Source organism: Ramlibacter ginsenosidimutans, assembly GCF_016654015.1.
GTDB lineage: Bacteria > Pseudomonadota > Gammaproteobacteria > Burkholderiales > Burkholderiaceae_C > Ramlibacter > Ramlibacter ginsenosidimutans.
Genome location: NZ_JAEPWM010000013.1, coordinates 1 through 112,183, shown reverse-complemented (window position 1 = coordinate 112,183; position 112,183 = coordinate 1). Strand labels below are relative to the sequence as shown.

At 69.0% G+C, this 112,183-nt stretch carries 106 protein-coding genes (1 of these 106 cut by a window edge); 53 read left to right on the top strand and 53 right to left on the bottom strand.

Annotated elements, in window-relative coordinates:
• Positions 1-1,448 carry the 3' portion of a polysaccharide biosynthesis tyrosine autokinase gene (locus JJB11_RS23280; RefSeq protein ID WP_201177237.1) on the top strand. Its footprint begins 802 nt before the window's first position, so 1,448 of the gene's 2,250 nt are visible here — the last part of the coding sequence; its start codon lies beyond the left edge, outside the window; it ends in the stop codon at positions 1,446-1,448.
• Positions 1,449-1,664: 216 nt separating this feature from the next.
• Entirely contained in the window at positions 1,665-2,768 is a 1,104-nt protein-coding gene (locus JJB11_RS23275) for an MraY family glycosyltransferase (RefSeq protein WP_201177229.1), read from the top strand.
• Positions 2,769-2,802: 34 nt separating this feature from the next.
• Here JJB11_RS23275 and JJB11_RS23270 read toward each other — a convergent pair whose 3' ends face one another.
• Together JJB11_RS23270 and JJB11_RS23265 are read right to left on the bottom strand one after the other, a co-directional pair.
• Positions 2,803-3,099, bottom strand: a complete 297-nt coding sequence (locus JJB11_RS23270; RefSeq protein ID WP_242529083.1) for an H-NS histone family protein — start codon at positions 3,097-3,099, stop codon at positions 2,803-2,805.
• Complete coding sequence (locus JJB11_RS23265) at positions 3,096-3,269, bottom strand: hypothetical protein (RefSeq protein ID WP_201177225.1); 174 nt, start codon at positions 3,267-3,269, stop codon at positions 3,096-3,098. Before JJB11_RS23265 ends, JJB11_RS23270 begins: the two co-directional genes overlap by 4 nt.
• Between JJB11_RS23265 and JJB11_RS23260 the strand changes: the two genes are divergently transcribed.
• Both JJB11_RS23260 and JJB11_RS23255 read left to right on the top strand, forming a co-directional pair.
• On the top strand, positions 3,268-4,284 hold the full coding sequence (locus tag JJB11_RS23260) for a S1C family serine protease (protein WP_201177223.1): 1,017 nt from the start codon (positions 3,268-3,270) through the stop codon (positions 4,282-4,284). The genes JJB11_RS23265 and JJB11_RS23260 overlap by 2 nt on opposite strands.
• A gap of 218 nt (positions 4,285-4,502) precedes the next feature.
• Positions 4,503-6,698, top strand: coding sequence for a hypothetical protein (locus JJB11_RS23255; protein WP_201177221.1), 2,196 nt, complete (start codon positions 4,503-4,505; stop codon positions 6,696-6,698).
• A 3-nt stretch (positions 6,699-6,701) separates the two neighbouring features.
• Here JJB11_RS23255 and JJB11_RS23250 read toward each other — a convergent pair whose 3' ends face one another.
• Positions 6,702-7,628 (bottom strand): SDR family oxidoreductase, encoded by a 927-nt coding sequence (locus JJB11_RS23250; protein WP_201177336.1) that lies wholly within the window; start codon positions 7,626-7,628, stop codon positions 6,702-6,704.
• A gap of 42 nt (positions 7,629-7,670) precedes the next feature.
• Between JJB11_RS23250 and JJB11_RS23245 the strand changes: the two genes are divergently transcribed.
• From JJB11_RS23245 to JJB11_RS23235, 3 genes are all read left to right on the top strand, one after another.
• Entirely contained in the window at positions 7,671-8,717 is a 1,047-nt protein-coding gene (locus JJB11_RS23245; RefSeq protein WP_201177219.1) for a CDP-6-deoxy-delta-3,4-glucoseen reductase, read from the top strand.
• Positions 8,718-8,790: 73 nt separating this feature from the next.
• Positions 8,791-9,759: a Bug family tripartite tricarboxylate transporter substrate binding protein gene (locus tag JJB11_RS23240; RefSeq protein WP_201177217.1), complete on the top strand. Its 969-nt coding sequence runs from the start codon at positions 8,791-8,793 to the stop codon at positions 9,757-9,759.
• Positions 9,760-9,861: 102 nt separating this feature from the next.
• Positions 9,862-10,401: a hypothetical protein gene (locus JJB11_RS23235; protein ID WP_201177215.1), complete on the top strand. Its 540-nt coding sequence runs from the start codon at positions 9,862-9,864 to the stop codon at positions 10,399-10,401.
• Between the two features lie 10 nt (positions 10,402-10,411).
• On the opposite strand, the gene JJB11_RS23230 is transcribed toward JJB11_RS23235, so the two are convergent.
• From JJB11_RS23230 to JJB11_RS23210, 5 genes are all read right to left on the bottom strand, one after another.
• On the bottom strand, positions 10,412-11,128 hold the full coding sequence (locus tag JJB11_RS23230) for an ABC transporter ATP-binding protein (protein ID WP_201177212.1): 717 nt from the start codon (positions 11,126-11,128) through the stop codon (positions 10,412-10,414).
• Positions 11,125-11,928 (bottom strand): ABC transporter ATP-binding protein, encoded by an 804-nt coding sequence (locus JJB11_RS23225; protein ID WP_201177210.1) that lies wholly within the window; start codon positions 11,926-11,928, stop codon positions 11,125-11,127. Before JJB11_RS23225 ends, JJB11_RS23230 begins: the two co-directional genes overlap by 4 nt.
• 10 nt (positions 11,929-11,938) lie before the next feature.
• A complete protein-coding gene (locus JJB11_RS23220) occupies positions 11,939-13,033 on the bottom strand; it encodes an ABC transporter permease subunit (protein ID WP_201177208.1) in 1,095 nt (364 codons plus the stop codon).
• 13 nt (positions 13,034-13,046) lie between these two features.
• Positions 13,047-13,976: a branched-chain amino acid ABC transporter permease gene (locus JJB11_RS23215; RefSeq protein WP_201177206.1), complete on the bottom strand. Its 930-nt coding sequence runs from the start codon at positions 13,974-13,976 to the stop codon at positions 13,047-13,049.
• A gap of 151 nt (positions 13,977-14,127) precedes the next feature.
• Positions 14,128-15,426 carry a replication-associated recombination protein A gene (locus JJB11_RS23210; RefSeq protein WP_201177204.1) on the bottom strand — a complete coding sequence of 433 codons (1,299 nt, stop codon included), beginning with the start codon at positions 15,424-15,426 and terminating at the stop codon, positions 14,128-14,130.
• Positions 15,427-15,452: 26 nt separating this feature from the next.
• On the opposite strand from JJB11_RS23210, the gene JJB11_RS23205 reads away from it, so the two are divergent.
• Positions 15,453-15,824, top strand: coding sequence for a hypothetical protein (locus tag JJB11_RS23205; RefSeq protein ID WP_201177202.1), 372 nt, complete (start codon positions 15,453-15,455; stop codon positions 15,822-15,824).
• 27 nt (positions 15,825-15,851) lie between these two features.
• Here the strand turns inward: JJB11_RS23205 and lolA are convergent, their stop codons facing one another.
• The 3 genes from lolA to JJB11_RS23190 form a co-directional block, all read right to left on the bottom strand.
• Positions 15,852-16,487, bottom strand: a complete 636-nt coding sequence (gene lolA / locus JJB11_RS23200; RefSeq protein WP_201177200.1) for an outer membrane lipoprotein periplasmic chaperone LolA — start codon at positions 16,485-16,487, stop codon at positions 15,852-15,854.
• Positions 16,488-16,552: 65 nt separating this feature from the next.
• Positions 16,553-18,889, bottom strand: a complete 2,337-nt coding sequence (locus JJB11_RS26465) for a DNA translocase FtsK (protein ID WP_201177196.1) — start codon at positions 18,887-18,889, stop codon at positions 16,553-16,555.
• Between the two features lie 222 nt (positions 18,890-19,111).
• Positions 19,112-19,786 carry a Crp/Fnr family transcriptional regulator gene (locus JJB11_RS23190; protein WP_201177193.1) on the bottom strand — a complete coding sequence of 225 codons (675 nt, stop codon included), beginning with the start codon at positions 19,784-19,786 and terminating at the stop codon, positions 19,112-19,114.
• Between the two features lie 156 nt (positions 19,787-19,942).
• Here JJB11_RS23190 and trxB point away from each other — a divergent pair, with 156 nt between their 5' ends.
• From trxB to rpmG, 3 genes are all read left to right on the top strand, one after another.
• On the top strand, positions 19,943-20,893 hold the full coding sequence (trxB, locus tag JJB11_RS23185) for a thioredoxin-disulfide reductase (protein ID WP_201177192.1): 951 nt from the start codon (positions 19,943-19,945) through the stop codon (positions 20,891-20,893).
• Between the two features lie 274 nt (positions 20,894-21,167).
• Complete coding sequence (gene rpmB / locus JJB11_RS23180) at positions 21,168-21,401, top strand: 50S ribosomal protein L28 (RefSeq protein WP_201177189.1); 234 nt, start codon at positions 21,168-21,170, stop codon at positions 21,399-21,401.
• A gap of 17 nt (positions 21,402-21,418) precedes the next feature.
• Positions 21,419-21,589 (top strand): 50S ribosomal protein L33, encoded by a 171-nt coding sequence (gene rpmG / locus JJB11_RS23175; RefSeq protein WP_055899695.1) that lies wholly within the window; start codon positions 21,419-21,421, stop codon positions 21,587-21,589.
• Positions 21,590-21,666: 77 nt separating this feature from the next.
• On the opposite strand, the gene JJB11_RS23170 is transcribed toward rpmG, so the two are convergent.
• Entirely contained in the window at positions 21,667-22,164 is a 498-nt protein-coding gene (locus tag JJB11_RS23170) for a DUF421 domain-containing protein (RefSeq protein WP_201177187.1), read from the bottom strand.
• Between the two features lie 161 nt (positions 22,165-22,325).
• Here JJB11_RS23170 and JJB11_RS23165 point away from each other — a divergent pair, with 161 nt between their 5' ends.
• On the top strand, positions 22,326-22,835 hold the full coding sequence (locus JJB11_RS23165; protein ID WP_201177185.1) for a DUF3597 domain-containing protein: 510 nt from the start codon (positions 22,326-22,328) through the stop codon (positions 22,833-22,835).
• A gap of 214 nt (positions 22,836-23,049) precedes the next feature.
• Here the strand turns inward: JJB11_RS23165 and JJB11_RS23160 are convergent, their stop codons facing one another.
• The 3 genes from JJB11_RS23160 to purN all read right to left on the bottom strand — a co-directional run bounded on the left by JJB11_RS23160 (position 23,050) and on the right by purN (position 26,237).
• Complete coding sequence (locus JJB11_RS23160; protein WP_201177179.1) at positions 23,050-24,264, bottom strand: DesA family fatty acid desaturase; 1,215 nt, start codon at positions 24,262-24,264, stop codon at positions 23,050-23,052.
• Positions 24,265-24,384: 120 nt separating this feature from the next.
• Positions 24,385-25,653: an RsmB/NOP family class I SAM-dependent RNA methyltransferase gene (locus JJB11_RS23155; protein ID WP_201177177.1), complete on the bottom strand. Its 1,269-nt coding sequence runs from the start codon at positions 25,651-25,653 to the stop codon at positions 24,385-24,387.
• A gap of 2 nt (positions 25,654-25,655) precedes the next feature.
• Positions 25,656-26,237: a phosphoribosylglycinamide formyltransferase gene (gene purN / locus JJB11_RS23150; RefSeq protein WP_201177175.1), complete on the bottom strand. Its 582-nt coding sequence runs from the start codon at positions 26,235-26,237 to the stop codon at positions 25,656-25,658.
• Positions 26,238-26,378: 141 nt separating this feature from the next.
• Between purN and JJB11_RS23145 the strand changes: the two genes are divergently transcribed.
• The 4 genes from JJB11_RS23145 to JJB11_RS23130 all read left to right on the top strand — a co-directional run bounded on the left by JJB11_RS23145 (position 26,379) and on the right by JJB11_RS23130 (position 30,841).
• The gene (locus JJB11_RS23145) at positions 26,379-27,062 is read left to right on the top strand and encodes a YceH family protein (protein ID WP_201177173.1); all 684 of its coding nucleotides are present in this window, start codon (positions 26,379-26,381) and stop codon (positions 27,060-27,062) included.
• Positions 27,063-27,088: 26 nt separating this feature from the next.
• Positions 27,089-28,267, top strand: coding sequence for an acyl-CoA dehydrogenase family protein (locus JJB11_RS23140; protein WP_201177171.1), 1,179 nt, complete (start codon positions 27,089-27,091; stop codon positions 28,265-28,267).
• An 11-nt stretch (positions 28,268-28,278) separates the two neighbouring features.
• The gene (locus JJB11_RS23135; protein ID WP_201177162.1) at positions 28,279-29,394 is read left to right on the top strand and encodes an acyl-CoA dehydrogenase family protein; all 1,116 of its coding nucleotides are present in this window, start codon (positions 28,279-28,281) and stop codon (positions 29,392-29,394) included.
• A gap of 64 nt (positions 29,395-29,458) precedes the next feature.
• Complete coding sequence (locus tag JJB11_RS23130) at positions 29,459-30,841, top strand: alpha/beta fold hydrolase (RefSeq protein WP_201177153.1); 1,383 nt, start codon at positions 29,459-29,461, stop codon at positions 30,839-30,841.
• Between the two features lie 57 nt (positions 30,842-30,898).
• Here JJB11_RS23130 and JJB11_RS23125 read toward each other — a convergent pair whose 3' ends face one another.
• Positions 30,899-31,471, bottom strand: coding sequence for an HNH endonuclease (locus tag JJB11_RS23125; protein WP_201177151.1), 573 nt, complete (start codon positions 31,469-31,471; stop codon positions 30,899-30,901).
• A 188-nt stretch (positions 31,472-31,659) separates the two neighbouring features.
• Between JJB11_RS23125 and JJB11_RS23120 the strand changes: the two genes are divergently transcribed.
• From JJB11_RS23120 to JJB11_RS23105, 4 genes are all read left to right on the top strand, one after another.
• Complete coding sequence (locus JJB11_RS23120; RefSeq protein WP_201177149.1) at positions 31,660-32,670, top strand: bifunctional riboflavin kinase/FAD synthetase; 1,011 nt, start codon at positions 31,660-31,662, stop codon at positions 32,668-32,670.
• A gap of 105 nt (positions 32,671-32,775) precedes the next feature.
• On the top strand, positions 32,776-35,634 hold the full coding sequence (ileS, locus tag JJB11_RS23115) for an isoleucine--tRNA ligase (RefSeq protein WP_201177147.1): 2,859 nt from the start codon (positions 32,776-32,778) through the stop codon (positions 35,632-35,634).
• Complete coding sequence (gene lspA / locus JJB11_RS23110; RefSeq protein ID WP_201177136.1) at positions 35,634-36,149, top strand: signal peptidase II; 516 nt, start codon at positions 35,634-35,636, stop codon at positions 36,147-36,149. Before ileS ends, lspA begins: the two co-directional genes overlap by 1 nt.
• Positions 36,150-36,217: 68 nt before the next feature.
• Positions 36,218-37,885, top strand: coding sequence for a Na/Pi cotransporter family protein (locus tag JJB11_RS23105; protein WP_201177134.1), 1,668 nt, complete (start codon positions 36,218-36,220; stop codon positions 37,883-37,885).
• On the opposite strand, the gene JJB11_RS23100 is transcribed toward JJB11_RS23105, so the two are convergent.
• From JJB11_RS23100 to JJB11_RS23090, 3 genes are all read right to left on the bottom strand, one after another.
• Positions 37,854-38,276, bottom strand: a complete 423-nt coding sequence (locus JJB11_RS23100) for a response regulator (protein ID WP_201177133.1) — start codon at positions 38,274-38,276, stop codon at positions 37,854-37,856. The genes JJB11_RS23105 and JJB11_RS23100 overlap by 32 nt on opposite strands.
• Positions 38,277-38,387: 111 nt before the next feature.
• A complete protein-coding gene (locus JJB11_RS23095) occupies positions 38,388-39,185 on the bottom strand; it encodes an NUDIX domain-containing protein (RefSeq protein ID WP_201177131.1) in 798 nt (265 codons plus the stop codon).
• Entirely contained in the window at positions 39,182-40,165 is a 984-nt protein-coding gene (locus JJB11_RS23090; RefSeq protein WP_201177130.1) for an NADPH:quinone reductase, read from the bottom strand. The genes JJB11_RS23095 and JJB11_RS23090 overlap by 4 nt, the downstream gene beginning before the upstream one ends.
• 116 nt (positions 40,166-40,281) lie before the next feature.
• On the opposite strand from JJB11_RS23090, the gene JJB11_RS23085 reads away from it, so the two are divergent.
• Complete coding sequence (locus tag JJB11_RS23085) at positions 40,282-41,181, top strand: DMT family transporter (protein ID WP_201177129.1); 900 nt, start codon at positions 40,282-40,284, stop codon at positions 41,179-41,181.
• A gap of 34 nt (positions 41,182-41,215) precedes the next feature.
• Here the strand turns inward: JJB11_RS23085 and JJB11_RS23080 are convergent, their stop codons facing one another.
• The 5 genes from JJB11_RS23080 to JJB11_RS23060 all read right to left on the bottom strand — a co-directional run bounded on the left by JJB11_RS23080 (position 41,216) and on the right by JJB11_RS23060 (position 45,744).
• Positions 41,216-42,142, bottom strand: coding sequence for a sugar kinase (locus JJB11_RS23080; protein WP_201177127.1), 927 nt, complete (start codon positions 42,140-42,142; stop codon positions 41,216-41,218).
• 15 nt (positions 42,143-42,157) lie between these two features.
• Entirely contained in the window at positions 42,158-42,955 is a 798-nt protein-coding gene (locus JJB11_RS23075; protein WP_201177126.1) for an SDR family oxidoreductase, read from the bottom strand.
• A 79-nt stretch (positions 42,956-43,034) separates the two neighbouring features.
• A complete protein-coding gene (locus JJB11_RS23070) occupies positions 43,035-43,949 on the bottom strand; it encodes a DMT family transporter (protein WP_201177125.1) in 915 nt (304 codons plus the stop codon).
• The gene (locus JJB11_RS23065; protein WP_201177123.1) at positions 43,924-45,210 is read right to left on the bottom strand and encodes a DUF3422 family protein; all 1,287 of its coding nucleotides are present in this window, start codon (positions 45,208-45,210) and stop codon (positions 43,924-43,926) included. The genes JJB11_RS23070 and JJB11_RS23065 overlap by 26 nt, the downstream gene beginning before the upstream one ends.
• An 87-nt stretch (positions 45,211-45,297) precedes the next feature.
• Complete coding sequence (locus JJB11_RS23060) at positions 45,298-45,744, bottom strand: cupin domain-containing protein (RefSeq protein ID WP_201177121.1); 447 nt, start codon at positions 45,742-45,744, stop codon at positions 45,298-45,300.
• A 77-nt stretch (positions 45,745-45,821) separates the two neighbouring features.
• Here JJB11_RS23060 and JJB11_RS23055 point away from each other — a divergent pair, with 77 nt between their 5' ends.
• A complete protein-coding gene (locus JJB11_RS23055) occupies positions 45,822-46,400 on the top strand; it encodes a TetR family transcriptional regulator (RefSeq protein ID WP_201177119.1) in 579 nt (192 codons plus the stop codon).
• Positions 46,401-46,408: 8 nt separating this feature from the next.
• Here the strand turns inward: JJB11_RS23055 and JJB11_RS23050 are convergent, their stop codons facing one another.
• The 4 genes from JJB11_RS23050 to JJB11_RS23035 all read right to left on the bottom strand — a co-directional run bounded on the left by JJB11_RS23050 (position 46,409) and on the right by JJB11_RS23035 (position 51,056).
• Positions 46,409-47,920, bottom strand: coding sequence for a tripartite tricarboxylate transporter permease (locus JJB11_RS23050; protein WP_201177117.1), 1,512 nt, complete (start codon positions 47,918-47,920; stop codon positions 46,409-46,411).
• Positions 47,921-47,930: 10 nt separating this feature from the next.
• Entirely contained in the window at positions 47,931-48,419 is a 489-nt protein-coding gene (locus JJB11_RS23045; RefSeq protein WP_201177115.1) for a tripartite tricarboxylate transporter TctB family protein, read from the bottom strand.
• 65 nt (positions 48,420-48,484) lie between these two features.
• Positions 48,485-50,287, bottom strand: coding sequence for a type IV pilus assembly ATPase TfpB (gene tfpB, locus JJB11_RS23040; protein WP_201177113.1), 1,803 nt, complete (start codon positions 50,285-50,287; stop codon positions 48,485-48,487).
• Between the two features lie 13 nt (positions 50,288-50,300).
• Positions 50,301-51,056 carry a class I SAM-dependent methyltransferase gene (locus JJB11_RS23035; protein WP_201177104.1) on the bottom strand — a complete coding sequence of 252 codons (756 nt, stop codon included), beginning with the start codon at positions 51,054-51,056 and terminating at the stop codon, positions 50,301-50,303.
• 286 nt (positions 51,057-51,342) lie between these two features.
• Between JJB11_RS23035 and JJB11_RS23030 the strand changes: the two genes are divergently transcribed.
• A complete protein-coding gene (locus JJB11_RS23030; protein WP_201177102.1) occupies positions 51,343-52,218 on the top strand; it encodes a hypothetical protein in 876 nt (291 codons plus the stop codon).
• Here the strand turns inward: JJB11_RS23030 and JJB11_RS23025 are convergent.
• Positions 52,205-53,035, bottom strand: a complete 831-nt coding sequence (locus JJB11_RS23025; protein WP_201965057.1) for a TatD family hydrolase — start codon at positions 53,033-53,035, stop codon at positions 52,205-52,207. The genes JJB11_RS23030 and JJB11_RS23025 overlap by 14 nt on opposite strands.
• A 115-nt stretch (positions 53,036-53,150) precedes the next feature.
• On the opposite strand from JJB11_RS23025, the gene JJB11_RS23020 reads away from it, so the two are divergent.
• From JJB11_RS23020 to JJB11_RS23005, 4 genes are read left to right on the top strand one after another with little or no spacing between them, the layout of a single operon-like run.
• A complete protein-coding gene (locus JJB11_RS23020; protein ID WP_201177098.1) occupies positions 53,151-54,146 on the top strand; it encodes a S1C family serine protease in 996 nt (331 codons plus the stop codon).
• A gap of 32 nt (positions 54,147-54,178) precedes the next feature.
• Positions 54,179-55,186: an AAA family ATPase gene (locus JJB11_RS23015; RefSeq protein WP_201177096.1), complete on the top strand. Its 1,008-nt coding sequence runs from the start codon at positions 54,179-54,181 to the stop codon at positions 55,184-55,186.
• Positions 55,167-56,171, top strand: a complete 1,005-nt coding sequence (locus JJB11_RS23010; protein ID WP_201177094.1) for a DUF58 domain-containing protein — start codon at positions 55,167-55,169, stop codon at positions 56,169-56,171. The genes JJB11_RS23015 and JJB11_RS23010 overlap by 20 nt, the downstream gene beginning before the upstream one ends.
• A 15-nt stretch (positions 56,172-56,186) precedes the next feature.
• On the top strand, positions 56,187-57,227 hold the full coding sequence (locus tag JJB11_RS23005; RefSeq protein ID WP_201177092.1) for a VWA domain-containing protein: 1,041 nt from the start codon (positions 56,187-56,189) through the stop codon (positions 57,225-57,227).
• Positions 57,228-57,259: 32 nt separating this feature from the next.
• On the opposite strand, the gene lolD is transcribed toward JJB11_RS23005, so the two are convergent.
• Together lolD and JJB11_RS22995 are read right to left on the bottom strand one after the other, a co-directional pair.
• Complete coding sequence (gene lolD, locus JJB11_RS23000) at positions 57,260-57,988, bottom strand: lipoprotein-releasing ABC transporter ATP-binding protein LolD (RefSeq protein ID WP_201177083.1); 729 nt, start codon at positions 57,986-57,988, stop codon at positions 57,260-57,262.
• A complete protein-coding gene (locus JJB11_RS22995; protein ID WP_201177073.1) occupies positions 57,981-59,234 on the bottom strand; it encodes a lipoprotein-releasing ABC transporter permease subunit in 1,254 nt (417 codons plus the stop codon). The genes lolD and JJB11_RS22995 overlap by 8 nt, the downstream gene beginning before the upstream one ends.
• A gap of 60 nt (positions 59,235-59,294) precedes the next feature.
• Between JJB11_RS22995 and JJB11_RS22990 the strand changes: the two genes are divergently transcribed.
• The 3 genes from JJB11_RS22990 (at position 59,295) to JJB11_RS22980 (ending at position 62,752) form a co-directional block, all read left to right on the top strand.
• A complete protein-coding gene (locus tag JJB11_RS22990; RefSeq protein WP_201177065.1) occupies positions 59,295-60,251 on the top strand; it encodes a phosphoglycerate mutase in 957 nt (318 codons plus the stop codon).
• Positions 60,248-61,957 (top strand): single-stranded-DNA-specific exonuclease RecJ, encoded by a 1,710-nt coding sequence (recJ, locus tag JJB11_RS22985; protein WP_201177064.1) that lies wholly within the window; start codon positions 60,248-60,250, stop codon positions 61,955-61,957. Before JJB11_RS22990 ends, recJ begins: the two co-directional genes overlap by 4 nt.
• A 168-nt stretch (positions 61,958-62,125) precedes the next feature.
• Positions 62,126-62,752, top strand: a complete 627-nt coding sequence (locus tag JJB11_RS22980) for a hypothetical protein (protein ID WP_201177055.1) — start codon at positions 62,126-62,128, stop codon at positions 62,750-62,752.
• A 303-nt stretch (positions 62,753-63,055) separates the two neighbouring features.
• Here JJB11_RS22980 and JJB11_RS22975 read toward each other — a convergent pair whose 3' ends face one another.
• The 3 genes from JJB11_RS22975 to dcd form a co-directional block, all read right to left on the bottom strand.
• Entirely contained in the window at positions 63,056-63,379 is a 324-nt protein-coding gene (locus JJB11_RS22975; RefSeq protein WP_201177054.1) for a hypothetical protein, read from the bottom strand.
• 8 nt (positions 63,380-63,387) lie between these two features.
• Positions 63,388-63,717 carry a hypothetical protein gene (locus JJB11_RS22970; RefSeq protein WP_201177052.1) on the bottom strand — a complete coding sequence of 110 codons (330 nt, stop codon included), beginning with the start codon at positions 63,715-63,717 and terminating at the stop codon, positions 63,388-63,390.
• Positions 63,718-64,006: 289 nt separating this feature from the next.
• Positions 64,007-64,573: a dCTP deaminase gene (gene dcd / locus JJB11_RS22965; protein ID WP_201177050.1), complete on the bottom strand. Its 567-nt coding sequence runs from the start codon at positions 64,571-64,573 to the stop codon at positions 64,007-64,009.
• Between the two features lie 91 nt (positions 64,574-64,664).
• On the opposite strand from dcd, the gene JJB11_RS22960 reads away from it, so the two are divergent.
• Positions 64,665-65,468 (top strand): alpha/beta fold hydrolase, encoded by an 804-nt coding sequence (locus tag JJB11_RS22960; protein ID WP_201177049.1) that lies wholly within the window; start codon positions 64,665-64,667, stop codon positions 65,466-65,468.
• Between the two features lie 21 nt (positions 65,469-65,489).
• On the opposite strand, the gene guaD is transcribed toward JJB11_RS22960, so the two are convergent.
• Positions 65,490-66,776, bottom strand: a complete 1,287-nt coding sequence (gene guaD, locus JJB11_RS22955; protein ID WP_201177048.1) for a guanine deaminase — start codon at positions 66,774-66,776, stop codon at positions 65,490-65,492.
• 5 nt (positions 66,777-66,781) lie between these two features.
• Entirely contained in the window at positions 66,782-67,855 is a 1,074-nt protein-coding gene (locus JJB11_RS22950; RefSeq protein ID WP_201177047.1) for a BMP family ABC transporter substrate-binding protein, read from the bottom strand.
• Positions 67,856-68,116: 261 nt separating this feature from the next.
• Between JJB11_RS22950 and JJB11_RS22945 the strand changes: the two genes are divergently transcribed.
• The gene (locus JJB11_RS22945) at positions 68,117-69,166 is read left to right on the top strand and encodes a UDP-glucuronic acid decarboxylase family protein (RefSeq protein WP_201177046.1); all 1,050 of its coding nucleotides are present in this window, start codon (positions 68,117-68,119) and stop codon (positions 69,164-69,166) included.
• Positions 69,163-70,152, top strand: coding sequence for a glycosyltransferase family protein (locus tag JJB11_RS22940; RefSeq protein WP_201177045.1), 990 nt, complete (start codon positions 69,163-69,165; stop codon positions 70,150-70,152). Before JJB11_RS22945 ends, JJB11_RS22940 begins: the two co-directional genes overlap by 4 nt.
• Here JJB11_RS22940 and JJB11_RS22935 read toward each other — a convergent pair.
• The 3 genes from JJB11_RS22935 to JJB11_RS22925 are packed head-to-tail and all read right to left on the bottom strand — an operon-like array spanning position 70,127 to position 72,829.
• Positions 70,127-70,729 carry a histidine phosphatase family protein gene (locus JJB11_RS22935; RefSeq protein WP_201177044.1) on the bottom strand — a complete coding sequence of 201 codons (603 nt, stop codon included), beginning with the start codon at positions 70,727-70,729 and terminating at the stop codon, positions 70,127-70,129. The genes JJB11_RS22940 and JJB11_RS22935 overlap by 26 nt on opposite strands.
• Positions 70,726-71,661: a glycoside hydrolase 5 family protein gene (locus tag JJB11_RS22930; protein WP_201177043.1), complete on the bottom strand. Its 936-nt coding sequence runs from the start codon at positions 71,659-71,661 to the stop codon at positions 70,726-70,728. The genes JJB11_RS22935 and JJB11_RS22930 overlap by 4 nt, the downstream gene beginning before the upstream one ends.
• A 16-nt stretch (positions 71,662-71,677) precedes the next feature.
• On the bottom strand, positions 71,678-72,829 hold the full coding sequence (locus JJB11_RS22925) for an inositol-3-phosphate synthase (protein ID WP_201177041.1): 1,152 nt from the start codon (positions 72,827-72,829) through the stop codon (positions 71,678-71,680).
• A 181-nt stretch (positions 72,830-73,010) separates the two neighbouring features.
• On the opposite strand from JJB11_RS22925, the gene JJB11_RS22920 reads away from it, so the two are divergent.
• Genes JJB11_RS22920 through JJB11_RS22880 form a run of 9 tightly spaced genes read left to right on the top strand, consistent with a single transcriptional unit; the run spans position 73,011 to position 82,556 of the window.
• Positions 73,011-74,231, top strand: a complete 1,221-nt coding sequence (locus JJB11_RS22920) for an NAD-dependent epimerase/dehydratase family protein (RefSeq protein WP_201965056.1) — start codon at positions 73,011-73,013, stop codon at positions 74,229-74,231.
• Positions 74,228-75,310, top strand: a complete 1,083-nt coding sequence (locus JJB11_RS22915) for an SDR family NAD(P)-dependent oxidoreductase (RefSeq protein ID WP_201177039.1) — start codon at positions 74,228-74,230, stop codon at positions 75,308-75,310. Before JJB11_RS22920 ends, JJB11_RS22915 begins: the two co-directional genes overlap by 4 nt.
• A complete protein-coding gene (locus tag JJB11_RS22910; protein WP_201965055.1) occupies positions 75,310-76,281 on the top strand; it encodes an MDR/zinc-dependent alcohol dehydrogenase-like family protein in 972 nt (323 codons plus the stop codon). The genes JJB11_RS22915 and JJB11_RS22910 overlap by 1 nt, the downstream gene beginning before the upstream one ends.
• Complete coding sequence (locus tag JJB11_RS22905; RefSeq protein ID WP_201177031.1) at positions 76,278-77,291, top strand: Gfo/Idh/MocA family protein; 1,014 nt, start codon at positions 76,278-76,280, stop codon at positions 77,289-77,291. The genes JJB11_RS22910 and JJB11_RS22905 overlap by 4 nt, the downstream gene beginning before the upstream one ends.
• Positions 77,281-78,396 carry a glycosyltransferase family 4 protein gene (locus JJB11_RS22900; RefSeq protein ID WP_201177029.1) on the top strand — a complete coding sequence of 372 codons (1,116 nt, stop codon included), beginning with the start codon at positions 77,281-77,283 and terminating at the stop codon, positions 78,394-78,396. Before JJB11_RS22905 ends, JJB11_RS22900 begins: the two co-directional genes overlap by 11 nt.
• Entirely contained in the window at positions 78,387-79,514 is a 1,128-nt protein-coding gene (locus JJB11_RS22895; RefSeq protein WP_201177027.1) for a CgeB family protein, read from the top strand. Before JJB11_RS22900 ends, JJB11_RS22895 begins: the two co-directional genes overlap by 10 nt.
• A gap of 23 nt (positions 79,515-79,537) precedes the next feature.
• Positions 79,538-80,647, top strand: a complete 1,110-nt coding sequence (locus JJB11_RS22890; RefSeq protein ID WP_201965054.1) for a glycosyltransferase family protein — start codon at positions 79,538-79,540, stop codon at positions 80,645-80,647.
• On the top strand, positions 80,644-81,717 hold the full coding sequence (locus JJB11_RS22885) for a CgeB family protein (RefSeq protein WP_201177025.1): 1,074 nt from the start codon (positions 80,644-80,646) through the stop codon (positions 81,715-81,717). Before JJB11_RS22890 ends, JJB11_RS22885 begins: the two co-directional genes overlap by 4 nt.
• Before the next feature lie 17 nt (positions 81,718-81,734).
• Positions 81,735-82,556: a TIGR04290 family methyltransferase gene (locus tag JJB11_RS22880; RefSeq protein ID WP_201177023.1), complete on the top strand. Its 822-nt coding sequence runs from the start codon at positions 81,735-81,737 to the stop codon at positions 82,554-82,556.
• 10 nt (positions 82,557-82,566) lie between these two features.
• Here JJB11_RS22880 and JJB11_RS22875 read toward each other — a convergent pair whose 3' ends face one another.
• The 7 genes from JJB11_RS22875 to JJB11_RS22845 all read right to left on the bottom strand — a co-directional run bounded on the left by JJB11_RS22875 (position 82,567) and on the right by JJB11_RS22845 (position 90,596).
• The gene (locus tag JJB11_RS22875; RefSeq protein ID WP_201177021.1) at positions 82,567-83,637 is read right to left on the bottom strand and encodes a D-alanyl-D-alanine carboxypeptidase family protein; all 1,071 of its coding nucleotides are present in this window, start codon (positions 83,635-83,637) and stop codon (positions 82,567-82,569) included.
• 61 nt (positions 83,638-83,698) lie between these two features.
• Positions 83,699-84,712, bottom strand: coding sequence for an adenosine deaminase (locus tag JJB11_RS22870; protein WP_201177019.1), 1,014 nt, complete (start codon positions 84,710-84,712; stop codon positions 83,699-83,701).
• 81 nt (positions 84,713-84,793) lie between these two features.
• On the bottom strand, positions 84,794-85,963 hold the full coding sequence (locus JJB11_RS22865; RefSeq protein ID WP_201177017.1) for a BMP family ABC transporter substrate-binding protein: 1,170 nt from the start codon (positions 85,961-85,963) through the stop codon (positions 84,794-84,796).
• A gap of 38 nt (positions 85,964-86,001) precedes the next feature.
• Positions 86,002-86,922, bottom strand: a complete 921-nt coding sequence (locus tag JJB11_RS22860) for an ABC transporter permease (protein ID WP_201177015.1) — start codon at positions 86,920-86,922, stop codon at positions 86,002-86,004.
• 87 nt (positions 86,923-87,009) lie between these two features.
• Positions 87,010-88,083 (bottom strand): ABC transporter permease, encoded by a 1,074-nt coding sequence (locus JJB11_RS22855; RefSeq protein ID WP_201177013.1) that lies wholly within the window; start codon positions 88,081-88,083, stop codon positions 87,010-87,012.
• Positions 88,076-89,647 carry an ABC transporter ATP-binding protein gene (locus tag JJB11_RS22850; RefSeq protein ID WP_201177011.1) on the bottom strand — a complete coding sequence of 524 codons (1,572 nt, stop codon included), beginning with the start codon at positions 89,645-89,647 and terminating at the stop codon, positions 88,076-88,078. The genes JJB11_RS22855 and JJB11_RS22850 overlap by 8 nt, the downstream gene beginning before the upstream one ends.
• Positions 89,648-89,660: 13 nt before the next feature.
• Positions 89,661-90,596: a LysR family transcriptional regulator gene (locus JJB11_RS22845; RefSeq protein ID WP_201177009.1), complete on the bottom strand. Its 936-nt coding sequence runs from the start codon at positions 90,594-90,596 to the stop codon at positions 89,661-89,663.
• A gap of 94 nt (positions 90,597-90,690) precedes the next feature.
• Here JJB11_RS22845 and xdhA point away from each other — a divergent pair, with 94 nt between their 5' ends.
• Both xdhA and xdhB read left to right on the top strand, forming a co-directional pair.
• A complete protein-coding gene (gene xdhA / locus JJB11_RS22840) occupies positions 90,691-92,247 on the top strand; it encodes a xanthine dehydrogenase small subunit (RefSeq protein ID WP_201177007.1) in 1,557 nt (518 codons plus the stop codon).
• Positions 92,244-94,550, top strand: a complete 2,307-nt coding sequence (gene xdhB, locus JJB11_RS22835; protein WP_201177005.1) for a xanthine dehydrogenase molybdopterin binding subunit — start codon at positions 92,244-92,246, stop codon at positions 94,548-94,550. Before xdhA ends, xdhB begins: the two co-directional genes overlap by 4 nt.
• A gap of 183 nt (positions 94,551-94,733) precedes the next feature.
• Here xdhB and JJB11_RS26630 read toward each other — a convergent pair whose 3' ends face one another.
• The 3 genes from JJB11_RS26630 to JJB11_RS22820 form a co-directional block, all read right to left on the bottom strand.
• Positions 94,734-96,794 carry an FUSC family protein gene (locus JJB11_RS26630; RefSeq protein ID WP_201177003.1) on the bottom strand — a complete coding sequence of 687 codons (2,061 nt, stop codon included), beginning with the start codon at positions 96,792-96,794 and terminating at the stop codon, positions 94,734-94,736.
• An 8-nt stretch (positions 96,795-96,802) separates the two neighbouring features.
• Positions 96,803-97,168 (bottom strand): hypothetical protein, encoded by a 366-nt coding sequence (locus JJB11_RS22825; RefSeq protein ID WP_201177001.1) that lies wholly within the window; start codon positions 97,166-97,168, stop codon positions 96,803-96,805.
• A gap of 204 nt (positions 97,169-97,372) precedes the next feature.
• Complete coding sequence (locus JJB11_RS22820) at positions 97,373-98,512, bottom strand: alpha/beta hydrolase (RefSeq protein WP_201176999.1); 1,140 nt, start codon at positions 98,510-98,512, stop codon at positions 97,373-97,375.
• 121 nt (positions 98,513-98,633) lie between these two features.
• Between JJB11_RS22820 and JJB11_RS22815 the strand changes: the two genes are divergently transcribed.
• Together JJB11_RS22815 and JJB11_RS22810 are read left to right on the top strand one after the other, a co-directional pair.
• Complete coding sequence (locus JJB11_RS22815) at positions 98,634-99,074, top strand: helix-turn-helix domain-containing protein (RefSeq protein WP_201176997.1); 441 nt, start codon at positions 98,634-98,636, stop codon at positions 99,072-99,074.
• 110 nt (positions 99,075-99,184) lie between these two features.
• Complete coding sequence (locus tag JJB11_RS22810) at positions 99,185-99,460, top strand: hypothetical protein (RefSeq protein ID WP_201176996.1); 276 nt, start codon at positions 99,185-99,187, stop codon at positions 99,458-99,460.
• Here JJB11_RS22810 and JJB11_RS22805 read toward each other — a convergent pair.
• The 4 genes from JJB11_RS22805 to JJB11_RS22790 all read right to left on the bottom strand — a co-directional run bounded on the left by JJB11_RS22805 (position 99,450) and on the right by JJB11_RS22790 (position 103,598).
• Positions 99,450-100,343: a LysR family transcriptional regulator gene (locus tag JJB11_RS22805; protein WP_201176994.1), complete on the bottom strand. Its 894-nt coding sequence runs from the start codon at positions 100,341-100,343 to the stop codon at positions 99,450-99,452. The genes JJB11_RS22810 and JJB11_RS22805 overlap by 11 nt on opposite strands.
• Before the next feature lie 10 nt (positions 100,344-100,353).
• On the bottom strand, positions 100,354-100,935 hold the full coding sequence (locus tag JJB11_RS22800; protein WP_201176992.1) for a c-type cytochrome: 582 nt from the start codon (positions 100,933-100,935) through the stop codon (positions 100,354-100,356).
• A gap of 223 nt (positions 100,936-101,158) precedes the next feature.
• Positions 101,159-102,403, bottom strand: a complete 1,245-nt coding sequence (locus tag JJB11_RS22795) for a PQQ-dependent sugar dehydrogenase (RefSeq protein ID WP_201965052.1) — start codon at positions 102,401-102,403, stop codon at positions 101,159-101,161.
• 118 nt (positions 102,404-102,521) lie between these two features.
• The gene (locus JJB11_RS22790; protein ID WP_377371514.1) at positions 102,522-103,598 is read right to left on the bottom strand and encodes a glycosyltransferase family 9 protein; all 1,077 of its coding nucleotides are present in this window, start codon (positions 103,596-103,598) and stop codon (positions 102,522-102,524) included.
• Between the two features lie 347 nt (positions 103,599-103,945).
• Between JJB11_RS22790 and JJB11_RS22785 the strand changes: the two genes are divergently transcribed.
• The 7 genes from JJB11_RS22785 (at position 103,946) to JJB11_RS22755 (ending at position 112,024) form a co-directional block, all read left to right on the top strand.
• A complete protein-coding gene (locus tag JJB11_RS22785; protein ID WP_201176989.1) occupies positions 103,946-106,096 on the top strand; it encodes a thiamine pyrophosphate-dependent enzyme in 2,151 nt (716 codons plus the stop codon).
• The gene (locus JJB11_RS22780; protein ID WP_201176988.1) at positions 106,093-107,697 is read left to right on the top strand and encodes an indolepyruvate oxidoreductase subunit beta family protein; all 1,605 of its coding nucleotides are present in this window, start codon (positions 106,093-106,095) and stop codon (positions 107,695-107,697) included. Before JJB11_RS22785 ends, JJB11_RS22780 begins: the two co-directional genes overlap by 4 nt.
• An 11-nt stretch (positions 107,698-107,708) precedes the next feature.
• A complete protein-coding gene (locus tag JJB11_RS22775) occupies positions 107,709-108,551 on the top strand; it encodes a hypothetical protein (protein ID WP_201176986.1) in 843 nt (280 codons plus the stop codon).
• 110 nt (positions 108,552-108,661) lie between these two features.
• A complete protein-coding gene (locus JJB11_RS22770) occupies positions 108,662-109,690 on the top strand; it encodes a TRAP transporter substrate-binding protein (protein ID WP_201965051.1) in 1,029 nt (342 codons plus the stop codon).
• 69 nt (positions 109,691-109,759) lie between these two features.
• Complete coding sequence (locus JJB11_RS22765) at positions 109,760-110,278, top strand: TRAP transporter small permease (protein ID WP_201176985.1); 519 nt, start codon at positions 109,760-109,762, stop codon at positions 110,276-110,278.
• A 5-nt stretch (positions 110,279-110,283) separates the two neighbouring features.
• Entirely contained in the window at positions 110,284-111,588 is a 1,305-nt protein-coding gene (locus tag JJB11_RS22760; protein WP_201176980.1) for a TRAP transporter large permease, read from the top strand.
• Between the two features lie 16 nt (positions 111,589-111,604).
• Entirely contained in the window at positions 111,605-112,024 is a 420-nt protein-coding gene (locus tag JJB11_RS22755) for an acyl-CoA thioesterase (RefSeq protein WP_201176979.1), read from the top strand.
• Positions 112,025-112,183: the final 159 nt, after the last annotated feature.

Here is a 112,183-nt window from a genome sequence, read left to right as displayed (position 1 = left end):
TCACGCAGGTGCTCAACGAGATCGGCAAGGAGTACGTTCACCAGAACGTGGAACGCAAGGCCGCGGAAGCGCAGAAGACGCTGGCCTTCCTCGACGTGCAGATGCCGCAGTTGAAGAAGCAGTTGAACCAGGCGGAAGAGAACTTCACGCGCTATCGCAACGAGAAGGGCACGGTGTCGCTCGACGACGAGGCCAAGCTGATCCTGACCGAGAGCGTCGACCTCCAGGGCAAGCTGGTGGATGCGCAACAGAAGCGGCGCGAGCTGATCGCCCGCTTCACGCCGGAACACCCCTCGGTGAAGACGCTGGACGCGCAGATCGCCGCCTGGAACGCGGAGCTGGAGCGCCTGAACTCGCGCATCCGCCGGCTCCCCAACGTGCAGCAGGACGCGCTGCGCCTGCAGCGCGACGTGCAGGTGAACAACGACCTGTACCTGCAACTGCGCAACTCGGCGCTGCAGCTCCAGCTGGTGCGCGAGGGCAAGATCGGCAACGTGCGCGTCATCGACGCGGCGGCGCGGCCCGAGGAACCGGTCGGCCCCAATCGCCTGGGCATCGTCGGTGTCGCGACGGTGCTGGGCCTCGTCGGCGGGATCATGCTGGCACTGGCCCGCAATGCCTTCTTCCGCGGCGTGCGCAACTCGCAGGAAATCGAGGCGGTCACGGGGATGAACGTCTACAGCACGATCCCCTTGTCCACGATCCAGGCGGAACTGGCGCGCAACATCGCGGAGCGGCGCCCGGGCGTGCACCTGCTGGCGCTCGTCGCTCCCGACGATCCCGCCGTCGAGAGCTTGCGCAGCCTGCGCACCGCGCTGCAGTTCGCGATGCTGGATTCCAAGTCCAATCGCATCATCATCACGGGCGCGACGCCCGGGGTCGGCAAGAGCTTCGCGTCGGCCAATTTCGCGGCGCTGCTGGCGAGCACGGGCAAGCGCGTGCTGCTGATCGACGCGGACCTGCGCAAGGGCTACCTCAACCAGTACTTCGGCGTTCCACGCGCGAAGGGATTTTCGGAGTTGATCATCGGCAGCCTGCAGCCCGAGCAGGTCATCCGCCGGGACCTGACTCCCTCCCTGGACCTGATCACCACCGGCACTTTGCCGCCCAACCCGGCAGAACTGATGATGAGCTCGTCGGTTGCCTCGGTGCTGGAGCGCCTTTCCGTCGATTACGACCTGGTCATCATCGACACGGCGCCGGTGCTGGTTGCCGCGGATACGGCAGCGCTCGCGGTGCATGCCGGGACCGTGCTGCTGGTGGCGCGCGCCGAGACGACGCAACTGGGCGAACTGCAGGAATGCGCAAAGCGGCTCACGCACGCGGGACGCAGCGTCACGGGCGTGCTGCTGAACGCCCTGGACTTCACCCGCCGCCACTACGGCAGCTATGCCTACCGGCACGGCGGCTACAGGTACACGCACTACAAGTACACGCCACAGCGCTAGGAACGCAGCAGGTCTGCGAGGGGACGCGTCGATCGACCCTTGCGGGCAATGCGCGGTCGCGTTGACCTCTGTGCACGGTCCATTGGTAGCAAAGTATCCGTTTTGAGGGGATCGCATTCGCCCGCCATCGGGCGGCTTGCCTCAGCGGCCAGCTTGCAATAAAGTGCGTCTTCCTGTCACATTTTGTGCCACAGGCAAGCAGTAAAGAGGACCCCCTTGCTTCCTGCCCACCCGTTCATCCCCGCCGTGGCGGCGCTTGCCGGCTCCTTCGTGCTGGCCCAGGGGCTGGTGCTGAGCGCTCACAAGCACGGCCACCTGACGATGGACCTGCCGCAGGGAGTGCAGAAATTTCACTGCAATCCGACGCCACGCATCGGCGGCATCGCGATCTATGTGGCGATGGTCGTCGCCTGGATGCTCATCCAGTCGCCGGATGAAAACAAGCTGATGTCCGTCCTGCTGCTGGCCGGCATGCCGGCACTGCTGGGCGGCTTGACCGAAGACGTCACCAAGCGCGTGAGCGTCCGCTCGCGCCTGCTGCTCACCATGGGCAGCGGTGCGCTCGCGGCCCTGTGGACCGGCACCGGCCTCACCCGTGTGGACATGGGGGTCGCGGACTACCTGCTGTCCTTCTGGCCCGTTGCCGTGCTCTTCACCGCCTTCGCGGTCGGCGGCGTGGCGAATGCGATCAACATCATCGACGGCTTCCACGGGCTCGCGAGCGGCACCTTGATCATCTCCTCGCTGGCGCTGTCCGCGATCGCACTGTCCCTCGGGGACGTGCCGCTCGCAACGGTGTCGCTGGTGCTGGCAGGCGCGATGGCCGGCTTCTGGCTCGTCAATTTCCCGTGGGGCAAGCTGTTCCTGGGCGACGGCGGGGCCTACTTCTCCGGATTCGCGCTGGCGTGGCTCTCCGTCGAACTGCTGTCACGGCACCCGAACGTGACGCCGTGGGCGAGCGTGCTCCTGTGCGGCTATCCGACGGTGGAAGTCCTGTACAGCGTGGTGCGGCGCAGCCGCGGCCGGCTCTCCCCTGGACAGCCGGATCGCCGCCATCTGCACAGCCTGGTCGCGACACACCTCGTGCAGCCCCGGCTGGGCGCCTTGCCGCCCAACCTCGCCAACGCGGCGGTCTCGGTGGTGATGTGGATCTGTGCGATCGTTCCCGTGCTGCCTGCGATCTTCTTCAGCAACCGGGGCGACATCCTGTTCCCGGCGCTGCTCCTGTGCGTCCTCGCGTACCACCTGTTCTACCGCTGGGTGGCCATCCCCGCTGCGCCGCAGGCCGTTGCCGACGCAGCCGAGGAAGTGGGCATCTGAGCCCCGCCGCAGCGGGCTGCGCAGGGTCCTGGCGCTAGCCCTTCACTGCGAATTCTTCCAGGTTGCGGCCTTGCTGCAGCGCCTGCGTGACCCACTGCGGCTTGCGCCCGCGGCCGCCTGACCAGGTCTCGCCGTTCGGGCCGCGGTACTTCACGACCGCCTTGTTCTTCGGCCGGTTCCTGCCCGGACCCGCGGATTTCGCGAGCCCCAGGTCTTCCGCCGTCAATCCGTACAAATCGATTTTCCGCTTGATGTCGGCCACCGCGTCGGTGATTTCCTGTTCGCGCATTCTTTCGGCTTCCGCCAAAAGCTTTTCGGCCTGCTCTTTCAATTCGAGATAAGTCGCCACGGAATATCCTTGTCGAAGTGGTGCGGCGCATTATGCAAAAACGGCGGCGCGCGCGGCCCGGCAAACCCGTGCAGGCAGGGTTCCCCTTGGGCCAATTGCGGGCGGAATTGCCGCGTCGCATCCTGATTTCCATTCACCTGGGAAGTCGTCATGCCACTCGCGTCCGCGGCCTGCCGCCTGGCCGGCATCCTCCTGCTCGCTGTCCTGCGCGCCGCGCACGCCGGCCGCCTGCCGCCCCAGGCGGCAGCCGACGCGATCACCCACGCCATGCAAGCGGTGGTGGGCCTGCAGGTCACCGTCGCCGAAGACGCGCGCTCCGCCGACACCCTCGGAGAGGAGCGCGAAGGTTCGGGTGTGGTGATCGGCCCCGACGGCCTCATCCTCACCATCGGCTACCTGATCATCGAGGCCGACACCATCCAGGTCACCACGAGCGACAACCGCGTGCTGCCGGCGCGCGCGGTCGGCTACGACCAGGCCACCGGCTTCGGGCTGGTGCGACCTGTGCTGCCGCTGCGCGGCATCGAGCCCGTGACGCTCGGCACGGCACGCGGACTGCCGGAACGGACATCGCTGCTGGCTGCCACTGGAGGCGAGGATGGCCGTGCGGAGCTCATCGAGCTGGTGTCCACGCGCCCGTTCTCCGGCTATTGGGAATACCACATCGATGGCGCGCTCTTCGCGACGCCGCCGCTGCGCAATCACAGTGGCGCGCCGCTGTTCAACGCGAGCGGCGAGCTCGTGGGCATCGGCAGCCTGTTCGTCGGGAACGCCCGCGGCGATCGCCGCCAGGTGCCCGGCAACATGTTCGTCCCCGTCGACCTGCTCAAGCCCATCCTGGGCGAAATGCAGCAAACGGGAACGACGAGCATGGGGCACCGGCCTTGGCTGGGGCTCACGTCGACCGAGCAAGAGGGTCGCATCCGCATTGTGCGCGTGCATCAGGACAGTCCCGCGGAGGAAGCGGGGCTCGTGCCCGGCGACATCGTGCTGGCCGTCGATGGCGAGAAGGTCGGCACGCTCGAATCCTTCTACAAGAAGCTGTGGGCGCGCCCGGAACCGGAGAGTGAGGTGCAACTCACGGTGCAGCACGGCGGAAAGATCGTGGAGCTGACGGTGCATGCCGTGGATCGGCTCAAGACCATGCGCAAGCCGGCCGGTATCTGATCCTGTCATCGCACACTTCCTGCGGATAAGCCCTGAGACGCAAGCGCCTCGCACGGCGTAGCCTGTGCACACCACATTCGCCAGGGGAGTGGAATGAGGGCCGAAGATCCGGCGCCGGCCGAAGCACGGGCCAGCCAGGGCTGGCGTGCATGGCTGCGCGTCCTTGCCGTGGCCTGCGTCCTGTTGGTGCTGTCGGAGGCGCTCTGGCTCTGGCAGTCGTGGCCCGTACGCGAGCTCTTGCAGCCCGCGCCTTCCACGGCGGCGCGCAGATGACGAACGAGCAGTCGCTTCCCACCCGGGGCCGATGGAGCGTCCAGGCCGTCCTGCTGAGGCTCGCGTACGCGCTCCTGGCCGCCTGGGCGGTGGGCATCGGCGTTGCGGCCTGGCAGCTCGATGGCTGGCGCGAAGACCTCAGCCGGATCCTGCTGCAGATGAAGGCGGATGCGAATTTCCGCGCCCGGGCCCCCACGCGTGAAGCGGTCGATCCCGAGTGGTACCGGCGCAAGGCGCTGGCGCTGCTCGCTGCGACCGATCGGCTGCAGCACGATTCGGCCTGGACGGCGTTCCTCCCGGGCTCGTGGCACGCGTTCGATCCGCTGGAACGTCAGGTGCAGGCCCGGCTGGGGCGCGAGTTCAACGAGATCGTCGTGGAGACCGTGCGGCGCGAGCTGTACGCGCATGCCAGCCACCTCACGGGCGTGCCGCTGGCGCGTGGCTCCGGTGAGCTGCGGGGCGGCGAGTGCCAGTCGCCGGTGCCGTCCAACCTGGAGCGGCGGCTCACGGCCGCGCCCGAGGACCTTCCCGAGTTCGTGGCGGTCACCGACTACGTGACGGACGTCGAACGGCTCGACGCGGCCGTGCAGTCCTTCTTCTCGCTGCAGGCGAGCGGCGGCGGGCCCGAGCAACTGCGCCGCCTCGTCGGCTACACACTCGGCAAGGAGCTCCCCGGTGCGCTGGAAGGCGCGGCCCGCATGTTCCGCTCCAGCGAGGAAGTGCGCATCGAACCGGTCCTGATGCAGGCACGCTTGCAGTCGGCGACCCGCTGCTCGCTGGCGAAGGCGATGGCGGCGCTGCACACGCGCCTGCTGAACACCAACGACCTGTTCGCGCTCGAGCAGGGCTACGTGGAACGCAGCAACGGCCTGTTCCGGCCCTCTGCGCGACTCGCGGGATTCGACCGCACGCTGGAGCGCTACCGCGCCGTGCACGCGCTGCTGGAAGACCAGCATGCGCTGCTCGCGAAGGGCCGCAACGACTGGATGGGCCAGGGTACCTTGCAACTGGGGAGTGCGTACCAGAAGGTGATCCAGCGTATTGCCGCCACCCGACTGCTCGGGCCGGAGTCGGTGGAACAGCTGCAGAGCCAGTCAGGCGCCGCGTTCGCGGAATTCCGCCGGCAGTTCGAGCAGGCGTTCGACAACGGAGGCGAGCCGGGGGTCGTGTGGCTGGCCGATGAAAAGCGCTTCGGCCTCTCGCCCGAGCGCGCGGCGTTGCGCCAGGGGCTGGGCGCACTGCTGAAAGCCTCGTTCATGACGGACGCCGCGCCTGCCGCGAGCTCGAAGAACGCGCCGGAATCCGCCAGTCTCGCGAAGGTGCTGCCTGCCGCGCGCGCGCTCGCGGCGGAGCGCGCCGAGGTCGTGGCGCGCGTGGTGCCGCTCTTCCCCAGCGATGCGCAGGCCGGCGTCTTGCGCGTCGTCGACGCGCGCGTGTCGGAGCTGATCTACCAGCAGGCGTTCCGCAGCCTGAAGGCGAGCTGGCCGGCCGAAGGCGCCGCCGCCGCAGACCTGGGCACCTTGAAGCAGCAGCGCGAAGAGGTGCTGGCCTTGCAGGCCGTGCTGAAGCAGACCGGTGGTGCCGGATTCGGTGAACGCCTCGTCGCCACCCTCGATGGCGAGCTGCTGCGGCGACTGGCCGTGCTGGATGACGAGCTCGAGCGCCAGCCGCTGGAAAGCGCCCGCTCGCGCGACTTCGCCTGGTGGCAGGGCGACACGCTCCCGCTGGCCGAAACCCTGGGCGCGGCAGACGCGGGGGCGAACACGGCGCCCTCCTTCGGCCGCAGCGCCGCGCGCCTGACCCGGCTGGCGCAGGAAGCGCAACCCCTACTCGCACTCGCCAGCCCCGCGCTGGCGCAGGACCCGGCCGCGCGGCGCTGGATCGACCTGAAAGCCGAACTCGACCGCTATGCGGCGCACGCGAGCGACAGCAGCCTGCTGCGGCTCGAAAGCTTCGTCGCAGCGCTGGGTCCCGATCTGCGACGCGAGAACTGCGCCGAGCGGCTCGCGGCGAACGCGCCGCCCCAGGGGGGCGACGACGAGATCGCGCAGCGCCAGCGCGAACTGCACCAGGCGCTCACCCAGCGCTGCCTGGAGCTGCGTATGCAGGCCACCGCAACCGCCGGAGTCACGGTGCCATAGCGGTCAGGCGTGCAGTCCGGACTGCACCGTCGGATAGCGCAATCGCAAGCGCAGTTCACGCTTCATCCGGGTGTTGTCCAGCCTGCGCGATTCGGACATGAAACTCAGGAGCATCGGCGGCAACTGCTCGCGGGCGGCGCTGCGCGTCACGCGCGGCGGGCGCGGCAAGCCATACAGGTCGGCGGCGAGGTCGAAGTAGTCGCCCATCTTCATCACGCTGTCGTCGCACGCGTGGTAGACGCGTTGCGGCCGGCCGCGCCACAGCGCCGCGATCACGCCGCGCGCCAGGTCGTCGGCGTGGATGTGGTTCGTGTAGACGTCGTCCGGCGCGCACAGCACCGGCGTGCCGCGCAGCAGGCGCTCGCGCGGGGTGCCCGCCGGCCGGTCCGGCGCATAGATGCCCGGAATACGCAGAACGCTCACCCGCACGCCGGCGCCGCGCCCGAAGAAGCGCAGCTGCCGCTCCGCATCGACCCGCCGGCGCGCGCGGGCCGTCTGCGGCAGGACGGGACGCGCTTCGCTGACCCATGCACCGCCGCAGTCGCCGTACACGCCGCTCGTGGATCCGTAGACGAGCGCCACCGGCGGGCTGCGCAGCCGCAGCGCTCGCATCAGGTTTTGCGTACGCAGATCCTGCGGCGCGGCTTTCGCGGCATCGGCTGCAGGCGGTGCGAGGTGGACGACACGCTGCGCCAGCCCCGCCAGCCTCGCCAGGCTGGCCGGGCGATCCAGGTCGCCCAGCAGCGGGGTGATTCCCGCAGCGCGCAACTGCGCGGTGCGAGCGGGGTTCGAGGTCAACGCCAGTACGCGCATGCGCGCGGGCAGCGCGCGCACCACGCGCATTCCGACGTCGCCGCAACCGACGATGAGGACCCGCTGGCGGCGGAAGCGACTGGGCCGGGCGCCGAGCGGAGTCTGGTTTGAAGGCAAAATCGCACCAGCAAGAGCAAAGAGCCCGAGGATACCCAAAGCATGACAGCCAGCACGGCGAACGCCGGCCCCTTCCAGATCACGGTGCAGCCCAGTGGTCGCAGCTTCTCCGTCGACAGCGGCGAAGCGATCCTGCCGGCGGCCATCCGGCAGGGCATCGGCATGCCCTATGGCTGCAAGGACGGGGCCTGCGGTTCCTGCAAGTGCAAGAAGCTGGAGGGCTCGGTGGTGCACGGCCCCCACCAGAGCAAGGCCTTGTCGGCGGAGGAGGAAGCCAACGGCCTGATCCTCACCTGCTGCGCGGTGCCGCAAACCGACGTGGTGCTCGAATCGCGGCAGGTCACGGACGAAAGCGCGTTCCCGGTGCGCAAGATGCCTTCGCGCGTGAGCTCGCTGGAGAAGGTCTCGCACGACGTGATGATCGTCAAGCTGCAGCTGCCCGCGAACGACACGCTGCGCTACCACGCCGGCCAGTACATCGAGTTCATCCTGCGCGACGGCGCCCGCCGCAGCTACTCCATGGCCAACGCGCCGCACAACGGACCCGGCGTCGAACTGCACATCCGGCACATGCCCGGCGGCAAGTTCACCGACCACGTGTTCACGGCGATGAAGGAGAAGGAGATCCTGCGCGTGGAGGGCCCGTTCGGCAGCTTCTACCTGCGGGAGGATTCGGACAAACCCATGATCCTGCTGGCCTCCGGCACGGGTTTCGCCCCGATCAAGGCGCTCCTCGAGCACATGCAGTTCAAGGGTATCCAGCGTCCCGCCACGCTCTACTGGGGCGGCCGGCGTCCCGGTGACCTCTACATGGATGCGTGGGTGCGCGAGCGCCTGGCGGACATGCCCAACCTGCAGTACGTGCCCGTCGTGTCCGACGCCCTGCCCGAGGACAACTGGACCGGCCGGACCGGCTTCGTGCACCGCGCGGTGATCGAGGACCACCCGGATCTTTCCGCATACCAGGTCTATGCCTGCGGCGCCCCGATCGTGGTCGATTCCGCCCGTGCCGAATACAGCGCGAAGTGCCAGTTGCCGGCGGAGGAATTCTTCGCGGACTCGTTCACCACCGAGGCCGACAAGCACTGAGCGCATCGGCTGCGGCGCCCTGCCCCGCAGCACAGGCTCTGCAGTGCGCCCGCGAGCTTGCGACAATGCGGGCATGAAACGCCGACACCTCCTCCTGGGATCGTTCTCCGCCGCCATGCTGTCCGCGCCTGCGGTGCGGGCGCAAGGCAAGCCCATCCGCATCATCGTGCCGTACGCGCCCGGCGGCCCGATCGACCTCACCGCGCGCGTGCTCGCCGAGCGGGTGAAGGACAGCCTGGGCACCGTGATCATCGAGAACCGCCCCGGCGGCGGCGGCAACATCGGCGCGGACGTGGTGGCCAAGGCCGCACCCGATGGCAGCACGATCGGCATCGCCGCAACCGCCACGCATGCGATCAACCCCTGGCTGTTCGGCAAGATGCCGTACGACGCGGCCCGGGACTTCGCGCCCATCACGCAGATGGTGCGCGTGCCCAACGTGCTCGTCATGAACACGCAGACGGCCACGCGCCTGAAGATCGCCAGCGTCGCCGACCTGATCGCGTACGCGAAAGCCAACCCCGGCCGGCTCAATTACGGCAGCGGCGGCAATGGCAGCGCGGGCCATCTCGCGGGCGAGATGTTCAAGCGCGACGCCGGCATCTACGCCGTGCACATTCCGTACAACGGCGGCAACCCGGCACAGCTGGCGCTCCTCTCGGGGCAGGTCGACTTCAACTTCGACAACCTCGCCACCGCAGCGCCGAACATCCGCGCCGGCAAGCTGAAGGCGCTGGCCGTCACCACCTTGCACCGCTCGCCCAGTCTCCCGGACGCGCCGCCGGTGGCCGACACCCTCAAAGGCTTCGCCATCGATACCTGGTGGGGGCTGGTCGCACCGGCCGGGACGCCGCCCGAGACGATCCACCGGCTGAACCAGGCCTTCGTCGCCGCGCTCAATGCCCCCGAGACCAAGGCGCGGTTCGCCAGCCTGATGGCGGAGCCAGTGCCCACCACCCCCGAGGAGTTCGGCCGTTTCATGCATGCCGAACTGGCCAAATACGAAAAAGTGGTGAAGGCGTCGGGCGCCAAGGTGGATTAAAGGCTGAGCCGGGCCTCCTACATCGCTTGTGAGATTTGTCCGACACGCGCTGCCTCAGCCGCGGGCCACATTGTTCCTTCAAACGAGCAAGAGGGAGCCGCCATGCGCATGCAGCAGTGTGTCCTGGGATTGGTCCTTGCAGTGGCCGCGAGCGCGGCGCTGCCCGACTCCGGCGGGATGCTGCGATGGCGCTCGGGCCTCAGCCCGCTCGGCCTGCAGCCAGCGGGCGAAGAGCGGCTGCCGTGCAGCAGCTACACGCTCGCGTGCAGCGACGCGAGCAGCGTGTCCCTGTACTCCAGCGAGACGGCGCCGCGCAGCCTCAGCCTGCAGATCAGTGAAGCCGACCGGCTCGCCGCCATCCGCGTCGGACGCAGCCCCGGCCTGAACCTCAGCCTGGTCGGCAAGGCCGGCATCGTGCAGGACCTCGGTGTCTACGGCCGCATCGGCACCACAGTGAACCGGTCCCCTTCTGCCGCGCAATTCATGGGCGCGCGCGACGGCGGCCTCACGTACGGCGTGGGGCTCAGCTGGGATTTCTCCCGCAGGGCTAATGCCGCCGTGGGGCTGGACGCATACGAGGTCCGCGGGATCGGCGACGTGCGCGACTGGCGCACGAGCCTCGGCCTGCAGTGGCGCTACTGAAGCGCGCGGCTCACTCGCCGAGGTAGGCGGCGCGCACCTTCGGGTCGTCGAGCATCTTCTTCGCGTCGCCGCTCATGGTGATGAGGCCGGACTCCATGACGTAGCCGCGGTCCGCGATTTCCAGGGCCCGGCTGGCGTTCTGCTCGACGAGCAGGATGGTGACGCCCCGACTGTGCACGTCGCGCACCACCTCGAAGATCTTGTCGACCATGATGGGCGACAGCCCCATCGACGGCTCGTCCATCAGCAGCACCTTGGGCCGGCTCATGAGCGCGCGCCCCATCGCCAGCATCTGCTGCTCGCCCCCGGACATCGTGCCGGCGAGCTGGTCCTTGCGCTCCTTCAGTCGCGGGAAGGTCGTGAACACGCGCTCCATGTCCTCCGCGATGCCCGCCTTGTCCGTGCGGATGTGCGCGCCCATCTGCAGGTTCTCCGTGATGGACATCCGCGTGAAGACCCCGCGGCCCTCGGGCACCATGGCGAGGCCCTGCTTCACCATGTCCCAGGCCCCGCGGCCGCGGACGCTCTGGCCCATGAACTGGATGTCCCCCGCAGAGAGCGGCAACAGGCCGGTGATGGCCTTCATGGTGGTGGTCTTGCCCGCGCCGTTGGAGCCGATCAGCGAAACCAGCTCGCCGGCCCGCACCTCGAAGTCCACGCCCTTCACCGCCTGGATGCCGCCATAGGCGACCTTCAGCCCACTGACCTTCAGCAGCGTCTCGCTCATTGCGCCTCTCCTGCGGCCTTGGCCTGCGTCGGCTTGTGGCTGTGGCCCAGGTAGGCCTCGATCACCTTCTCGTCGCGCTGCACGTCGTACGGCGAGCCTTCGGCAATCTGCTTGCCGTAGTCGAGCACCGTCACGCGGTCGCACAGCCCCATCACCAGCTTCACGTCGTGCTCGATCAGCAGGATGGTGCGGCCGTCCTTGCGGATGCGGTCGATCAGCTCCCGGAGCACCACCTTCTCGGTGGAGTTCATGCCGGCCGCCGGCTCGTCCAGGGCGATCAGCTGCGGGTCGGTCGCGAGCGCGCGGGCGATCTCCAGGCGGCGCTGGTCGCCGTACGAGAGCGTGCGGGCCTTGTACTCGGTGAAGCGGCCGATGCCGACGTAATCGAGCAGTTCCTGCGCGCGCTTCGCGATGGCCGCCTCCTCCTCCTTGAAGCCGCGCGTGCGGAACACCGCGCCGATCAGGCCGGAATGCGTGCGCACGTGCCGGCCCACCATCACGTTCTCCAGCGCCGTCATGTCCGCGAACAGGCGGATGTTCTGGAAGGTGCGCGCGATGCCGGCCTTGGCGACTTCGTGCACGGCGCTGGGCGTGTACGGCTTGCCGGCCAGCTCGAAGCTGCCGCTGTCCGGCGTGTACAGCCCGGTGATCACGTTGAAGAAGGTGGTCTTGCCCGCGCCGTTGGGGCCGATCAGGCCGTACACCTGGCCTCGCTCGATCGTGAGACCGACGTCCGACAGGGCCTGCAGCCCGCCGAAGCGCTTGGAAATGCCCGCCACGCGGAGGACGACGTCTGCCATGCGGTCCTCCTTATTTCACCGGGACTTGCGGCACCTTGCCGTGCTCGCTGGTGGGCCAGAGCCCGCGCGGACGCAGCAGCATGACGATGATCATCGCGAGCGCGATGAGCAACTGGCGCAGGATCGACGCGTCGAGCCGGCCGCCCGTGAGCGACTGCAGGTCGAAGACGCCGGACACCCAGCGCAGCACCTCCGGCAGGGCGGACAGGAGCACCGCCCCGAGGATCACCCCCGGCAGGTGGCCGATGCCGCCCAGCACCACCATGGCGACGATCATCACCGACTCCATCAGGCTGAAGGACTCCGGCGAGACGAAGCCCTGGAAGGCGGCGAACATCACGCCCGACACGCCGCCGAAGGTGGCGCCCATGCCGAAGGCCAGCAGCTTCATGTTGCGCGTGTTGATGCCCATGGCCTTGGCCGCGATCTCGTCTTCGCGGATCGCCATCCACGCACGACCGATGCGGGAGAGTTCGAGCCGGTGGCAGATGAGCACGCTGGCCAGGGCGAGCAGCAGGAACAGGTAGTAGTAGAGCGTCACCGAGTTGACCGAATAGGTCTCGGTGACGTCCAGCGGGCGCGCGAAATCCAGCGAGAACAGGTGCGCCGAGTCGATCTGCGAAATGCCCTTGGGCCCGTTCGTGACGTTCACCGGCTGGTCGAGGTTGTTCAGGAACACACGGATGATTTCGCCGAAGCCCAGCGTCACGATGGCCAGGTAGTCGCCGCGCAGCTTCAGCGTCGGCGCACCCAGCAGGATGCCGAACACGCCCGCCACCGCGGCCCCGAGCGGGATCGCCAGCCACACGGACAGGTGCAGCGCATCGCCGAGGTGCTGCGCGATCCAGGGGAAGTTCTCGGACAGGTGCGGCGAGGCCGTCAGGGCGAAGGTGTAGGCGCCGATCGCGAAGAAGGCGACGAAGCCCAGGTCCAGCAGGCCGGCATAGCCCACCACGATGTTCAGGCCCAGGGCGAGCAGCACGTACAGCAGCGCGCTGTCGGCGATGCGCACCCAGAAATTGCCCGCGGCCTGCAGCAGCAGGGGAAAGATCGCCAGGGCGATGGCGCCGACGATCCAGAGGACCTTCCGGTTCGGGGTCTTCATGCTGCGGTCTCCTTCAGGCGCGGTCCGCGACGCGTTCGCCCAGCAGGCCGGAGGGCCGCAGCGTGAGCACCACGATCAGCACGATGAACGCGAAGATGTCGGAGTAGTTGCTCCCCAGCAGCCCTCCGGTCACGACACTGAGGTAGCCGGAGCCGATCGACTCGATCAGCCCGAGCAGCACGCCCCCGACGACCGCGCCGGCAAGGTTGCCGATGCCGCCGAACACCGCCGCGGTGAAGGCCTTCAGTCCCGGCAGGAAGCCCATGGTGTGCTGCACCGTCCCGTAGTTGGACGCGTACATCACGCCCGCGATGGTGGCGAGCACCGCGCCGATGATGAAGGTCGCCGAGATCACCATGTCCGGTTTCACCCCCATCAGCGCGGCGACCCGCGGGTTTTCGGCGGTCGCCCGCATCGCGCGTCCGAGCCGCGTGTAGTTCACCAGGTACATGAGGATGGCCAGAGAGACCACCGTCATCCCCAGGATCATGATCTGCGTCGTCGTGATCACCGCACCCCCGAACTGGATCGGCTTGGGCGGCAGCAGCGTCGGATACGGCTTGTAATTCGGCTTGAAGATGATCATCGCCAGCGTCTGCAGCAGGATCGACATTCCGATCGCCGTGATCAGCGGAGCGAGCTTGGGGCTGTTGCGCAGCGGCCGGTACGCCACCTTCTCGATGGTGAAGTTCAGGGCGGCGGCCACGACGCAGGAGATCACGAGTGCGACCAGCAGCAGCAGCCAGCCGGGGATGCCCGGCATCGCATCCTGCGCCTTGGTGATGATCGCCCAGCTGGTGAGCGCGCCGACCATGAGCACGTCGCCATGCGCGAAGTTGATCAGGTTGATGATGCCGTACACCATCGTGTAGCCCAGGGCGACCAGGGCGTACATGCTCCCCAGGACCAGACCGTTGATGATCTGCTGCAGCAGGATGTCCATAGAGGTTTTCTCCGTTTCTGTTCCGCGCGTGGCGATTGCGCGCCTTTGTGAGGCACTTCGCCATCTAGCAAAAAACCCGCCATGCGGTGGTCCTGGGCGGGTTGTCGGGCGCGATTGTAAACGGGGCACCCCGCGGTACCTCTGCCGTGTTCTAGGGGTTTGTCCCTTGGCGATTCCGGTTCAAGGCGCGCAATTCCCGCAGCTTCTCCGCGATGCGGATCTCCAGCCCGCGCTCCACCGGCCGGTAGAACACGGGCGCCTTCATGCCCTCAGGGAAGTAGTCCTCGCCCGCCGCGAAGCCGCCCTCCTCGTTGTGCGCATAGCGGTACTCCTTGCCGTAGCCGAGGTCCTTCATCAGCCGCGTGGGCGCGTTGCGCAGGTGCAGCGGCACGGGGCGCGTGCCGTCCTTGCGCACGAGCGCCCGCGCCTCGTTGTACGCGACGTACACCGCATTGGATTTGGGCGCGATCGCCAGGTACACGAGGCACTCGGCCAGCGCGAGCTCGCCCTCGGGGCTGCCCAGGCGCTCGTACACCTCGGAGGCGTCGAGCGCCATGCGCAGCGCCCGCGGGTCGGCCAGGCCGATGTCCTCGACGGCCATGCGGATCATGCGCCGCGCGACATAGCGCGGGTCGACGCCGCCATCGAGCATGCGCACGAACCAGTACAGCGTCGCATCCGGGTCCGAGCCGCGCACGGACTTGTGCAGCGCGCTGATGGTGTCGTAGAACTGCTCGCCGCCCTTGTCGTAGCGGCGCATGCGCTCGCCCAGCACCTTGAGCAGCCAGGCGTCGGTGATCTCGTCGCGCTTTTCCTTCTTCGCGGCGACCGCGAGCGTCTCCAGCGTGTTCAGCAGCCGGCGCGCATCGCCGTCCGCATAGGCGATCAGCCGCTCCAGCGCCGCGGGCTCGATCGCCGGCACCGCGTCGATGGCCTGGGCGCGCTGCACGATCTGCTTCAGGTCGTCCTCGCCCAGCGGCTGCAGCACGTAGACCGCAGCGCGCGACAGCAGCGCGGAGTTCACCTCGAACGACGGGTTCTCCGTGGTCGCCCCGATGAAGGTGAAGAGCCCCGACTCCACGTGCGGCAGGAAGGCGTCCTGCTGGCTCTTGTTGAAGCGGTGCACCTCGTCGACGAAGACGATGGTGCGGCGCCCGTGCGCCTGCGCGATGAGCGCCTGCTCCACGGCATCGCGGATGTCCTTCACCCCGCCCAGGACCGCGCTGATGGTGATGAACTGCGCGTCGAAGGCATCGGCCATCAGCCGCGCGATGGTCGTCTTGCCGGTGCCGGGCGGGCCCCACAGGATGCAGCTGTGGGGCTGGCCCGACTCGAAGGCGATGCGCAGCGGCATGCCCTCGCCGAGGAGGTGCTGCTGGCCGATCACCTCGCCCAGGGACTTCGGCCGCAGGCGTTCGGCCAGGGGCGCGTGGGCGGACTTGCTGCTCATGTCGGGCAGTTTATATTGCGGCCATCATGCAAGCGTCCTTCTGGTCCGCGCTCGCCGCCCTGCTGGGGGTCCTCATCGGCGGAGGCATCAGCTACCTGCTGAACCGGCAGCAGTTCGGCAACCAGCTGCGCATCCTGCAGGAGCAGCACAAGGAAGAATTCATGGCGGAGACCACCGCCCGCCATTTCCTGGGCCACAAGAGCTTCACCGACCGCTCGTTCGAGACCTTGCGCAAGGCGCTCGGCGGCTTCACCGACGACGAACTGCGCAAGATCCTCGTGCGCGCCGGCGCCGTGCGCGTCTACCGCGAGGACGGCTCGGAGTGGTGGCGGCTACTCTCGCGCATGGACGAATACATCGAGCGCAAGCAGCTGGACCAGATCGCCCGCGAGATCTAGGAGCCTGCGCCCTACGCCCGGCCCGGCTCAGGGCGCCTGCAGCACGTCCGCGCCCTTCGGCGGCGTGAAGTGGAAGGTCTGCGGATTGACGGGCGCGTTCACCTGCATGTTGTTGAAGGTGAGCACCGAGCGCTGCCCGAAGCTGTCCTGGATCTCCAGCGCAGCGAGCTGGTCGCCGCGGAATCCGATCTTCATGCTGGTGAGCTGGCCTTCCTTCTGCCGCGGCGTGGCCTGCACCCATTGCAGGCCGTCCTGGTCCGGCAGCGGCTGCAGCTCGAAGTCGCGCTTGATCGACTCCAGGTCCGGCGACGCCGCGATCACGGCTGCGGGCGTGTTGGCGAGCACCTTCACCTGCTTGCGCTGGCTGACCTGGTTCAGGTCCTTGTCGAAGAGCCACACCGTCTGGCCGTCGGCCACGATGGTCTGTTCGAAGGGCTTGCGGTACTCGAAGCGGAAGCGGTTCGGGCGCTGGAAGTCGAACGAGCCGCTCGACGACTTGGTCCGTCCCGGCTGGCCGTCGCGCGGCGGCGCGGTGATCACCTGGGTGAAGTCCGCGTGACCGGTCTTCGCATTGCGCACGAAGTTCTCGAGGCTGTCGATGGCGCCCGCGTGGGCGGCGGCGGCCAGCGCACCCAGCGCCAGCGTGACGAACATTTTCTTCATGGGACTCTCCAACACGACATTGTCGGTTGGGTAGCGCCCCAGCGGCCAAGTTCGTTACGAGACGTTTATTCGCCGCGGCCCGGCACCAGGATCTCGCGCTGCCCGCGGGCATTCATGGGGCTGACGAGCCCGGCCTTCTCCATGGCTTCCAGCAGGTTGGCGGCCTTGTTGTAGCCGATCGCCAGGTGCCGCTGCACCAGCGAGATGCTGGCTTTCTGGTTCTTCAGGACCACTTCCACGGCGCGGTCGTACAGGGGATCGCCCTCGCCGCCGCCTTCGCCGGGCACGCCACCCAGTGCGCCGTCCTCGCCGTCGACCGTGCCGCCTTCCAGCACGCCCTCGATGTAGTTCGGTTCGCCGCCCTGCTCCTTCAGGTAGGCGACGACGCGGTGCACTTCCTCGTCGCTCACGAAGGCGCCGTGCACGCGCACCGGCAGGCCGGTGCCGCTGGCCATGTACAGCATGTCGCCCATGCCCAGCAGCGCCTCCGCGCCCATCTGGTCGAGGATGGTGCGGCTGTCGATCTTGCTGGAGACCTGGAACGAGATGCGGGTCGGGATGTTGGCCTTGATCAGGCCCGTGATCACGTCGACGCTCGGGCGCTGCGTGGCCAGGATCAGGTGGATGCCGGCGGCGCGCGCCTTCTGCGCGAGCCGGGCGATCAGCTCCTCGATCTTCTTGCCCACCACCATCATCAGGTCGGCGAGTTCGTCGATCACGACGACGATGTGCGGCAGGCGGTCCAGCGGCTCGGGGCTCTCGGGAGTCAGGCTGAACGGGTTGTAGATGAACTGCTCCTTCGCCTTGGCTTCGTCGATCTTGTGGTTGTAGCCGGCGAGGTTGCGCACGCCCATCTTCGACATCAGCTTGTAGCGGCGCTCCATCTCGGCGACGCACCAGGTGAGGCCGTTGGCCGCCTGCTTCATGTCCGTGACCACCGGCGCCAGCAGGTGCGGGATGCCCTCGTAGACCGACATCTCCAGCATCTTGGGGTCGATCATCAGCAGGCGCACGTCGCGCGCCTCGGCCTTGTAAAGCAGGCTCAGGATCATCGAGTTGATGCCGACCGACTTGCCCGAGCCGGTCGTGCCGGCCACCAGCACGTGCGGCATCTTGGCCAGATCGGCGACGACCGGGTTGCCGACGATGTCCTTGCCCAGCCCCAGGGTGAGCTGCGACCTGGCTTCGTTGTAGGCCTGCGAGCCCAGGATCTCCGACAGCTTGATCGACTGGCGCTTGGCGTTGGGCAGTTCCAGCGCCATGAAGTTCTTGCCCGGAATGGTCTCGACCACGCGGATCGACACCAGCGAGAGCGAGCGCGCCAGGTCCTTCGCGAGATTGACGATCTGCGAGCCCTTCACGCCGGTGGCCGGCTCGATTTCGTAGCGCGTGATGACGGGGCCGGGCTGCGCCAGCACCACCCGCACTTCCACGCCGAAGTCCTTCAGCTTCTTCTCGATCAGCCGCGAGGTCATCTCCAGCGTTTCGGGGGAGACGCTCTCCTGGCGGCCGGCCGCGGCATCGAGCAGGTCGACCTGCGGCAGCTTGCTGTCCGGCATATCCGAGAACAGCGGCTTCTGCCGCTCCTTGGCGACCCGTTCGCTCCTGGGCGCCTCCACGGGCACGGGCTCGATCAGCACCGGCGTGGGGTGGTGTTCCTCGATCTCGACGCGCTCGACGTGCACGATCTCCTCGCGCTCGCGGGCGGCGCGCTGGCCCACCGCGACGTCCTCGGCCCGCTCCCGCTGCTCGCGGCGCGATTCGATGAAGCCGTCGATGGCGGCGCCGATGCGCTCGGCCACGTGGCTCCAGGAGAAGCGGAACACGACGGCCGAGGCCAGCACCATGATCGCCACGAACAGCAGGCCCGAGCCGATGAATCCCAGCCAGTTCATCGCCAGCGGGCCCACCATGTAGCCGAGCGCACCGCCCGAGTGGTCCGGCAGGCGCGACTCCAGGTGGTACAGGCGCGTCCACTCCAGGCCGGTGCTGGCCACGAGCAGCACCGCCAGCGCTATCCAGAACGCGGACCGGCCCTGCAACCACGGATGCGCGGGCGTTGCGGGCGCGGCGTTTTCGGCGCGCATCCAGCGGGCGAGCGAAGCGAGCCACGCGCGGATGCCGGCGGCGACACACCACCACACGGAGTAGCCCAGGAGGAACAGGCAGGCGTCCGACAGCCACGCGCCCAGCCGGCCGCCCCAGTTATGCAGCGGTCCGCCGTCGCCGGACGTCGAGAAGGCCGCGTCGCCCGCGGAATGCGTGAGCAGCGCCAGCAGGCAGAAGACGAGCGCGCAGGCGCCCAGCACCAGCGCGGTTTCGTGGGCGAAGCGGGCGAGGCCCGCGCGCGGACCGGAGGGCGCGGGCGCGGCCTCCGTGAGGGTGTTCAGCGAGTACGTCATGACGCAAGCGCGAGCTTAGCGCAGGGGCGGCCCGCAATCGACCGCGGCGTTGTTTCGCGTCACTGCAGGCGAACGCGGGAGCGGACTGCCGGACGCAGAGGTCGCAAAAATGCAGAAGGACGCAAGAAAGACCTCAGGAAAACTTCTTTCCTGGATCCTTTTGCGTCCTCTGCGAAATCTTTGCGCCCTCTGCGTCCGGTTGTCCGCTCCCGTATTCCGCGGCTACCCCAGCGTGGTCAAGCGGTCCTTCACGACCATCGAGCCATCCTCGCGCGTTTCGATGAAGCCGCGGTCTTCCAGGTCCTTCATCACGCGGCTCACCATCTCGCGGGAGGCGCCGACCATCTTGGCGATGTCCTGGCGCGAGATGCGCTCGCGGATGGTCATGAGGCCGTCGCGATCCGGCTGCGCGAACTCCAGCAGCGCGCGGGCCACGCGCCCGTACACGTCCATCAGCGCCAGCGACTCGATCTTGCGGTCCGCCTGGCGCAGCCGCTGCACCAGCCCCTTCATGATCGCGTACGACATCGAGCTGTTTTCCGGCAGGCAGCGCGCGAACTCGGCGCGGCCGAGGGTCAGCATGTCGGTCTGCACTTCGGCCCGGCAGGTGGCCGAGTGCGGCTCGTTGTCGATGAGGCTCATCTCACCGATGTAGTCGCCGGGGTTGAGCGTGGCGAGGATCACTTCGCGCCCGCGCTTGTCCGAGGTGACGACACGCACGCGCCCGGTGAGGATGATGAACAGGGTGTTGGTCTTCTCGCCCTGCTCCACGATCGTTTCGCCGCGCTTGAAGCGGCGCTTCACCACCGCGTCGGCCACCGCTTCCGCCTGGTTGGAGGTCAGCAGGGCAAACAAGGGCACCCGCCGGATCAACTCCAGGTTGGACAGCATCGACATCGTTCAAATCCCTCCTGCTTGGGCGGCCGCCATCGGTTCTTACAATCCCCGTGATCGGGAAGTGGGAAGCAGGGGCCGTGCCCGCATGCTGGATACTTCTCGAATCGCCCGCAAATGTACACCGACCTGTGGTGTTTCCCACACAGGTTTTGCACCATGAACACCAAGCACGCGAAAGTTTTGATCCTCGGTTCCGGCCCCGCCGGCTACACCGCCGCCGTGTACGCCGCACGCGCCAACCTCCATCCGCTGCTGATCACGGGCATAGCGCAAGGCGGGCAACTCATGACCACCACCGAGGTGGACAACTGGCCCGCCGATGTCCACGGCGTGCAGGGACCGGAGCTGATGCAGCGTTTCCTGGAACACGCGGAACGCTTCAAGACCGAGATCGTTTTCGACCACATCAACAAGGTCGACTTCAGCAAGCGCCCCTTCACCCTCACCGGCGACAGCGGCACCTACACCTGCGATTCGCTCGTGATCGCCACCGGCGCCTCGGCGAAGTACCTGGGCCTGCCGTCCGAGACCGAGTTCATGGGCAAGGGCGTCAGCGCCTGCGCCACCTGCGACGGCTTCTTCTACCGCGACGAGGTGACCTGCGTCATCGGCGGCGGCAACACCGCGGTGGAGGAGGCGCTGTACCTGTCGAACATCGCGAAGAAGGTGTACCTGGTGCATCGGCGCGACAAGTTCCGCGCCGAGCCCATCCTCGTCGACAAGGTGATGCACAAGGTCGCCGAGGGCAAGATCGAGCTCAAGCTGTTCAAGACCCTGGACCAGGTGCTGGGCGACGCGACGGGCGTGACCGGCATCCGCCTGAAGGACACCACCACCGGCGCCACCGAGGACTTGCAGCTCAAGGGCTGCTTCATCGCGATCGGCCATCATCCCAACACCGACATCTTCCAGGGCCAGCTGGAGATGAAGGATGGCTACATCCTCACCAAGGGCGGCCTGAACGGCTTCGCCACGATGACCAGCGTGCCCGGCGTGTTCGCCGCCGGCGACGTGCAGGACCACGTGTACCGGCAGGCCATCACCAGCGCCGGCACCGGCTGCATGGCGGCGCTCGATGCGCAGCGGTTCCTGGAACAGGAAGAGTAGAAGGCGGGGCCCCACTACCAACAACCGGACGCAGAGGGCGCAGAGGGTACGCAGAGGACGCAGAAAAAACCTTGAAAGGTTTTCATGCCTTCTTTTGCGCCTTCTGCGTAACCTTTGCGTCCTCTGCGTCCGGATGTCCGCTTTCCGAGCGCCGGAAGCGGGCGATTCCGGGAGCCGCTATAATCGCGGGCTTCGCCGGAATCCGGCCGGTTACCGCCCCCGTCAGGGCGAGGTGAGCCCCTCACGGGAGTGACGGGCGGACATGGAGAGTCAGATGGCACGCGTCTGCGACGTGACGGGCAAGGGCCCGATGGTGGGGAACAACGTCTCCCACGCCAACAACAAGACCAAGCGCCGGTTCCTGCCGAACCTGCAATATCGCCGTTTCTGGATCGAAAGCGAGAACCGCTGGGTTCGCCTGCGCGTTACCAACGCCGCGGTGCGCCTGATCGACAAGAACGGTATCGACGCTGTGCTGGCGGACATGCGCGCCCGCGGCCAGGCCTAACCCAAGGAGCACGAACCATGGCAAGCAAAGGCGGCCGCGAGAAGATCAAGCTGGAGTCCACTGCGGGCACCGGCCACTTCTACACCACGAGCAAGAACAAGAAGACGATGCCCGAGAAGATGTCGATCATGAAGTTCGACCCGAAGGCGCGCAAGCACGTCGAGTACAAAGAGACCAAGCTGAAGTGACGACGGGCGCCCCTGGCGCCCCGCCATTTCGACCCCGCACCAGCGGGTTCGAAAAAGCCCCGCCGCGCGGGGCTTTTTCATTTCCGTTCCTCCTTCGGCACGACGGTGATGCTTCCGTCGCGCTCCAGCACCGCGCGGTGCACGCCCGCCCAGTCCTCGCGGCCGGTCTTCTGCCGCACCGCATCCGTGAGGTCGCAATCCGTGATCAGGCCCTTGCGCAGCGCCGAGCGGTCGGGACGGCCGTCGCGCAGCAGTTCGCGATTGCGGCCGCTGACGAGACGGTCGAAGGCCGGCCAGAGCACGCTCGCCAGTCCCACGAGCCGGTGCAGCACGGCCACTGCGGTACCTGCACACACCGTGGGCCAGAACGGCGACACGCCCACGACGGAGCGGCTGAGGATCGCTCCCAGCATCACCGTGAGCGCGGCATCGAAGGCGTTGCCCTGCCCGAAGGAGCGGCGGCCGGATACTCGGATCAGCACGAGCAGCACGAAGAACATCGCGACGCCGCGCGCGGCCATCTGCCATGAGCTGAGTTCGCGGCCTTCGCCGAACAACCACAGCATTGCGTCCATGGGCGCATGCTGCCGCGAGCGTGCAGCGCCCGGTATTCCGACCTGCGTCCCTTCGCGTCGGACAAGGCCTCAGCACCCGCCGCCGGCGTCCCACAAGTTCCGCCGCAGTCCTTCTCCCATCATGGCCGCAGGCGATGTCCGCCCTGCCACGGAGAACACGAATGAGCATCCTAGGAACCATCTTCAGCCGCCTCCTGCCGCACGCAAGCGCCAGCCAGGCGCCGGCCGCATCACCTGCCGCCGCAAGCCCTGCAGCGGCGCAGCCCGCCAGGCCCGCCGCGCCGACGCAAGCTGCAACGGCGCAACCCGCAAGCGCGCAGTCCGCACAGACGCAGCCTGCGGCCCCGCAGCCGCAAGCGCAGGGCATGCAGCCGCAGCAGGCCGCCGCCGGCGCGGGAACAGCCACGATGGAGCGCGTGGACATCGAGCAGGTGCTGGACGGCCTGGCCGCGCGCAACCCGAACAAGCTGAACTGGCGCACCTCGATCGTCGACCTCATGAAACTGGTCGGCATGGACAGCACCTTGCAGGAGCGCAAGGAGCTGGCGGACGAGCTCGGCTATCGCGGCGACAAGAACGACAGCGCCGCCATGAACATCTGGCTGCACAAGGAGGTGATGGTCAAGCTGGAGGAAAACGGCGGCAAGGTGCCGGAGAACCTCAAGCATTGAGCGGCGGCGAGGCCGGTCCTGCGCTTCCCCGCCGAGGGGCGGACGGGACCGATCAAGGATTCGTAGGCTGGTGGTGAGCCGCAGGCGAACCCCAGCTCGCTGCGCTACGCTGGATCGCTGGGGTTCGCTTCGCTCACCGCCAGCCTACGAGGCCCTGTCCCAAAAAAAACAAAAGGCCTCGTCAGGGGCCTTTTGTCTCTGAGCCGCAGCGCGCTCAGGTATGCACGGCGCGCAGCTTCAGCGAGAACTGGCGCAGCGCCTCGATCCCGCTTTCCTCGGCGCGGCGGCACCAGGCCTGCAGGTCGGCGGTGAGCTGCTCGCGCGACTGGTTCGTGTTGAGCCACATCTGGCGCAGTTCCTCGCGCATGCTCACCATCTTGTCCAGCACGGGGTGCTCGGCGCGCACTTGCGCGAGTTGCGTGCGGGCTGCAGCGGGCACCTTGTCCGCATCGCGGTGCAGCCAGCGCTTGGCGGCCTTGAGCATGCCCAGGTCCTCGCCCTTGGCCTTCAGCACGCCGATCTCCGCCTTGCACGCGCGCTTCAGTTCACGGGCATAACCGGCCATGACCTCGTAGCGGTTGGCGATGACGGCTTCGAGCGTCTTCTCGTCGGCCACCGGCCGGATCGTGCCGAGGCGCAGCTTGGGCGGCACCTTCTTCACGGTGGCCCAGCCGATCTTGCTCATGAGGCTGATGTAGAACCAGCCCAAGTCGAACTCGTACGGCTTGACCGAGAACTTCGCGGAGGTCGGATAGGTGTGGTGGTTGTTGTGCAGTTCCTCGCCGCCGATGATCAGGCCCCAGGGCGAGATGTTCGTGCTGGCGTCCGGCGCCTCGAAGTTGCGGTAGCCCCAGTAGTGGCCGATGCCGTTGATGATGCCGGCGGCGGTGATGGGAATCCACAGCATCTGCACGGCCCACACGGCCGCGCCAGCCGCGCCGAACAGGGCGAGGTTCAGGATCAGCATCAGGCCCACGCCCTGCCAGCTGTAGCGGGTGTAGAGGTTGCGCTCGATCCAGTCGTTCGGCGTCCCATGGCCGAACTTGGCGATGGTTTCCTGGTTCTTCGCTTCCGCGCGATACAGCTCGGCGCCGCGCCACAGCACGGTGTCGATGCCGCGGGTCTGCGGGCTGTGCGGATCGTCGACGGTCTCGCACTTCGCATGGTGCTTGCGGTGGATGGCCACCCACTCCTTCGTGACCATGCCCGTGCCGAGCCAGAGCCAGAAGCGGAAGAAGTGCGACGGGATCGCGTGCAGGTCCATCGCCCGGTGCGCCTGGGCGCGGTGCAGGAAGATGGTGACGCCGGCGATGGTGAGGTGGGTCGTCACCAGCGTGTACAGCACGATCTGCCACCAGGACAGATCCCACAGGCCGTGGCCGAGCCAATCGATCGCCGCGTTCAGGACGGCCCAGTCGGGAAGCAACATGGGTGGGTGTTCTCTCTCTCAGTAAGTCAAAAGCGCGCAGAAAACCCCGCGCGCAGCAGTTGGAGGGATTTTAAGGGCCGGGGTTCAGTCGCGCTGCCCTTTTTTTCGCCTAGGTTCTTGTCACGACTGGACTTTTTCCCACGCCGCGGCATAAAAACCGTCGGTTCCATGCCTCTGGGGCCACAGGCGCAGGTCCTGGCCGTCCGCACTGCAGAGGCTGGCCGCGTCGGGGACCTTGGCCGCTTCCAGCAGTTCGCGCACCTGCAGGCGGCGGAAACCGGGATGGCCAGCGGTGAAAGCCGCTGCGATGTCCTCGTTTTCCGCGCGCAGCAGGCTGCAGGTGGCATAGACGATGCGCCCTCCCGCTTTCAGCAACCTTGCGGCGCTTTCCAGGATGGCGGCCTGCTTGGCCGTCAGTTCCGCCAAAGACTGGGGCGACTGGCGCCACTTCAGGTCCGGGTTGCGCCGCAAGGTGCCCAGCCCCGAGCAAGGCGCGTCCACGATCACGCGGTCGATCTTGCCGGCCAGGCGCTTGATGCGATCGTCGCGCTCGTGCGCGATGGCCGCAGGATGCACGTTGGAGAGCTTGCTGCGCGCGAGCCGCGGCTTCAGCTTCTCCAGCCGGTGCGCCGACACGTCGAAGGCATAGAGCCGGCCGGTGTTGCGCATCGCGGCCCCCAGCGCCAGGGTCTTGCCGCCGGCGCCTGCGCAGAAATCCACGACCATCTGCCCGCGCCGCGCATCGGTCAGCAGCGCGAGCAGTTGCGAGCCCTCGTCCTGCACCTCGATCGCGCCGCGCGCGAAGGCATCGACCCGGGTGAGCGCGGGCTTGTCCTGCACGCGCAGCCCCCAGGGCGAGTACGGCGTCGGTCGGGCGTCGATGCCGGCGAGCTTCAGTTCCTGGCGCACGTCCTCGCGCTTGTCCGTGAGCATGTTCACGCGCAGGTCCAGCGGCGCGGGCTCGTTCAATGCCTCCACCAGCGGCCAGAAGTCGTCCCCGAGCTGCGCCTTCAGCGGTTCGGCGAGCCACTCCGGCAGGTTGTGGCGGTGCCGCTCCGACAGGCTCGCGGGATCGATGCCATCGCAGTGATCGAGCCAGGCCTTCTCGGGCTCGCTCAAGGCGGACTTGAGGAAGTCGCGCGGCCCGGCGAAGCCCAGGATAGCCAGGCGCCGCTCGCGCGGGCCGCTGCCCGAGCCGGCCAGGTGCTCGAACAGCAGCTTGCGCCGCAGCACCGCGTACGCGGTCTCCGCCAGCGTCGCGCGCTCGCGCGGGCCGAGCGAGCGATGCTCGCGGAAATAGCGCGACACGACCGCGTCGGCGGGGTGTTCGAATCGGAGCACCTGCGCGACGAGGTCGGCGCAGGCGTCCAGCAAGGCCTTGGGATGCATGGTCAGAGATTAGCGAGCACTTGCGCGATGGCGCGCGGATACAGCCGATGCTCCTGCGTCAGCACGCGGGCGGCGAGCACCTGCGCCGTGTCGCCGGGCAGGATGGGCACGACCGCCTGGTCGACGATGGGGCCGTGGTCCAGTTCGGCAGTGACGTGGTGGACGGTCGCACCGGCGAAGCGGCAGCCTTCGGCGATCGCGCGTTCGTGCGTGTGCAGGCCGGGGAAGGCGGGCAGCAGCGAAGGATGGATGTTCAGCAGCCGGCCCGCATAGCGCGCGACGAAGCCCGGCGTGAGGATGCGCATGAAGCCGGCCAGCACCACCAGCGCGGGCGCGTGCCGGTCGATCGCGCCGGCCAGCGCCGCGTCGAAGTCTTCGCGCGCGGCAAAGGGCCGGTGGTCCACGACCTCGGTGGCGAGGCCCTGCTCGCGCGCGAACGCCAGGCCGCCCGCGTCGGCGCGATTGCTGATCACGGCGCGGACTTCGGCGCCGAGGCGCCGCCGCCAGTCCTCGCGCGCGGCGGCGCGCACGATGGCGGCCATGTTCGAGCCCCCGCCCGAGATCAGGATGACGATGTTCTTCATGCGAAGCGCGATTATCCCCGTGCCGCGCGCAGGGCCGCGCGGAGCGGCGGCGCGTACGATGGCGGCCATGTTGGAGCGACGACCGAAAATCCCGATCCCGATGGACCTCCTGCGCAGCGCGACGATCGCCGTGGAGGCCCCATGGAGCCACTGAGCCCCGCCGAAGCCCGCGTGCTGGGCACGCTGATGGAGAAGGCGCGAACCGTTCCCGACAGCTACCCGATGACGCTGAACGCGCTGGTTGCCGGCTGCAACCAGAAAAGCAGCCGCGACCCGATCACCAATCTCACCGAAGGGGAAGTGCAGGAAGCGCTCGATGGCCTCAAGCGCCGCTCGCTGGCCTTCACCGCCCGCGGCAGCCGCGTCGACCGCTGGGAACACAACTTCCAGCGCGCGCTGGTCGTGCCGGAACAGTCCGCCGTGCTGCTCGGCTTGCTCATGCTGCGGGGGCCGCAGACGCCCGGTGAACTGCGCATCCACAGCGAGCGCTGGTACCGGTTCGCGGACATCTCCTCGGTCGAGGCCTTCCTGGAGGAAATGCGCGACCGCCCGCAGGAGCGTGGCGGCCCGCTGGTGGTGCAACTGCCGCGGGCGCCGGGTGCGCGCGAGGCGCGCTGGGCGCACCTGCTGTGCGGTCCCGTGGACATACAGGCGTATGCGCAGCCCGCGCCGTCCGCGCCCCAGGGGAGCGGCACGGCCCCGCTGGAAGCGCGCGTCATGGCGCTGGAGAATGAAGTGGCGAGCCTGCGCGAACAGCTGCAGGACCTCTGCGGCCAACTGGGTTTGTCGCCACCTCGACACCCCGAACCGAACGACCGTGCTTAAATCTGCGACTGTTCCCGGAGACACCCATGGATCTTGCATTCACCCCTGAAGAACAGCAGTTCCGCGAGGAGGTCCGCGCCTGGGTGCGCGCCAACCTGCCGCAGGACATCGCGCACAAAGTCCACAACGCCCTGCACCTCACGCGCGACGACATGCAGCGCTGGGCCCGCATCCTCGGCAAGAAGGGCTGGCTCGGTTATGGCTGGCCCAAGCAGTTCGGCGGCCCGGGCTGGACCGCGGTGCAGAAGCACCTGTTCGAGGAAGAAGCCGCGCTCGCCGGCGCGCCGCGCATCGTGCCCTTCGGCCCGGTGATGGTCGCGCCGGTCATCATGGCCTTCGGCTCGCCCGAGCAGCAGAAGCGCTTTCTGCCCGGCATCGCCAGCGGCGAGGTGTGGTGGAGCCAGGGCTACAGCGAGCCCGGTTCCGGTTCGGACCTGGCCTCCCTGAAGACGCGCGCGGAACGCCGCGGCGACAAGTACATCGTCAACGGCCAGAAGACCTGGACCACGCTGGCGCAGTACGGCGAATGGATCTTCTGCCTGGTGCGCACGTCCACCGAGGGCAAGCCGCAGACCGGCATCTCGTTCCTGCTGATCGACATGAAGTCGCCCGGCGTGACGGTGCGCCCGATCATCATGCTCGACGGCGGCCACGAGGTGAACGAGGTGTTCTTCGACAACGTCGAAGTCCCCGCGGAGAACCTGATCGGCGAGGAGAACAAGGGCTGGACCTATGCCAAGCACCTGCTCTCGCACGAGCGCACCAATATCGCCGACGTCAACCGCGCCAAGCGCGAGCTGGAAAGATTGAAGCGGATCGCGCGCAGCGAAGGCGTGTACACCGACCAGCGCTTCCGCGACGAGATCGCCAAGCTCGAAGTGGACATCGTGGCGCTGGAGATGCTGGTCCTGCGCGTGCTGTCGGCCGAGAAGTCGGGCAAGAACCCGCTGGACATCGCCGGCCTGCTCAAGATCAAGGGCAGCGAGATCCAGCAGCGCTATTCGGAGCTGATGATGCTGGCCGCCGGCCCCTACGCCCTGCCCTTCATTCGCGAGGCGATGGAAGCGGGCTACCAGGGCGACTACGTGGGGGCCGCGACGCTCGCGCCGCTCGCCGCCACGTACTTCAACATGCGCAAGACCACGATCTACGGCGGCTCCAACGAAGTGCAGCGCAACATCGTGGCGCAGACCGTCCTGGGCTGAGGAGACACAACATGGATTTCAATTTTTCCGACGAGCAGGAACAGCTGCGCGACGCTGTCCGCAAGTGGGTGGACCGCAGCTACACCTTCGAACGGCGCCAGGGCATCGCGAAGGCCGGCGGCTTCGACCGCAGTGCCTACAACGAGCTGGCCGAGCTGGGCCTGACCGGCCTCTACGTCCCCGAGGACCACGGCGGCATGGGCATGGGCCCCGTCGAGGCGATGGTGGTGCTGGAGGAGCTGGGCCGCGGCATCGTGCTGGAGCCGCTGGGGGCGACGCTGGTCGCCAGCGGCGTGATTGCCGCGTATGCGCCCGAGGCGCTGAAGTCGCAGTGGCTGCCGAAGATCGCGTCCGGTGAAGCGCTCGTCGTGCTCGCGTACCAGGAGCGCAAGGCGCGCTACCGCCTCGACGTCTGCGAAGCGACGGCGACGCAGGCCGGCAGCGGCTGGAAGCTCTCCGGCGAGAAGAGCCTCGTGCCGGCCGGCGACCAGGCGGACGCCTTCCTGGTGCCCGCCAAGGCGAACGGCAAGATCGCGCTGTTCCTGGTCGAGCGCAACGCGCAGGGCGTCAGCACCCGTGGCTATCCCACGATGGACGAAGCGCGCGCGGCGGAGGTGAAATTCCAGGACGCGGCGGCGACGCTCGTCACGGCGGACGGCCTGGCGGCGCTGCAGCACGCGGTGGACGTCGGGATCGCGTGCACCTGCGCCGAAGGCGTGGGCGTGATCGACAGGACCATGGAACTCACCGCCGAATACATGAACACGCGCAAGCAGTTCGGCGTGACGCTGGCCACCTTCCAGGCGCTGCGCCACCGCATGGCGGACATGAAGATGCAGCAGGAGCTGGCACGCTCGATGAGCTACTACGCATCGCTGAAGCTGAACGCCCCCGTGGAGGAGCGCCTGCGCGCAATGGCGCGTGCCAAGTACCAGCTGGGCGTGGCCATGCGCTTCGTCGGCCAGAACTCGGTGCAACTGCACGGCGGCATCGGCGTCACCGACGAATACGTCGGCAGCCACTACTTCAAGAAGCTCACGGCCCTGGAGCTGGTGTACGGGGACACCCTGCACCACCTCGGCGAGGTGTCGCAGAGAATGCAGGACACCGCCGGCGTGTTCGCCTGACCCGGTTCCCACCGATGACGACGCCCGCGACCGCGGGCGTTTTTCATGACAGGAGACAAGACCCATGACGACGCGGCGCCAGGTCCTCGCGCTTCCCTTTTCGCTCGCCACGGCGGGCCTGCTGGGCGCCTGCGCCACGCATCCCTTGATGGACGATCCGCATCCGCCCATCGTGTTCGTGCCCGGCAACGGCGACACCGCCGCAGTCTGGCAGACGACGATCTGGCGCTTCGAGTCGAACGGCTGGCCGCGCGAGCGGCTGCACGCGATCGACCCGCCGTATCCGAACGCGCGCAGCGATGACTCCAAGCCGGAGCCGGGACGCAGCTCCACGGCCGAAGCCATGACCTACCTCCGGTCCGAAGTGGAGAAGGTGCTGCAGGCCACCGGCGCGAAGCAGGTCGTCCTGGTCGGCAACTCGCGCGGCGGCTATGCGATCCGCAACTACGTCCAGAACGGCGGTGGCGCGGCGAAGGTGAGCCACGCCATCCTGGGCGGCACGCCCAACCACGGCCTGTGGAACGTGCCGGGCCGGGCACCCGGCAGCGAGTTCGCCGGCAACGGCCCTTTCCTGCAGGCACTGAACGCACCGAAGGACGCACAGGGCGACGAGGTCACCGGCCCCGTGAAGTGGCTCACGCTGCGCTCCGACTCGAATGACAAATACGCGCAGCCCCTCGGCACGTGGCTGGGCGACCCGAAGCTCGCCACCGGCGTCACCTACGAAGGCCCGGCCCTCAAGGGCGCAACCAACGTGGTGCTGCCCCGTGTGGACCATCGCGAGACTTCCTTCTCGCCGGCCGCTTTCGAGGCGACCTGGCGCTACCTCACCGGCCGCGCGCCGACGACGCTGGAGATCGTGCCCGAGGAGCGCGTGGTGCTGAGCGGAAAGGTCACCGGACTCGGCGTGTCCTCCACCGACCCGGCGAGCGGGGATCTCGCCAACAACCTGCCACTGCCCGGAGCGCACCTGGAAATCTTCGCGATCGATTCGGCTACCGGCGCCCGGCACGGCGCCCCCGTGCTGGCGCAAGTCATAGCCGAGGACGGGCACTGGGGTCCGCTGGTGGCGCAGCGCGATACGCGCTACGAGTTCGCGATCGCCGCCCCCGGTTACGCCACGACGCACATCTACCGCAGTCCCTTCCCGCGCTCCAGCAGCATCGTGAACCTGCGGCCCGAGCGCATTGCGGCGGCGGACCGCTCGAGCCCCTCGCTCGTCCTGTTCACGCGCCCGCGCGGCTACCTGGACCCCGCGCGCGACCGGATGGTGTTCGACGGCCAGAGTCCGCCGCCCGGCGCGCTGCCGGGTGCGGGCGTCGCTACTTCGCGCGTCAAGCCCGCGGGCCCGCAACGCACGGTGGCCGGCGAGTTCAACGGCGAACGGATGGTCGGGCAGACCTGGCCGGGCGACAACCAGGTCTCGGTGCTCGAGCTGACGTACTAGAGGGCGCCCGGTCCGCCGACCCGGCGTTCCCTGGATCGCACGCGCTCGCCCGCTGCCCTAATGCAGCAGGTGGTCGCGCCACAGCCGCGACGAGCGCGGCAAGCCCCGGCTCAGGAACTCCATCTGGTCCGCCAGGATGCGGCGGTTGCGCAGGATGAAGTCTTCCCACAGGCTGGGCACATACGGCGCGTACAGCAGCGTCATGCCCGCCTGCTCCGGCGTGCGACTGCCCTTGCGGTGGTTGCACGCGCGGCAGGCGGTCACCACGTTCATCCAGTGGTCCTTGCCGTTCTGGGCGAACGGGATGATGTGCTCGCGCGTGAGTTCTTCCTCGTGGAAGTGGTCGCCGCAATAGGCGCAGACGTTGCGATCGCGCGAGAACAGCTTGCCGTTGGTGAGGCCCGGCTTGAGTTCGAAGGGGTTGATGTTCGGCACGCCCTTGGTGCCGATGATGCTGTTGACCGTGATGATCGACTGCTGGCCGCTCGCAGCGTTGACCCCGCCGCGGAACACGGCCACCTCCGCCCCTGCCTCCCACCGCACCTGGTCGGCGGCATAGTGCAGGACGGCTTGCTCCAGCGAAATCCAAGACTGGGGCAGTCCCTGGGCGGACAGCTTCAAGACCTTCAAGACGCGCCTCCATTCAACGACGAACAGACCGACAGCGCTTGCAGGAGCGTGGGCGCGACGACAACACGGGCCAAGCTCCCCAGCGTGAGAGACAATATACCGTGTTTTCATGATCCGCCCGTGTCAGGCCATCGGTGCGTTGGCCGTGCCCAACGGACGCGGCCTGCTATCAAAAAGATACCACTGCGATGCAGATCCTGCGCGGCTTCCACCATCCCCAGATCGCGCGGGCGTGCGCGCTCACCATCGGCAACTTCGATGGCGTGCACCGCGGCCACCAGGCGATGCTGGCGCTGCTGAACAGCGAGGCGCGCCACCGGGGCGTGCCCAGCTGCGTGCTCACCTTCGAGCCGCATCCGCGCGACTACTTCGCCGCCGTGCACCGCAAGCCGGAGCTCGCGCCCGCGCGCATCGCCACCCTGCGCGACAAGCTCACCGAGCTGGCCAAGTGCGGCGTCGACCAATGCATCATCCTCAAGTTCGATGCGCGCTTGTCCAGCCAGGTTCCCGAAGCCTTCATCTCCGACGTGCTGGTGCAGGGGCTCGGTGCGAAATACGTCCTGGTCGGCGACGACTTCCGCTTCGGCGCCAAGCGCGCCGGCGACTACACGATGCTGGATTCGGCGGGCAGCCGGCTGGGCTTCGACGTGGCCCGCATGAACAGTTACGAAGTGCACGGGCTGCGCGTGTCGAGCTCGGCGGTGCGCGAGGCGCTCGCGCGCGGGGACATGGCCGGCACGGCCGCCCTGCTGGGGCGTCCCTACAGCATCAGCGGCCACGTGGTGCACGGCCGCAAGCTGGGGCGCGACCTCGGCTTCAAGACGCTCAACCTGCGCTTCGCCCACTGGAAGCCGGCGGCCGGCGGGATCTTCGCCGTCACCGTGCACGGGCTGGACGCGCAGCCGCTGGAGGGCGTCGCCAACCTGGGCGTGCGCCCCTCGCTGGACCCGCGCGACGTCAATGGCGGACGCGTCCTGCTGGAGACGCACTGCCTGCAATGGCCGGCCCATCTCGGGGAAGAAGGGGGCTACGGTAAAATCATCCGCGTGGAACTCCTGCACAAACTGCACGACGAGCTGCGCTACGACAGCCTCGAGGCCCTGCAGTCGGGCATTGCGCGCGACTGCGAAGCCGCGCGTGCCTTCTTCGCGTCCACGCACGCCGAGACGCGGCGGCAGACCACGCGCGACCGAATTTAGCGCCCTTGTCAGCGGCGGCACCGCGCCGCCCTCACCCCCCACGCGCCGCGATCGGCCGTGGATGCCCGGGCCCGGCCCGGCCTGACAAGTTCGCAAAGGCTTCCCATGACCGACAAGACCGATTACCGCGCCACCCTGAACCTGTCCGACACGCCCTTCCCGATGCGCGGCGACCTGCCCAAGCGCGAGCCGGGCTGGGTGAAGCAATGGGAGGACGAGGGCCTGTACAAGCGCCTGCGCGAGGCGCGCTGCGGCCGGCAGAAGTTCATCCTGCACGACGGCCCGCCGTACGCCAACGGCCAGATCCACATGGGTCACGCCGTCAACAAGATCCTCAAGGACATGATCGTCAAGTCGCGCCAGCTCAAGGGGCTGGACGCGGTCTACATCCCGGGCTGGGACTGCCACGGGCTGCCGATCGAGAACGCGATCGAGAAGAAGTACGGCCGCAACCTGCCGCGCGACGAGATGCAGGCGAAGAGCCGCGCCTTCGCGACCGAGCAGATCGCCATCCAGATGGCGGACTTCAAGCGCCTGGGCGTGCTGGGCGACTGGGAGCATCCGTACCGCACGATGGACTTCAGCAACGAGGCCGACGAGATCCGCGCGTTCAAGCGCGTCATCGAGCGCGGCTTCGTCTACCGGGGACTCAAGCCCGTCTACTGGTGCTTCGACTGCGGCTCCTCGCTGGCGGAGTTCGAGATCGAGTACGCGGACAAGAAGTCGCAGACGCTCGACGTGGGGTTCAAGGCGAACGAGCCGGGGAAGGTGCTGGCGGCGTTCGGCCTCGGGGCGCCCCCACCCCAAGGGGGAGGGACTGAAGATGTCTTTGCCGTCATCTGGACCACCACCGCCTGGACCATCCCCGCCAACCAGGCGCTGAACCTCAATCCCGAGATCGTCTACGCACTGGTCGAGACGCCGCGCGGGCGCATCATCGTCGCCGAGTCGCTGGTCGAGAAGTGCCTGGCCCGCTACCAGCTCGAAGGCCAGGTGCTCGCCACGACGCCGGGCAAGAACCTGGGCGGCCTGGAGTTCCAGCATCCGCTGTACGACGTGGACGCCGGCTACCGGCGCCTGTCGCCCGTGTACCTGGCGGACTACGCCACGGCGGAAGACGGCACCGGCATCGTGCACTCCTCGCCCGCCTACGGCCTCGACGACTTCAACAGCTGCGTCGCGCACGGGATGAAGTACGACGACATCCTGAACCCGGTGCAGGGCAACGGCTCGTACGCGCCGGACTTCCCGCTGTTCGGCGGCGAGAACATCTGGAAGGCGGTGCCGCACATCATCGCGACGCTGGAACAGGCGGGCCGCCTGTTCGGCACCGAGGCGATCGTCCACAGCTACCCGCACTGCTGGCGCCACAAGACGCCGGTGATCTACCGCGCCGCGGCGCAGTGGTTCATCCGCATGGACCAGGGCGAAGGCGTCTTCACGAAGGACAAGGCACCCGACACGCTGCGCAACCTCGCGCTTCGCGCGATCGAGGAGACCAGCTTCTATCCCGAGAACGGCAAGGCGCGCCTGCGCGACATGATCGCCGGCCGGCCGGACTGGTGCATCAGCCGCCAGCGCAGCTGGGGCGTGCCCCTGCCCTTCTTCCTGCACAAGGACTCGGGCGAGCTGCACCCGAAGACCATGGAGATCCTCGACGTCGCCGCCGACATGGTGCAGGCGGGCGGCATCGAGGCGTGGAGCAAGGCCGGTTCCGAGGAGATCCTCGCGAAGGTTGGCGCCGCTGCCGACGCGCCGGAGTACACCAAGAGCCAGGACATCCTGGAGGTCTGGTTCGACTCGGGCACGACGCACACGACGGTGCTCAAGGGCTCGCACCCGGGCACAGCGCACGAGAACGGCCCCGAGGCCGACCTGTACCTGGAAGGCCACGACCAGCACCGCGGCTGGTTCCATTCCTCGCTGCTCACGGCTTGCGCGATGTACGGCCGCGCGCCCTACCGCGGCCTGCTCACGCACGGCTTCACGGTGGACAGCCAGGGCCGCAAGATGAGCAAGTCGCTCGGCAACGGCGTCGACCCGCAGGAGACCAGCAAGAAGCTGGGCGCCGAGATCATCCGGCTGTGGGTGGCCGCGTCCGACTATTCGGGCGACATCGCCGGCGACGACAAGATCCTCGCCCGGGTGGTGGACGCGTACCGGCGCATCCGCAATACGCTGCGCTTCCTGCTCGCCAACGTGAACGACTTCGATCCGGCCAAGGACGCAGTCCCGCTCGCCGAGATGCTGGAGATCGACCGCTACGCGCTGTCCCGCGCCGCCGAATTCCAGGCCGAAGTGCTCGCGCACTACGAGGTCTACGAGTTCCACCCGGTGGTGGCCAAGCTGCAGGTGTACTGCTCGGAAGACCTCGGCGCGTTCTACCTCGACGTGCTGAAGGACCGGCTGTACACGACCGCGCCGAAGTCGCTGGCCCGCCGCAGCGCGCAGACGGCCCTGTGGCACATCACGCACGCGATGCTGCGCTGGATGGCGCCCTTCCTCTCCTTCACGGCGGAAGAGGCCTGGAAGCTGTTCGGCGACTCCGAGTCCATCTTCCTGGAGGAGTACGCCGAGATCGGCAGCCCGGACACCGAGCTGCTGGCGAAGTGGAACCGCATCCGCGCGCTGCGCGAGCTGGCGAACAAGGAGATCGAGGCGCTGCGCGAAAAGGGACGCGTCGGCTCCTCGCTGCAGGCCAACCTGGCGATCACCGCACCGCCGGCGGACCACGCGCTGCTCGCGAGCCTGGGCGACGACCTGAAGTTCGTCTTCATCACCTCGCAGGTGCGCCTGCACGCGGGCGATGCGCTCGTCATCGAGGCGCATCCCAGCACGCACCTCAAGTGCGACCGCTGCTGGCACTGGCGGGCCGAAGTCGGCAGCGACCCGGCCCATCCGGCCCTGTGCGGCCGTTGCGTGAGCAACCTGTTCGGTACCGGCGAAGTCCGGGAGCACGCCTGATGGCCCGCGGCACCACGCTCATGGGTTCCGGCAGCGGCCAGCAGGGCGTGCTGCCCTGGCTGGGGCTGGCGCTGATCGTGCTGATCGCGGACCAGTTCACCAAAGTACTCATCGTCGGGTACTACCAGTTCGGCGCGTCGACGACGGTCACCTCCTTCTTCAACATCGTACGCGCGCACAACACCGGGGCCGCCTTCTCCTTCCTGGCGGCGGCCTCGGGCTGGCAGCGCTGGCTGTTCGCCGGCATCGCGGTGGCGGCGGTGCTGTTCATCCTGTACCTGCTGCGCACGCATGCCGGGCAGAGGCTGTTCTCGTTCTCGCTCGCCTGCATCCTGGGCGGCGCGGTCGGCAACCTGGTGGACCGGCTGCTGCGCGGCTACGTGGTGGACTTCCTGCAGTTCCACTGGCACGAGAGCTGGTACTTCCCGGCCTTCAACGTGGCGGACACCGCCATCACCATCGGCGCCGCCGGCCTGATCCTCGACGAACTGATGCGCGTGCGCCGCAGCCGCTAGCGCAAGAGCCCCAGGCCGGGAAAATGCCCGGTCCCGCTTGACAGCCGGGGCGTATCATTGCTTCAAACATGAAGCATTTGCTGAACCTGCTGGCGGCCGTGGCGCTGCTGGTGTGGGGTACGTACCTCGTACGCACCGGCATCCTGCGCGTCTTCGGCGCCAACCTGCGGCACGTCCTGGCCCGCAGCATCTCGACCCGCCCGGCGGCCGCGACGGCCGGCCTGGGCGTAACGGCCCTCGTGCAATCCAGCACCGCGACGGCCCTGATCGTCTCCTCCTTCGTCGGCCAGGGCCTGGTGAGCCTCGCGACGGCGCTCGCGGTGATGCTGGGGGCCGACGTGGGCACCAGCCTCATGACGGTGGTCTTCTCGTTCGACCTGTCCTGGCTATCGCCGCTGTTCATCCTGGTCGGCGTGGTGCTGTTCATCACGCGCCAGTCGACGCCCCTCGGCCGGTTCGGGCGGGTGCTGATCGGCATCGGGCTCATGCTGCTGGCACTGCGCCTGGTCGCCGAATCCACGGCCATCATCGTGCGTTCGCCGGCCGTGAAGGCGATGCTGGAATCGCTGTCCAGCGACATCCTGCTGGAGATCACGGTGGGCGCCGTGCTCTCGGTGGTCGCCTATTCCAGCCTGGCGATCGTGCTGCTCACGGCCACGCTCGCGGCTTCGGGTGCGATCCCGATCGACGTGGCGCTGGGCCTCACGCTCGGCGCCAACCTCGGCAGCGGCCTGCTGGCGGTGCTCGCGACCGCCAACGCCTCGGTGGAGGTGCGCCAGGTGCCCATGGGCAACCTGGTCTTCAAGGGGGTGGGCGTGGTGCTGGCCGCGCCCTTCGTGGGCCTGTGGGTGCGCTACCTGAGTCCCTACATCTCCGAGCACGACAAGCTGGTGGTGATCTACCACCTGGTGTTCAACGTCCTCATCGCGCTGATCTTCCTTGCGCTCACCGACAAGGTCGCGCGCGTGGTGGAGCACTGGCTGCCCAAGCCGGACAAGAGCCTGGTGGCCGGCCGGCCGCACCACCTCGATCCGTCGGCGCTATCGACACCCTCGCTCGCGATCTCCAACGCCGCGCGCGAGGCGCTGCACCAGGCCGACGTGGTCGAGACCATGCTGCTGGGCATGCTGCGCGTCATCAAGGACAACGACCTGCGGCTGGCGCAGGAGCTGCGCAAGATGGACGACACCGTCGACCAGCTCTATTCGGCGATCAAGTACTACCTCACCAAGATCTCGCGCGAGGCGCTCGGCGAGGAGGAGAGCCGGCGCTGGACCGACATCATCAGCTTCACAATCAACATGGAGCAGATCGGCGACATCGTCGAGCGCGTGCTGCAGGACATCGAGGACAAGAAGATCAAGAAGGGCCGCAACTTCTCCGATGCCGGCATGGCCGAGATCTGCGAGCTGCACGCGCGGCTGGTCGACAACCTGCGCCTGGGCATGAGCGTGTTCCTGAACGGCTCGGTGCGTGACGCGCAGCGGCTGCTGGAGGAGAAGGCGCGCTTTCGCGACCTGGAGCGCGCCTACGCGGGCACGCACCTCACGCGGCTGTCCGAGAACACGGTGCAAAGCATCGAGACCAGCTCTCTGCACCTGGACCTGATCAGCGACCTGAAGCGGATCAACTCCCACATCTGCTCGATCGCCTACCCGATCCTGGATTCGGCCGGCGCGCTCGCCCCGAGCCGCTTCCGGCAGGTCATGCCGGAGCAGCCGTCCCGGGCGTCGTAGGCGCCGCCTCGAGCTGCGGCTGCACCCCGTCGCGCAGCTTGCGGCAGTAGGCCACCAGCGCCTCCAGTTCCGTCGACTTGTCGAAACAGGCATCGGCGCCCAGCTGCTGGCAGCGCCAGCGCACGTCGCGCGAGGAATGGTTGGACAGCACCACGACCTTCTGCCCAGGCTCGCGCCCGCGGCAGGCTTCCAGCACGTTCATGCCGCTGCCTTCGCGCAGGAACAGGTCGATGATCGCGAGGTCCCACGCGTTCGCGGCCAGCCAGCGTTTGGCTTCGTGCTCGGATGCGGTGCTGCCGACCGGCTCGAACTGGGCCAGCTCCTTCAGGGTCTCGACCAGGTTGTCCCGGATCGTCGAGCTGTCCTCGACGATGTAGGCGCGAAATGCCATGTGCTTTCTCCAGCGGGGGACGCCCCTGCGTCGCCGTTCCTTGCCACTGTAGGGTCGCGGCGGCGCAGCGTCTGACAGCGCCGCCGCCATGCGGCTGTAGGAGACGGCAACTCAGGCGGGGGCGCCGTGCGCGGCGAGCAGGACCAGGGCCGCATCGATCGTGAACGAATCCCGCTCGAGGGCGGCGCAGAGTGCGTCCGGCTGCATGCATGCGAAGTCCGCGACCTCACCGTCCTGGTTGCACGGATGCACGCCGTCCGCCAGCTCGCCAAGCCACCAGTGCAGCTCCTCGACGACGTAGCCGTGCGCGAGCTCGGGCAGCGGCCGGCGCGTGACCATGCAGCCGCCGCGGCGGAGCCCGGCCAGTTGCGCGGGCCGCAATCCCGCTTCTTCCCAGGTCTCGCGCGCGAGGGCTTGCTCCAGCGACTCGTCCGCCGGCACGAGGCCACCGACCAGCGTGTCCCACAAGCCGGGATCGGTCGGCTTGTCCAGGGCGCGCTGCTGCACCCAGATGCTGCCGTCCGGCGCCACGGCGGTGAGGTGCACGGCCTGGGTCGCGATGCCCAGCGCGCGCACGGCGGCGCGCTCGATGGTGCCGAACTCGGTCCCCGCGTCGCCGCGCACGATCAACTGTTCGTCGCGCCAGGTGTGCGCAAGTCCGGTGTCGCGCAAGGCCTGTGCGAGCTGCGCGAAGACGCCAGTGGGATCCCCTTCGCCCAGCCGCCAGCCTTGCGCGTCGGGGCGCACGAGCGGCCCGCTCTCGAGACCGGCCCGCGCAAACAGGTCGGGCTCCACCGAGCCGATGCGCTCGCCGCCGCACCACAGCGGCACGCGCGGGCGCAGCGGCGGCGCCTGCGCGGCGGCTGCCAAGCGCGCGCGCCAGGCAGCCGCCGGCTGCGGCAGCTTCACAGGGTGAGGATGGTGGACCCGGTGGTCTTGCGCGCTTCCAGCGCCTGGTGCGCTTCACGCACCTGGGCGAGCGGGAAGCGCTGTTCGATGCGGATGTGCACCTTGCCGCTGGTGACCACGCCGAACAGGTCGTCGGCCATTTCCTGCGTCGCCTCGCGCGTGGCAATGTGCGTGAACAGCGTCTGCCGCGTCACGTAGAGCGAGCCCTTGACGCCCAGCATGCCGGGGGCGAAGGGTGCGGGCGCGCCGGAGGAGTTGCCGAAGCTGGCCATGAGGCCGAAAGGCCGCAGGCAGTCCAGCGACTTGTCCCAGGTGTCCTTGCCGACCGAGTCGTACACCACCTTCACGCCCTGCCCGCTGGTGATCTCCATGACGCGGGCCTTGAAGTCTTCCTTGCTGTAGTTGATGACGTGCGCGGCGCCCACCGACTTGGCGAGCTGACACTTCTCGTCGGTGCCGGCGGTGCCGATCAACTGCAGGCCCAGCGCGCGCGCCCACTGGCACGCGATGAGGCCGACGCCACCGGCCGCAGCATGGAAGAGCACGTAGTCGCCGGGATGCAGGCCGCCTTGCGGCAGCGTGCGCTTGAGCAGGTACTGCGCCGTGAGTCCCTTGAGCATCATGGCCGCGCCGGTCTCGAAGCTGATCGCCTCCGGCAGCCGGCAAACGTTCTTCGCGGGCATGACCCGCACCTCGGAATACGAGCCGGGCGGATTGCTGGCGTAGGCCGCGCGATCGCCGGCCTTCAGGTGCGTCACGCCCGGGCCCACCGCTTCCACGATGCCCGAGCCTTCCATGCCCAGCGTGAGCGGCATGGCCATCGGGTACAGGCCGGTGCGCTGGTAGACGTCGATGAAGTTCAGGCCGATGGCCTTGTGCCGGATGCGGATCTCGCCAGGGCCGGGATCGCCCACCTGCACGTCGACCAGTTCCATCTGCTCGGGGCCGCCATGCTGGCGGATCTGGACTGCTTTGCTCACGTGAGTCTCCTGCTTGCCGTCATTGGGGGGGATTCGCGCGCATCCTGCCACGAAACCGGCCACGGCGTCTCCGGGCGGATACGCAGTCCTCCGTTAAAGTGCGCGGCTGCCATCCCATGAACCAGCGCCTCACCCCCGCCACCGCCCTGCTCCTGACCTTGCCGCCACTGCTGTGGGCCGGCAACGCAGTGGTCGGCCGGATCGTCTCCCCCCTCGTCCCGCCGCTCACGCTCAACTTCCTGCGCTGGGTGCTGGCATTCGCCATCCTGCTGCCGATCACCTGGCGGGTGCTGCGCGCGGACAGCCCGCTGTGGGCCCACATGCGCCGTTTCGCCGTGCTCGGCCTGGTGGGCGTGGGATGCTACAACGCGCTGCAATACCTGGCGTTGCAGACCTCCACGCCGATCAACGTGACGCTGGTGGGCTCCAGCATCCCGGCGTTCATGCTGGGGCTGGGCGCGGCCTTCTTCGGACAGCGCATCACGCCGAGGCAGGTGACGGGCGCCGTGCTTTCCATTGCGGGCGTGCTGGTGGTGCTGGCGCGAGGCGAGTTCGCTTACCTGCGGCAGGTGCATTTCGTGGTGGGCGACCTGTACATGGTCATTGCGACGGCGTCCTGGGCGCTGTACAGCTGGCTGCTCATTCGCCCCGGGGACGCGCCGGAGTTGCGCGGCCACTGGGCGAACTTCCTCATGGCGCAGCTGGTGCCGGGACTGTGCTGGTCGGGCATGTTCGCGGCGGTCGAGACCGTCACGGTGCCGCAGGCCATCCAGTGGGGCGCGCCGCTGGCCGCGGCGCTTGCCTTCATCGCGATCGGGCCGGCCGTGATCGCCTACCGTTGCTGGGGCCTCGGCGTGCAGCGCGTCGGCCCGAACATCGCCGGCTTCTTCCAGAACCTCACCCCGCTGTTCGCGGCGATCTTCTCGGCGGCCTTCCTCGGCGAGCCGCCGCACCTGTACCACGTGCTCGCGTTCGTGCTGATCGCAGGCGGCATCGTGGTGTCCTCGCGCCGCTGACCGCGGGCGCGAGCCGGTCGCGACGGCGATGCGCTTAGCGCGAAGCGAGCACCGCGCGCACGCGTTCGGCCGTGGGAATCGGTTCCACGGCGCCGTAGCCCTCGGTGGACAACGCCGCCGCGACCGAGGCGTAGACGCCCGCATCCAGCAGTTCGTCGCCGGCCAGCAGGCGCGCGACGAAAGCACCGCCGAAGGTATCGCCGGCTCCGGTCGCATCGACGGGACTGCAGGCGTGCGCCGCGATGCGGTGCCGCTGCGTGCCGTCCGCGACGATTGCGCCTTGCGCGCCCAGCTTGAGGCCGACGATCCGCGCACCGTGCTCCAGGCACCAGTCCACCAGCGCATCGGGATCGGTACGGCCGCTGATGGCCGCCACGTCATCGAGGCTGGGCAGGCAGATGTCGCACTGGCGCAGCACGCGCGTCATCTCCGTTCGCGCGGTGTCCAGCGGCCACAGCTTCAGCCGCAGGTTGGTGTCGAAGCTCACCTGCACGCCCGCCGCGCGCGCGATGGCGATCGCCGCATGGCAGGTCTTTCGCGCGGACTCGGACAGCGCGAGGCTGATGCCCGACAGGTGCAGCACGCGCGCGGAGGCGATGCGCTGGGCATCGAGGTGCTCGGGTCGCATGCGGCTGGCCGCCGAACGCGTGCGCAGGAACGAGAAGTGGTGGCCCTGCGCATCGTGCGTCACGAAGTACAGCGCCGTGAACCCGTCCGCATCCGTGTGCACCCCGGAGTCGTCGACGCCTTCCCGCTGCCACAGTTCGCGCAGCATGCGCCCGTGGTCGTCGTCGCCCAGCGCCGACAGGTAGCCGACGGATGCGCCCTGGCGCGCCGCAGCGATGGCGAAGTTCGAGGTGTCGCCGCCGAAGCCCTGCAGGTACAGCCGCCCGCCGCCGGCGCCGGTCTGGTTGAACTCCACCATCGCCTCGCCGAGGGCGAGGATGTCGTGCGCCGCCATGCTCCGCGGCCGCGCTCAGTAGGTCCCGGGGTACGCGCCGCCGTCGATCAGCACGTTCTGGCCGGTGATGTAGCTCGCCTGCGCGCTGCACAGGAAGGCGCAGGTCGTGCCGAATTCGTCGGGCGTGCCGAAGCGCTTGGCCGGGATCGTGTTCATGCGCTGCTGGCGCAGTTCGTCGACCGACTTGCCGGTCTTCTTCGCGCTGCCTTCCAGGGTGGTCTTGATGCGGTCGGTGTCGAACACGCCCGGCAGCAGGTTGTTGATCGTCACGTTGGACGACGCGAGCTTGGTCGTGCGCGCGACGCCGGCGACGAAGCCCGTGAGGCCGCTGCGCGCGCCGTTGGACAGGCCCAGGATGTCGATCGGCGCCTTCACGGCGCTGGACGTGATGTTCACGATGCGCCCGAATCCGCGCTCGGCCATGCCGTCGACCGTCGCCTTGATCAGTTCGATCGGCGTGAGCATGTTGGCGTCCACGGCCTTGATCCACGCATCGCGGTCCCAGTCGCGGAAGTCACCGGGGGGCGGGCCGCCGGCATTGGTGACGACGATGTCGTAGTCCTTGCGGAAGGCGAACACCTTGGCGCGGCCCTCGGCCGTCGTGATGTCCACCGCGATCGGCTCGACCTGCGTGCCCTTGGGCACGCCGGGGTCCTGGCGCAGCCGGTCCGCGGCCGCCTGCAGCACATCGGCGCCGCGCGCCACGATGACGACGTGCACGCCTTCGCGCGCGAGTGCCTGCGCGCATCCGAAGCCAAGACCCTTGCTGGCGCCGCACACCAGCGCCCATTTGCCCGTGATGCCCAAGTTCATAGAAAGCCTGCAGAGAAAAGCGGAAGAAGCGCGAATGATACGCACCGCCGGCGCCCGCGCGGTGCTGCAGAGGCCGCGCTCAGCGCCCGCTGCGGGTGAACACGAGGATGCCCGCGATTACCAGCGCCGAGCCGGCCGCGACCCAGGCGGTGAAAGGCTCGCCCAGCAGCCACACGCCCATCAGGATGGTCGACATCGGGCCGACCATGCCCGTCTGCGCGGTGACCGAGGCGCCCACGCGCTCGATGGCCATCATCACCAGCAGCACCGGCACCGCCGTGCAGAAGACGGCGTTCAACACCGACAGCCAGATCACCTGCGGGGCGACGACGGCGGCCGAGAGCGGATGCACCACCAGGAACTGCACGATGCACAGCACGCAGGCCACGCTCGTGGCCAGCCCGACCAGGCGCAGCGACCCGAGCCGCTGCACCATCTGCCCGCTGTACACGAGATAGATCGCGTAGCTCACCGCGCTCAGGAACACGAGCAGCGTGCCCAGCGCGACGTTGCTGCCTTCCAGCCGCACCTCCTGGCCGAACACCAGCAGCACGCCACCGTAGCTGATCGCCATGCCCAGCAACTGCTTGCGCTTCCAGGGCTTGCGATAGAGCAGCCAGCCGAGCAGCAGCACCAGCGTCGGAGTGAGGTACAGGACCAGGCGCTCCAGCGAGGCCGTCACGTACTGCAGGCCCAGGAAGTCGAGGAAGCTCGCGAGGTAGTAGCCCGTGACGCCGAGGCCCGCCACGCCGAGCCACTCGCGTCCGGAGAGTGGCGGCTTGCCGCGCCCGGCCCACCACGACATCGCGAGGAAGATCGGCAGCGCGAACAGCATGCGGTACATGATCACCGTCACCGCGTCGACGCCGTAGCGGTACGCGAGCTTCACGATGATGGCCTTGCCGCTGAAGGCGATGGCGCCGGCGAACGCGAGGACGACGCCGGAGGAACGGGAGGATGCGCGGAGCTCAGGAGTGGCCGAGGAGGCGGGCATGCAGTCTTCGCAGGGACAGCCAGACGGCGAACGCCACGACCGGGATGGCGCAGGCAGCGGTCGCTTCCGCGCTGAAGGGCCAGCCGATCGCGTGCGCGCCCTTGGCGAGGTAGCTCACGAGGCCGACGATGTAGTAGGTGATGGCGGCGACCGACAGGCCTTCCACGGTCGCCTGGAGTTTCAGCTGCAGGTCCTGCCGGCGGTTCATGGCGGCCAGCAGGGCCTGGCTGCTTTGCTGCTGCTCGATCTCTACGCGCGTGCGCAGCAGGTTGCTGATGCGCGAGACCCGCTGCGACAGCGCATCCTGCCGCCGCACGGCCCACGCACAGGTCGCGCGCGCGGGTGAGAGGCGGCGGTCGATGAACTCGCCGAGCGTCTGCAGGCCATCGAGCTTGGTTTCGGCGATGTCGGCCAGGCGCCGGTCCACCAGCTCGAAGTAAGCGGCGCTCGCGGAAAAGCGCGAGTGGGTTGCCGCGTAGTGGCTTTCCACCTGGCCCGCCAGGCGCGTGAGGCGGTCCAGCAGTTGCGGCTCCTGGTCGCGGCCGGCCAGGCGGATCGCTTCGGCCAGCCCGGCGAGTTCCGCCTCCGCCACACCGAGCAGGGCCGCAGACTCGCGCGCCGCCGGCAGGCCCAGCAGGGCTGCCATGCGATAGGTGTCGATCTCCAGCAGCCGCTGCACCAGCCGGCCCGTGCGGCGCGCCGACACGCCGTCGACCAGCAGCACCATGCGCGAGCAGCCGTCGGCGTGGATGGCGAAATCCGTGAAGACCTCGCCCTTGCCTTCGACGACGCGGGAGCCCACCAGCGTCTCCTCGTGCAGCAGCCCGCGCGTGAGCGCCTGCTGCACACCCTCGGGCGCGGGCAGCACCCACAAGTTCAGCGCGGCGAGGCACTGCCCCGGCAGGGCCGCGAGCCAGTCCTGCGGCACCGCCTGGGCCGCCGTGGGCGGGGCGTGCTCGCCGAAGGCCGCGGGATCGAAGGCGCGCGAGAAAGTCCAGGTCACGAACTCCGTGTGCAGCTCCCAGCGCACGCGGAAGCCGCCCAACTCCATGCGCACGTGCACGGCGCCGGGTGCGGGCTCGGGCAGGTGGTGGTCGCGCAGCAAGGCCGCCAGGTGCGCGCGGCTCGCTTCGCGCATGGCCGCGTCGCCGGCCATGACGAGATGCGACAGCGCCAGGGGCGCGCTCATCGCTTCGGGAGGCCGGGCGTGGATCTCGTTGTGCAGCACCACCCGTTGCGGGTGGGCGGGGGGCATCGCCATGCGCCGGATTGTGGCGCAAACACGGAGGGCGCCCCGCGGGACGCCCCCTCTGGGATGGCGAGGGCGGGCCTCGCGCGGTCGCCGCGCTCAACCCAGGTGGAACTGCAGCCGGTGCCGCGCCCCGATCTCCGGCACCTTGGCCAGGTCCCGCGGCAGCTCGCGGACTTCCGCGGCCGCTTCGCGGAAGAAACCCTCGGCGGCCGCAGGCGCATCGAAGACCAGCACGCGGGCAGGCTGCTCCGAGGCTCCCTGGAACGCATGCACGGTGCCCGCCGGCGCATAGAGGAAGTCGCCCCGCTGCACCGTCCGCTCGGTGTCGCCGATGCGGAATCGCAGCGCGCCTTCCAGGACGTAGTACGCCTCGTCCCAGGGGTGCTGGTGCGGCGGCGGGCCGGCATCCCGGGGCGCGGTCACCTCGATCAGCGACCAGGCCTTTTCCGTCGCCGCCGCGGGACACAGGAAGCTGACCTTCGCCCCCATGACGTCCAGCGTCTCGGCACGACCCTGTTCGACCACCATCGCATGCTTCGCCATCACAGTCTCCTTGGGATGAACATGTCATGCAGCATGACATCGTGGCACACCCCCTGTCAATCGGGGATAATCGCGCCGTGTCCAGACTGAGCGATTTGCAGAGCGAGGTGACGGAGCGGCTGATCCTGGAGGCCGCCCTGAAGGTGCTCGAGCGCACCGGCGAGATCACCGCGCGCGCGGCGGCAATCGAGGCCGGGATCGCGGAACGCACCCTGTTCCGCTACTTCGGATCGCGCGAGGACTTCCTGGCCGCCGCCGCCACCGCGCTCGCGCGCACGGTGCAGTTGCCGCCGGCGCCGACCGGCGTGGAGGAGCTGCGCGCCATGCCGCGCGGGCTGTTCACGGCGATGGATGCGCATCGCGAGCTGATCCGCGCGGCCTGGCACAGCGAACTGCGGCAGCACATGATCGCCAAGGAAGCGAAGGAGCGCTGGCTCGGCATCCGCAAGGTGCTGGACGCCGTGGCGCCCCGCGCGCCCGAACGCCGGCGCAAGCTCGCGGCTGCCACCTTGCGCTACCACCTCAGCGCGACGACCTGGCACTACTTCCGCTTCGTGCTCCTGCTCCCGCTGGAAGACACGATCGAAGCGGCGGAGCTGCTCGTGGACCAGCAGCTCGCCGGCCTCGCGGGCAAGGCGCCGCGCCCGTCGCGCTGAGCGCGCCCTCAGTCGGCGGCGAACGCTTCCCGGCGCTTGCTCTTCACGCCGGGCAAGGCGACCATCACGACCAGCAGCACGGCGGCAGCGAGCAGTCCCGCCGACAGCGGACGCGTGATCAGCACCGCCCAGTCGCCGCGCGCGAGCAGCAGCGCGCGCCGCAGGTTCTCCTCCATCATCGGCCCCAGGATGTACCCGAGCAGCAAGGGCGCAGGCTCGCAACCGAGCTTGATGAACACGTAGCCGATCACTCCGAACAGGCCCACCATCCAGATGTCGAACACGTCGTTGTTCGTGGAATAGACACCGATCGCGCAGAACAGGACGATCGCCGGGACCAGCCAGCGATAGGGCACGGCCAGCAGCCGCCTCCACACGCCCACCAGGGGCAGGTTCAGCACGACCAGCATCAGGTTGCCGATCCACATCGAGGCGATCAGGCCCCAGAACAACTGCGGGTTGCTGGTCATCACCTGCGGACCCGGCTGCACGTCGTGGAGAGTCATCGCGCCCACCATCAGCGCCATGACCGCATTGGGCGGGATGCCCAGCGTGAGCAGCGGAATGAACGATGTCTGCGCGCCGGCGTTGTTGGCGGACTCCGGCGCGGCGACCCCGCGGACGTTCCCCTTGCCGAAGGGCACCTCGCCCGGGTGCAGCCGGGTGTTGCGTTCCACCGTGTACGCCGCGAAGGAGGCGAGCAGCGCGCCGCCGCCGGGCAGCACGCCCAGCACCGAGCCGAGCGCCGTGCCGCGCAACACCGCGGGCAGCATGCGCTGGAAGTCCGCGAGCGTCGGGACCAGCCCGTGCACCGGTTCCGTCAAGACCTCGCGCGGACTGGAGGGCTGGCTCAGGTTGCTGATGATCTCGCCGTAGCCGAACACGCCCATGGCGATCACGATGACGCCGATGCCGTCGGTGAGTTCGGGGACGCCGAAGGAAAAGCGCGTCACCCCGGAGTTCATCTCGCCGCCGACGAGTCCCATCAGCAGGCCCAGGATGATCATCGCGATGGCCTTGATCAGCGAGCCCGAGGCCAGCACCACCGCACCGACCAGGCCCAGCACCATCAGCGAGAAGTATTCGGCCGGGCCGAAGTTGAACGCGACTTCCGCCAGCGGCGCGGCGCAGGCAGCGAGGACCAGCGTGCCGACGCAGCCCGCGACAAACGAGCCCAGGCCCGCGGCGGTGAGCGCCGGTCCCGCGCGGCCCTGGCGCGCCATCTGGTAGCCGTCGAACGCGGTCGCCGCCGAGGAGGACTCGCCCGGCAGGTTCACCAGGATGGCCGTCGTCGAGCCGCCGTACTGCGCGCCGTAGTAAATCCCGGCCAGCAGGATCAGGGCCGACACGGGCGGCAGCGCATAGGTGGCGGGCAGCAGCATCGCGATCGCCGCGACCGGGCCGATGCCGGGCAGCACGCCGACCAGCGTGCCGAGCAGGCAGCCGATGAAAACAACCAGCAGGTTCAGCGGCGTGGCCGCCACGGCGAAGCCGGTGGACAGGTTCGTCAGCAGGTCCATGGTGCGCGCCTCACGACGACAGGAAGGCCGGCCACACCGGCAAGTGCAGCTTCAGCAGCACCACGAAGGCGAGGTAGCTGCCGGCGGCGAGCACGGTGGCGAGGATCGCCACTTCCTTCAGCCGGAACGCGTCGCCCGCGAGGGCCGCGAAGAAGGTCAACGCGTAGATGGCCACGATCAGTCCCATGGCGGGGATGCCGAACTTCGGCACGCCGGCGAGCAGCACACCGAACACCAGGTTCGCACCGACGATGAAGGCCAGCGGCCTCCAGGCGATCGCGCCGACCGGCTCGCCGTCCTCGGTCTCCACAACGAGCGACTCGAAGGTGATGAACAGCCCGAGCAGCGTGAGCAGGATGCCCAGCACCAGCGGGAAGTAGCCGGGGCCCATGCGGGCGCCCTCGCCGATCGCGTAGCCGGTCGCGCCCCAGGCGAAGGCGACTCCGCAGGCCATGAACATCAACCCGGACCAGAAATCCCTCTGGCTCTTGATTCGCATCGTGTCTCCTGCACGGATTGGGACCGGCGCATTCTCCGGTCAAGCTGCCCTCGGCGATCGGACGATCACTCCAGCGGCGGCGTGGCGCTGAGGACTTCCTCGAGCGTGGTCAGTCCTTCGGCGACGCGCAGCGCGCCGGCCAGGCGCAGCGGCCGCATGCCGTCGGCGATGCCCTGGCGGCGCAAGGCCTGGTTGGCCGGGTCGCGCGTGACCAGCTCCTTGAAGCCGTCCCCCAGGGTCAGCAACTCGTACAGGCCCATGCGCCCGAGGAATCCCGTCATGCGGCACTCGACGCAGCCCACCGGCTTGTACGGCTGCCATGGACCCGAGAGCTTCCAGGGCTTCACCATCTCGTCGAGTTTCTCGCGCGGCGTGTCGGTGTCCGGCTGGCGGCACTGCTTGCACAGCGTGCGCACCAGGCGCTGCGCCAGCACCCCCAGAACCGTGGCGTTGATCAGGAACGGGGGCACGCCCAGTTCCATCATGCGTGTGACGGCCGACGGCGCGTCGTTGGTGTGAAGCGTCGAGAACACCAGGTGCCCGGTAAGCGCGGCTTGCACGGCCATGTCCGCCGTCTGCAGGTCGCGGATCTCGCCCACCATGATGATGTCGGGGTCCTGGCGCATCAGCGCGCGCAGTCCTTCGGCGAAGGTGAAATCCAGCTGCGGCTGCACCTGCGTCTGGTTGAAGGACGGCTCGATCATCTCGATCGGGTCCTCCACCGTGCTCACGTTCACTTCCTCGGTGGCCAGGCGCTTGAGGGTCGAGTACAGCGTGGTCGTCTTGCCCGAGCCCGTCGGGCCGGTGACCAGGACGATGCCGTGCGGCCGCTTCACCAGCTGCTCCCAGCGCTGCGCGTCGTGCGCGGAGAAGCCGAGCGCGTCCAGGTCCTTGACCGCCGTGTCCGGGTCGAAGATGCGCATCACCATCTTCTCGCCGAAGGCGGTCGGCAGCGTGGACAGCCGCATCTCCACCTCGTCGCCGCGGGGGTTGCGCGTCTTGATGCGGCCGTCCTGCGGCCGGCGCTTCTCGACGACGTCCATGCGCCCGAGCAGCTTCACGCGCGCGATCATCGCGTTCAACACCGTCATGGGCATCTGGTACACGGGATGCAGCACGCCGTCGATGCGGAAGCGGATCACACCCTGCTCGCGCCGCGGCTCCAGGTGGATGTCGCTCGCGCGCTGGTCGAACGCGTACTGCCAGAGCCAGTCCACCACCTGCACGACGCCCTGGTCGTTGGCATCGAGCTGCTTGCTCTTGCCCAGCTCCACCAGCTGCTCGAAGCTCGCCGCGCCACTGCTGCCGCCGCTCTTCTGGGCCGCGCGCACGGACTTGGCGAGCGCGAAGAACTCCGCCGTGAAGCGGTGGATGTCCTGCGGGTTCGCGAGCACGCGCCGCACCTTGCGCTTCGCCTGGCGCTCCACCTCGTCCACCCAGTCGAACAGGAAAGGCTCGGAGGTCGCGACCACCACTTCCGCACTTGTCACCTGCACGGGCAGCACGCGGTGGCGCTCCGCGTACCCGGCGCTCATCACGTCGCCCACCTTGGCGACGTCCACCTTGAGCGGGTCGATGCGCAGGTAGTCCAGCTGCGCGCGGCCGGCCAGGTATTGCGTGAGCGTCTCGATGTCCAGCGGCTTGCCGTCACGCGTGCGCTGCATGGAAACGGCGGCCAGGCGCACCAGCGGATGCTGCGCGCTTTCCGCCTGCGAGCAGCGCGAGATCGTGCGTTGCGCCTCGTCCATCGAGATCACGCCGTCTTCCGACAACCACTCCACCAGGTGCCGCCACTGCAGCGGACCGCGGTAGGACGCCGGCGACACCGGTGCGGGTGGGGAGGTTCGTGGCCTGGCTTGCGCGCTCATGGACGCATGGTACTCAGCCCACGGGCCGGAACACACGCAACCATTTGCGCGCGGGCAGGCCCCAGCGGGCCTCGATGGCCTCCGCCCGCTCGGAAAGCTGCGCCCGCGTGGGGTGCGCGGGCTCGCGCAAGGCGAGCACCACGGTGTTGCCTTCACGCGTCGGTCGGAAGGCCCAGACCGCTTCGTCGCCGAACGCCGCCTGGATGCGCTGCAGGCTGCGCTCGTAGCTGGAGGACCGCCCGAACAGGTTGACCGTCATGCAGCCGTCCTCCGTCAGCAGCGTGCGGCAATCGCGGTAGAAGTCCTCGCTGTCGAGGACCGGGGCCGCCGCCTCGTGGTCGTACAGGTCCACCTGCAACGCGTCGACCTGTCCGCGCCAGTGTTCGTGCGCGACGACCTCGCGCGCGTCGCCCAGGATCACCGAGAGGCGGCTGTCGTCGCGCGGCAGCTTGAACCACAGGCGGCAGGCAGCCACCACCTGCGGATTCAGTTCGATCGCCGTCGTCTTCATGCGCAGGCGCTTGTGGCAGAACTTGGTCAGCGCCGCGGCGCCGAGTCCGAGCTGCATGGCGTGCCGCTTCGCGACCGTCTGCGGCTCGACGAACAGCAGCCAGGCCATCATGCGCTGCACGTACTCGAGGTCGATCGCGAACGGGTCATCGATGCGCATCGAGCCCTGGATCCATTCGGTGCCAAGGTGCAGGTAGCGGATGTCCCCGTGGTCGGAGAAATTCACTTCGGGGAGGGCGGGGGCGGCGGCGGCAGTCACGGCGGCGGATTATCCCGGTCCGGCCCGCCGCGTGGCCGCTCGCCACGTCCCAGCGTCCGTCCGTCGCGAACGGACGGCACGCCAGCCATGCCCCTGCTGCTTTCGTGACGCACTTCACGCCGGCTGCAGGCACGCCCGGGCGACGGCTTACAGAATGTTGCCAACGCATCGCAATGGGACTGCATTGACCGATTTCCCTCCCGAGTCCTCCTGGGCCGACGCCACGACGGGCAGGGCGGCCGGGGCCTGGAACCCGGCACGGCCCCATTCCGCACGGGAGCAAGCCATGGCGACCTCGGTCCGGATGCAGCGGCGGCCAGCCGCGGCGCTCGCCGCCGACGTCCACGAACTGCTGGAGTCGATGGCACGCAAGCGCGTGCCCCGCCTGGATGCCGTGCGCCAGCGCCTGCAGGAGGCCCGCGCCGGCATGGAGCTCGCGGCGCTCGAAGACGCCCTGCATGCGACGCACGCGACGACCACCACGCTGGACTTCCTCGCCGGCCGCAGCGGCGGCGAGCGTTCGGGCGAGTTCCTGCGCCAGGGCCAGGCGCTCGCCGCGGCAGTGGCGCATCTCACCCGTCTCACCGGGGAGGTCGTGCAACGCGAAGGCGTGCGCAGCCCCGTCGCCCGCCTGCAATGGATCGACCTGGTGGTGGAGTCGCGCTCGCTGCGCAAGCGCATTCGCCAGGGCGCGCAGTGGCTCGCCGAAATGGGCCAGGACCTGGCCGAGCGACGCCGGCAGGCGCAGCCCGGCGTGGCGCAGCGCGCCATCGACGAACTGGCGCGCCGCGGCGCGTCCATGCACGAGCGCCTGCAGGCCGCGCACCGCCTCTGCTCGGAAGCGCGCAGCGTGCACATGGCGAGCGAACAGCTCGCGGGCGAACGCGCCGTGCTGTGCGCGACGCTGCTGGATCGCGTGCTGCCCGCCTGCGGCCGCCTGGACGGCGAATTGCAGCCGCTGCTGCACGCCGCGGGCTACCGCGCCCTCGTCCCCACCGAACTCATCGCGGCGATCGACGCCCGCCACGCGCTGCAGGTGGAGCTGACCCAGGCCGCGGCGCAGATCATCCGGCTGCAGGCGGCCGAACAGGAGCTCGCCACCCGGCTCGCGCAGATGACCGACAAGGCGCGCCGCCTCATGGACGCGTTCAAGGAGGCGTAAGGGGCGGCAGCAGCGCGGCCAGCCGCGGCAGCGCATCGCAGGCATTGCGCGACGTGGCCGCCGCCAGTTCCTCCACGCCGAGCCCACGCAACTGCGCCAGCACCGCCGCGATGCGTGGCAGTTCCGCCGGTTCGTTGCGCCCCTGGGCGCTGCCGGTAGCGCGCTCGCCCGCCGTGCGGTAAAGCCAGTGCGGTGGAATGTCCGGCGCATCCGTCTCCAGCACGATCGCGGCCAGCGGCAGCTCGCGCGCGAGCCGCCGCACCTGCAAGGCACGCTCGTAGGTGAGCGTGCCGCCGAAGCCCAGCCGGAAGCCCAGCCGGACGAATTCCGCCGCCTGCTGCGCACTGCCGTTGAACGCATGCGCGATGCCGGCCACCGGCGTGCGACGCAGTTGCTTGAGCAAGGCGTCGGCCGAGCGCCGCACGTGCAGCAGCACGGGCAGCGCGTACCGCTGGGCCAGTGCCAGCTGCGCCTCGTAGAAATGCTGCTGCCGGCCCGCGTCGAGACCGGGGACGAAGAAGTCCAGCCCGATCTCGCCGACGGCCACCAGCCGCGGGTCGTCGCGGTGGGCGGCGAGCGCGCGGTCGAGCAGCACGAGGTCGTCGTCCGTCGCCGCGCCGGTGTAAAGCGGGTGGATGCCCAGCGCATAGCTGTCCCCGTGCGCGTGCGCCAGCGCGCGCACCGTTTCGAAGTTCGCCGGGGCGACCGCGGGCAGCACGCAATGCGCGACGCCGGCCGCAGCCGCGCGGCTGCGCACGGCCTTCCGGTCAGGCTCGAATTCGGCGGCGTCCAGGTGGCAGTGCGTATCAATCCACATCGCTCCATGCATGATGCCGCAACCCGTGCAGACGCCGGAAAACCGTGCTACCGTGCGATTGCCTGGGGACGCATGGCCCTGGGCGCCGGTCGATCGGAACAGTCAAGGATTACGGATGCGCAGGCCCGCCCTCTACAGCTCCAGCCGCCCTGCCCGTGCCGCGGCCGCCCCCACGGAGGTGCCGCCCACGCCCGCCGCGCCCGCCGATGGCGCGGCTACCGAGCCCGCGCGCCGCCGCTGGCGCGCCGCCCTCTCCCCCTCCAACCCCGCCCTGCTCTGGCTCGCGGTGCTGCTGCTCTCGGCGGCACTGGCGTTCAGCCTCGCGCGCCCGGGGCAGCGCCGGCTCACGCAGGAAGACATCAACGCCGCCGTCCTCAAGACGATGGAGACGCAGGTGATGCCCTCCGAATACGCGCGGGCCTACGAAACGATCCGTCCGTCGGTGGTGCGTGTCGTGAGCTACGTGAAGAAGAGCCGGCTGCGCGATGAAGACCCCACCCCGCACGTGAAGGGCGCGCGGCCCAAGCCGCTGGGCCCGGCCACGCCGGAGCGCAGTGGCGAGGGCGACGAGATCGAGAGCGGCGTGGGCACCGGCGTGGTGATCGTCGACAAGGGCGTGATCCTCACCAACCTGCACGTGATCAACGGCGCCGACCGCGTCAAGGTCATCTTCTTCGACGGCCTGGAGTCGCCCGCCACCGTGACCGGCGTGCAGGCGGAGAACGACCTCGCGGTGCTGCAGGCGAGCAAGCTTCCCGACGACCTGATCCCCGCCACCATGCGCTCCACCGCCGACCTCGCGCCGGGCGACAAGGTGATGGCGGTGGGCTTCCCCTTCGGCATCGGGCCCTCGGCCTCGGGCGGCATCGTGTCCGGACTCGGGCGCGTGTTCCGCTCGCCCGAGGGCAAGCAGGAGATGAAGAACCTGATCCAGTTCGACGCGGCGGCCAACCCGGGCAATTCGGGCGGGCCGCTCGTGACCATGGACGGCGAGGTGGTGGGCATCGTCACCGCCATCCTCAACCCGACCCAGGCGCGCACCTTCCTCGGCATCGGCTTCGCCGTGCCGATCGAGAACGCCGCCGCCGCCGCCGGGCTGCCGCCGTTCTGACGGCCGCCCTTCCCCTTCCCCAGCAGGAAAGCATGGACACCACCAGCCGCACCGACAGCGCCACGGCGCAATTGATGGAGCAGATCCTTTACGAAGTGAAGCGCGTCGTCGTCGGGCAGGACCGCTTCCTCGAGCGCGTGATGGTCGCGATCCTCGCGCAGGGCCACCTGCTGGTCGAAGGCGTGCCGGGACTCGCCAAGACGCTGACGGTCAAGACCCTGGCGAACACCATGCGCGGCCAGTTCAAGCGCATCCAGTTCACGCCGGACCTGGTGCCGGCGGACCTGGTGGGCACGCGCATCTACAACCAGAAGACCGGCGAGTTCTCCACCTCGCTGGGCCCGGTGTTCGCCAACCTGCTGCTGGCCGACGAGATCAACCGCGCGCCCGCCAAGGTGCAGAGCGCGCTGCTGGAAGTGATGCAGGAGCGGCAGGTGACCATCGCGGGCGAGACGCACCGCGTGCCCAGCCCCTTCCTGGTGATGGCGACGCAGAACCCGATCGAGACCGAAGGCACCTACCCGCTGCCGGAGGCGCAGGTGGACCGCTTCATGATGAAGGTGCTGGTGGACTATCCCTCGGACGAGGAAGAGTTCGTCATCGTGCAGCGAGTGACCGGGCCGTCCGTGGACGTGACGCCGGTCGCCACCACCGAGCAGCTGGCCGCCCTGCAGAGGGAATGCCGCGAGGTCTACGTCGATCCCTCGCTCGTGCAGTACGCCGTCAAGCTCGTGTCGGCGACGCGCCAGCCCGAGCGGCATGGCCTGAAGGACCTCGCGCGCTTCATCACCTACGGCGCGAGCCCGCGCGCGACCATCAGCCTGGTTGAAGGGGGCCGCGCGGTGGCCATGCTGCGCGGCCGCGGCTACGCCCTGCCCGAGGACCTGGTGGACCTCGTGCCTGATGTACTGCGGCACCGCGTGGTGCTCTCCTACGAGGCGCTCTCGGAGGGGCTCGGCTCCGACGCCGTGATCCAGAAGATCATGGCCAAGATCCCGGCGCCCCCCAAGCCGCTGGAACATGAAAAGCTGGTGGCCTGAGCGCGGCTCGCGCGCATCCGCCGCTGCCGCGCAGCGCACCGCGGCGACGCCGCCCGCGCCGGCCGCGCACCATGCCGAGCAGGTACTGCGCCGGCTCGAGTGGAAGGTGATTCGCCGCCTCGACGGACTGCTGCAGGGCGACTACCGCACGCTGCTGCGCGGCGCCGGGCTCGACCTCGCCGACCTGCGCGAATACCAGTTGCACGACGACGTGCGCCACATCGACTGGAACGTCACCGCGCGCATGCAGGTGCCGCACGTACGCGTGTTCACCGAGGACCGCGAGATGTCCGCGTGGTTCCTGCTGGACCTGAGCCCGTCGGTCGACTTCGGTTCCGGCGTGCTGCGCAAGCGCAATGTCTCGGCCGAGTTCGTCGCGGTGCTCGCGCGCCTGCTGACCCGCCACGGCAACCGCGTGGGCGCGATGCTCTATGGCGCCGGCGTCGAAACGGTCATCCCGCCGCGCACGGGCCGCCGCCACGTGCTGCACCTGCTGCACAGCATGCTCGACCGCGTCGCGGTGGAGTCCGGGCCCACGCGCCTGCAGGAGCTGCTGTCTTCCGCGGCCGGCAACATCCAGCGGCGCTCCACGGTGTTCGTCGTGTCGGATTTCATCAGCGAGCCCGGTTGGGAAAAGGCGCTGGCGCAACTCGCGCAACGGCACGAGGTCGTCGCCGTGCGGGTGCTGGATCCGCTGGAGCTGGAACTGCCGGACCTCGGCCTGCTGACGCTGCGCGATGCCGAAACCGGCGAGCAGCTGGTGGTCGACACGCACGATGCGGGCTTCCGCAAGCGCTTCGCCCGGATCGCCGCGCAACGCGAGGCCGACCTGCGCCAGGCGCTCACCCGCTGCGCGGTGGACGCGCTGGAGCTGTCCACGGACGCCGAGCTCGTCGACGCCATCGTGCGTTTCGTGGACATGCGCAAGCGCCGCAGCCAACTCACTGCCGGCGGCCTGCCCGCGCACCTGCGGCGCGCCGCCTGATCCCGGAGACGAGCGATGGACTTCCTCTGGCCCCAGTTCCTCTGGCTGCTGCTGGCCTTGCCGGTGCTGGTGGCGCTGTACCTGTGGCTGCTGCGCCGCAAGAAGAAGATGGCGGTGCGCTACGCCTCGCTGTCCATCGTGAAGGAAGCGATGGGCACGGGCTCGCAGCTGCGCCGGCACATTCCGCCCGCGCTGTTCCTGCTGGCGATGACGGCACTGCTGCTCGCGGCCGCGCGACCGGTCGCGGTCGTGACGCTGCCCTCGAACCAGCAGACGATCATCCTGGCGATGGACGTGTCCGGCAGCATGCGGGCCACCGACGTGCAGCCGAACCGGCTGGTCGCCGCGCAGAACGCGGCCAAGGCCTTCATCGGCGAGCTGCCGCGCAACGTGAAGGTGGGCATCGTCGCCTTCGCCGGCTCGGCGCAGGTCGCGCAACTGCCCACCACCAACCGCGAGGACCTGGTCACCGCGATCGACCGCTTCCAGCTGCAACGGGCCACTGCGACCGGCAATGCGATCGTGATCTCGCTGGCCACGCTGTTCCCCGATGACGGCATCGACCTCGAGTCGCTGCAGTCCGGCCGCGAACGCACGCGCGGCTTCTCGCTCGACACCGAGAAGAAGCCGAAGAAGGAATTCACGCCGGTCGCGCCGGGCTCCTATCCCTCCGCCGCGATCATCATGCTGACCGACGGCCAGCGCACCACCGGCGTCGACCCGATGGATGCCGCGAAGCTGGCGGCCGACCGCGGCGTGCGCGTGTACACGGTGGGCATCGGCACGGTGGACGGCGAAACCATCGGCTTCGAAGGCTGGTCCATGCGCGTGCGCCTCGACGAGGAGACGCTCAAGGCGATCGCGCAGAAGACCTCGGCCGATTACTTCTACGCCGGCACCGCGCAGGACCTGAAGAAGGTCTACCAGGCGCTCAGCTCGAAGCTCACGGTGGAGAAGAAGGAAACCGAGATTTCGGCGCTGTTCGCGATGGCCGCGGCGGCGCTCGCCCTGCTGTCCGCCGGACTCTCGCTGCTCTGGTTCAATCGAATCCTGTAGAGCCCGCGCCGGGCCCGCAGCCGGAACTCCGACTAGCCGGAGAGATGGCCAGCCGTGAGGCGCAAGGTGCGGCCGCAGCGCGCGGCCAGTTGCTCGTCGTGCGTCACCATGACGAAGGCCGTGCCGCGCTCCCTGGCCAGCTGCAGCATCAGACTGAACACCACATCGGCCGTGCCGCGGTCCAGGTTGCCGGTGGGTTCGTCGGCGAGCACGCAGGCCGGGTGCGCGACCAGCGCGCGCGCGATGGCGACGCGCTGGCGTTCGCCGCCCGAGAGCTCCGAGGGCCGATGCAGGATGCGCTGGCGCAAGCCCACGGCCGCCAGCATCTCCTCGGCCTGGCGGTTCACCTCGGGAATCGGTTCGCGGCGGATGCGCAGCGGCATGCCGACGTTGTCCAGCGCACTGAACTCCGGCAGCAGGTGATGGAACTGGTACACGAAGCCCAGGTGCTGGTTGCGCAGGCGGCCCTGCGCGGCGGGGGTCAGCTGCGCGAGCGGCTGTCCCATCAGCTGCACGGCACCCGAAGTGGGCGCGTCCAGGCCACCCAGCACATGCAGCAGCGTGCTCTTGCCGGAACCCGAGGCGCCGACGATGGCGAGGGTCTCGCCGGCATGCACTTCGAGGTCCACCCCGCGCAGCACCTCGACGTCCAGGCCGCCTTCGCTGAAGCGCTTGGTCAGCCCCTGGCAGGCGAGCACGACGCCGCGATGCGGCTGCACCGGCGACAGGCCTCCGGCGGCGCGGGCGAGCGTGTCATTCATAGCGCAGCGCCTCCGCCGGGTTGACGCGGCTCGCGCGCCAGCTGGGATACAGCGTGGCGACGAAGGCCAGCACGAGCGAGATCACCGCGATGGGCACGATGTCGCCCGACTGCGGATCGCTGGGCATGCGGTTGATCAGGTAGATGTCCTTGGGCAGGAAGCTCGCATGCAGCGCATGCTCCATCGCGGGCACGATCACGTCGATGTTGAACGCGATCGCGAGTCCGAGCAGCAGGCCCGCGAGCGTGCCGATGACACCGACCGCCGCGCCCTGAACGACGAAGATGCCCATGATGCTGGACGGGCTCGCCCCCAGCGTGCGCAGGATCGCGATGTCCGCCTTCTTGTCGGTGACCGTCATCACGAGCGTGCTGACCAGGTTGAACGCGGCGACCGCGACGATCAGCGTGAGGATGATGAACATCATGCGCTTTTCCAGCTGCACGGCCGCGAACCAGCTGCGGTTCTGCTGTGTCCAGTCGCGTACGAGGAAGTCGCCCGACAGCGTGCGCGTGAGCTGCGCCGCCACCTCGGGCGCGCGATTGAGGTCGCGCAGTTTCAGCCGCACGCCGGTGGGCCCGTCCAGCCGGAACAGCTTCTGCGCGTCCTCGATGTTCACCAGTGCGAGGCCGCTGTCGAATTCGAAGTGGCCCGAGTCGAAGGTCCCGACCACCGTCATCTGCTTCAGGCGCGGCACGACGCCGGCCGGCGTGACCTCGCCACCCGGCGCGATCATCGTCACCGCATCGCCCGCGCGCACGCCCATCGCGCGCGCGAGTTCCACGCCCAGCACGATGTTGAACTGGCCGGGCACGAGCTTGTCCAGCGTGGACTGCGAAGCCGCCGCGAGGTCGGTGACCTGCGACTCGAGCTTCGGGTCGATGCCACGCACGATGGAGCCGCGCATGTCGTCGCCGCGCGCGAGCAGCGACTGCGCGGCCACGAACGGCGCCGCGCCGATCACCTCCGGGTTGCGCCGCACCTCGGACAGCGTGCGCTGTTCGTCCGGCAAGGCGCCGCCGCCGGGTCCGTAGACTTCCACGTGCGACACTACGCCCAGCATGCGGTCGCGGACTTCCTTCTGGAAGCCGTTCATGACCGACAGCACGATGATCAGCGCCGCCACGCCGAGGGCGATCCCCAGCATCGACACCCCGGAGATGAAGGAGATGAAGCCGTTGCGCCGGGTGGACCGGCCGGCGCGGGTGTAGCGCCAGCCCAGCACGAGCTCGTAAGGAAGGGCCATCGCGCCGGCTAGTGGTAGGAGTGCATCGGCCGCGATTGTGGCATCACCGACAATACGGATGTGTCAGACGGAGTCCACTTGCTCGTTCCCTTCGCCACCTGCTCGGCCGCCGAGTGCGGCCAGGCCCTGCAGGGGCTGGCCCTGCCCAACCTGCTGCGCCTGGTGCGCCGCCTCGGCGTGGAGGGCACGGACCTGGGCGAGCCGGCCAGCCTGTCGCCGCCGCACGAGCGGGAACTGGCGCGCGCGTACGGGCTGCAGCCGGTCGACGGGCTGATCCCGCTGGCGGCGCTGCAGGTGCTCGAGGACGGCGCCGGCGATGCCGCCGCGCCCTGGGCGTGGATCCACCCGGCTCACTGGCGCGTGGGTTCCGACCACATCGCGATGGCGCATCCGCAGGACCTGCAGCTCGATGCCGAGGACTCGCACGCGCTGCTGGAGGCGATGCGCCCCTGGTTCGCCGAAGACGGCATCGCGCTCAGCTACGACGCGCCGCTGCGCTGGCTGGCGCAGGGCGAACTCTTTCGCAGCCTGCCCACCGCTTCGCTGGATCGCGTCGTCGGCCGCAACATCCAGCGCTGGCTGCCGGCGGGCGCGCAAGGCGCGCCGGTGCGGCGGCTGCAGCAGGAGATGCAGATGCTGCTGTACACGCTGCCGCTGAACGACGAACGCCAGCGCGGCGGCCTGCTTCCCGTGAACTCCTTCTGGGCCAGCGGCACGGGCGCGCTGCCTCCCGCCACGCGCCGGGGTCCCATTCCCGGACTGCAGATCTCGCCCTACCTGCGCGACGCCGCCCTGGTGGGCGACTGGCGCGCCTGGGCGGCCGCGTGGCAGGAGCTCGATGCGCGCGACTGCGCGCGGCTGCTCACCGAACTCGACGCCGGCCGCAGCATCCGCCTCACGCTGTGCGGCGAAGCCGGCGCGCGCACCTGGTCGTCCGCCGCCGCGGCCGGCGGCTGGCGCCGCCTTGCCAACCTTTTCTCCGCCCCGACGGCGGCCGACCTGCTGGAGGGCTTGTGAAGATCGTTACCCGCGACGTCCCCCCGCGCGCCGCCTGGGCGCTCGAACAGGCGGGCATCCACCCGCTGCTTGCGCGCCTGTATGCCGCGCGCGGCGTGCTGGGCAAGGAAGAACTGGACAACGGCCTGGGCCGCCTGCTGCCACCCGGCACGCTGCGCGGCGTGAGCGAAGCTGCAGTGCTGCTGGCCGATGCCATCGCCGCGGACCGGCGCCTGTGCATCGTCGCCGACTACGACTGCGACGGCGCGACCGCCTGCGCCGTGGCCGTGCGCGGCCTGCGCCTGCTCGGGGCGAAGAACGTGCGCTACCTGGTGCCGGATCGCGTGGTCGACGGCTACGGCCTCACGCGGCCCATCGCGCAGCGCGTGCACGCGCAGGGCGCCGACGTCCTCGTCACCGTCGACAACGGCATCGCCAGCATCGACGGGGTCGCAGCGGCCCTGGAGCTGGGCCTGCAGGTGCTGGTGACCGACCACCACCTGCCCGGCGCCGAGCTGCCGCAGGGCGCGACGATCGTGAATCCCAACCAGCCGGGCTGCGCGTTCGAGAGCAAGTCCATCGCTGGTGTCGGCGTCATGTTCTACGTGCTGCTGGCGCTGCGCGCCGAGTTGCGCGCGCGCGGCGTCTTCGACGAGCGCACGCAGCCCAAGCTGGACGCACTGCTGCCACTGGTGGCGCTGGGCACGGTCGCCGACGTCGTGAAGCTGGACGCCAACAATCGCCGCCTGGTCGCGCAAGGGCTCAAGCGCATCCGCGCGGGCGCTCTTCCCTGCGGCATCGCCGCGCTGTTCCAGGCCGCCGGACGCCAGCCGCAGGTGGCGACCACCTTCGACTTCGGCTTCGCCCTGGGCCCGCGCATCAATGCGGCGGGCCGGCTCGCCGACATGACGCTGGGCATCGAGCTGCTGCTCACCGACGACGCCGCGCGGGCCGCGGAGCTGGCACGCACGCTCGATGGCATCAACCGCGAACGGCGCGAGATCGAGGGCGACATGCGCGAACAGGCGCTCGCGATGGCGGAGTCGCTGTTCGACGAGGGCGAGGAGCCGCCGCCGGCGATCTGCGTGTTCGATCCCGATTTCCACGAGGGCGTGGTCGGCATCGTGGCTTCGCGCATCAAGGACAAGCTGCATCGCCCCAGCTTCGTGTTCGCGGCCAGCCAGGCGCCGGGCAAGGAGCACGAGCTGAAGGGCTCGGGCCGCTCGATTCCCGGCTTCCACCTGCGCGATGCGCTGGACCTCGTCGCCAAGCGCCATCCGGGCGTGCTGCTGCGCTTCGGCGGGCACGCGATGGCGGCCGGCTGCACGATCGCCGAGGAACACCTGGACGTGTTCGAACAGGCGCTCGCGCAAGTGGCCCAGGAGTGGCTCGATGCGGCCACGCTGTTGCGCAGCCTGCACACCGACGGCCCGCTCGCGCCCGAGTACCGGCGCGCCGACCTGGTCGACACCTTGCACCAGGAAGTCTGGGGCCAGGGTTTCGCGCCGCCCGTGTTCAGCGAGGAGGTGGAGATCGTGTCGCAGAAACTGGTCGGCGAAAAGCACCTGGCGATCAAGCTGCGGCACCAGGGCCAGGCCGTGGACGGCATCTGGTTCGGCCACACGCAGCCGCTGCCGGCGCGGGTGAAGCTCGCGTTCCGGCTGGATGCGGACGAGTGGCAGGGCACGCGCCGCGTGCGCTTCCTGGTCGAAGGCGCGGAGCTCTAGCCGCCAGCCTGGGTTAAGAAATCCGCGCACTGCCTTAGGCGGTTCTCCATCTTCCTGCTCATGCGCAGTCGCGCAACAATTTGACACATCGGGTCGGAGAGGGGCCCGATGCCAGAGCAAGACGAGCGCATTACAGAGGAGAAGGACATGCACGGAGAGCCGGGTTCCATGGCCACGGGATTGGACCAGCCAGCAGACGCCTTGCGAGAGGCCTTGTCCGAGCGCCTGATCCGCAGCGGCGCCCTCGAAACCTGGAGCGACCTGTTCCTGAGTGGTGCGTTCGACACGATCCGCTTCGGGTCCACGACCTGCAGCCTCCTCGTGAGCGATGACCCGCTCGACGCGGACGTCGATCCCGGCTTGCTCGCGAAGCGCCTGCGCGCCACTGCGCAGCCCTCGGTCGTTGCCGGCCAGCTGCTCGCGTTTCGCGAAGCGCTGTCGGCTGTCCGTTCCGCGATCGTCATCCAGCGACTCGCGCCCAAGCGCCGGCTGCGCAGTGCCGTCAGCACCTTCCAGTGCAAGTTCGCACGCTTCGAACTCGCAGGCCGCACGCAGGAAGTGCTGTTCGGCCCGGCGATCGAGCAGGCGGAAGCCGCGCTGGCCCAGGTGGCAGCGGGAACGATCGCGATCTGTCCGGCCACTTATGCGCTGCTGGGCGACCGGATCGGCGACCATGCGCCGGAAGCGATGATCGCGACCGAGAGCGCGAACGACACCGTGACCCAGGCGTTCATCACGCTGCCGCCGCAACGCGCGGCGGCGATGAGCACCTTTGCGGGGATCGGGCTGGTCTGAGTTGGCAGTCGCCGCGGATCGGCGAAGAGCCTCATCCAGGCGATGCCGCCCCTGAAACCGTAGGCTGGTGGTGAGCCGCAGGCGAACCCCAGCTTGCTGCGCTACGCTGGATCGCTGGGGTTCGCGGTGCTCACCGCCAGCCTACGAGGGCCCGGAATATTGCCCGCAGGAGCCACACTGTTCATCGTCGCGGCGGGCGGCGTGCGGTGCCCTCCGAAGAGCGCACCTCCTCGCCCCCGAATTCCAGAAAACCATGAAAAAGCCCCGGCACGCGGGGCTTTCATCCGTGCGACAACAGGCGACTCAAGCCGTGCCCGTGACCGCCATCCCCGTGTGCTGCGGATCGTCGAAGTAGGCGAACAGGCGCGTGGCGATGGCCTGGAGCTCGTCGTCGTCCAGCGCGCGGCCGCAGGCCAGCTGCCACATCGCGTACTCGCGGTCGCCGAGCATCATGTCGGTGTTCACGCAGCGGCCGTGGCCTGCCATCAGCAGGGCGAAGCTGGCGAGGAGGCTGGTGGGGCAGTACCGCGGGCTCTCGGCCGGCTGGAAGTCGTCACTGGCCTCGAGGGAGTCGGCAAGGTCCGCCGCGCCCTCGATCGGTGCGTGGTGCGCGTGCGGGGTGCTCATGGCGGCTCCTAGCGGAAGCTGAAGTTGACCGGCATGGCGCTGGTCAGCGCGGCGGTGTCCGTCGACGCCTGGTCGGGGCTCACGCCCGCGTCGTGGCGGTTGCGCGCCGAGCAGCTTGCGATCGTGGAAGCCGGGATGTACTGGAGGCAGTCGGACAGCGCCATCTGCTGCACGACCGCTTCGTCGTGCCGGGCCTGGGCGTTGCGCACCTGCTGGCTGCACACCAGCCAGAACGCGAACAGCTGCCCCGCCGCCAGGGCGCCCAACGCGACCCACAGGAGACTGCTGCGTTGCTGCGGCGGCGTGCGCGTTTCGTTGAAGTGGGCAACGTACGACATGGCGGACTTCCTTGCGATGCGCTGATCCTAGGCCGCCCGCTGCCGCCGCGCCAGAGTGCCAACCGCGCCATTTTGTAGGACAAAATCCAGAAACGCCCTGCGGTTCGGCGAAGTCCGCGCGGACTGCGCGCACGTCGCGATGCTTGCATGCGAGCGGGCACTTCGCGCGCAGGCGCGCACCCGTCACGGATGGCGCGTTGCGATGCCGCGCCGCAGCGCAAAAGCAGCGCGCGGCGGACAGGCGCGCGCGCCGCGGGCTCCACCCGCGCAGCCGTGCGCCCGTGGGCGCTCAGGCCTTGGGCAGCGTGACCCCGTGCTGGCCCTGGTACTTGCCGCCGCGGTCCTTGTAGCTGACGTCGCACTCCTCGTCGCTCTCGAAGAAGAGAACCTGCGCGCAACCTTCGCCAGCGTAGATCTTGGCGGGCAGCGGCGTGGTGTTGGAGAACTCCAGGGTCACGTAGCCTTCCCACTCCGGCTCGAACGGCGTCACGTTCACGATGATCCCGCAGCGCGCATAGGTGCTCTTGCCCAGGCAGATGGTCAGCACGTTGCGCGGGATGCGGAAGTACTCCAGCGTGCGCGCCAGCGCGAAGCTGTTGGGCGGGATGATGCACACGTCGTCGTGGAAGTCGACGAAGCTCTTCTCGTCGAAGTTCTTCGGGTCCACCACCGTGCTGTGGATGTTGGTGAAGACCTTGAATTCCGGTGCGCAGCGGATGTCGTAGCCGTAGCTGGAGGTGCCGTAGCTGATGACGCGGCGCCCTTCCACCTCGCGCACCTGGTTCGGCTCGAACGGCTCGATCAGGCCATGCTGCTGCGCCATGCGGCGGATCCACTTGTCGCTCTTGATGCTCATGGGAAGGCTCCTCGGGCCTCATTCTAGGTGGCCAGAGCTTGCGGCCCGGCGCGCCTGGGCGTACAAGGTCCGCTGGTTCCAGGAGCTGCGCATGGCCGCTGCCGTCCCCTTCTGCCGCGAGGCGGGCGAAGGTCCCACCGTCGTCTGCCTGCATTCCAACGCCAGCCACTCCGGCCAGTGGCGGGGCTTCCAGGACCGGCTCGCCGACCGCTTCCACGTCGTCGCCGTGGACGGCTACGGGGCGGGCAAGTCCCCCGAATGGCCGGGCCCCGGCGGCCCGACGCTCGCCGACGAGGTCTCCCTCCTCGCGCCCGTGCTCGCGCGCGCCAGCACGCCCGCGTTCCTGGTCGGCCATTCCTACGGCGCGGCGGTCGCCCTGAAGGCGGCGCTGCTGCACCCCGGCCGCTTCGCGGGCGTGGCGGTGTACGAGCCGACGCTGTTCGAGCTGGTGGACCAACGCTCGCCGCCGCCAAACGACGCCGACGGCATCCGGGCCGCCGTGGCCGCTGCGATGGCATGCCTCGCACGGCAGGACGAGGACGGCGCGGCCCGCTGCTTCATCGATTTCTGGATGGGTGCGGGCGCCTGGGAGCGCATGCCCGCGGAACGCAAGCCCGCGATGGCGCACTCGGTGCGGCACGTCGAGCACTGGGCCCGCGCGCTGACGACGGAGCCCGCCACGCAGGCCGACCTGCGCGCCTTGACCATGCCGGTGCTGTGCATGGCCGGCGAGCGTTCGCCCCGGTCCTCCCTGGGCGTGATGGAAGTGCTGCTCACGGCCTTGCCGCAGCCGCGCGAGCTGCGCTTCGCCAAGCTCAGCCACATGGCGCCGGTGACGCACCCGGAGCCGGTGAACGCCGCGATCGACGAGTTCCTGGAGTCCCTGGTGCGCTAGGAGCCTGCGCCGCGCAGCGGCCTAGACCGCGACCCCGTCCACGTAGACGCGCTGCACGACGCGGTCGTCCCCGAGCACGATCAGCGAGAACAGCAGTTCGTCGAGGTTGCGCGCGTGCTGCGTCTTGCGCGCGAGCAGCGGCGTCGCCCGCGGGTCCAGCACCACGAAGTCCGCTTCGCAACCCGGGCGCAGGTTGCCCACGACGCCGTCGAGGCCCAGCGCTTCGGCAGCGCCCGCGGTGTGCTGCCACCACAGGTTCTGCGGGCTCAGGCTCAGTCCGGGCTTGGTCTGGCCTTCGCGCGCCACGAAATAAGCGGCGAGCATCGTGTGGAACGGGCAGAAGCTCGTGCCGCCGCCGACGTCGCTCGCCAGGCCGTGGCGGAAGCCCACGCGCATCGCACCCTCGTAGTCGAAGAAGCCGCTGCCCAGGAACAGGTTGCTGGTCGGGCTCACCGCGGCGGCCGCGCCCGTGTCGCGCATCAAGGCGCGGTCCTCGTCGTCGAAGTGGATGCAGTGCGCGTAGATGGCGCGATCGCGCATCAGCCCGAAGTCCTGGTAGATCGACAGGTAGCTGCGCGATGCCGGGAACAGCTCGCGCGCCCAGCGCACTTCGTCCTTGTTCTCGGCCACGTGCGACTGGATCCACACGTCGCGATGGCGCGCCGCCAGCTCGCCGGCGCCGCGCAGCTGCGCCTCGCTGCAACTGGGCGCGAAGCGCGGCGTGATGGCGTAGCCGAGCCGGCCGCGCCCGTGCCAGCGGCGGATCAGCTCCTCGGTGTCGCGCAGCGACTGCTCGGTCTCATCGCGCACGCCGTCCGGCGAGTGCCGGTCCTGCAGCACCTTGCCCGCGATCATGCGCAGGCCGCGCGCCTCGCTCGCCTCCATCAGCGCGTCGACCGAATGCAGGTGCGAGGTGCAGAAGGTCAGCGCCGTCGTCACCCCGTTGCGCAGCAGTTCGTCGAGGAAGACCTGCGCCATGCCGTCCGCGTGGTCGCGGTCTGCAAAGCGCGATTCGTGCGGGAAGGTGTAGTTCTCCAGCCAGGGCAGCAGCCCGTCGGCGGGCGAGCCGATCACGTCGGTCTGCGGGAAGTGCACGTGCAGGTCGATGAAGCCGGGCGCCAGGATGCGTCCGGGCAGCTCGGTGGTGTGCACGCCGGGATAGTTGGCCGCCAGCGCCGCATGGGCACCCGCCGCCCGGATCACCTGCGCGCCCGAGGCGTCGGGGCCGACCACCAGCAGGCCGTCCTCCTCGTAGCGGGCGGTCCCGTCGTCGGCGAAGGAAAGCAGGGCGGCGCGGAAGGCGTACATGGCCGCTATTTTGCGACCTTGCCCTGCACGCCCGATACGAGATAGTTCATAGCCAGTATCTGGGGATCCGTCAGGACCTGCCCCCGCGCAATGACGGCATGGCCCTCGTTGTCCACGATCGGCCCGGCGAAGGGGCGCAGCCGGCCGGCGGCGATGTCCTGCTGGCGCGCCAGCACCTCGTCCTGCACCGCCTTGGGCACCCTGGGACCGAACCAGCCGACGCGGATCATCCCTTCCCTGACGCCGCCCCAGGTGTTCGTGGGCTTCCACGTGCCATCGAGGACGGCCTGCGTGCGGCGCTTGTAGTAGTCGCCCCACTGGTGCGTGACCGCGAGCAGCTGCGCGTCGGGCGCCACCTTGCGCATGTCGGAGTGATAGGCGATCGCGAGCTTGCCGCGCTCCTGCGCGGCCGCCATCACCGCGGTGGAGGCCGTGTGGAACGCCAGCACGTCCGCGCCCTCGTCCATCAGCGCCATGGCGGCATCGCGCTCCTTGCCCGGATCGAACCACGTGTTCAGCCAGAGCACCTTCACCTGCGCCTTCGGATCGACCGACCGCATGCCCAGCGTGAACGCGTTGATGCCCTGCAGGACCTCGGGGATGGGCATGCCCGCCACGTAGCCCGCGAGGTGCGTCTTCGTCATGCGCCCGGCGGCAATGCCCGCGAGATAACGTCCCTCGTAGTAACGCGCGTTGGCGGCCGCGACATTGGGCGCGTTCTTGTAGCCGGTGATGGATTCGAACTTCACGTCCGGGAAGTCCTTCGCCACCTTCAAGGTGGGCTCCATGTAGCCGAAGCTGGGCGTGAAGATCAGCTTGTGCCCGGACGCCGCCAGGTCGCGTATCACGCGCTCGGAATCGGGACCTTCGGGCACGTTCTCGACATACGAAGTCTGCACGCGATCGCCGAACGCGGACTGGACCGCCAGCCGGCCCAGCTCGTGCTGGTGCACCCAGCCGGCATCGGTGAGAGGCGCGACGTAGACGAAGCCGACCTTGAGGGGCGCGGGCTTCTGCGCGTGCGTGGGAGAGCTGATGCAACAAGCCGCCATGAACAAGGCGGCGAGGTTTTTGTACATGGTGTTCCTCGACATGGCCCCGGGATGGTGAAAAGAAAAAGGCCGCCGGGGCGCGACCTCATGCGTGATTGTATTCGTGCGGACGAGCCGCGTCACCGACGGCCGAGCGCATCCCGCTCAGCTGCGTTTGCATCAATGCATTCTTTTTCTCCCAAGCGATGAGTTTCATCACCCCACGGAAACATGGAGTTTGCGTATAAAGAAACCCGAAGCACCGCAAGGAGTGCTTCGACAAAATTCATCGAACAGGGAACAACGAGCATGCGCAAGTACAACGGCAGCAGCACCGTCCTGGTCACGGGCGGTGCTGGATTCCTTGGGAGCCACCTCTGTGACCGCCTCGTAGCCCAAGGGCACCACGTCATCTGTGCCGACAACTTCTTCACCGGAACCAAGGACAACATCGAGCACCTGCTGAGCCATCCCCGCTTCGAACTGCTGCGCCACGACGTCACGGTTCCCCTGCATGTCGAGGTGGACGAGATCTACAACCTCGCGTGCCCCGCTTCCCCGGTGCACTACCAGCACGACCCCATCCAGACCACCAAGACCAGCGTCATCGGCGCGATGAACATGCTGGGCCTCGCGAAGCGCACGCGCGCCCGCATCTTCCAGGCTTCCACCAGCGAGGTGTACGGCGACCCCAGCTATCACCCGCAACCGGAAGGCTACTGGGGCAACGTCAATCCGATCGGTCCGCGCAGCTGTTACGACGAAGGCAAGCGTTGTGCGGAAACGCTGTTCTTCGATTACCACCGCCAGTTCGGTGTGGACATCCGCATCGGCCGCATCTTCAATACCTACGGTCCGCGCATGCATCCCAACGATGGGCGCGTCGTATCGAACTTCATCGTGCAGGCCTTGAAGGGGCAGCCGATCACTGTCTACGGCAAGGGCCAGCAGACGCGCAGCTTCTGCTACGTGGACGACCTGGTGGAGGGCTTCCTGCGCTTCATGGCGCTGGACAGCGACTGCCCCGGCCCCATCAATCTCGGGAATCCCGGCGAGTTCACCATCCTCGCGCTGGCGAAGCAGGTGATCGAGCTGACCGGATCGAAGTCGAAGATCGTGTTCGCGGAACTGCCGGTGGACGACCCGGTGCGGCGGCGCCCGGACATCACGCTGGCGCAGGAGAAGCTGAACTGGGAGCCGACCGTGCAGCTCACCGAGGGCCTGAAGAAGACCATCACCTATTTCGACAAGCTGCTCACGCGGGCCGCCGCCACGCATGTCGCCGCCAACGTGAAACCCTCCAGCCGGCGCGTCAATTCGCGCAACGGCAACGGCCGTCGCGCCGTGCTGGCCGCTTGAGCGACGACAGCCTGCCCGACGTCTCCGGCGACTGGTTCGCCGCCATGCGGCGCGGCGACTGGGAAGCCGCGTGGCGTGCCACCGACCGCATCGAACTGCCGCGGCGCGCGCGGCAGGGCACGCCCGGCTTTTGCCGCCGTCCCGAACAGCTGCGCTGGGACGGCACGCCGACCCAGGGGCGCAGCGTGATCGTGCGCTGCGAGCACGGGCTGGGCGACACTCTGCAGTTCATGCGCTTCCTGCCCGAGCTGGGGGCGGCACGCCTGCACTTCCTGGTGCAGCCGCCGCTGGTGGACCTGCTGCGCGGCGTTCCGGGCCTGGGCGAGGTCCGCAACTACTGGACCGACGACCCGCTGCCGCCGCACGAGGTCGACCTGGAGGTGATGGAGCTCGCCTATGCCTTGCGCATGACGCTCGAGCGCTTGCCGCCGCCGCCCTCCGCGCAGTTGCGCAGCCGGCTGCCCCAGCCGCGCGACAAGACCGTGCCCGACGACGACCGCTTGCGCGTGGGCCTGGTGTGGGCGTCGAGTCCGTGGGACACGACGCGCTCCATCGGCCTGCAGGCCCTGGCACCGCTGTTCGCGCTGCCGGAGATCCGTTTCTTCTCGCTGCAACAAGGCGAGCCCGCGCACGATCCGCTGCTGCAGGGCCTGGACATCGAGATCCTCTCGCCGCACACGACCGATGTGCGCGCGGCCGCCGCGGCGATGTGCGCGCTGGACCTGGTGATCGCCGTCGACGCGATGCCCGTGCACCTGGCCGGCACGCTGGGCGTGCCCACGTGGGTGCTGCTGAAGCACCAGGCGGACTGGCGCTGGATGCAGGGTCGCGACGACACACCGTGGTATCCGGCGCTGCGCCTGTTTCGCCAGCCGCAGCCGGGGGACTGGGATGCGGTCGCGCAGCGCGTTGCCGCTGCCTTGCACGAGCGCGCACTGGCGCACGCCGGGCGCGCCCGCCTCAGCGAAGCGGTCCCAGCACGTTGAGCTGCTTCAGCTTGCGCCAGTCCTCGGCCAGGTCCAGCTGCGTAAGGGAAGCCGGCGCAATGTCGAAGCGCTCCAGGTCGTCGAGCGACATGCCCAGGCAGGTGGCGACCACCGACTTGATGACGTCGCCATGCGAGACGACCAGCACCGTGCCCTGCGGGAAGCGCTCCCGGATGTCGTGCAGTGCCGCCATCGCACGGCGCGGCACATCGGCAAAGGGCTCGCCTCCCGGCGGGTGGGCGCTGCCCCGGCGCTCGCACCAGTGCCGCCACGGTGCGCCAAGCGCCTCCAGCTCGTCGAACATCATGCCGACCCAGTCGCCCATGTCGACCTCGTCGATGCCCGGATGCTCGTGAATGGTCATCCCGCGCGCCGCGGCCAGCGGCTCCAGCGTCTGCCGGGTGCGCGGCTGCGGACTGCACCAGAGCGCGTCGAGGTGCACGCCTTGGAGTCGCTCGGGCAACTCGCGCGCCTGCTGCCGGCCCAGCTCGTTCAGCGAGACGTCGGGCTGCCGCCCGGCGATGCCGCGCCCGACCCAGTCGTGCATCGCATGGCGGGCGACCAGGAAGGTGGTCACGCGAGCGCAGCGAGAGGCCGCACCGCCTCGACCGGCGTGGCCGTGCTGCCGACATAACGCCGCACCATGCGGGCGCAGAATTCCGCAAACTCGCCGGGCACCAGGGGCGCGCTGGTGTGGTGCGGCTGGATCCCGCGGTGCTCGGGCGTGAAGCAGAAGGTGACGGTCACGTCGAAGTCGTCCAGCGCCGCCATCTGCCGGTCGAACCACGCATCGGCGTCGGGACGGAAGCTGTCGGCCCAGCTCAGTCCGGTGCGCAGCTTCCTCACGCCCAGCTTCTTCAGCCAGCGCACCGCGTCCTCGAGCCGATGGTCCTCGTAGTGGAACCACTGGCAGATGCCGAACTCGGGCGTGTACTCGGCGAAGTGGCGCGCAGCGAGCTTGGGCGTGCCGTCCTCGCGCAGCAGGCCCATGTAGAAGTGGCGGTAGTAGCTCGAGCCTTCTGCCTCGCGATGCCGCGTCGTGGCAGGCCAGGCTTTAGGCAGGTCGTAGAGCGAATACCAGTGGACACGCGGCACGCGGCCGGACAGTAGTTCCGCGGTCCGCTTCAGGCCCCACTCCTGCACTTCCTCGGCGCCAAAGGTGGAGACACCGACTTCGGTCACCCACACCGGCAGCTTCGTCACGGCTTCGATCTCCGCGATGCGTTCGGGCCAGGCGTCGATCTGCCAGTTGTTCCAGTCCAGCGGAAAGCCATGCACCGCGACGGCGTCGACCTGATCCAGCACGCCTTGGCCGGCGAGGTTCTGGATGAAGCCGGCGTCGATCGGCGAGATGCCGCCCAGCACCCTGGTGAGTCCGGGCGCTTCGGCGCTCACCGCGGAAGAGGCGAGCTTCACCATCTCCGCGAACCGGATCCAGCCCGGATCGACTTCAGGGTCCCAGTGCGACTTGTTGTTCGGTTCGTTCCAGAACTTGACGGCTTCGATCATGGTGGCGGTGGGGTCCTTAATCGTTCTTCTGCTGCACGGTGAGCGTCTCGGCCTCGCCTTCGCCGGTAGCGCGCTTCTTCGGCTCGGGCACGACCGTTTCGTCGCCGCGGATGAAAGCTTCCACGAGCTCGCGAGCCTCGTCGTCGGTGAACTGCAGCGGCGGCGACTTCATGTAGTAGCTCGACGGCCCGTTGAGCGCGCCACCGATGCCGCGGTCGAGCGCGATCTTGGCGCAGCGGATCGCGTCGATCACCACGCCGGCGGAGTTGGGCGAGTCCCATACCTCCAGCTTCAGCTCGCAGCTGAGGGGCACGTTGCCGAAGGAGGTGCCTTCCATGCGGATGAACGCGAACTTGCGGTCGGTGAGCCAGGGCACGTAGTCGCTGGGCCCGACGTGCACGTCGCGCTCCTTCATCGGATGCCCGAGCTGGCTGGTGACAGCCTGCGTCTTGGAGATCTTCTTGGACGCGAGTCGCTCGCGCTCCAGCATGTTCAGGAAATCGGTGTTGCCGCCGACGTTGAGCTGGTAGGTGCGCTCGACCTTCACGCCGCGTTTGCGGAACAGGTCGGTGAGCATGCGGTGCACGATGGTCGCGCCCACCTGCGACTTGATGTCGTCGCCGATGATGGGCAGCCGCCGCTGCGCGAAGCGCTTGTTCCAGTACGGCTGCGATGCGATGAAGACCGGAATGCAGTTGACGAAGCCGCAGCCTGCTTCCAGCACCTGCTCGACATACCACTTGGTCGCCATTTCCGAGCCGACCGGCAGATACGAAACGACTACATCCGTTTTCGTCGACTTCAAGATACCGACGATGTCATCCGTGCTGCGATCGGACTTGGGCACCACATCCTTGAGATAAGTACCCAGCCCGTCGTGGGTCATGCCGCGGTAGACCGGCGCATTCAGGTGCGGCACTTCGGCGAAGCGGATCGTGTTGTTCGGCTCGGCAAGGATGGCCTCGCTCAGGTCGAGCCCCACCTTGTGGGCACTGACGTCGAACGCGGCCGTGAACTCGATGTCGCGCGGATGGTAGCCGCCGAGCTCCACATGCATGAGGCCGGGGACGAAATCGTCGGGGGCCGCGTCGGCGTAGAACTGCACGCCCTGCACCAACGACGAAGCGCAATTGCCGACGCCGATGATGGCGACGCGGATCTTGCTCATGTTGTTCTCCCTTTTTGTCTGCTGCCTTATCGAGCGCTGCGCTGGGCCCGGCTCAGCGACAACGAGCATGGGCATCGTACATACAAGCTGCTCTGCCATGCGCGATTTCCAACATTTTGTTCAAAACGGCCCCGTCGGTTGAGCCATGCACCTAACATGAAGCATCGACAACAAGACAGGGATGCCTTCGATGCAAAAGGTGTTGATCACGGGAGGCGCTGGTTTCATCGGCTCGCACCTGGCCGACGAGTTGCTGGCGCATGGCTATCGCGTTCGCGTGCTGGATTCGTTGGACCCGCAGGTCCACGGCGAGGGCCGACGACGGCCCGACTACCTGGCCAAGGACGTGGAGCTGGTCGTCGGTGACGTGAACGATCGCGAGAAGGTCGATGAAGCATTGAAGGGCGTCGACGCGGTCTACCACTTTGCTGCCGCGGTCGGCGTCGGCCAGAGCATGTACGAGGTCGCGCATTACACGCGCGTCAACAACCTCGGCACCGCGGTCGTGCTGGAGGCGCTGACCAAGAATCCGGTCGAGCGGCTGATCGTCGCATCGAGCATGAGCCTCTATGGCGAAGGTCTCTACCGCGGCCACTCGGGCGGACCGCGTATGGTCGGCGAGCGCACGCTGGAGCAGCTCAAGTCCGGGCAATGGGAGTTCCTTGCCGAAGACGGCAGCGTGTTGCAACCGATGCCCACGCCGGAGACCAAGCAGCCGGCGCTGGCTTCCGTGTACGCCTTGTCGAAGTACGACCAGGAGCGCTTGTGCCTGATGATCGGCCGTGCGTACAACATCCCGACCGTAGCCCTGCGCTTCTTCAACGCGTACGGCCCGCGGCAGGCGCTGTCGAACCCGTACACGGGCGTGCTGGCCATCTTCGCCTCGCGCCTGATGAACGACAACCCGCCGGCCATCTTCGAAGACGGCCTGCAGCAGCGCGACTTCGTGAGCGTGTACGACATCGCCCGCGCGTGCCGCCTTGCGCTGGAAACGCCGGACGCGGCCGGCGAAACCTTCAACATCGGCAGCGGCCAGCCGCGCACGGTGCGCGAGATCGCGGCCAAGCTGGCGAAGGTCGTCGGCAAGGAGAACGTGCAGCCGGAAATCCTGGGCAAGTACCGGGTCGGCGACATCCGCCATTGCTACGCCGACATCGGAAAGGCCCAGCGCATCCTCGGCTACGCGCCCCAGGTGCAGCTGGAGGACGGACTGGTCGAACTGGCCTCCTGGCTCGCCAGCCAGCCCGCGGTCGATCGCGTGGCGCAGGCGAGCGCGGAGCTCAACGCACGCGGACTGACGGTGAGCGCCGACCGCGCACCTGAAGCGCCCCCCGCCGGCGGCGCGCCCGCAGAGACGGAGCTGGCCGCGCAGCGGACCAGCCTCGGGGAGGACCTGCGGTGACGGAGCCGACGACCCTGATCACGGGCGGCGCCGGCTTCGTCGGCTGCAACCTCGCGCACCGGCTGCTCGCGCAAGGCCGCCGGGTGCGCGTGCTGGACAACCTCTCGCGTCCGGGCGTCGAGCAGAACCTGCAGTGGCTGCGACAGCAGCACGGCAAGCTGCTCGAATTCGTCCTTGCCGACGTGCGCGACGCCGCAGCTGTGAACCAGGCCGTCAACGGGGCGCAGCAGGTGTTCCACTTCGCGGCGCAGGTCGCGGTGACCACCAGCCTGGAGAACCCGCGCGAGGACTTCGAGGTCAACGCCCTGGGCACCTTCAACGTGCTCGAGGCGGCGCGCGCACGCCCGGTGGCCCCGGCCGTCTTCCTCACTTCCACCAACAAGGTCTACGGCGGCCTGGAGGACCTGGAACTGTCGGTGCAGGGCCAGCGCTACCTTCCGGTGGATGCGGGCGTCGCAGCCAGCGGCATCGGCGAGCAGCGTCCGCTGGACTTCCACAGCCCCTACGGCTGCTCCAAGGGCACGGCCGACCAGTACGTCGTCGACTACGCGCGCAGCTACGGCATGACCACGCTCGTGTTCCGCATGAGTTGCATCTACGGGCCGCGCCAGTTCGGCACCGAGGACCAGGGCTGGGTCGCGCACTTCATCCTGCGCGCCTTGCGCGGCGAGCGCATCACGCTCTACGGCGACGGCATGCAGGTGCGCGACGTGCTCTATGTCGACGACCTGGTGGACGCGTTCCTGCTGGCCGAACAGAACGCGCAGCGCCTCAAGGGCCGCGCGTTCAACATGGGCGGCGGGCCGCGCAACGCGATCAGCCTGCAGGACTTGCTGGACCGCATCGAGCAGCTGCATGGCCAGCGTCCTGCGATCGCCCATGACGCGTGGCGAACCGGCGACCAGCGCTACTACGTGTCCGACACCTCCAGCTTCCAGCGCGAGACCGGCTGGCAGCCGAAGGTGGGCGCGACCGAGGGCATCGGCCTGCTGTTCGACTGGCTGGCGGCCCGCCACGCCCAGCGCGGTGCGGTGGCTGCGGCCAACGCGACGGCGGCGGTCGCCGCGGGAGCGCACTGATGGCGGGGTCGCAGATGCAGGCCGCCGTGCTGGGCGGACCGGGCCAGGCGGCGGTGCAGAGCATCGCGCCGCCGGAACCCGGACCCGGCCAGGTCCTCGTGCGCATGGAGGGCTCGGGCGTGTGCGCGTCCAGCCTGCCGCTGTGGGAAGGCCGCGAATGGTTCACGTACCCGCAGCCGCCCGGTGCGCCCGGGCATGAAGGCTGGGGCCGGGTCGCCGCACTCGGGGAAGGCGTGCAGGGCCTGGAGGTCGGCGACCGCATCGCCGCCCTCAGCTACCGCGCGCACGCGGAGTACGACGTCGCCGATGCGGGCTCGGTCGTGAAGCTGCCCGATGCGCTCGCCGACACGGCGGTGCTGGGCGAGCCGCTGGGCTGCGCCACCAACATCTTCCAGCGCAGCGAGATCCGCGCGGGCCAGACCGTGGCGATCGTCGGCATCGGTTTCCTCGGTGCCCTGCTCACGCAACTGGCGAAGCATGCCGGCGCACGCGTGATCGCGCTGTCGCGCCGGCCGTTCTCGCTGGAATTCGCGAAGCAGGCCGGCGCCGACCACACGATCCTGATGGACGACCACTGGAAGATCCTGGAGAAGGTGAAGGCGCTCACCGACGGCAAGTGGTGCCAGCGCGTGATCGAGTGCACCGGCCTGCAATGGCCGCTGGACCTCGCGGGCGAACTGACGGCCGAACGCGGCCGCCTGGTCATCGCCGGCTACCACCAGGACGGGCTGCGGCAGGTGAACCTGCAGTTGTGGAACTGGCGCGGCATCGACGTCATCAATGCGCACGAACGCGACCCGCAGGCCTACGTCGATGGCATGAAGCGCGCCGTGCAGTGGATAGGCGAAGGCCGCATGGACCCCACGCCGCTCTACACGCACAAGCTGCCGCTGGACCGCCTCGGCGAGGCGCTCGAACTCACGCGCACCCGTCCCGACGGATTCATGAAAGCCCTGGTCACGACCGCATGAGCCCAAGCAACAACAACAACAAGAACGAACTCCCCCGCCTCGGCTTCCTGGGCCTTGGCTGGATCGGCCTGAACCGCATGCAGGCGATGCTCGCCGAAAACGCCTGCCAGGTGGCGGCCATCGCCGATCCTTCGGCGGAGATGCGGGAGCGCGCAGCGCAGGCTGCACCGGGCGCGGTGGCGCTCTCCAGCCTCGACGAGCTGCTGCTGCAGGACCTGGACGGGGTCGTGATCGCGACGCCCAGCGCGCTGCACGCGCAGCAGTCGCTCGCGGCGCTGTGGCGCGGGCTGGCGGTGTTCTGCCAGAAGCCGCTCGCGCGCACGGCCGGCGAGAACCAGGCGATCATCGATGCGGCGCGCCAGGCCGATCGCCTGCTCGGTTGCGACCTCTCCTATCGCCATACCGAGGCGATGCGGCGCATCCGCAATGCGGTGGTCGAAGGCGAACTCGGCTCCGTCTATGCGGTGGATCTCCTGTTCCACAACGCCTACGGGCCCGACAAGTCGTGGGCGCGCGACCCGGCGCTGGCCGGCGGCGGCTGCGCCATCGACCTGGGCATCCACCTCGTGGACCTGGCGCTGTGGACGCTGGGCTTCCCCGAGGTCACGAACGTCAGCAGCCGGCTGTACGCGCAAGGCCAGCAGCTGCCCGCGGGCAGCGCGCAGGTCGAGGACTATGCAGTGGCGCAGTTCGACCTCGCCAACGGCTGCGTGGTGCGCATGGCCTGCTCGTGGAACCTGCCCTTCGGCCGCGACGCGGCGATCGAGGCGCACTTCCACGGCACGCGCGGCGGCGCTGCGATGACCAACGTCAACGGCTCCTTCTACGACTTCGCCGCCGCACGCTTCCAGGGCACGCAGCACATTCCGCTCGCGGACCCGCCGGATGCCTGGGGCGGCCGCGCCGCGGTCGATTGGGCGCGACGCCTCGCCGGCGGCGCGCGCTACGACAAGTCCATCGAGACGCTGGTGCAGGTCGCCACCGTGCTGGACCGCGTGTATGGCCGCTAAGCGAGCGCCGCGCGTCCTGCTGACGGCGGACACCGTGGGCGGCGTCTGGACCTATGCGGTCGAACTGGCACGCGCGCTAGCCGCGCGCGGCGTGCGCGTGGCGATCGCCACGATGGGCGCGCCACTGGCGCCGCACCAGCGCGCCGCACTCGCGGACTGCCGCGCGGTGACGGTCTTCGAAAGCAGCTTCCGGCTGGAGTGGATGCAGGAGCCCTGGGACGACGTAGCCGCCGCCGGCGAATGGCTGCTGGCGCTGGAGCGCGACCTGCGCCCCGACCTCGTGCACCTGAACCAGTACGCCTTCGGCGCCCTGCCCTTGCGCGCACCCAAGCTGGTCGTGGCGCACTCGTGCGTCGCCTCGTGGTGGCGCGCGGTGCATGGCGAGCCGGCGCCCGCGAGCTGGAACGTCTATCGCGAGCGCGTGCGCCAGGGCCTGGCCGGCGCGGCCGCCGTCGCCGCGCCGACGCGCGCAATGCTCGACGCGCTGCGCCTGGAATACAGCTGGCAGGGCCCGGACCGCGTGCTGGCCAACGGTTGCGTGCCCGGCCAGTTCGCACCCGCGCCCAAGCAGGAGCGCATCCTCGCCGCGGGCCGCTTCTGGGACGCGGCCAAGAACCTGCAGGCGCTGGAGCAGGCCGCGCCGGGCCTGCCCTGGCCCGTCTGCGTGGCGGGCTCGGCTGCGCATCCCGACGGCGGCGTCGTGCAGCCGCAGGCAGTGCGCTTCCTCGGCGAGTTGCCGCGCATGGCGTTGGCACGCGAGCTCGCCGAAGCCGCGATCTACGCCCTGCCCGCGCGCTACGAACCCTTCGGGCTCTCGGTGCTCGAGGCAGCGCTGAGCGGCTGCGCCCTGGTGCTGGGCGACATCGCCAGCCTGCGAGAAGTTTGGGGCGCCGCGGCGCGCTACGTGTCGCCGGACGATCCCTGCGCCTTGCACGCGGCGCTGCGCGACCTGATCGCCGACCCGGCCGAACGCGCGCGCCTCGCCGCGGCAGCCCAGGCACGCGCGCAGCGCTACACGGCCCGTGCCATGTGCGACGCCTACCTCGCCTGCTATGCGGAAGTGGCGCCGCAATTCGCCACGACGGAGGAACCGGCATGCGCGTGACGGTGTTCTGCCATTCGCTGGTCTCGGACTGGAACCACGGCAACGCACACTTCCTGCGCGGCGTCTGCACCGACCTGATCGCGCGCGGCCACGAGGTGCGCGTGTACGAACCTGCCGATGCCTGGAGCGTGAGCAACCTGGTCGCTGAACACGGCACGGCGCCGCTGGACGGTTTCGCGCGCGCCTACCCGCTGCTGCACAGCACGCGCTACCAGCCCGACACGCTGGACCTCGACGCCGCCCTGGCCGACGCCGACCTGGTGCTGGTGCACGAATGGAGCGACCACGGGCTCGTGAAGCGCATCGGCGAGCACCGCCACGCCAACGGCCACTACCGCCTGCTGTTCCACGACACGCACCACCGCGCCGTCACCCAGCCGGACAGCATGGCCGCCTACGACCTGCGCCACTACGACGGCGTGCTGGCCTTCGGCAGCGCGATCCGCGACCTCTACCAGCGCCAGGGCTGGTGCGAGCGCGCCTGGACCTGGCACGAGGCCGCCGACCCGCGCGTGTTCCATCCGATCGCGGGCGCCGAGCGGGCCGGCGACCTGGTCTGGATCGGCAACTGGGGCGACGAGGAACGCACGGCCGAACTGCACGAGTTCCTGCTCGATCCCGTGAAGAGCCTGGGCCTGCAGGCGCGCATCCACGGCGTGCGCTATCCGCAGCACGCGCTGGATGCCTTGCGCGACGCGGGCATCGCCTACGCGGGCTGGCTGCCGAACTACGAGGCTCCCCAGGTGTTCGCGCGCTACTGCGTCACCGTGCACGTGCCGCGCCGTCCCTACGTGCAGGCGCTGCCGGGCATCCCCACCATCCGGGTGTTCGAGGCGCTGGCCTGCGGCATCCCGCTGGTGTCCGCGCCCTGGGACGACTGCGAAGGCCTGTTCGAGCCGGGCGCCGATTTCCTGGTGGCGCGCGACGGCCAGCAGATGCGCGCGCACCTGCGCGATGTGCTGCACGACGCGGCGCTCGCCCGGTCGCTCGCGGAGCACGGCTTGCGCACCATCCTCGCGCGCCACACGTGCGCGCACCGGGTGGACGAACTGCTGGCCATCCATGCCGAGCTCGGGCCGCCGCGGGCGCACTCGGCAGCGCTCTCCGGCCTGGCGTGACGAGGCGGAACAAAGACAAGGGAGTGAACAGCAAGATGAAGATCGCGTTCTTCGCGTCCAGCCTGGTGTCGGCGTACTGGAACGGCGCCGCCACCTATTACCGCGGCATCGTCCGGGCCCTGCACGAGCGCGGGCACCAGGTCACCTTCTACGAACCCGACGCCTACGACCGGCAGAAGCACCGGGACATGGCCGACCCGCCCTGGGCCAAGGTGGTCGTCTATTCCGCGGCGTCGGAAGCGGACGTGCTCGCGACCGTGGAACAGGCGCGCGGCGCCGACCTGGTCGTCAAGGCCAGCGGCGTCGGGGTGCACGACGAACTGCTGGAACGCGCGGTGCTGGACCTGCAGGCCCCCGGCACGCTGGTCGCCTTCTGGGACGTCGATGCGCCCGCGACGCTCGACCGCGTGCACGCCAACGCGGCCGATCCCTTCCTGCCGCTGGTGCCGCGCTACGACATCGTGCTCACCTACGGCGGCGGCGAGCCCGTGCGCCAGGCCTACCTCGGGCTCGGCGCGCGCGACTGCGTGCCGATCTACAACGCGCTGGACCCGAGCACGCACCACCCCGTGCCGCCGGAGCCCCGCTTCCAGTGCGACCTGGCCTTCCTGGGCAATCGCCTGCCGGACCGCGAAGCCCGCGTGGAGGAGTTCTTCCTGCGCGCCGCGGCGCAGTTGCCGCAGCAACGCATGCTGCTCGGTGGCAGCGGCTGGGGCGACAAGCCGCTGCCGGCGAACGTGCAGTACCTGGGCCACGTCTACACCGCCGACCACAACGCCTTCAACTGCACGCCGCGGGCGGTGCTCAATGTCAGCCGCGAGAGCATGGCGCGCTATGGCTTCTCGCCCGCCACGCGCGTGTTCGAAGCGGCGGGCGCCGCTGCCTGCCTGATCACCGATGCCTGGGAAGGCCTGGAGACCTTCTTCGCGCCCGGACAGGAAGTGCTGGTGGCGCACAGCGGCGACGAGGTGGCCGGGCACGTGCGCACGCTCGATGCCAGCCGCGCCCGCGAGATCGGCCAGGCCGCGTACCGGCGGGTGCTGGCCGAACACACTTATGCGCATCGCGCGGCCCAGGTGGACGCCGTGCTGCAAGGCTGCGCCACGCAGGCTCCCCTGGCGGAGGCCGCATGAAGATCGTCATCCTGGGCCTGTCCATCACCTCGTCCTGGGGCAATGGCCACGCCACCACCTACCGCGGCCTGGTGCGCGAACTGGAGAAGCGCGGACACGAGGTGACCTTCCTGGAGCGCGACCAGCCCTGGTACGCGAGCAGCCGCGACCTGCCCGATCCGCCCTACGGCACCACGGTGCTGTACGGCAGCTTCGACGAACTGCGCGACACGCACGTGCACGCCGTGCGCGAGGCCGACCTGGTGATCGTCGGCTCCTACGTGCCGGACGGCGTGCGCGTGGGCGAATGGGTGCAGGACGAAGCCGAGGGCCTGACCGCCTTCTACGACATCGACACGCCGGTCACGCTGGCGAAGATGACGCGCGGCGACTTCGAGTACCTGCACCCGCGGCAGATCCCCGGCTACGACCTGTACCTGTCCTTCACCGGCGGGCCGACGCTCAAGCGGCTGCAGCGCGAGTACGGCTCGCCGCGCGCGCGCGCCCTGTACTGCTCGGTGGACCCGGAGCTCTATTTCCCCGAGCACGCGCCGCTGCAATGGGACCTGGGCTACATGGGCACCTACAGCGACGACCGCCAGCCGAGCGTGGATGCGTTCCTGCTGGAGCCCGCGCGGCACGAACCCGGGCGCAAGTTCATCGTCGCTGGTCCGCAGTACCCCGACACCGGGCGCTGGCCCGCGAATGTCACGCACCAGCCGCACCTGCCGCCGGCGCAGCACCGCGCCTTCTACAACAGCCAGCGCTTCACGCTGAACGTGACGCGCAAGGACATGATCGCCGCGGGCTGGTCGCCCAGCGTGCGGCTGTTCGAGGCCGCGGCCTGCGGCACGCCCATCATCAGCGACCGCTGGCCCGGCCTGGAGTCGCTGCTGGTGCCGCACCAGGAAATCCTGCTGGTGGACCGCACCGAGGACGTGCTGGAGATCCTGCGCCGCACCGGCGAGGACGAGCGGCTGCGCATCGCCGAGCGGGCGCGCCAGCGGATCCTGGCGGAGCACACCGCCGCCCATCGCGCCGCCGAGGTGGAGCAGTACGCAGTCGAACTTCTGAGCGGCGTCGCCGCCTGATCGTTGGGGAAGGCAGCATGGCAAGCGAGCAAGAGCAATTGCAGCGCGAGATCGACGCGCTGGGACCCTGGTTCCACAACCTGCACCTGCCCGGCGGCGTGCAGACCGCGCCAGACCACTTCATCGGCGGCGACTTCCCGCGCTTCAAATGGGAGCAGATCCGCGGCTCCATCCCGCAGGACCTGACCGGCTGGCGCGTGCTGGACGTCGGCTGCAACGCGGGCTTCTACAGCTTCGAGCTGGCCCGCCGTGGCGCCAGCGTGCTGGCCATCGACATGGAGCCGCTCTATCTCACGCAGGCGAGGTGGGCGGCGAAGCAGTTCGGGCTGCAGGACCGCGTCGAGTTCCGCGAGATGCAGGTCTACGAGTTCGCGCGCACCGGCGAGCAGTTCGACCTGGTGTGGTTCATGGGCGTGTTCTACCACCTGCGCTATCCGCTGCTGGCGCTGGACATCCTGGCGCAGCGCACGAAGCGGATGATGGTGTTCCAGACGCTGGCCATGCCCGGCGAGGAGGTCTATCCCGACACGCAGGACCACCCGATCACCGAGCGCGAGCCGCTGCTGGACGCGGGCTGGCCCAAGATGGCTTTCATCGAGCACAAGTTCTCCGGCGACCGCACCAACTGGTGGGTGCCGAACCACGCCGGCATCGAAGCGATGCTGCGCTCCAGCGGCCTGCAGGTGGTCGGGCGTCCGGCGGGCGAGATCTACGTCTGCACGCCGAGCCCGGAGACGGCCGCCTGGAAGTGGGACACGCAGCTGCAGGCCGTGGTGGGAGCGGCGCCGGGCAGCACGCCGACCAGCGCGGCGCGCGAGACGGCGGACGCCTCGTCGTAGGAGTCTGCTGCTAGCTCGGAGCGGCGGCGCCCTTGTCCTCGGCGGTGAGATCGGGGTGCGCGCGCAGCCACGTGCGAACGTGCTCCGCATCGGTGAAGCGCGCGAGCGCACTCGCGGAGTCGAGGAACACCATGATCAGCTTGCGGCCGGCCAGCTTCGCCTGCAGGATCAGGCAGTCGCCGGCTTCGCGGATGTAGCCGGTCTTCTGCAGGCCGATGTCCCAGGTGCCGGCGCGCACGAGCCGGTTGGTGTTGACGTACTGCGTCGTGCCGTGGTCGGTCGCGAGGCGGTAGCCGGGCGAGGTCGTGTAGCGGCGCAGCAGCGGGTGCTCGTAGGCGGCGGCCGTGAGCAGGGCCAGGTCGTGCGCGCTGGACTGGTTCTCGCTGGAGAGGCCGGTCGGCTCCACGTAGGTGGTGTGCTCCATGCCCAATTGCCGCGCCTTCACGTTCATCGCGCTCACGAAGGCGCTCTCGCCGCCCGGATAGGTGCGTGCGAGGGCGTGCGCCGCCCGGTTCTCGCTGGACATGAGCGCCAGGTGCAGCGCCTCGCCGCGCGTGAGTTCGGTGCCGACCCGCAGGCGCGAGCTGCTGAACTTCAGGCGGTCGACGTCGCTGTCGTCGATGACGATCTTCTCGTCCATCGGCAACTGCGCTTCCGCGACGATCATGCCCGTCATCAGCTTGGTGAGCGACGCGATCGGGTGCACCACCTCTTCGTTGCGGCCCAGGAGCACTTCGCCGGTCTGCTGGTCGACGACGTAGGCGACGTTGGCGGTGATGCGCGGCGGCGCGTCGGGGTCGACGTGCGCCACGGCCCGGTGCACGTGCGCAGGCCGGTGCGCCCTGGCAAGGGCTTCGCCGCGGTGCGCAGCCTGGCGCCTCGAGACGGTCTTCCCGCGCACCGAAGACTTTCGCGCGACTTTCGCCGGATGGCTCGCGGGATGGGTCGTGGTGCGCTTCGCCGTCACGTGCCGGGTATGCGGCTGCGTGGCCTGGGCGGCGTCCAGGCCCAGCAGCATGCAAAGAGGAAGAAGGAGGGACAAGGCCCAGTGGGGGCCGCGGGTGGAGACTGCTCGCGTCATGTCCCAGTCAGTCACTTCCTACAGGAGGAAGTTCCCCGCGACCGGAACTTCCTGCGCGTTCTTAAACCACGTGCGTCGCGAACACTTCGTCCAGCCGCGCGATGGCGCGCTGCTTCTGCGACGCGTCGGCGAAGGAGCCCTCGAAGCTGTTGCGCGCGAGCCGGTACGCGTGCTGCGCATCCAGTCCGGTGGCCGCGAAGGTCTGCAGGAAGTTCGCGTTCATGTAGCCGCCGAAGTAGGCCGGATCGTCCGAGTTCACCGTGGCGCACAGGCCGGCGTCCAGCAGCTCGCGCAGGTTGTGCTGCGCGAGCGTGGGGAACACACACAGCTTCAGGTTGGACAGCGGGCACACGGTGAGCGGGATGCGGTCCTGCGCCAGGCGCTTCATCAGCGCCGGGTCCTTGGCGGACTGCACGCCGTGGTCGATGCGCTCCACGTGCAGCACGTCGAGCGCCGCCCACACGTACGCCGGCGGCCCCTCCTCGCCCGCGTGCGCGACGAGGTGCAGGCCTTGCTGGCGGCACTTCGCGAACACGCGCGCGAACTTCTCCGGCGGGTGCCCGAGCTCGCTGGAATCGAGGCCCACGCCGATGAAGTGCTCGCGAAAGGGAAGCGCCTGCTCCAGCGTCTCGAACGCATCCTCCTCGCTCAGGTGGCGCAGGAAGCACAGGATCAGTTCCGCCTCCACGCCGATCTTCTGCGCGTCGCGGCAGGCTCGGGACAGGCCGCGGATCACCGTCTCCATCGCCACGCCACGCGCGGTGTGCGTCTGCGGGTCGAAGAAGATCTCGGCCCGGATCACGTTCTCGGCGGCGGCCTTCTGCAGGTACGCCCAGGCCATGTCGTAGAAGTCCTGCTCGTGCAGCAGCACGCTGGCGCCCGCGTAGTAGATGTCCAGGAAGCTTTGCAGGTTGCTGAACGCGTAGGCGCGGCGCAGGTCCTCGACGCTGGCATACGGCAGGGCAACGCCATTGCGCTGCGCCAGCTGGAAGATCAGCTCGGGCTCGAGCGAGCCTTCGATGTGGATGTGCAGCTCCGCCTTGGGCATGGCGGCGAGCAGGGAGGGAAGGTTCATCGGCAAACTCCGAACGCGTTGCCCGCATTCTCGAAACACAAAGGGCCGCACGGAGGCGGCCCTTGCACATGGCGTGCGGGATTACTTCTTGTCGCTGCCGGGGACCTTGCCCTCGACGCCCTTGACGAAGAAGTTGATGCCGCCCAGGAACTTGTCGTCGGCGACCGCGTCCTTCGCCAGCACCTGCTTGCCGGTGTTGTCGGTGATCGGGCCCTTCCAGATCTCCAGGCTGCCGTCCTTCAGGCCCGCCTTGGCGGCCTCGAGCTTCTGCTTCACCGGATCGGGCACGTCGGAGGCGAGCGAGACGAAGTCGATCGCGCCTTCCTTCACGCCCCACCACGACTGGCCCGTCTGCCAGGTGTTGTTCAGGGCGTCGCTGATGGCCTTCTTGTAGTACGGCTCCCAGTTGATCACCGCGGAACCGAGGTGCGCCTTGGGACCGTAGGCGCTCATGTCGCTGTCCCAGCCGAAGGCGCGCTTGCCCATCTTCTCGGCGGTCTGCAGCACGGCCGACGAGTCGGTGTTCTGCATCAGCACGTCGGCGCCGCCGTTGATGAGGGCCGTCGCCGCTTCGGTTTCCTTTGGCGGATTGAACCAGTCACCGACCCACACGACCTTCGTCTTGATCTTGGGGTTCACGGACTGCGCGCCCAGGGTGAAGCTGTTGATGTTGCGCACCACCTCGGGGATAGGCACCGAGGCCACCACGCCCAGCGTGTTGGTCTTGGTCATGCCGCCCGCGACCACGCCGGCCATGTAGGCGCCCTGGTAGGTGCGGCTGTCGTAGGTGCGCAGGTTCTCGGCGGTCTTGTACCCGGTGGCGTGCTCGAACTTCACGTCCTTGTTGTCGGCCGCGACCTTGAGCATCGGCTCCATGTAGCCGAAGGTGGTGCCGAAGATCAGCTTGTTGCCCTGCGACACCATGTCGCGGAACACGCGCTCGGCGTCGGCGCCCTCGGGCACCTTCTCGACGAAGGAGGTCTCGATCTTGTCGCCGAACTCCTCGGCCACCTTCTTGCGCGCATTGTCGTGCGCGAAGGTCCAGCCGCCGTCGCCGACGGGGCCCACGTAGGCCCACGCCACCTTGAGCTTCTGCGGAGCGGGCGCCGGCGCGGGAGCCTGGGCCGCCGGTGCAGGCGCGGGTGCGGGGGCCGGCGCGGGAGTCTCCTGCTTGCTGCAGGCAGCCAAGCCCGCGACCGCAGCCACGAGGGCCGTTGCCTGGAGCAGCGCACGTTTCCTGGAGTCGATCATTGTTTTCCCCTCGTCGAGAGCGTTCTTGAAAAAGGCGATTATGAGCCGGGATAAAAGGGTTTTCCAAGCGAAGCCGGCATGTTCACCCGGATCCACGCCGGATTGCGCGAGATCAGCGCCAGCACCACGATGGTCGCCACGTACGGCAGCATGTTGAGGAATTCGCTGGGAATCTCCACCCCCCTGCTTTGCAAGTGGAACTGCAGCATGGTGACGCCGCCGAACAGGTAGGCACCAAGCAACACGCGTGCCGGACGCCAGGTCGCGAAGGTGGTGAGGGCCAGGGCGATCCAGCCCTTGCCCGCCACCATGCCTTCCACCCACAGCGGGGTGTAGACGATCGAGATGTAGGCACCCGCGAGCCCGCACAGCGCACCGCCGGCGACGACCGCGGCCAGGCGGATGCGCCGTACCGGGTAGCCGAGTGCGTGCGCGGACTCGGGCGACTCGCCCACGGAACGCAGCACCAGCCCCGTCCGCGAGCGGTAGAGGAACCACATCAGCCAGGCCACGAGCGCAATGGCCAGGTAGACCATCGGATGCTGGCGGAACAGAGCGGGGCCGATCACGGGAATGTCGCCCAGCAGCGGGATGGTGAAGTGCGGCCGCTCCGGCAGCTTTTCCTGCACGTAGCCGATGCCCGCGAAGGCGGAGAAGCCCGCCCCGAACAGGCTCAGGGCCAGCCCGGTCGCGTACTGGTTGGTGTTCATCCAGATCACCAGCAGCCCGAAGGCCGCGGCCATCAGCGCTCCGGCGCCCATGCCGGCCGCGAAGCCGACCCAGTCGTTGCCCGTGCGCACGACGGCCGCGAAGCCGGCGATGGCGGAGCACAGCATCATGCCCTCGGCCCCGAGGTTGACGATCCCGGCCTTCTCGTTGATCAACAGGCCCAGGGCCGCGATCGCCAGCACTGTGCCGGCGTTGAGCATGGAGGCGAAGAGGAGTGCGTACTGGTCCATCATGCCTCCGACAGGCCGCCCTTAGGAGGCATACGCCCCCTCGGGGGGCAGTGCAGCGGCGTAGCCGCAAACGTGGGGGTCAACATTTCAAGCCTTCGCAACGGCGGAGGGGAGGAAGCGGAAGCGGTAGGCGATCAGCGTGTCGCACGCCAGCAGCGTGAACAGCAACAGGCCCTGGAACACGCCGGTGAGCGACTTGGGCAGCCCGAGGCGGGACTGGGCGAGTTCGCCGCCGATGTAGAACATGCTCATGAGCAGCGCGGAGAACACCATGCCCACCGGGTGCAGCCGGCCCACGAAGGCCACGATGATCGCGGCGAAGCCGTAGCCCGCGGGCACGTAGGGCGTGAGCTGCCCGAGCGGCCCGGCGACTTCCAGGCCGCCGGCCAGGCCCGCGGCGCCGCCCGAAATCAGCAGCGCCGTCCACAAGGCCTTGCGCGAGGAGAAGCCCGCGTAGCGCGCCGCGGCCGGCGCCAGCCCGCCCACCTGCTGCGCGAAGCCGGCCCGCGTGCGGAACAGGAAGATCCACAGCGCGACGACGCCGGCCAGCGCGATCAGCACGCCGATGTTCACGCGCGAGCCAGGGAACAGGCGCGGGATCTGCGTCACCGCCTCGAAGGTCTTGGACTGCGGAAAGTTGTAGCCCGCCGGGTCCTTCCACGGCCCGAACACCAGGTAGTTCAGGGTGAGCGTGGCCACGTACACCAGCATCAGGCTCACCAGGATCTCGTTGGCGTTGAACTTGTCGCGCAGCACCCCGGTGATCGCGGCCCAGGCCATGCCACCGAGCACGCCGGCCAGCAGGATGGGCACGACGATCCAGTGCGTCGTGTCCTTGCCCGCCAGCAGCGCGATGCCGCCGGCGGCCACGGCGCCCATCACGAACTGGCCTTCCGCGCCGATGTTCCAGACATTGGAGCGGAAGCACACCGCGAGCCCCAGCGCGATCAGCAGCAGCGGCGTGGCCTTCACCAGCAGCTCGCCGAAGCGGTAGCCGGAGCTGATCGGCTCCCAGAAGAAGACCTGCAGGCTGCGCACCGGGTCCTTCCCGAGCGCGATGAACAGCAGGCTGCCCAGCACCACGGTGACGACCAGCGCCAGCAGCGGCGAGGCGATGCTCCAGAAGCGCGAAACTTCGGGTCGCTGTTCCAGCTTAAACATTCGAATTCTCCTGGCCTTGCTCCCTCTGGGGGACGGGGGTCGGGGCGGGCCCCTCCCGCAACGGATGCACCACCCACAAGCCGCTCATCCACTCGCCGATCAGCGTCACCGTGGCACGCGCGCGGTCGATGCTGGGCGACAGCCGGCCTTTGGCGATCACGTGCAGGCGATCGCTGATCTCGAACAGTTCGTCCAGCTCCTCGGACAGCACCAGCACCGCGCAGCCCGCGTCGCGCAGCGCCAGGATCTCGGCGCGGATCTGCTGCGATGCGCCCACGTCCACGCCCCAGGTCGGCTGCGACACGATCAGCAGCTTCGGCTTCGCGTCGATCTCGCGGCCGACGATGAATTTCTGCAGGTTGCCGCCCGAGAGCGACTTGGCCGTGGCATCCGGGCCGCCGGCCTTCACGTTGAAGCGCCGGATGATGTCCGCCGCCTGCGCGCGCAGTGCCGCCGTGCGGATCCAGCCGCTGCGGCCGACGGCATCGGTGCGCGTGAGCAGCAGGTTCTGCGCCAGGCCGAGGTTCGGAACGGCGCCGCGGCCCAGGCGTTCCTCCGGCACGAAGTGCAGGCCCAGGTGGCGGCGGTGCGCGGGTCCGTAGCGGCCGACCGGCTTGCCGGCCACTTCGATCATCTGCGGCGCCGCGCGCCGGTCCTCGCCCGACAGCGCGAACAGCAGCTCGCGCTGGCCGTTGCCCGACACGCCGGCGATGCCCACGACCTCGCCGGCGCGCACCTCGAACGAGATGTCGTCCAGGTCGTGGCCGAACTGGTCCTCGCGCGGCAGCGTGAGCCCCTGCACGCGCAGCACCACCTCGCCGGGCTCGCGTTCGCGATGCTCCAGCGCGGGCGGCTCGGCCCCGATCATCAGGCGCGACAGCGAGGCGTTGCTCTCGCGGCGCGGGTCGGTCACGCCGGTCACCTTGCCGGCGCGCATGACCGTGCACGCGGTGCACAGCTCGCGGATCTCGTGCAGCTTGTGGCTGATGTACAGGATGCTGCAGCCCTCGGAGGCGAGCTGCTTGAGCACCACGAACAGCTTCTCCACCGCCTGCGGCGTCAGCACCGAGGTCGGCTCGTCGAGGATCAGCAGCTTGGGGTTGGTGAGCAGCGCGCGGATGATCTCCACCCGCTGCATCTCGCCCACCGACAGCGTGTGCACGGGCCGCGACGGGTCGACGTCCAGCCCGTACTCGCGGGCCTTGGCGCTGATGCTGTGCGTCACCTGCTGCAGCGTCAGGCTCTTGTCCAGGCCCAGCCACACGTTCTCGGCCACCGTCAGCGTGTCGAACAGGCTGAAGTGCTGGAACACCATGCTGATGCCCAGCGCCCGCGCCTCCTGCGGGTTGCGGATGTGCACGGGCTGGCCGTTGAACAGGACGCTGCCCTCGTCCGGCTTGACCGCGCCGTAGATGATCTTCATCAGCGTGGATTTGCCGGCCCCGTTCTCGCCGAGCACGGCGTGGGTCTCGCCGGGCTGGACGGTCAGGGAGACGTCGTCGTTCGCCACCACCGCGGGATAGCGCTTGGTGATGTGCGCGAGCTGCAGGCGCGGGACGCTCAAGGGCTCTCCAGTGCTAGTGAGGGTGCCGCAGGCCGGCTGCTACCGCCTTCACCCGCTCGCGCAGCCAGCGGCCGGCGGCGGACGAGTGGCTGCGTTCATGCCACAGCTGGTAGTAGACGAGGTCGGGAAACGGCACGGGACAAGGAAGGATCTGCACCGGCAGGTGGCCGAGGTAGCGTTCGCAGAACTGGCGGCCGGTGGTGAGGATGAGCAGGCTCGATGCCACCATCCGCGGCAGCAGCCCGAAGTGCGGGCAGCGGGCCGTGATGTTACGCGCCAGCCCCTGCTCTTCCAGGTGTTCGTCGATCACGCCGCGCGCACCGGGGAAGACGGGCGTGGGCGCGACGTGTTCCGCCTCCAGCCACTGCTCCGCGGTCCAGCCGCGCTTGGTGGCGGGATGCTCGCGCGAGACCAGGCATACGATCTCGTCCGAGAACAGCTTGCCCAGGTGCAGGTCCTCCGGCGGCTTCAGCCAGTTGCCCACCACCAGGTCGATGGCGCCCTGCGCGAGTTGCGCGTGGTAGTCGGACGCCGCGCTGAGCGCATGGATCTCGATCTGGCTGTGGGGCGCCTGCTGTTTCACCTGCGCCACCAGCTGCGGCAGGAACTCGGGGTCGAGGTAGTCGGCGGCCGCCACGCGGAAGACGGGCGCGGACGTCTGCGGGTCGAAGCCGCGCGCGTCGGAGAACAGGACCTCGGCGGCACGCAGGATGCTGGCGCTGGGTTCGACCATGCGCAGGCCCGCGTCCGTCGGCACCATCCCGGCGCCCGAGCGCACCAGCAGCGGGTCTCCCGCCAGTTCCCGCAGCCGCTTCAGCGACGCCGACACCGCCGGCTGGTACATGCCCAGCTTCATGGCGGCTCGCGAAACACTGCGCTCGGTCAACACGGTATGCAAGACCCTGATCAAGTGGAGGTCGATCTTGTCGAAAAGAACTTGATCCTTCATACCTTTGCGTGCATCCCGCCCATAAGGGCGCCAATATGCGAGGTGCGAGGGTTCCCCCTAACCTCTGTGCATCCCGTAGAAGAGAATGAACCGCATGGAATCCAAGACGATCCGATTTGTCCGGCGCGGCGAACTCGTCAGCTTGACCAATGTACCACCCGACCGGACGCTGCTGGAACTGCTGCGCGAGGACCTCTCCTGCACCGGCACCAAGGAGGGTTGCGGCGAGGGCGACTGCGGTGCGTGCACCGTCGTGGTCGCCGAGCCCGAGGACGGCGCGCTCAAGTATCGCGCCATCAACAGCTGCATCCGCCTGGCGCATTCAATCGACGGCATGGCACTGTGGACCGTGGAGGACCTGGCCGGCGAGGACGGCAGCCTGCATCCCGCGCAGGAAGCGATGGTGCAGTGCCATGGCTCGCAATGCGGCTTCTGCACGCCCGGCTTCGCCATGAGCCTGTTCGGCATGTACCAGAACCACGTTTGCCAGGGCGAGACCGTCACGCGCGAACTGGCGCAGGAAGAACTCTCCGGCAACCTGTGCCGCTGCACCGGCTACCGCCCCATCCTGGACGCCGCCCAACAGATGGCGAACCTGCCGCGCGTGCAGGTGGATGAAGGGGAGATCCTGCGGCAGCTCGAAGCACTGCGCGTGCGCCGCGAACAGGTGGCGAGCCTGGGCACTTATCTCGATCCGCGCACCCTGCCCGAATTGCTGGCATTGCGCGCCGCCAATCCGCAGGCGCAGATCGTGGCGGGATGCACCGACGTCGGCCTGTGGGTCACGAAGATGCACATGCAGTTCCCGCAGGTGCTGGACGTCACGCGGGTCGCCGAGCTGAAGCGCGTGGAGCAGTACGAGCACCACATCGCGATCGGGGCGGCGGTCACGCTGACCGACGCCTTCGATGCGCTCGTGCGCGAACGGCCGCAGTTGAAGACCTTCGCCAACCGCTTCGCCGGCCTGCCGGTACGCAACTCGGGCACGCTGGGCGGCAACGTCGCGAACGGCTCGCCCATCGGCGACTCGATGCCGCTGCTGATCGCGCTCGGCGCGCACGTGGTCCTGCTGTCGCAGCGCGGGCACCGCGACCTGCCGCTGGAGCAGTTCTATACCGGCTACCGCAAGAACGTGCTGGCGGCGGACGAAGTCGTGGGCTGGATCAAGGTGCCGCGGCCGAAGAGCCCTCACCCCGGCCCTCTCCCACAAGCGGGAGAGGGAGCAAGCGGATCGACTCCCTCGCCCCGCTTGCGGGGAGAGGGTGGGGGTGAGGGGGAGTTCCTCCGCGCCTACAAGATCTCCAAGCGCTACGACGACGACATTTCCGCCGTGTGCCTGGTGGTCGCGATGCGCATCGAGGACGGCGCCGTGGCGCAGGTCGGCATCGGCGCCGGCGGCGTTGCGCCGACGCCCGCGCGCGCCGTGCAGACCGAGGCGCTCCTGCGCGGCCGGCCCTGGACCCTGGAGGCGGCGCAGGCAGCGGCCGCGAGCCTGCGCTCGGAGTTCCGCCCGATCAGCGACATGCGCGCCTCCTCCGCCTACCGCAGCGAGGTGCTGGGCAACCTGATGCAGCGCCTCTGGCTGGAAAGCCAGGGCTTCGAACAGATCAACCTGGAAAGCTTCCGCCTCGCGGAGGCGACCGCACCATGAACGCGCCCGAGAAGTTCCTCACCGGCACCGCGGCCCCGGCCACCGGCAGCTCCCACGCCCACGAGAGCGCGCGCGCGCAGGTCGCGGGCGCCGCCACCTACGTGGACGACATCCCCGAAGTGAAGGGCACGCTGCACGCGGCGCCCATCCTCTCGAAGGTAGCGCGCGGCCGCCTGCTTGGCGTGGACGCGTCCGCGGCGCTGCAGATGGAAGGCGTCAAGGGCGTCGTGCTGGCCGGCGACATTCCCGGCGACCGCATCCTCGCCACCTTCACGCACGACGAGCCGGTGTTCGCGCTGGACACCGTGGAGTTCGTCGGCCAGGTGGTGGGCGTCGTCGTCGCGGACACCGTGATGCAGGCCCGCCGCGCGGCGCGCAAGGTGAAGCTGCAGATCGAGCCCTTGCCCGCGATCCTCGACGTTCGCGAGGCGGTGCAGGCACAGAGCTTCGTGCTGCCGCCGGTAACCGCGCGCCGCGGCGAGCCGGAACAAGGCATCGCGCGGGCGCCGCATCGCCTGAGCGGGTCGCTGGACGTCGGCGGCCAGGAGCACTTCTACCTGGAAGGCCAGGTCGGCTACGCCCTGCCGCTGGAACAGGACAACTGGTGGATCTATTCCAGCACGCAGCATCCCGGCGAGGTGCAGCACTGGGTCGCGCATGCGCTGGGGCTGGAGAACCACGCGGTGAAGGTCGAGTGCCGGCGCATGGGCGGCGGCTTCGGCGGCAAGGAAACGCAGGCCGGCCACATCGCGGTCTGGGCTGCGCTGGCCGCGCGCAAGTTCAGGAAGCCCGTGAAGCTGCGCCTCGACCGCGACGACGACTTCCTGGTCACCGGCAAGCGCCATCCCTTCGCCTATGACTACGAGGTCGGCTTCGACGACGACGGCCTCGTCACCGGGCTGAAGCTGATGCTCGCGGCCAACTGCGGCTGGAGCGCCGACCTGAGCGGCCCGGTGGCGGACCGCGCCGTGTTCCACGCGGACAACGCGTACTTCCTCGGCGACGTGGAGATCGTCTCCTACCGTTGCAAGACCAACGTGCAGAGCCACACCGCGTTCCGCGGCTTCGGCGGGCCGCAGGGCATGATCGTGGTGGAGGCGATCCTCTCCGACATCGCCCGCGCGCTCGGCAAGGACCCGCTGGACGTGCGCAAGGCCAACCTGTACGGCATCGAGGACCGCAACGTCACGCACTACCAGATGCCGGTGGAGGACAACATCCTGCATCCGCTGATCGCGCGGCTGGAGCAGGACGCGCGCTACCGCGAGCGGCGCGACGAGATCGCGCGCTGGAACGCCGGCAACCCGGTCATCAAGCGCGGCATCGCGATCACGCCGGTGAAGTTCGGCATCTCCTTCACCGCCACCTTCTTCAACCAGGCGGGCGCGCTGGTGCACGTGTACACCGACGGCAGCGTGCAGGTGAACCATGGCGGCACCGAGATGGGACAAGGGCTGCACACGAAGGTGTGCCAGCTCGTGGCCGACGAACTCGGGGTGCCGTTCGAGAAGGTGCGCATCAGCGCAACCGACACCAGCAAGGTGCCCAACGCCAGCGCCACCGCCGCCTCCAGCGGCACCGACCTGAACGGGCGCGCGGCGCAATTCGCGGCGCGCCAGGTGCGCCAGCGGCTCGCGCAGTACGTCGCCGAGAAGCAGAACTGCCGGCCCGAGCAGGTGATCTTCGCGCACGGCCTGGTCAGCGGGCCCGACGCGGCCATTCCCTTCGCGCAGCTGGTGGACGACGCCTACCACTCGCGCGTGCAGCTGTGGAGCGACGGCTTCTACCGCACGCCCAAGATCCACTACGACAAGAACACGCTGACCGGGCGGCCGTTCTACTACTTCGCCTATGGCGCCGCCTGCAGCGAAGTGGCGATCGACACGCTGACGGGCGAGAGCCGCGTGCTGAAGGTGGACATCCTGCATGACGTGGGGACCTCCATCAATCCGGCCATCGACATCGGCCAGATCGAAGGCGGCTTCATCCAGGGCATGGGCTGGCTCACCACCGAGCAGCTGGTCTGGAACGACCGCGGCGAGCTGGCCACGCACGCACCCAGCACCTACAAGATCCCCGCGACCGGCGACGTGCCTGCGCATTTCAACGTGCAGCTGTGGCCCGAGGCCAATCGCGAAGACAACGTCGGCGGCAGCAAGGCAGTCGGCGAGCCGCCCTTCATGCTGGCGATCAGCGTGTGGGAGGCCTTGCGCGATGCGGCCGCCGCCGCACGCGCCGACGGCCGCGTGCAGATGGATGCGCCGGCGACGGCGGAGAACGTACTGAAGGCGATCCGGGGCTGAGCGGGGGCGGTTGGCGGGTGTGCGGATCTTCGCTCACCGCCGGCCTGCGAAGGGCCGGTGCGGTGGGCGGCGGTTGCAGCACTTCGCCGCGTTGCTGGGGTTCGCTTCGCTCACCGCCAGCCTACGAACGACCGGTGCAGTCCGAGCGGCCAGTGCAGAGCAAGGCCGACGGTGAGCCGCCCTTCATGCTGGCGAGCAGCGTGTCGGCGGCCCCTGGTGGATCTGGCGCAGCACCGCGTCCGCCTCCTCCAGCCAGTGCGCGGCGATGCGCGCCGGATCGGGCGCATCCTCGGGACCGGCCGCAACGGCCGGGAGCTCGCGCAGCGCAGGCACGAGCCCCGGCCGTGCGAGCGCATGGGCCACCCGGCCGATGTTCTCCGCCACCGCGTCGGCGCGCGCGCGGAGGTCCTCGCGCTCGCGCCACCCGCCCTCTTTCAGCGCCAGCAGGTTGCAGCAGTGACGCACGCAATGCACCAGCGCGGCCATCTGCTGCAGGCGCGTGCGGTGCCTGGAGGCGTACGCGGGCAGCTCCCGCCCCGTGACGGGCCCGAGGGCCTGTCGCAAGGCCTGCAGGCGCCGGTCGAGATCGCGCACCGCGTCGGTCGGCGAGCCGCGCAGGCTGCCCTCGAACGCACTGCGCAGCAGCCGCGCGGCTTCGCGCAGCAGTGCGACCGTTTCCTGGTCGGACTGCTCGCCGGTGCGGGAAGGCAGGATGAGGATCGCGCTCAGCACCGCGGCGGCCGCGCCCGTCAGCGTCTCCCCCAGCCGCAGCACCAGCAGGCCCGGGCTGTACTTGCCCAGCAGCTCGTACAGCATGGCCAGCATCGCCGTCAGCAGCGCGATGTAGATCGCCTGCAGTCCCTGGAAGGCATAGAAGCCGGCGAAGATGAACACGAACAGCAGCGCCAGTTGCAGCGGCCAGTCGCCCTGCGCCAGTTCCGCCAGCAGCAGGCCCAGCGCGAGCCCCGCGACGTTGCCCAGCACGCGCCGCCAGGCGCCGGCCGCGGCCTGCCCGCGCGTGCTGGCATTGGTGAAGATCACGAAAGCGCCGAACACGGCCCAGTACCAGTGCTCGGCGGAGATCGCGTGACCTGCGAGCACGGCGACGAGCGCCGCAGCGCCGGCTTGCAGCGCGTGGCGCGTGGGCTCGTCAGCGAGCCAGCGCCGGCGCCCTTGCTGCGGCGGCGGCCGGGGTTCCTGCGGCGGCGTGGCGGGCACCGTGGTGTCGCGCAGTCGGGGCAAGGCGGCGGACCAGGGCGGCTGGGCACCGAGCACTTCACCCGCGTGCTCCCAGCGCCAGCGCCAGTCGGCGTCCAGCGCGCCGGCCGTGGCCGCCACTTGCGCGCACCACGCCTGCGGAGCTAAGCGCGCGTCGCCGTGCACGACCTCGCACAACGCACGGCATGCCGATGCGAGCGCGCCGCGCGCGGTCGCCGATGCTCCGGAGCTCTCGCCGATGCCGGCCAGCAGCGTCTCGCAGGCGATCTCCGCGGCCAGCAGCCGGTCGCGCAGGGACTGCATCGCTGCGGGCGGATCCTGCGCGGTGAAACGGGCGAGCCGCGCATCGATCCGCAGCGCCAGGTCGTTGATGTCCGCCAGGGTGGCGCGTGCGCGGCGCTCCGCGCGCTCGTCGTCCGGGGCGGCCGCCCAGGCGGCGAGTTGGTGCAGCAGCACGGCCACCGCGGCGCGAAAGGAGCGCAACTCGGAGTGCAGGACGCCGGGCGCGCGCTCGGGCAGCACGACGAAGCGGACCAGCCACGCGATCGCGCAGCCCGCTGCGATGGACGCCAGCAGCCACGGCCAACCGGCCGCGTCGGGCTGGAGCAGGACCGCATAGAAATAGGACTGGCACGCCATCATGCCCAGGCTTGCGGCACGGGGCCCGAGGCGCCGCGCCTCGAAGGCCGCGACGACGACTGCCACGAACCCCGCGCCGCTGGTGAGCGTCGATCGCGCGAGAGCGGCGGCCAGCACCACCGTGACGCCCGACACGAGCGCCGACGCGGCGAGCGTGCGCTGCTGTTCCGCGTGGGTGGCGTCCTGCACGGTGATGGTCGTCATCAGTCCGACGACGGCGCCCATGAGCGCGATGTTGCTGGAGACACCCAGCAAGTGCGCGGCGAGCAGCAACACGGCGGAACCCGCGGCGACCGTCAGCACGGCCCACGCGCCCATCCTCAGCCGGGCCAGGCCCGGATCGGAGGCGACGAGGCGGTCCCGCCAGAAGCGCAGCGGGACCGGCACGGGGAAAGTCACCCGAGGGTGACGACGCGCGCGTTGGGAAAGCGCGCGAAGGGGTCGTAGCCGCGCATGCCCTCGCGCAGCGTCGGCTCATGGTTCTGCGCGATGCGCAGCCGCTGGCGGGTGTCGCTGCGGGCCATCGCGTCGATCAGCGCGTGCTCGAAGCGCAGCACCACGGGGGTCGCATAGGGATAGCTGGCGTGCGGCTCGTCGTGGATGGACCAGGAGATCACCAGGCTGCCGTTGGGCGATTGCGCGGCCAGCGCATGCGGCGGAAACAGGTGGCGGTACGACTGCCACAGCGCCGCGCGCACGTTGTCGAGAGTGCCGATGCCCAGGAGGGGCGGCAGCTTGCTGCCCGGGGCCGCGTTGGACATGCCGTGCGGGCCACTTTGGCTCGTGGCCCGAGGCGAGGTCCTGCCCGGGAGCTCGCGCGCCGTGCCGCCAGTCTTCGCTCGCATGGGCAAACTCCCGGTGAAGGGGCGAAGCTTAGGCGGCGGGCGCGTTCCGTGTTGTAGGACGAGACCCACGATCCTGTCGTCCACCCGCTGGGCGGTTGCGCCCCGCGGATGGGCGCGCGCTCACAGGGCGAGGATCCAGTCGGCCATCGCGTCGGCGACCTGCTCCACCAGTTGCGGCTGCCCCGCCAGGTAGTGGTTGCCGCCCGGCACGTCCACGTTGCGGATCCGCCCGCCGCCCGCGGCCAGCCACGCCGCCTGCGTGCTGGGGAAGGTGGACTGGTCGCCCGTATAGGTGCACAGCAGCACCGGCACCGAAGTGCGGGCGAGATTGCGGGGGCCATCGGCGCGGCTGCGCGGCGACCACTGCGACAGCCAGGCCGTGAGCGAGGTGATGCGCCCCATCTGGCTGGCAGCGTAGTTCACGGCCCGGGCGCCCGCAGCTCCTGCGCCCCATACGCTACCCACCGCCCGGTCGTTGGCGTCGATAGCCAAGTCCAGGAAGCGCGGGTCGGCGTGCGTGCGATAGACCACGAACACTTCGTCGCGCGGGCTGCCGGGCGCCGCCTGGCTGCGCAGCAGAGCGAGCCGCTGCTCCACCCACTGCTCGATGCGTTCGTAGCGTTGCTGCTGCGCGTTGCGAAAGTGCTCCAGGAACGCGCGGCCGTAGGGCGGCGCATTGCGCGCGTCGTAGATGTCCAGCGCCGGATCGCGCGACAGGCCGTCGTGTTCGTCCGTGAGCGACGGGTCGATCCAGTTGCGCATCAGGGTGGAACGTCCCTCGTGGGCCGCGCACAACGCGAGGCCCTGCACGGGCGGCAGGTCCTGCGGCGACAGGGCCGCGGGGTCGCCGTCCACCATGTGCTCGATGTCGAGGCGCTCCGCCTGCGCCTGGTAGAACGCCGCCAGCGACGCGCCGCCCGAATTGCCGATCAGCACGATGCGCTCGTAGCCCTGCGCCCGCAGGAAGTGCACGCCCGCGCCGAGATCCTGGATCACCCGTTCCATCAGCAGCAGCGTGTCGTTGCCCGCGTAGCGCGAATTCAGGCCCATGCAGGCGACGCCCCGGGCCGCCAGCGGCGCGATCAGGTAGTGGCCCATGAAGTTGCTGGTGGGGTGCATCACGATGGCCGCGGCGCGCCTGGGCCCGGCCGGCTGCATCCACGCGCCGTAGATGCGCGGGCGCATCAGCTGCAGGCCGGACTGGCTTTCCATGGCGGCGCCCGGCTTGACGTCGATGACCGCAAGTTGCAGTTCTGGCATCCGCCGATTGTGGCGCAGGCAAAGCATGGAATCGGGGCCAGCCCGACTATGATGCGGGCCAGGGAGCTATTACTGGCCGAGCAGCAGCGGTACCGCAGCCGAGCCGGCATCATCGCCACACATGCCGAACATCGCCGTTGTCCTGAAGGACGAGATTGCACGGATCGCGCGCAAGGAAGTGCGCACGCAGACGCAGGACTTCAAGAAAGCATCCGCGCAGTACCGCACGCACATTGCCGCGCTGCGCCGCCGCGTGGACGAACTGGAGCGCGAGCTCAAGCGCGTGCGCAAGGGTGGCACGCGCGCCGCGCCCGCTGCCGCCGACGACACGCCCGAGGGCAAGCAGCGCCGCTTCAGCCCCACGCGGCTGGCGGCGCAACGCCGCAAGCTGGGGCTCTCGGCCGCGGACTTCGCCACCCTGCTGGGCGTGTCCGGCCAGTCGGTCTACAAGTGGGAGCACGGCGAGGCGCGGCCGCGTGCGCAACAGCTCGAAGCGATCGCTGCGCTGCGCGGCATCGGCAAGCGCGAAGCCGCGGAACGGCTGGAGAAACTGCAGGGCTGAGGGGGCTAGGGGCCAGGGATGCGCCCCTACAGGACGGCACTCCTTTTCCCCGGGCGGGTGGCGGAACGCGCTGACAGGGCGGATGCGCGTCCCGGGCGAGGCTTGGGCCCATGGACCTGGCCCGCACCGAACTCGACTTCCTGCAACGGCTGCTGCTCGACCTCCAAGCGCGGCTGGAGGATGGCGAGCATCCGGACGATGCGGAGCGGGTCGCCGCGCTCGAACTCGCTCTGGCCGTGCTGCGCTGGGACGGCGCCACGCCTCCCCCGCTGGATGCGCAGGTCGGCCTGGGTGCAGCGGTCGAATGCAAGCTGGGTCCGGACGCACTGTGCGCGTGGAGCCAGTGGCGCACCGAACGACGCAAGCGCCTCGCGCTCACTGCTTGAACAGTTCCTCGATCACGCCCCGCAGCCAGCGGTTGCCCGGGTCGGCTTCGAAGCGCTTGCTCCAGTGCAGCGAGACGACGAAGTCGCGCTGCGGAAACGCGGGCTCGACGATCGCATAGCCGCCCTCGAAGCCGCGCGCGATGTTGCGCGGCATGATCGCCGCGAGGTCCGTCGCCTTGACGATGGAGGGCAGCACCAGGAAGTGTTCCGTCACCAGCCGCAGGCGGTCCTCCAGCTGGCACTGCTGCACGATGCGCAAGGTGTCCGCGTGCGAGCGCACCGCGACGAAGTCGAGCTCGCGCAGCGCGGAAAGCAGTGCGGCGCCGGAGCGGCGCTTGCGCGTGAACGGGTGGCCCGCACGCAGCAGCACCACGTAGCGGTCCTCGAGCAGCCGCACCTTCTGCGAGTCCTTCACCATGGGCAGGAAGCCGAAGGCCACGTCGATGCGGCCGGCATCCAGCGCTTCCATCACCTGCTCGCGCGGCAGCGGCAGCGTCTGCACGCGCACGCCCGGGGCGCGCTCGCGCAGCGCCACCATCAGCTCCGGCAGGAAGCGGCTTTCGCCGATGTCGCTCATGTGGATCTGGAAGGTGCGGCCGGACCGCGCCGGCTCGAAACCCGCGGTCTCGCCCAGCGCCTGCTCCAGCGTGGCGAGCGCGTGACGCACCGGGTCGGCCAGGCGCTGCGCGCGCGGCGTCGGCTGCACGCCCCCAGCGGTGCGCATGAAGAGGGGATCGTGCAGCAGCGTGCGCAGCCGGCTGAGCCCCTGGCTGGCGGCAGGCTGGGTCAGGTCCAGCAGGTCCGCCGCGCGGCTCACGTTGCGCATGCGGTAGACGGCGTCGAACAGGCGCAGCAGGTTGAGGTCGATGTCCTTGAGCTGCATCCCGCAGCGCCTACAGGTGCGCCAGCAAGTGCGCCAGAGCGCGCAGGTCGTCGTCGGCAAGCGGCGCGACCACTTCCATCATCGCCGCCATGGCACCGCCGTTGCGCGCGCCCGACTTGAAGTCGCGCAAGGCCTTGAGCAGGTAGTCCTCGCGCTGGCCCGCCAGCCGCGCGGTGGCCTGCGTGCCGGAGAAGTCGTCCTTGTGGCAGGCGGCGCAGCGGTTGCCCGCCACGACCTTGCGCGCTTGCGCCATCAGGGCGGGGTCGGCCGGCGAAACGTTGGCCGGCCGCGCGGGCTTCTGCGCCGCGAAGAAGGCCGCGACGTTGCGGATGTCGTCGTCCTTCAGCGCCTGCGCCATCGGCTGCATGACGGGACTCTTGCGCTGGCCCGTGCGGAAGAACACCAGCTGCCACTGGAGGAACGCGTCGGGCTGCCCCGCGAGCGACGGGATCTCGGGCGTCGCCGACACGCCGCCCGGTCCATGGCAGGCCATGCAGGCCTGAGCCGTCGCGGCGCCGGCGGCAAGGTCGACGGCCGCGCAGGCGGCACTGGACGTGAGGGCGGCTGCGAACAGGAGTGCGAGGGACTTCATGTGTGGTTATCGATTGTGCATGGAGCGTTGGATACGGGCCGCTCGGAGAAAAACCCGACTACCGGACGCAGAGGACGCAGAGGACGCAAAGGTCACGCAGAGGACGCAAAAGGGTCAAGAAAAACCTTGAAAGGATTTCTTTTGCGTCCTCTGCGTCCGGATGTCCGTATTCCCAAACAAAAGGCCCGCCACTCGCGCAGCGGGCCTTGCAGGGGCAGGCGGCTTACTTGCCGTAGCTGATGCGGTAGATCGCGCCGGCCCAGTCGTCGGCCACGAGCAGCGAGCCGTCCTTTGCGAGCACGATGTCCGCGGGCCGGCCGGTGTAGCTCTGGTCGCCGTTGATCCAGCCGGTAGCGAACACCTGCTGCGTCACCTTCTTGCCATCCGGATCGGCGATCACGCGCATGATCCGCCCGCCCTGGTATTTGTGGCGGTTCCAGGAGCCGTGCTCGGCAATGAAGATGTTGTTCCTGTACTCCGCGGGAAACTGGTTGCCGGTGTAGAACTTCATCCCCAGCGGCGCCACGTGCGCCCCCAGCTTCGCGGCCGGCGGCACGAACTCGGAGCACTTGTGGCCCATGCCGTACTTCGGATCCACCATGTCGCCCTGGTGGCAATACGGATAGCCATAGTGCGAGCCGATCCGGTTGATGACGTTCAGCTTGTCGCTGGGCAGGTCGTCGCTGATCCAGTCGCGGGCGTTCTCCGTGAACCAGTACTTGCCGGTGCGCGGATCGACGTCGCCGCCGACGGAGTTGCGCACGCCGATCGCCACGACCTCCGAGTTGCCGTTGGCCGGATTCACGCGCCGCACCTGCGACAGGCCGCTGGGCGGCAGGCACTCGTTGCACGGCGGCCCGAACGGCACGTACAACCAGCCCTCCTTGTCGAAGGTGAGGTACTTCCAGCCGTGCGGGATGTACTTGGGCATGTCGTCGTAGACGACCTTGGGCTCCGGCATCTTGTCGAGGCTGGCCTCGGCGTTCTCGTACTTCAGGATCTGGTGGATGTCGGCCACGTACAGCGCGCCGTCCCGGAACGCGATCCCCGTGGGCATGGTCATGCCCTTGAGGATGGTCTTGACTTCCTTCTTGCCGCCGTTGTCGACGACGGCGTAGACGCTGGCGGCGCTGAAGGACCCCACGAACAGCGTGCCCTTGTCACCCCAGGCCATCTGGCGCGCGCTCGGCACGCCCTGGGCATACACCTCGATCTTGAAGCCCTTGGGCAACTTGACGTTGGCGAGGTTCTTCTGCAGGTCTTCCATCGAGGTCGGCAACGCCGGACCGGCCGGCGGCGCCAGCCCCTTCTGCTGCTCGGTCTCGTCGCCCAGGAACCAGTCCGCCGGCGGTTTCTCCCAGAATTCCTTGCTGGTCGAGTCGTATTTCTTCAGCCCCTGTGCCTGCGCGGCGGAGACCGCCAGCGCGATGCAGGCGAGGCCCATGGTGAAGGCTCTCAAGCGCATCATTTTTCCTCTCCTTGTGCGAACGGTTCGCGCTGCGAAGTAGATCAGCCGTGGCGAGGCGCTTCCATAGCGCATTCCCTAGCGGCGCGGAGCCCGCCTGTCGCAATTTGCGACGACGTCCTCAGCGCGGCAATTGCAACAATTCGTCGGAAGCGCGCAGCACGTCCGCCACCGTCACAGCGTGCATGCAGCGCGGCTCGGCGCACTCGGCGGTGGAGCGCGTGCAACGGCGCATCCAGGTCACCTCGCGCCCGAACAGCAGGCGCTGGTCGCGGCAGGGGAAGTCTTCGGCGGTGAGCGCCCGGTACGGCATGTCGCGCCAGAACAGGCCGTTCTGGCACGCTACCGCCGAGCCGGGTCCGAAGATCGCGACGGTCGGCGCGCCCGTCGCGCGCGACAGGTGCGCGATGCCGGTGTCGGGCGCAACGACCAGCGTGGCATCGGCGAGCAGCTGCCACATCTGGGCGAGGTCCAGCCGGCCTGCATAGGAGCGGCGCCGGCCTTCCGGATCGCACTGCGCCACGATCTCTTCCTCGCCGCGGCCGGCGCTCCACGCGACTTCCAGGCCGCGCGCCTCCAGCTCCGCTGCGACCGCACGCCAGCGCTCCGGCGGCCACAGCTTCAGGGGCGTGGACGCGCCGACGTGCAGCACCGCGTAGTTTCCGGCGGGCCGCTCGAACGCGGCAGCCGGTGGCGCCGGCCAGTCGGCGGGCGAGTAAGGCGACGCGGGCGGGCCGTCCACCAGCTCGGCAACCATGTCGCCCCACGCCGCCGGTTGCGCGGCATAGGGGCGCTGCTCGTCGACCATCAGGTTGCGGCTCCACGATGGGTCGCCCGCATGCGCGACGACATGGCGCGCGCCGAGTGCCGCGGCCACCCAGGCATAGCGGTTGTCGCCCACGACCACGGCCAGGTCGAACGGCGCTTCGTCGAGCAAGGCACGGGTCGTTGCGGAGCGCTTGGGCTGGAAGGACACGGCCCGCACGCCGTAAGGCCGCGAGGCATACAGCGGCACCAGCGCGGGCGCGGCCAGCAGCACGATCTCGGCATCGTCATGAAGCGCGCGCAGCTTCGCCAGCAAGGGCGTCAGCATCACGACGTCGCCCAGCAGCAGGTTGTGCGCGACCAGGATGCGGCGGACCACGCCGGTCTTCGCACGGCCCGCGAAGCGGCGGGCGAGCGCGCGCCCGACCAGCATCGCCCGCGTGCGGGAGCGCTCACCCATGGCCACCCCCGGCTCGCAGCCAAGAGGTCCGGCGCTTCTCGTCCATCATGCGTTGAGGGTACCAAAGCGCGTGCCCGCCGCGAACGGTGGCTGATCGGAGAGGTGAACGCAGAGGACGCAGAGGTTACGCAGAGAACGCGGAGAAGACCTGTTCAAAGGTTTTCTTTGCGTCCTTTGTCCCGCCTCTCATGCGATGAACGCATATTCCTTAGTCGTTTCATTGGATTGATCGATGGCGCGCCTTGACGGACACTGCCCTGTTGCGCGCGCCAGGCGGCCGCCCGGTTCGGGCGACGCGGGCCGCCAGGGAGACCCACGCTTTGGAAGTTTCATTCAGCAAGGAAATCGAATCGCTGCGCCTCGGCGCGGGCGAGACCTTCCACGGCGAGGGCATCCTCGCCATCACCAAGGCGCTGCTGCAGTCCGGCGTCGCCTACGTCGGCGGCTACCAGGGCGCGCCCGTGTCGCACCTGCTGGACGTCATGGTGCAGGCCAAGGGCTACATGGATGAACTGGGCGTGCACGTGGAGGCCTGCTCCAACGAGGCCTCCGCCGCCGCGATGCTGGGCGCCTCCATCCACTACCCGCTGCGAGGGGCCGTGACCTGGAAGTCCATCGTCGGCACCAACGTCGCGGCCGACGCGCTGTCCAACCTCAGCTCACCCGGCGTCATCGGGGGCGCGCTGATCGTCGTGGGCGAGGACTACGGCGAAGGCGCCTCCGTGATCCAGGAGCGCACGCACGCGTTCGCACTCAAGTCCAGCATGTGCCTGCTCGACCCGCGCCCCGACCTCGGCGTGATGACGCGCATGGTGGAAGAAGGCTTCCGCCTCTCCGAGACCTCGAACATGCCCAGCATCCTGGAGCTGCGCATCCGCGCCTGCCACGTGCGCGGCAGTTTCCAGGCCAAGGACAACATCAAGCCTCGGGTGTCCACGCGCGCGCTCATGGAGAACCCCGCCGGCTTCGACTACATGAAGCTCGCGCATCCGCCCGTGACCTTCCGCCAGGAGAAGCTCAAGGGCGAGCAGCGCATTCCGGCCGCGCGCAAGTACATCCTGGAGCAGAAGCTCAACGAGCTGTTCGCGGGCAAGCACACGGATCTCGGCATCGTGGTGCAAGGCGGCATCTACAACGCCCTCATCCGCAGCCTGCAGCAGCTGGGCCTGGCCGATGCTTTCGGCGAGACCGACATTCCCATCCTGTGTCTCAACGTCACCTATCCGCTCGTGCCCGAAGAGGTGGCCGACTTCTGCGTCGGCAAGCGCGCGGTGCTGGTGGTGGAGGAAGGCCAGCCGGAATACATCGAGCAGGAGATCGCCACGCTGCTGCGCCGGCGGGACATCCAGACGCGGCTGCACGGCAAGGACCTGCTGCCCGCGGCGGGCGAGTACAGCGTGGAAGTGCTGGCGACCGGCCTCACGCAATTCGCCGCGAGCTACCTGCCCGGCCCCGCCACCGAGCAGGCGCGGCGCTGGCTGGCGGGCAACAACGAACGGCGCGCAGCGGCCGCGAAACTCACCGAGCCCCTGCCCGCGCGGCCGCCGGGCTTCTGCATCGGCTGTCCCGAGCGGCCGGTGTTCTCGGCGCTGAAGCTGGCGCAGGAGCAGATCGGCAAGGTGCACGTCGCCGCCGACATCGGCTGCCACGCGCTGGGCACCTTCGAGCCCTTCCACACGGGCCACTCGATCCTGGGCTATGGCATGTCGCTCGCGAGCCGTGCCGGCGTGTCGCCGATGATGAACCGGCGCACGCTGGCCATCATGGGCGATGGCGGCTTCTGGCACAACGGCCTGCTCACCGGCGTGCAGAGCGCGCTGTTCAACGGCGACGACGCCGTGCTGCTGATCTTCAAGAACGGCTACACCTCCGCGACCGGCACGCAGGACATCATCTCCACGCCGGAGGACGACGCGAAGGCCGACGCCGCGGACAAGGCGCGCAGCATCGTGCACACCAACCAGACCATCGAGTCCACGCTCAAGGGCCTGGGCGTGCAGTGGATGCGCACGGTGCACACCTACGAGGTGGAGCAGATGCGCGGCACGCTGACCGAGGCCTTCACCAGCGACTTCAACGGCCTGAAGGTGATCATCGCCGAGGGCGAATGCCAGCTGGAACGCCAGCGCCGCATCAAGCCGTGGATCCAGTCGCTGCTGAAAAAGGGCAAGCGCGTCGTGCGCGTGAAGTACGGCGTGGACGAGGACGTGTGCAATGGCGACCATGCCTGCATCCGCCTCTCCGGTTGCCCCACGCTCACCATCAAGGACAACCCCGATCCGCTGAAGGTGGACCCGGTGGCCACCGTGATCGACGGCTGCGTCGGCTGCGGCCTGTGCGGCGCCAACGCGCATGCCGCGACGCTGTGCCCGAGTTTCTACCGCGCCGAGGTCGTGCAGAACCCGAAGTGGCACGAGCGCCTGTTCCACTCCTTCCGCAGCGCCGTCGTCCGCGCGATGCAACCCGCATGAACACCCAATCCATTACCCTGCTGGTCGGCGCCCTGGGTGGCGAAGGCGGCGGCGTCCTGACCGAATGGCTGGTCGAGACGGCGCGCCACGCCGGCTACGCCGCGCAGGCCACGTCGATTCCCGGCGTCGCGCAGCGCACCGGCGCGACCACCTATTACTTCGAAGTGTTCCCCGTGCCGATGGCGCAGCTCGCCGGCAAGCGCCCGGTGTTCAGCCTCAACCCGGTGCCGGGCGCGCTCGACGCGCTGCTGTCTTCCGAGTTGCTGGAAACCGCACGCCAGATCACCAACGGCCTGCCCTCCCCCGACCGCACGCTCGTCATCACTTCGTCGGCGCGCGCTCTCACCACGATGGAACGCATGCAGATGGGCGACGGCCGCGTCGGGTCGGCCGACCTGCTCAAGCTCGTGCAGCAGTTCAGCCGCACGCACCACGTGTTCGACATGAACGCGGTCGCGAAGGAAGCCGGCACGGTGGTGAGCGCCGTGATGCTGGGCGCCATTGCGGGCAGCGGCCTGTTTCCGTTCGCACGCGAGGACTACGAAGCCGTGGTGAAGGCTGGCGGCAAGGGCGCCGAGGCCAGCCTGCGCGGCTTCGCCAAGGCCTTCGACATCGTCGCGCGCGGCCGCCAGCAGTCCGAGTTCCTGGCCCAGGTGATGACCCCGGAAGCCAAGGCCGCCACACGGCCGCAGCTCGAGCCCTCGCTGCTCGCCCTCTTCCCGCCACCGGTGCACGAGCTCTTTTCTCTGGGCTACCAGCGCCTGCTGGACTACCAGGGCAAGGCGTATGCCGACCTGTACGTGAAGCGCCTGCAATCCGTGCTCGCCGCCGAACGCGACGCCGATCCGCAAGGCGCGCACGGTTTTGCGATCACCACCGAGATGGCGCGCTGGCTGGCCTTGTGGATGGCCTTCGACGACATCGTGCGCGTCGCCGACCTCAAGAGCCGCGCCTCGCGCTGGACCCGTGTGCAAGGCGAGGTCAAGGCCGGCGACGACGACCTGCTCAAGGTGTACGACCACTTCAAGCCGGGCGTGCCCGAGTTCGCGGCGATGCTGCCCGCGGGGCTCGCCGGCAAGCTGGTCGCCTGGGACCGCAAGCGTGTCGCGAAGGGCAAGCAGCCCTGGGCACTGCCGCTGAAGATCGGCACGCACTCGGTGTTCGGCATGATCGCGCTGCGCACGCTGGCCTCCACCCGGTGGCTGCGCCCGCACGGCAGCCGCTTCGCGCTCGAACAGAAGATGATCGAGCAGTGGCTGCAGGGCGTGCTGCAGGGCACGCAGCGGCTGTGGGACCTCGGGCACGAGATCGCCCTGTGCGGCCGGCTGATCAAGGGCTACGGTTCCACCAACGAGCGCGGCAAGGACAACCTGCTGCACGTGCTGGAGCACCTGGCCAAGGGCGGCGTGCCCGCCGAAGCGGCCGCCGCCGTGAAGGCCGCGCGGGAAGCGGCGCTGGCCGACGATGCCGGCAAGGCGCTGGACGCGACGCTCGTGCAGCACGGCGCGCCGCCGCGACCGGTCAAGGCCGTGCCCATTCGCTGGGTGCGCAAGCCGCGCGGCCTGGGCGGCGCCGACGAAACGCAATTCAAGACCAACTAGGGAGCACCCGCATGGAAGACCTCGTCAACATCACCGACGTCCCGGTCGTGGAGCGCCAGCATGCGCGCGCCGGCCTGTTCCACTCGCAGTCCCTGCTGAACGGCGCCGAAGGAACGCCGGAGAACTTCTACCTGCAGCTCTCGCACCTGCACAACGACTTCTTCTCGCCGCGCCATCGCCACAACTTCGACCAGGTGCGCGTGCAGCTAGTGGGCGACGCCAGCTTCACGCGCGACGGCGTGATGCGTCCCGGCATGGTCGGCTACTTCCCGGAAGGTGTGTACTACGGCCCGCAGGAGAACTCCGGCGAATCGAAGACGCTGGTGCTGCAGTTCGGTGGCGCGAGCGGCAGCGGCTACATCTCGGAGGAGCGCTTCCAGCAGGGTGTCGAGGAGCTCAAGGCCTACGGCACTTTCGACAAGGGCGTCTTCCATCGCCCGAAGGACGACGGCGGGCGCAAGAACCAGGACGCGTACGAGGCGGTGTGGGAGCACATCCACGGCCGCCGCATGGAGTATCCGAAGAGCGAGCACGCGGAACCGGTCTTCATGGACCCGGCGCAGGTCGCGTGGGCCGACGAACCCGGCGCGCCCGGCGTGCGCCGCAAGCTGCTGGGCGTGTTCTCCGCCCGCAAGCTGCGCATCAGCGTGCTGGGACTCGATGCGGGCGCGTCCGCGCAGCTGGCGCCGAACTCCATCGCCTTCGTCCTCTCCGGCCGCGGGCAGGTGCAGGGCCGCGAGTGGCGGCAACATGCGACGCTGCGCACCGGCGAGAGCGCGGACACGCTCGTCGCGGCGGAGTCCAGCGAGGTGCTGGAGCTGCACATCCCGCACCTGGATCCCGCACCGAGGTGAGCCACCGCGGGACCCGGCCGCCGCTCGTGCCACAGGGGGAAAACCCGGACGCGCCGGGTTCGCGATTCGTTATATAAAGTAACTTTCTCTGGATCGACAGGAGACATCACTTGGCCACCCGACCCTCCACCGCCGCCCTCGCGCTCGCCGCCGTCGCGGCCCTTGCCCTGGGCACCGCGAACGCGCAGGACAAGCCCGTCGCCCTCAAGCTTTCCAGCTGGGTGCCGGCGCAGCACGCGCTGAACCCGGCCCTGCAGGCATGGGCCGACGACATCAAGAAGCAGTCGAACGGCACCATCACCTCCACGCTGTTCCCCTCCGAGCAGCTGGGCAAGGCCTTCGACCACTACGACATGGCGCGGGACGGCATCGCCGATTTCTCCTATGTGAACCCCGGCTACCAGCCGGGCCGCTTCCCGATCTTCGCGGCGACCTCGCTGCCCTTCATGATCTCCAACGCCAAGGCCGGCTCCGCCGCCGTGGACGCGTGGTACCGCCAGTACGCGCCCAAGGAGATGAAGGACGTGCACTTCTGCTTCGCCTTCGTCCACGACCCCGGCGCGCTGCACTCCACCAAGAAGGTGGTCATGCCTGCCGACCTGAAGGGCATGAAGGTGCGTCCGGCCACCAGCACCATCGGCCAGATGGTGACCACGCTGGGCGGCACCAACGTACAGTCCTCCGCGCCCGAGGCGCGCGACATGCTGGAGCGCGGCGTCGCGCAGGCCATCACCTTCCCCTGGGGTTCGCTGAACCTGTTCGGCATCGACAAGGTGGTCAAGTACCACATGGACGAGCCGCTGTACGTGACGCCCTTCGTGTGGGTGATGAACAAGGACAAGTACGAGTCCATGTCCGCCGCGCAGAAGAAGGTGATCGACAGCCACTGCACCAGCGAGTGGGCCGAGAAGGTCGGCTCCGCTTGGGCCGACTTCGAGATCGCCGGCCGCGCGAAGATCGCCGCCGAGCCGGGCCACGACGTCTACAAGCTCACGCCCGCACAACTGCAGGCCTGGCGCGCAGCCGTGGAGCCGGTGGAAGTGCAATGGGCCGACGGCGTGAAGAAAGCCGGCGGCGACCCGAAGCAGGCCCTGGACTCGCTCAAGGCCACGCTCGCGAAGTACAAGTCCGCGCTGTAAGCCCGGCGCGCCCCGAACGGACGGCCCGGCCCGCCAACAGGCGGCCGGGCCTTCTCACGAACGGCTTCCATGCAAAAGAACAACTTCGCCGACCGCTTCATCAACACGATCGAATGGCTCGCCGCCATCTTCGTGGGCGTCGTCGCACTGAACATCTTCGTCAACGTGCTGCTGCGCAAGCTGTTCAGCACCTCCATCCCGGACAACTACGACTTCGGGCGGATGCTGCTGGGCATCCTGATCTTCTGGGGCATCGCGGCGACCAGCTACCGCGGCGGCCACATCACCGTGGACCTGATCTGGTCCTCGGTCGGCAAGCAGGGCAAGCGCTGGATCGACGTGTTCGCCACCGTGGTGCTGCTGTTCGTGGTGACGGTGCAGACGGCGATGCTGTTCGACAAGGTCCGCCTCACCTACGTGGACCACGTGCTCACCTACGACATGGGCATCCCCACGTGGCCGTTCTACGCGGTGGCGTGGATCGGCGACGTCTGCGCGGTGATCCTGATCGCGATCCGGACCTGGCGACTGGTGTTCAAGCCCGAGGCCTTGCACGACGAGCACTTCGAACAGAAGGCGATGGAATAACAAGAATGGCCCAGACCGACCTCATCGCCCTCATCGGCTTCCTCTCCCTGTTCGCGCTCATGCTGCTGCGGGTGCCCGTCGGCATGGCCATGGGCCTGGTGGGCATCACCGGCTACAGCATGATCGCGGGCGTCGGCCCGGCGCTCAAGCTGGTGGGCCTGACCTCCATGCGGACGGTGACCGACTACACCTTCGGCGTGATCCCCATGTTCATGCTGATGGGCGCGCTGGTGTCCGTCTCGGGCGTGAGCCGCGAGTTGTTCAAGGCGGCGAACTCCATGATCGGCCATCTGCGCGGCGGCCTCGGCGTGGCGACCGTGCTGGCCTGCGGCGGCTTCGCAGCCATCTGCGGCTCGTCGGTCGCGACGGCCGCGACGTTCTCCGGCGTCGCCTATCCCGAGATGCGCCGCTTCGGCTATCCGCAGTCCTTCTCCACCGGCGTGATCGCCGCCGGCGGCACACTGGGCGCGATGCTGCCGCCCTCCACGGTGCTCGCCGTGTACGCCATCCTCACGCAGCAGGACATCGGCAAGCTGTTCATGGCCGGCGTCATCCCCGGCCTGTTCGCGATGCTGCTGTACGTGATCACCATCGGCATCATCGTGCGCGTGAAGCCCGACTGGCTGCCGCGCGGCGAAGCCAAGCCCTGGTCCGAGCGCCTGGCCGACCTTCGCCATGTGTGGGCGCCCATCCTGCTGTTCATCTTCGTGATCGGCGGCCTCTACGGCGGCTTCTTCACGCCGACCGAAGCGGGCGGCGTGGGCGCGAGCGGCGCCTTCATCCTGGGCGTCCTGCGCGGCAAGCTCGATCGCGCCAAGATCAAGGAAGCGCTGCTCTCCGCGACGCGGACTGCTGCCGCCGTGTTCACGGTGCTGATCGGCGCGTTGATGTTCGGCTACTTCCTCACGATCACGCAGACGCCGCAGAAGCTCACCGAGTTCCTCACCAGCCTGGGCGTCGGCCCCTACGGCGTGCTCGCGCTGATCATGATCATGTACATCGTGCTGGGCTGCCTGATGGACGCCATGGCCATGATCATCCTCACGGTGCCCATCATCTTCCCGGTGGTGACGCACCTGGGCTTCGATCCGATCTGGTTCGGCGTGATCATCGTGATGACGGTGGAACTGGGCCTGATCCACCCGCCCGTGGGCATGAACGTGTTCGTGATCAAGAGCGTCATCCCGGACGTCACGTTCACCACGATCTTCCGGGGCGTGCTGCCCTTCGTCGCGACCGATATCTTCCGCCTGGTCATCCTGATCGCGTTCCCCATCATCGCCCTGTGGCTGCCCGGGAAAATGGGTTAACCGGCCACGACAATCCATGAGCAAGGAAGTCATCTACACCGTCCAGGTCGAGTTCGGCCACTGCGACCCGGCGCGCATCGTCTGGTTCCCGAACTTCTTCCGCTGGATCGACCACGCTTCGCGTCACTTCTTCATCGAGTGCGGCGTGCCGCCCTGGCACGAGACGGAGAAGACCATGGGCATCATCGGCACGCCGGTGGTGGACTCGCATTCGAAGTTCATCAGGACGGCGACGTACGGGGACACGCTGCAGTTCCGCACCAGCATTCCGGAATGGCGCGGCAAGAGCTTCGTGCAACGCTACCGCTGCTTCCGCGGCGAGGAGCCGATCATGGAATGCGACGAGGTGCGCATCTTCGCGGCGCGCCGCGAGGACGACCCGTCGCAGATCCGTGCGGTGGTGGCGCCCGAGGAGATCAAGCGGCTCTGTGCGTAGGTAGCGGGGAAAAGCCAACAACCGGACGCAGAGGACGGTGAGTTCAACCGGTCAAGGCAACATCATTGTTCACCCAAGATGTTGGAGAGACCGGGATGGCGAGACGCAGGGCACGCCTGACATTTCAGGAAAGGCGAGAACTCTGGAACAGGTGGAAGC

Excerpts from the sequence above, each read along its gene's own strand:
- JJB11_RS22870 (WP_201177019.1), bottom strand. The coding sequence starts at position 84,712 with ATGAACCTTCCCTCCCTGCTCGCCGCCATGCCCAAGGCGGAGCTGCAC.
- JJB11_RS23010 (WP_201177094.1), top strand. The coding sequence starts at position 55,167 with ATGAAAAGCTGGTGGCCTGAGCGCGGCTCGCGCGCATCCGCCGCTGCC.
- JJB11_RS22875 (WP_201177021.1), bottom strand. The coding sequence starts at position 83,637 with ATGACGCGAGCAGTCTCCACCCGCGGCCCCCACTGGGCCTTGTCCCTC.
- JJB11_RS23170 (WP_201177187.1), bottom strand. The coding sequence starts at position 22,164 with ATGGACGCAATGCTGTGGTTGTTCGGCGAAGGCCGCGAACTCAGCTCA.
- JJB11_RS22815 (WP_201176997.1), top strand. The coding sequence starts at position 98,634 with ATGCCGAACATCGCCGTTGTCCTGAAGGACGAGATTGCACGGATCGCG.
- JJB11_RS22775 (WP_201176986.1), top strand. The coding sequence starts at position 107,709 with ATGGAAGACCTCGTCAACATCACCGACGTCCCGGTCGTGGAGCGCCAG.
- JJB11_RS23240 (WP_201177217.1), top strand. The coding sequence starts at position 8,791 with ATGAAACGCCGACACCTCCTCCTGGGATCGTTCTCCGCCGCCATGCTG.
- JJB11_RS22790 (WP_377371514.1), bottom strand. The coding sequence starts at position 103,598 with ATGCTGGTCGGGCGCGCGCTCGCCCGCCGCTTCGCGGGCCGTGCGAAG.
- JJB11_RS22900 (WP_201177029.1), top strand. The coding sequence starts at position 77,281 with ATGGCCGCTAAGCGAGCGCCGCGCGTCCTGCTGACGGCGGACACCGTG.
- JJB11_RS22885 (WP_201177025.1), top strand. The coding sequence starts at position 80,644 with ATGAAGATCGTCATCCTGGGCCTGTCCATCACCTCGTCCTGGGGCAAT.
- JJB11_RS22795 (WP_201965052.1), bottom strand. The coding sequence starts at position 102,403 with ATGATGCGCTTGAGAGCCTTCACCATGGGCCTCGCCTGCATCGCGCTG.
- JJB11_RS22920 (WP_201965056.1), top strand. The coding sequence starts at position 73,011 with ATGCCTTCGATGCAAAAGGTGTTGATCACGGGAGGCGCTGGTTTCATC.
- JJB11_RS22970 (WP_201177052.1), bottom strand. The coding sequence starts at position 63,717 with ATGTCGTACGTTGCCCACTTCAACGAAACGCGCACGCCGCCGCAGCAA.
- JJB11_RS23220 (WP_201177208.1), bottom strand. The coding sequence starts at position 13,033 with ATGAAGACCCCGAACCGGAAGGTCCTCTGGATCGTCGGCGCCATCGCC.
- JJB11_RS23015 (WP_201177096.1), top strand. The coding sequence starts at position 54,179 with ATGGACACCACCAGCCGCACCGACAGCGCCACGGCGCAATTGATGGAG.
- trxB (WP_201177192.1), top strand. The coding sequence starts at position 19,943 with ATGAACACCAAGCACGCGAAAGTTTTGATCCTCGGTTCCGGCCCCGCC.
- purN (WP_201177175.1), bottom strand. The coding sequence starts at position 26,237 with ATGAAGAACATCGTCATCCTGATCTCGGGCGGGGGCTCGAACATGGCC.
- xdhB (WP_201177005.1), top strand. The coding sequence starts at position 92,244 with ATGAACGCGCCCGAGAAGTTCCTCACCGGCACCGCGGCCCCGGCCACC.
- JJB11_RS23140 (WP_201177171.1), top strand. The coding sequence starts at position 27,089 with ATGGATCTTGCATTCACCCCTGAAGAACAGCAGTTCCGCGAGGAGGTC.
- JJB11_RS23045 (WP_201177115.1), bottom strand. The coding sequence starts at position 48,419 with ATGCGAATCAAGAGCCAGAGGGATTTCTGGTCCGGGTTGATGTTCATG.
- xdhA (WP_201177007.1), top strand. The coding sequence starts at position 90,691 with ATGGAATCCAAGACGATCCGATTTGTCCGGCGCGGCGAACTCGTCAGC.
- JJB11_RS23230 (WP_201177212.1), bottom strand. The coding sequence starts at position 11,128 with ATGAGCGAGACGCTGCTGAAGGTCAGTGGGCTGAAGGTCGCCTATGGC.
- JJB11_RS22800 (WP_201176992.1), bottom strand. The coding sequence starts at position 100,935 with ATGAAGTCCCTCGCACTCCTGTTCGCAGCCGCCCTCACGTCCAGTGCC.
- JJB11_RS23130 (WP_201177153.1), top strand. The coding sequence starts at position 29,459 with ATGACGACGCGGCGCCAGGTCCTCGCGCTTCCCTTTTCGCTCGCCACG.
- JJB11_RS22995 (WP_201177073.1), bottom strand. The coding sequence starts at position 59,234 with ATGGCCCTTCCTTACGAGCTCGTGCTGGGCTGGCGCTACACCCGCGCC.
- JJB11_RS23060 (WP_201177121.1), bottom strand. The coding sequence starts at position 45,744 with ATGGCGAAGCATGCGATGGTGGTCGAACAGGGTCGTGCCGAGACGCTG.
- JJB11_RS22905 (WP_201177031.1), top strand. The coding sequence starts at position 76,278 with ATGAGCCCAAGCAACAACAACAACAAGAACGAACTCCCCCGCCTCGGC.
- JJB11_RS22975 (WP_201177054.1), bottom strand. The coding sequence starts at position 63,379 with ATGAGCACCCCGCACGCGCACCACGCACCGATCGAGGGCGCGGCGGAC.
- JJB11_RS23135 (WP_201177162.1), top strand. The coding sequence starts at position 28,279 with ATGGATTTCAATTTTTCCGACGAGCAGGAACAGCTGCGCGACGCTGTC.
- JJB11_RS22805 (WP_201176994.1), bottom strand. The coding sequence starts at position 100,343 with ATGCAGCTCAAGGACATCGACCTCAACCTGCTGCGCCTGTTCGACGCC.
- ileS (WP_201177147.1), top strand. The coding sequence starts at position 32,776 with ATGACCGACAAGACCGATTACCGCGCCACCCTGAACCTGTCCGACACG.
- JJB11_RS22960 (WP_201177049.1), top strand. The coding sequence starts at position 64,665 with ATGGCCGCTGCCGTCCCCTTCTGCCGCGAGGCGGGCGAAGGTCCCACC.
- lolD (WP_201177083.1), bottom strand. The coding sequence starts at position 57,988 with ATGAATGACACGCTCGCCCGCGCCGCCGGAGGCCTGTCGCCGGTGCAG.
- JJB11_RS23210 (WP_201177204.1), bottom strand. The coding sequence starts at position 15,426 with ATGAGCAGCAAGTCCGCCCACGCGCCCCTGGCCGAACGCCTGCGGCCG.
- JJB11_RS23225 (WP_201177210.1), bottom strand. The coding sequence starts at position 11,928 with ATGGCAGACGTCGTCCTCCGCGTGGCGGGCATTTCCAAGCGCTTCGGC.
- dcd (WP_201177050.1), bottom strand. The coding sequence starts at position 64,573 with ATGAGCATCAAGAGCGACAAGTGGATCCGCCGCATGGCGCAGCAGCAT.
- JJB11_RS22980 (WP_201177055.1), top strand. The coding sequence starts at position 62,126 with ATGGCCACGGGATTGGACCAGCCAGCAGACGCCTTGCGAGAGGCCTTG.
- JJB11_RS22825 (WP_201177001.1), bottom strand. The coding sequence starts at position 97,168 with ATGTCCAACGCGGCCCCGGGCAGCAAGCTGCCGCCCCTCCTGGGCATC.
- JJB11_RS26465 (WP_201177196.1), bottom strand. The coding sequence starts at position 18,889 with ATGACGTACTCGCTGAACACCCTCACGGAGGCCGCGCCCGCGCCCTCC.
- JJB11_RS23265 (WP_201177225.1), bottom strand. The coding sequence starts at position 3,269 with ATGACGACTTCCCAGGTGAATGGAAATCAGGATGCGACGCGGCAATTC.
- JJB11_RS23075 (WP_201177126.1), bottom strand. The coding sequence starts at position 42,955 with ATGAACTTGGGCATCACGGGCAAATGGGCGCTGGTGTGCGGCGCCAGC.
- JJB11_RS22945 (WP_201177046.1), top strand. The coding sequence starts at position 68,117 with ATGCGCAAGTACAACGGCAGCAGCACCGTCCTGGTCACGGGCGGTGCT.
- guaD (WP_201177048.1), bottom strand. The coding sequence starts at position 66,776 with ATGTACGCCTTCCGCGCCGCCCTGCTTTCCTTCGCCGACGACGGGACC.
- JJB11_RS23025 (WP_201965057.1), bottom strand. The coding sequence starts at position 53,035 with ATGTGGATTGATACGCACTGCCACCTGGACGCCGCCGAATTCGAGCCT.
- lspA (WP_201177136.1), top strand. The coding sequence starts at position 35,634 with ATGGCCCGCGGCACCACGCTCATGGGTTCCGGCAGCGGCCAGCAGGGC.
- JJB11_RS22845 (WP_201177009.1), bottom strand. The coding sequence starts at position 90,596 with ATGAAGGATCAAGTTCTTTTCGACAAGATCGACCTCCACTTGATCAGG.
- JJB11_RS22930 (WP_201177043.1), bottom strand. The coding sequence starts at position 71,661 with ATGATCGAAGCCGTCAAGTTCTGGAACGAACCGAACAACAAGTCGCAC.
- JJB11_RS23100 (WP_201177133.1), bottom strand. The coding sequence starts at position 38,276 with ATGGCATTTCGCGCCTACATCGTCGAGGACAGCTCGACGATCCGGGAC.
- JJB11_RS23215 (WP_201177206.1), bottom strand. The coding sequence starts at position 13,976 with ATGGACATCCTGCTGCAGCAGATCATCAACGGTCTGGTCCTGGGGAGC.
- rpmG (WP_055899695.1), top strand. The coding sequence starts at position 21,419 with ATGGCAAGCAAAGGCGGCCGCGAGAAGATCAAGCTGGAGTCCACTGCG.
- JJB11_RS23065 (WP_201177123.1), bottom strand. The coding sequence starts at position 45,210 with ATGGCGATGCCCCCCGCCCACCCGCAACGGGTGGTGCTGCACAACGAG.
- JJB11_RS22780 (WP_201176988.1), top strand. The coding sequence starts at position 106,093 with ATGAACACCCAATCCATTACCCTGCTGGTCGGCGCCCTGGGTGGCGAA.
- JJB11_RS23120 (WP_201177149.1), top strand. The coding sequence starts at position 31,660 with ATGCAGATCCTGCGCGGCTTCCACCATCCCCAGATCGCGCGGGCGTGC.
- JJB11_RS23205 (WP_201177202.1), top strand. The coding sequence starts at position 15,453 with ATGCAAGCGTCCTTCTGGTCCGCGCTCGCCGCCCTGCTGGGGGTCCTC.
- JJB11_RS23005 (WP_201177092.1), top strand. The coding sequence starts at position 56,187 with ATGGACTTCCTCTGGCCCCAGTTCCTCTGGCTGCTGCTGGCCTTGCCG.
- JJB11_RS23030 (WP_201177102.1), top strand. The coding sequence starts at position 51,343 with ATGGCGACCTCGGTCCGGATGCAGCGGCGGCCAGCCGCGGCGCTCGCC.
- JJB11_RS22925 (WP_201177041.1), bottom strand. The coding sequence starts at position 72,829 with ATGAGCAAGATCCGCGTCGCCATCATCGGCGTCGGCAATTGCGCTTCG.
- JJB11_RS22810 (WP_201176996.1), top strand. The coding sequence starts at position 99,185 with ATGGACCTGGCCCGCACCGAACTCGACTTCCTGCAACGGCTGCTGCTC.
- JJB11_RS23080 (WP_201177127.1), bottom strand. The coding sequence starts at position 42,142 with ATGGCGGCGCACGACATCCTCGCCCTCGGCGAGGCGATGGTGGAGTTC.
- lolA (WP_201177200.1), bottom strand. The coding sequence starts at position 16,487 with ATGAAGAAAATGTTCGTCACGCTGGCGCTGGGTGCGCTGGCCGCCGCC.
- JJB11_RS23160 (WP_201177179.1), bottom strand. The coding sequence starts at position 24,264 with ATGTTGCTTCCCGACTGGGCCGTCCTGAACGCGGCGATCGATTGGCTC.
- JJB11_RS23050 (WP_201177117.1), bottom strand. The coding sequence starts at position 47,920 with ATGGACCTGCTGACGAACCTGTCCACCGGCTTCGCCGTGGCGGCCACG.
- JJB11_RS23235 (WP_201177215.1), top strand. The coding sequence starts at position 9,862 with ATGCGCATGCAGCAGTGTGTCCTGGGATTGGTCCTTGCAGTGGCCGCG.
- JJB11_RS22855 (WP_201177013.1), bottom strand. The coding sequence starts at position 88,083 with ATGTTTAAGCTGGAACAGCGACCCGAAGTTTCGCGCTTCTGGAGCATC.
- JJB11_RS22765 (WP_201176985.1), top strand. The coding sequence starts at position 109,760 with ATGCAAAAGAACAACTTCGCCGACCGCTTCATCAACACGATCGAATGG.
- JJB11_RS23155 (WP_201177177.1), bottom strand. The coding sequence starts at position 25,653 with ATGCATCCCAAGGCCTTGCTGGACGCCTGCGCCGACCTCGTCGCGCAG.
- JJB11_RS22950 (WP_201177047.1), bottom strand. The coding sequence starts at position 67,855 with ATGTACAAAAACCTCGCCGCCTTGTTCATGGCGGCTTGTTGCATCAGC.
- JJB11_RS23260 (WP_201177223.1), top strand. The coding sequence starts at position 3,268 with ATGCCACTCGCGTCCGCGGCCTGCCGCCTGGCCGGCATCCTCCTGCTC.
- JJB11_RS23165 (WP_201177185.1), top strand. The coding sequence starts at position 22,326 with ATGAGCATCCTAGGAACCATCTTCAGCCGCCTCCTGCCGCACGCAAGC.
- JJB11_RS23145 (WP_201177173.1), top strand. The coding sequence starts at position 26,379 with ATGGAGCCACTGAGCCCCGCCGAAGCCCGCGTGCTGGGCACGCTGATG.
- JJB11_RS23245 (WP_201177219.1), top strand. The coding sequence starts at position 7,671 with ATGACAGCCAGCACGGCGAACGCCGGCCCCTTCCAGATCACGGTGCAG.
- JJB11_RS23105 (WP_201177134.1), top strand. The coding sequence starts at position 36,218 with ATGAAGCATTTGCTGAACCTGCTGGCGGCCGTGGCGCTGCTGGTGTGG.
- JJB11_RS23085 (WP_201177129.1), top strand. The coding sequence starts at position 40,282 with ATGAACCAGCGCCTCACCCCCGCCACCGCCCTGCTCCTGACCTTGCCG.
- JJB11_RS22820 (WP_201176999.1), bottom strand. The coding sequence starts at position 98,512 with ATGCCAGAACTGCAACTTGCGGTCATCGACGTCAAGCCGGGCGCCGCC.
- JJB11_RS22760 (WP_201176980.1), top strand. The coding sequence starts at position 110,284 with ATGGCCCAGACCGACCTCATCGCCCTCATCGGCTTCCTCTCCCTGTTC.
- JJB11_RS23020 (WP_201177098.1), top strand. The coding sequence starts at position 53,151 with ATGCGCAGGCCCGCCCTCTACAGCTCCAGCCGCCCTGCCCGTGCCGCG.
- rpmB (WP_201177189.1), top strand. The coding sequence starts at position 21,168 with ATGGCACGCGTCTGCGACGTGACGGGCAAGGGCCCGATGGTGGGGAAC.
- JJB11_RS22755 (WP_201176979.1), top strand. The coding sequence starts at position 111,605 with ATGAGCAAGGAAGTCATCTACACCGTCCAGGTCGAGTTCGGCCACTGC.
- JJB11_RS22895 (WP_201177027.1), top strand. The coding sequence starts at position 78,387 with ATGCGCGTGACGGTGTTCTGCCATTCGCTGGTCTCGGACTGGAACCAC.
- JJB11_RS22860 (WP_201177015.1), bottom strand. The coding sequence starts at position 86,922 with ATGGACCAGTACGCACTCCTCTTCGCCTCCATGCTCAACGCCGGCACA.
- JJB11_RS23190 (WP_201177193.1), bottom strand. The coding sequence starts at position 19,786 with ATGTCGATGCTGTCCAACCTGGAGTTGATCCGGCGGGTGCCCTTGTTT.
- JJB11_RS22910 (WP_201965055.1), top strand. The coding sequence starts at position 75,310 with ATGGCGGGGTCGCAGATGCAGGCCGCCGTGCTGGGCGGACCGGGCCAG.
- JJB11_RS23070 (WP_201177125.1), bottom strand. The coding sequence starts at position 43,949 with ATGCCCGCCTCCTCGGCCACTCCTGAGCTCCGCGCATCCTCCCGTTCC.
- JJB11_RS22865 (WP_201177017.1), bottom strand. The coding sequence starts at position 85,963 with ATGATCGACTCCAGGAAACGTGCGCTGCTCCAGGCAACGGCCCTCGTG.
- JJB11_RS22880 (WP_201177023.1), top strand. The coding sequence starts at position 81,735 with ATGGCAAGCGAGCAAGAGCAATTGCAGCGCGAGATCGACGCGCTGGGA.
- tfpB (WP_201177113.1), bottom strand. The coding sequence starts at position 50,287 with ATGAGCGCGCAAGCCAGGCCACGAACCTCCCCACCCGCACCGGTGTCG.